Annotated in this window: 106 protein-coding genes and 1 pseudogene (1 of these 107 cut by a window edge); 46 read left to right on the top strand and 61 right to left on the bottom strand. The window is 72.7% G+C overall.

Going from position 1 to position 112,450, the window contains the following annotated elements:
• Positions 1-1,431 (bottom strand): HAMP domain-containing protein (locus IO39_RS24870; protein ID WP_043628242.1); only part of this gene is annotated, 1,431 nt, incomplete at its 3' end.
• A 453-nt stretch (positions 1,432-1,884) separates the two neighbouring features.
• Here IO39_RS24870 and IO39_RS54750 point away from each other — a divergent pair.
• Positions 1,885-2,052, top strand: coding sequence for a hypothetical protein (locus IO39_RS54750; RefSeq protein WP_157548858.1), 168 nt, complete (start codon positions 1,885-1,887; stop codon positions 2,050-2,052).
• Between the two features lie 5 nt (positions 2,053-2,057).
• Here IO39_RS54750 and IO39_RS24875 read toward each other — a convergent pair whose 3' ends face one another.
• Positions 2,058-2,996 carry an aldo/keto reductase gene (locus IO39_RS24875; RefSeq protein ID WP_043627806.1) on the bottom strand — a complete coding sequence of 313 codons (939 nt, stop codon included), beginning with the start codon at positions 2,994-2,996 and terminating at the stop codon, positions 2,058-2,060.
• A gap of 88 nt (positions 2,997-3,084) precedes the next feature.
• Between IO39_RS24875 and IO39_RS24880 the strand changes: the two genes are divergently transcribed.
• A complete protein-coding gene (locus tag IO39_RS24880; RefSeq protein WP_043627809.1) occupies positions 3,085-3,714 on the top strand; it encodes a TetR/AcrR family transcriptional regulator in 630 nt (209 codons plus the stop codon).
• A 130-nt stretch (positions 3,715-3,844) separates the two neighbouring features.
• Here IO39_RS24880 and IO39_RS50925 read toward each other — a convergent pair whose 3' ends face one another.
• Positions 3,845-4,972, bottom strand: a complete 1,128-nt coding sequence (locus tag IO39_RS50925) for a hypothetical protein (RefSeq protein WP_052423338.1) — start codon at positions 4,970-4,972, stop codon at positions 3,845-3,847.
• Positions 4,973-5,340: 368 nt separating this feature from the next.
• Here IO39_RS50925 and IO39_RS24890 point away from each other — a divergent pair, with 368 nt between their 5' ends.
• The 7 genes from IO39_RS24890 to IO39_RS24920 all read left to right on the top strand — a co-directional run bounded on the left by IO39_RS24890 (position 5,341) and on the right by IO39_RS24920 (position 11,346).
• The gene (locus IO39_RS24890; RefSeq protein WP_157548860.1) at positions 5,341-6,423 is read left to right on the top strand and encodes a sensor histidine kinase; all 1,083 of its coding nucleotides are present in this window, start codon (positions 5,341-5,343) and stop codon (positions 6,421-6,423) included.
• On the top strand, positions 6,420-7,064 hold the full coding sequence (locus tag IO39_RS24895; RefSeq protein WP_043627811.1) for a response regulator transcription factor: 645 nt from the start codon (positions 6,420-6,422) through the stop codon (positions 7,062-7,064). The genes IO39_RS24890 and IO39_RS24895 overlap by 4 nt, the downstream gene beginning before the upstream one ends.
• A 113-nt stretch (positions 7,065-7,177) precedes the next feature.
• The gene (locus tag IO39_RS24900) at positions 7,178-8,311 is read left to right on the top strand and encodes a sensor histidine kinase (protein ID WP_157548862.1); all 1,134 of its coding nucleotides are present in this window, start codon (positions 7,178-7,180) and stop codon (positions 8,309-8,311) included.
• A 28-nt stretch (positions 8,312-8,339) separates the two neighbouring features.
• Positions 8,340-9,041 carry a response regulator transcription factor gene (locus IO39_RS24905; protein WP_245642202.1) on the top strand — a complete coding sequence of 234 codons (702 nt, stop codon included), beginning with the start codon at positions 8,340-8,342 and terminating at the stop codon, positions 9,039-9,041.
• 61 nt (positions 9,042-9,102) lie between these two features.
• Positions 9,103-9,831 carry an ABC transporter ATP-binding protein gene (locus IO39_RS24910; protein ID WP_043627813.1) on the top strand — a complete coding sequence of 243 codons (729 nt, stop codon included), beginning with the start codon at positions 9,103-9,105 and terminating at the stop codon, positions 9,829-9,831.
• Positions 9,828-10,619, top strand: a complete 792-nt coding sequence (locus tag IO39_RS24915) for an ABC transporter permease (RefSeq protein ID WP_043627816.1) — start codon at positions 9,828-9,830, stop codon at positions 10,617-10,619. The genes IO39_RS24910 and IO39_RS24915 overlap by 4 nt, the downstream gene beginning before the upstream one ends.
• Position 10,620: 1 nt before the next feature.
• Complete coding sequence (locus IO39_RS24920) at positions 10,621-11,346, top strand: ABC transporter permease (RefSeq protein WP_052423341.1); 726 nt, start codon at positions 10,621-10,623, stop codon at positions 11,344-11,346.
• A gap of 31 nt (positions 11,347-11,377) precedes the next feature.
• Here the strand turns inward: IO39_RS24920 and IO39_RS24925 are convergent, their stop codons facing one another.
• Positions 11,378-11,962, bottom strand: coding sequence for a TetR/AcrR family transcriptional regulator (locus IO39_RS24925; RefSeq protein WP_043627818.1), 585 nt, complete (start codon positions 11,960-11,962; stop codon positions 11,378-11,380).
• A 104-nt stretch (positions 11,963-12,066) separates the two neighbouring features.
• On the opposite strand from IO39_RS24925, the gene IO39_RS24930 reads away from it, so the two are divergent.
• Positions 12,067-12,804 (top strand): nitroreductase, encoded by a 738-nt coding sequence (locus IO39_RS24930; RefSeq protein ID WP_052423342.1) that lies wholly within the window; start codon positions 12,067-12,069, stop codon positions 12,802-12,804.
• A gap of 171 nt (positions 12,805-12,975) precedes the next feature.
• On the opposite strand, the gene IO39_RS24935 is transcribed toward IO39_RS24930, so the two are convergent.
• The 4 genes from IO39_RS24935 to IO39_RS24950 all read right to left on the bottom strand — a co-directional run bounded on the left by IO39_RS24935 (position 12,976) and on the right by IO39_RS24950 (position 16,265).
• Positions 12,976-13,692 carry an FkbM family methyltransferase gene (locus IO39_RS24935; protein WP_043627820.1) on the bottom strand — a complete coding sequence of 239 codons (717 nt, stop codon included), beginning with the start codon at positions 13,690-13,692 and terminating at the stop codon, positions 12,976-12,978.
• A 42-nt stretch (positions 13,693-13,734) separates the two neighbouring features.
• Entirely contained in the window at positions 13,735-14,430 is a 696-nt protein-coding gene (locus IO39_RS24940) for a response regulator (protein ID WP_043627822.1), read from the bottom strand.
• The gene (locus IO39_RS24945) at positions 14,427-15,647 is read right to left on the bottom strand and encodes a sensor histidine kinase (protein ID WP_084773443.1); all 1,221 of its coding nucleotides are present in this window, start codon (positions 15,645-15,647) and stop codon (positions 14,427-14,429) included. The genes IO39_RS24940 and IO39_RS24945 overlap by 4 nt, the downstream gene beginning before the upstream one ends.
• Positions 15,648-15,803: 156 nt before the next feature.
• Positions 15,804-16,265, bottom strand: coding sequence for a winged helix-turn-helix transcriptional regulator (locus IO39_RS24950; protein ID WP_043627824.1), 462 nt, complete (start codon positions 16,263-16,265; stop codon positions 15,804-15,806).
• Between the two features lie 123 nt (positions 16,266-16,388).
• Between IO39_RS24950 and IO39_RS24955 the strand changes: the two genes are divergently transcribed.
• Positions 16,389-17,351, top strand: a complete 963-nt coding sequence (locus IO39_RS24955) for an NADP-dependent oxidoreductase (RefSeq protein ID WP_052423344.1) — start codon at positions 16,389-16,391, stop codon at positions 17,349-17,351.
• On the opposite strand, the gene IO39_RS54755 is transcribed toward IO39_RS24955, so the two are convergent.
• The 7 genes from IO39_RS54755 to IO39_RS24985 all read right to left on the bottom strand — a co-directional run bounded on the left by IO39_RS54755 (position 17,333) and on the right by IO39_RS24985 (position 22,566).
• A complete protein-coding gene (locus tag IO39_RS54755; RefSeq protein ID WP_157548864.1) occupies positions 17,333-17,551 on the bottom strand; it encodes a hypothetical protein in 219 nt (72 codons plus the stop codon). The genes IO39_RS24955 and IO39_RS54755 overlap by 19 nt on opposite strands.
• Before the next feature lie 165 nt (positions 17,552-17,716).
• Positions 17,717-18,586, bottom strand: coding sequence for an ABC transporter ATP-binding protein (locus tag IO39_RS24960; RefSeq protein ID WP_043627826.1), 870 nt, complete (start codon positions 18,584-18,586; stop codon positions 17,717-17,719).
• Between the two features lies 1 nt (position 18,587).
• Positions 18,588-19,370 (bottom strand): ABC transporter permease, encoded by a 783-nt coding sequence (locus tag IO39_RS24965; RefSeq protein ID WP_043627828.1) that lies wholly within the window; start codon positions 19,368-19,370, stop codon positions 18,588-18,590.
• On the bottom strand, positions 19,367-20,056 hold the full coding sequence (locus tag IO39_RS24970; RefSeq protein WP_157548866.1) for a hypothetical protein: 690 nt from the start codon (positions 20,054-20,056) through the stop codon (positions 19,367-19,369). The genes IO39_RS24965 and IO39_RS24970 overlap by 4 nt, the downstream gene beginning before the upstream one ends.
• On the bottom strand, positions 20,053-20,802 hold the full coding sequence (locus IO39_RS24975; RefSeq protein ID WP_043627831.1) for a hypothetical protein: 750 nt from the start codon (positions 20,800-20,802) through the stop codon (positions 20,053-20,055). Before IO39_RS24975 ends, IO39_RS24970 begins: the two co-directional genes overlap by 4 nt.
• Positions 20,792-21,319, bottom strand: a complete 528-nt coding sequence (locus IO39_RS24980) for an RNA polymerase sigma factor (protein WP_043627832.1) — start codon at positions 21,317-21,319, stop codon at positions 20,792-20,794. The genes IO39_RS24975 and IO39_RS24980 overlap by 11 nt, the downstream gene beginning before the upstream one ends.
• 257 nt (positions 21,320-21,576) lie before the next feature.
• A complete protein-coding gene (locus IO39_RS24985) occupies positions 21,577-22,566 on the bottom strand; it encodes an L-threonylcarbamoyladenylate synthase (RefSeq protein ID WP_043627834.1) in 990 nt (329 codons plus the stop codon).
• Between the two features lie 332 nt (positions 22,567-22,898).
• On the opposite strand from IO39_RS24985, the gene IO39_RS24990 reads away from it, so the two are divergent.
• Positions 22,899-23,537, top strand: a complete 639-nt coding sequence (locus IO39_RS24990) for a TetR/AcrR family transcriptional regulator (protein ID WP_043627836.1) — start codon at positions 22,899-22,901, stop codon at positions 23,535-23,537.
• A 73-nt stretch (positions 23,538-23,610) separates the two neighbouring features.
• Here IO39_RS24990 and IO39_RS24995 read toward each other — a convergent pair whose 3' ends face one another.
• Together IO39_RS24995 and IO39_RS25000 are read right to left on the bottom strand one after the other, a co-directional pair.
• Positions 23,611-24,486 carry an HpcH/HpaI aldolase/citrate lyase family protein gene (locus IO39_RS24995; RefSeq protein WP_211267159.1) on the bottom strand — a complete coding sequence of 292 codons (876 nt, stop codon included), beginning with the start codon at positions 24,484-24,486 and terminating at the stop codon, positions 23,611-23,613.
• Entirely contained in the window at positions 24,483-25,658 is a 1,176-nt protein-coding gene (locus tag IO39_RS25000) for a CaiB/BaiF CoA transferase family protein (protein ID WP_043627838.1), read from the bottom strand. The genes IO39_RS24995 and IO39_RS25000 overlap by 4 nt, the downstream gene beginning before the upstream one ends.
• Before the next feature lie 68 nt (positions 25,659-25,726).
• Here IO39_RS25000 and IO39_RS25005 point away from each other — a divergent pair, with 68 nt between their 5' ends.
• Complete coding sequence (locus IO39_RS25005; RefSeq protein ID WP_043627840.1) at positions 25,727-26,380, top strand: GntR family transcriptional regulator; 654 nt, start codon at positions 25,727-25,729, stop codon at positions 26,378-26,380.
• A 33-nt stretch (positions 26,381-26,413) separates the two neighbouring features.
• On the opposite strand, the gene IO39_RS25010 is transcribed toward IO39_RS25005, so the two are convergent.
• Entirely contained in the window at positions 26,414-27,250 is an 837-nt protein-coding gene (locus tag IO39_RS25010) for a Scr1 family TA system antitoxin-like transcriptional regulator (protein WP_084773451.1), read from the bottom strand.
• A 136-nt stretch (positions 27,251-27,386) separates the two neighbouring features.
• Here IO39_RS25010 and IO39_RS25015 point away from each other — a divergent pair, with 136 nt between their 5' ends.
• On the top strand, positions 27,387-28,112 hold the full coding sequence (locus tag IO39_RS25015) for a hypothetical protein (protein ID WP_157548868.1): 726 nt from the start codon (positions 27,387-27,389) through the stop codon (positions 28,110-28,112).
• Positions 28,113-28,231: 119 nt separating this feature from the next.
• A complete protein-coding gene (locus IO39_RS25020; protein ID WP_052423345.1) occupies positions 28,232-28,969 on the top strand; it encodes an HAD family hydrolase in 738 nt (245 codons plus the stop codon).
• Positions 28,970-29,006: 37 nt separating this feature from the next.
• On the opposite strand, the gene IO39_RS25025 is transcribed toward IO39_RS25020, so the two are convergent.
• Entirely contained in the window at positions 29,007-29,732 is a 726-nt protein-coding gene (locus IO39_RS25025; RefSeq protein ID WP_084773453.1) for a nucleotidyltransferase domain-containing protein, read from the bottom strand.
• An 88-nt stretch (positions 29,733-29,820) separates the two neighbouring features.
• Here IO39_RS25025 and IO39_RS25030 point away from each other — a divergent pair, with 88 nt between their 5' ends.
• Positions 29,821-30,561 (top strand): GntR family transcriptional regulator, encoded by a 741-nt coding sequence (locus tag IO39_RS25030; protein ID WP_043627848.1) that lies wholly within the window; start codon positions 29,821-29,823, stop codon positions 30,559-30,561.
• A gap of 27 nt (positions 30,562-30,588) precedes the next feature.
• On the opposite strand, the gene IO39_RS25035 is transcribed toward IO39_RS25030, so the two are convergent.
• Complete coding sequence (locus tag IO39_RS25035; RefSeq protein ID WP_043627850.1) at positions 30,589-31,578, bottom strand: aldo/keto reductase; 990 nt, start codon at positions 31,576-31,578, stop codon at positions 30,589-30,591.
• 31 nt (positions 31,579-31,609) lie between these two features.
• The gene (locus IO39_RS25040; RefSeq protein ID WP_245642205.1) at positions 31,610-32,065 is read right to left on the bottom strand and encodes a P-loop NTPase family protein; all 456 of its coding nucleotides are present in this window, start codon (positions 32,063-32,065) and stop codon (positions 31,610-31,612) included.
• 190 nt (positions 32,066-32,255) lie between these two features.
• Here IO39_RS25040 and IO39_RS25045 point away from each other — a divergent pair, with 190 nt between their 5' ends.
• The 10 genes from IO39_RS25045 (at position 32,256) to IO39_RS25090 (ending at position 43,920) form a co-directional block, all read left to right on the top strand.
• Complete coding sequence (locus tag IO39_RS25045; RefSeq protein WP_084773455.1) at positions 32,256-33,038, top strand: cation efflux transmembrane domain-containing protein; 783 nt, start codon at positions 32,256-32,258, stop codon at positions 33,036-33,038.
• A 234-nt stretch (positions 33,039-33,272) separates the two neighbouring features.
• Complete coding sequence (locus IO39_RS25050; RefSeq protein WP_043627855.1) at positions 33,273-35,180, top strand: glycoside hydrolase family 127 protein; 1,908 nt, start codon at positions 33,273-33,275, stop codon at positions 35,178-35,180.
• Positions 35,181-35,191: 11 nt separating this feature from the next.
• Entirely contained in the window at positions 35,192-36,880 is a 1,689-nt protein-coding gene (locus IO39_RS25055; protein WP_043627857.1) for an ABC transporter substrate-binding protein, read from the top strand.
• The gene (locus IO39_RS25060; RefSeq protein WP_043627859.1) at positions 36,881-37,825 is read left to right on the top strand and encodes an ABC transporter permease; all 945 of its coding nucleotides are present in this window, start codon (positions 36,881-36,883) and stop codon (positions 37,823-37,825) included. It abuts the gene before it with no gap.
• Positions 37,825-38,820, top strand: coding sequence for an ABC transporter permease (locus IO39_RS25065; protein WP_043627860.1), 996 nt, complete (start codon positions 37,825-37,827; stop codon positions 38,818-38,820). The genes IO39_RS25060 and IO39_RS25065 overlap by 1 nt, the downstream gene beginning before the upstream one ends.
• Entirely contained in the window at positions 38,817-39,626 is an 810-nt protein-coding gene (locus IO39_RS59450; RefSeq protein WP_052423347.1) for an ATP-binding cassette domain-containing protein, read from the top strand. The genes IO39_RS25065 and IO39_RS59450 overlap by 4 nt, the downstream gene beginning before the upstream one ends.
• Complete coding sequence (locus IO39_RS59455) at positions 39,623-40,435, top strand: ATP-binding cassette domain-containing protein (RefSeq protein ID WP_043627861.1); 813 nt, start codon at positions 39,623-39,625, stop codon at positions 40,433-40,435. The genes IO39_RS59450 and IO39_RS59455 overlap by 4 nt, the downstream gene beginning before the upstream one ends.
• Positions 40,432-41,706, top strand: a complete 1,275-nt coding sequence (locus IO39_RS25080) for an alpha/beta fold hydrolase (protein ID WP_043627864.1) — start codon at positions 40,432-40,434, stop codon at positions 41,704-41,706. Before IO39_RS59455 ends, IO39_RS25080 begins: the two co-directional genes overlap by 4 nt.
• A complete protein-coding gene (locus tag IO39_RS25085) occupies positions 41,699-43,033 on the top strand; it encodes an aminopeptidase P family protein (RefSeq protein ID WP_043627865.1) in 1,335 nt (444 codons plus the stop codon). Before IO39_RS25080 ends, IO39_RS25085 begins: the two co-directional genes overlap by 8 nt.
• Positions 43,030-43,920 (top strand): dihydrodipicolinate synthase family protein, encoded by an 891-nt coding sequence (locus IO39_RS25090; protein WP_043627867.1) that lies wholly within the window; start codon positions 43,030-43,032, stop codon positions 43,918-43,920. Before IO39_RS25085 ends, IO39_RS25090 begins: the two co-directional genes overlap by 4 nt.
• Before the next feature lie 165 nt (positions 43,921-44,085).
• Here the strand turns inward: IO39_RS25090 and IO39_RS25095 are convergent, their stop codons facing one another.
• The gene (locus IO39_RS25095; protein ID WP_157548870.1) at positions 44,086-45,021 is read right to left on the bottom strand and encodes an ACT domain-containing protein; all 936 of its coding nucleotides are present in this window, start codon (positions 45,019-45,021) and stop codon (positions 44,086-44,088) included.
• A 200-nt stretch (positions 45,022-45,221) separates the two neighbouring features.
• Between IO39_RS25095 and IO39_RS25100 the strand changes: the two genes are divergently transcribed.
• The 3 genes from IO39_RS25100 to IO39_RS25105 are packed head-to-tail and all read left to right on the top strand — an operon-like array spanning position 45,222 to position 46,478.
• Positions 45,222-45,719: a hypothetical protein gene (locus tag IO39_RS25100; protein ID WP_157548872.1), complete on the top strand. Its 498-nt coding sequence runs from the start codon at positions 45,222-45,224 to the stop codon at positions 45,717-45,719.
• A 23-nt stretch (positions 45,720-45,742) separates the two neighbouring features.
• Entirely contained in the window at positions 45,743-45,871 is a 129-nt protein-coding gene (locus tag IO39_RS59040) for a hypothetical protein (protein WP_281200143.1), read from the top strand.
• Positions 45,858-46,478, top strand: a complete 621-nt coding sequence (locus IO39_RS25105) for a hypothetical protein (protein ID WP_043627873.1) — start codon at positions 45,858-45,860, stop codon at positions 46,476-46,478. Before IO39_RS59040 ends, IO39_RS25105 begins: the two co-directional genes overlap by 14 nt.
• A 91-nt stretch (positions 46,479-46,569) precedes the next feature.
• Here IO39_RS25105 and IO39_RS25110 read toward each other — a convergent pair whose 3' ends face one another.
• Positions 46,570-48,636 carry an alpha-galactosidase gene (locus IO39_RS25110; RefSeq protein WP_439331485.1) on the bottom strand — a complete coding sequence of 689 codons (2,067 nt, stop codon included), beginning with the start codon at positions 48,634-48,636 and terminating at the stop codon, positions 46,570-46,572.
• A 200-nt stretch (positions 48,637-48,836) separates the two neighbouring features.
• Positions 48,837-49,988, bottom strand: a complete 1,152-nt coding sequence (locus IO39_RS25115; RefSeq protein WP_245642207.1) for a pectate lyase family protein — start codon at positions 49,986-49,988, stop codon at positions 48,837-48,839.
• Between the two features lie 315 nt (positions 49,989-50,303).
• Between IO39_RS25115 and IO39_RS25120 the strand changes: the two genes are divergently transcribed.
• A complete protein-coding gene (locus IO39_RS25120; RefSeq protein ID WP_043627877.1) occupies positions 50,304-51,203 on the top strand; it encodes a siderophore-interacting protein in 900 nt (299 codons plus the stop codon).
• 21 nt (positions 51,204-51,224) lie between these two features.
• On the opposite strand, the gene IO39_RS25125 is transcribed toward IO39_RS25120, so the two are convergent.
• Complete coding sequence (locus IO39_RS25125; RefSeq protein WP_157548874.1) at positions 51,225-52,307, bottom strand: ICP22 family protein; 1,083 nt, start codon at positions 52,305-52,307, stop codon at positions 51,225-51,227.
• A 138-nt stretch (positions 52,308-52,445) separates the two neighbouring features.
• Here IO39_RS25125 and IO39_RS25130 point away from each other — a divergent pair, with 138 nt between their 5' ends.
• The 3 genes from IO39_RS25130 to IO39_RS25140 all read left to right on the top strand — a co-directional run bounded on the left by IO39_RS25130 (position 52,446) and on the right by IO39_RS25140 (position 55,101).
• A complete protein-coding gene (locus IO39_RS25130; protein WP_043628270.1) occupies positions 52,446-53,033 on the top strand; it encodes a TetR/AcrR family transcriptional regulator in 588 nt (195 codons plus the stop codon).
• A gap of 233 nt (positions 53,034-53,266) precedes the next feature.
• Entirely contained in the window at positions 53,267-53,590 is a 324-nt protein-coding gene (locus IO39_RS50930) for an STAS domain-containing protein (protein ID WP_052423348.1), read from the top strand.
• Between the two features lie 89 nt (positions 53,591-53,679).
• Positions 53,680-55,101 (top strand): RNB domain-containing ribonuclease, encoded by a 1,422-nt coding sequence (locus IO39_RS25140; protein WP_157548876.1) that lies wholly within the window; start codon positions 53,680-53,682, stop codon positions 55,099-55,101.
• Between the two features lie 15 nt (positions 55,102-55,116).
• On the opposite strand, the gene IO39_RS25145 is transcribed toward IO39_RS25140, so the two are convergent.
• The 9 genes from IO39_RS25145 to IO39_RS25185 form a co-directional block, all read right to left on the bottom strand.
• Positions 55,117-55,698, bottom strand: coding sequence for a TetR/AcrR family transcriptional regulator (locus IO39_RS25145; protein ID WP_043627882.1), 582 nt, complete (start codon positions 55,696-55,698; stop codon positions 55,117-55,119).
• A gap of 268 nt (positions 55,699-55,966) precedes the next feature.
• Positions 55,967-57,760, bottom strand: coding sequence for an ABC transporter ATP-binding protein (locus tag IO39_RS25150; RefSeq protein WP_245642209.1), 1,794 nt, complete (start codon positions 57,758-57,760; stop codon positions 55,967-55,969).
• A gap of 553 nt (positions 57,761-58,313) precedes the next feature.
• Positions 58,314-61,037: a DEAD/DEAH box helicase gene (locus IO39_RS25155; protein WP_043627885.1), complete on the bottom strand. Its 2,724-nt coding sequence runs from the start codon at positions 61,035-61,037 to the stop codon at positions 58,314-58,316.
• An 86-nt stretch (positions 61,038-61,123) separates the two neighbouring features.
• Entirely contained in the window at positions 61,124-62,095 is a 972-nt protein-coding gene (locus IO39_RS25160) for a diacylglycerol/lipid kinase family protein (RefSeq protein ID WP_043627888.1), read from the bottom strand.
• 41 nt (positions 62,096-62,136) lie between these two features.
• Positions 62,137-63,039 (bottom strand): twin-arginine translocase subunit TatC, encoded by a 903-nt coding sequence (tatC, locus tag IO39_RS25165; RefSeq protein WP_043627891.1) that lies wholly within the window; start codon positions 63,037-63,039, stop codon positions 62,137-62,139.
• 33 nt (positions 63,040-63,072) lie between these two features.
• Positions 63,073-63,438, bottom strand: a complete 366-nt coding sequence (gene tatA, locus IO39_RS25170; protein WP_043627893.1) for a Sec-independent protein translocase subunit TatA — start codon at positions 63,436-63,438, stop codon at positions 63,073-63,075.
• Between the two features lie 28 nt (positions 63,439-63,466).
• Complete coding sequence (locus IO39_RS25175) at positions 63,467-63,667, bottom strand: LapA family protein (RefSeq protein WP_043627895.1); 201 nt, start codon at positions 63,665-63,667, stop codon at positions 63,467-63,469.
• The gene (locus IO39_RS25180; protein ID WP_043627897.1) at positions 63,664-64,629 is read right to left on the bottom strand and encodes a helix-turn-helix transcriptional regulator; all 966 of its coding nucleotides are present in this window, start codon (positions 64,627-64,629) and stop codon (positions 63,664-63,666) included. The genes IO39_RS25175 and IO39_RS25180 overlap by 4 nt, the downstream gene beginning before the upstream one ends.
• A gap of 163 nt (positions 64,630-64,792) precedes the next feature.
• Positions 64,793-65,743, bottom strand: coding sequence for a helix-turn-helix transcriptional regulator (locus IO39_RS25185; RefSeq protein WP_043628279.1), 951 nt, complete (start codon positions 65,741-65,743; stop codon positions 64,793-64,795).
• Between the two features lie 38 nt (positions 65,744-65,781).
• On the opposite strand from IO39_RS25185, the gene IO39_RS25190 reads away from it, so the two are divergent.
• Positions 65,782-66,855, top strand: coding sequence for a DUF3866 family protein (locus IO39_RS25190; protein ID WP_084773461.1), 1,074 nt, complete (start codon positions 65,782-65,784; stop codon positions 66,853-66,855).
• Here IO39_RS25190 and IO39_RS25195 read toward each other — a convergent pair.
• The 9 genes and pseudogenes from IO39_RS25195 to prcB all read right to left on the bottom strand — a co-directional run bounded on the left by IO39_RS25195 (position 66,801) and on the right by prcB (position 74,957).
• Complete coding sequence (locus IO39_RS25195; RefSeq protein WP_063765336.1) at positions 66,801-67,280, bottom strand: DUF3291 domain-containing protein; 480 nt, start codon at positions 67,278-67,280, stop codon at positions 66,801-66,803. The two genes, IO39_RS25190 and IO39_RS25195, sit on opposite strands and share 55 nt — an antisense overlap.
• Before the next feature lie 66 nt (positions 67,281-67,346).
• On the bottom strand, positions 67,347-68,201 hold the full coding sequence (locus IO39_RS25200) for a helix-turn-helix transcriptional regulator (RefSeq protein ID WP_342671443.1): 855 nt from the start codon (positions 68,199-68,201) through the stop codon (positions 67,347-67,349).
• Between the two features lie 9 nt (positions 68,202-68,210).
• On the bottom strand, positions 68,211-68,720 hold the full coding sequence (locus IO39_RS54765) for a hypothetical protein (RefSeq protein ID WP_157548880.1): 510 nt from the start codon (positions 68,718-68,720) through the stop codon (positions 68,211-68,213).
• A gap of 31 nt (positions 68,721-68,751) precedes the next feature.
• A complete protein-coding gene (locus IO39_RS25210) occupies positions 68,752-69,654 on the bottom strand; it encodes an FKBP-type peptidyl-prolyl cis-trans isomerase (protein ID WP_043627903.1) in 903 nt (300 codons plus the stop codon).
• 230 nt (positions 69,655-69,884) lie between these two features.
• The gene (locus IO39_RS25215) at positions 69,885-70,814 is read right to left on the bottom strand and encodes an FKBP-type peptidyl-prolyl cis-trans isomerase (protein ID WP_043627906.1); all 930 of its coding nucleotides are present in this window, start codon (positions 70,812-70,814) and stop codon (positions 69,885-69,887) included.
• Positions 70,815-71,064: 250 nt separating this feature from the next.
• A pseudogene (gene pafA / locus IO39_RS25220) lies at positions 71,065-72,307 on the bottom strand (Pup--protein ligase).
• Positions 72,308-72,435: 128 nt separating this feature from the next.
• Positions 72,436-72,960, bottom strand: coding sequence for a hypothetical protein (locus tag IO39_RS25225; RefSeq protein ID WP_245642211.1), 525 nt, complete (start codon positions 72,958-72,960; stop codon positions 72,436-72,438).
• A gap of 251 nt (positions 72,961-73,211) precedes the next feature.
• Complete coding sequence (gene prcA, locus IO39_RS25230) at positions 73,212-74,087, bottom strand: proteasome subunit alpha (RefSeq protein ID WP_084773463.1); 876 nt, start codon at positions 74,085-74,087, stop codon at positions 73,212-73,214.
• Positions 74,088-74,108: 21 nt separating this feature from the next.
• Positions 74,109-74,957: a proteasome subunit beta gene (prcB, locus tag IO39_RS25235; protein WP_043627911.1), complete on the bottom strand. Its 849-nt coding sequence runs from the start codon at positions 74,955-74,957 to the stop codon at positions 74,109-74,111.
• Positions 74,958-75,253: 296 nt separating this feature from the next.
• On the opposite strand from prcB, the gene IO39_RS25240 reads away from it, so the two are divergent.
• From IO39_RS25240 to IO39_RS25250, 3 genes are all read left to right on the top strand, one after another.
• On the top strand, positions 75,254-76,633 hold the full coding sequence (locus tag IO39_RS25240) for an extracellular solute-binding protein (RefSeq protein WP_043627913.1): 1,380 nt from the start codon (positions 75,254-75,256) through the stop codon (positions 76,631-76,633).
• A gap of 126 nt (positions 76,634-76,759) precedes the next feature.
• Positions 76,760-77,848: an ABC transporter ATP-binding protein gene (locus IO39_RS59045; RefSeq protein ID WP_043627915.1), complete on the top strand. Its 1,089-nt coding sequence runs from the start codon at positions 76,760-76,762 to the stop codon at positions 77,846-77,848.
• A gap of 18 nt (positions 77,849-77,866) precedes the next feature.
• Positions 77,867-78,907 (top strand): DNA polymerase IV, encoded by a 1,041-nt coding sequence (locus tag IO39_RS25250; RefSeq protein ID WP_043627917.1) that lies wholly within the window; start codon positions 77,867-77,869, stop codon positions 78,905-78,907.
• A gap of 42 nt (positions 78,908-78,949) precedes the next feature.
• On the opposite strand, the gene IO39_RS52920 is transcribed toward IO39_RS25250, so the two are convergent.
• Both IO39_RS52920 and IO39_RS25265 read right to left on the bottom strand, forming a co-directional pair.
• Positions 78,950-79,906, bottom strand: coding sequence for an endonuclease domain-containing protein (locus tag IO39_RS52920; RefSeq protein ID WP_084773465.1), 957 nt, complete (start codon positions 79,904-79,906; stop codon positions 78,950-78,952).
• A gap of 81 nt (positions 79,907-79,987) precedes the next feature.
• Positions 79,988-80,197, bottom strand: coding sequence for a ubiquitin-like protein Pup (locus IO39_RS25265; RefSeq protein WP_043627919.1), 210 nt, complete (start codon positions 80,195-80,197; stop codon positions 79,988-79,990).
• A gap of 145 nt (positions 80,198-80,342) precedes the next feature.
• Here IO39_RS25265 and IO39_RS25270 point away from each other — a divergent pair, with 145 nt between their 5' ends.
• A complete protein-coding gene (locus tag IO39_RS25270; protein ID WP_043627921.1) occupies positions 80,343-80,747 on the top strand; it encodes a hypothetical protein in 405 nt (134 codons plus the stop codon).
• A 140-nt stretch (positions 80,748-80,887) separates the two neighbouring features.
• Here the strand turns inward: IO39_RS25270 and dop are convergent, their stop codons facing one another.
• The 6 genes from dop to IO39_RS25300 form a co-directional block, all read right to left on the bottom strand.
• A complete protein-coding gene (gene dop, locus IO39_RS25275; RefSeq protein WP_043627924.1) occupies positions 80,888-82,402 on the bottom strand; it encodes a depupylase/deamidase Dop in 1,515 nt (504 codons plus the stop codon).
• A gap of 86 nt (positions 82,403-82,488) precedes the next feature.
• Positions 82,489-83,568 (bottom strand): acyltransferase family protein, encoded by a 1,080-nt coding sequence (locus IO39_RS25280; RefSeq protein ID WP_245642213.1) that lies wholly within the window; start codon positions 83,566-83,568, stop codon positions 82,489-82,491.
• 66 nt (positions 83,569-83,634) lie between these two features.
• A complete protein-coding gene (locus tag IO39_RS25285) occupies positions 83,635-84,741 on the bottom strand; it encodes a pyridoxal-phosphate dependent enzyme (protein ID WP_043628294.1) in 1,107 nt (368 codons plus the stop codon).
• Positions 84,742-84,826: 85 nt separating this feature from the next.
• Positions 84,827-87,073, bottom strand: coding sequence for a carbamoyltransferase HypF (hypF, locus tag IO39_RS25290; RefSeq protein ID WP_043627926.1), 2,247 nt, complete (start codon positions 87,071-87,073; stop codon positions 84,827-84,829).
• 311 nt (positions 87,074-87,384) lie between these two features.
• The gene (gene arc / locus IO39_RS25295) at positions 87,385-89,148 is read right to left on the bottom strand and encodes a proteasome ATPase (RefSeq protein ID WP_043627928.1); all 1,764 of its coding nucleotides are present in this window, start codon (positions 89,146-89,148) and stop codon (positions 87,385-87,387) included.
• Positions 89,149-89,352: 204 nt separating this feature from the next.
• Positions 89,353-90,204: a tRNA (adenine-N1)-methyltransferase gene (locus IO39_RS25300; RefSeq protein ID WP_043627930.1), complete on the bottom strand. Its 852-nt coding sequence runs from the start codon at positions 90,202-90,204 to the stop codon at positions 89,353-89,355.
• A 55-nt stretch (positions 90,205-90,259) separates the two neighbouring features.
• On the opposite strand from IO39_RS25300, the gene IO39_RS25305 reads away from it, so the two are divergent.
• The 3 genes from IO39_RS25305 to IO39_RS25315 all read left to right on the top strand — a co-directional run bounded on the left by IO39_RS25305 (position 90,260) and on the right by IO39_RS25315 (position 93,724).
• On the top strand, positions 90,260-91,351 hold the full coding sequence (locus IO39_RS25305) for a GNAT family N-acetyltransferase (protein ID WP_043627932.1): 1,092 nt from the start codon (positions 90,260-90,262) through the stop codon (positions 91,349-91,351).
• Between the two features lie 282 nt (positions 91,352-91,633).
• Positions 91,634-92,110: a hypothetical protein gene (locus IO39_RS25310; protein ID WP_157548882.1), complete on the top strand. Its 477-nt coding sequence runs from the start codon at positions 91,634-91,636 to the stop codon at positions 92,108-92,110.
• Positions 92,111-92,887: 777 nt separating this feature from the next.
• Complete coding sequence (locus IO39_RS25315) at positions 92,888-93,724, top strand: SDR family oxidoreductase (protein ID WP_043627937.1); 837 nt, start codon at positions 92,888-92,890, stop codon at positions 93,722-93,724.
• A 119-nt stretch (positions 93,725-93,843) separates the two neighbouring features.
• Here IO39_RS25315 and IO39_RS25320 read toward each other — a convergent pair whose 3' ends face one another.
• Together IO39_RS25320 and IO39_RS25325 are read right to left on the bottom strand one after the other, a co-directional pair.
• Positions 93,844-95,358, bottom strand: a complete 1,515-nt coding sequence (locus IO39_RS25320) for an FHA domain-containing protein (protein ID WP_043627939.1) — start codon at positions 95,356-95,358, stop codon at positions 93,844-93,846.
• Between the two features lie 344 nt (positions 95,359-95,702).
• Complete coding sequence (locus IO39_RS25325; protein WP_084773469.1) at positions 95,703-96,839, bottom strand: site-2 protease family protein; 1,137 nt, start codon at positions 96,837-96,839, stop codon at positions 95,703-95,705.
• 115 nt (positions 96,840-96,954) lie between these two features.
• Between IO39_RS25325 and IO39_RS25330 the strand changes: the two genes are divergently transcribed.
• From IO39_RS25330 to IO39_RS25340, 3 genes are all read left to right on the top strand, one after another.
• A complete protein-coding gene (locus IO39_RS25330; RefSeq protein WP_043627943.1) occupies positions 96,955-97,815 on the top strand; it encodes a RecB family exonuclease in 861 nt (286 codons plus the stop codon).
• Positions 97,816-97,891: 76 nt separating this feature from the next.
• The gene (locus IO39_RS25335) at positions 97,892-99,238 is read left to right on the top strand and encodes a sensor histidine kinase (protein WP_043627944.1); all 1,347 of its coding nucleotides are present in this window, start codon (positions 97,892-97,894) and stop codon (positions 99,236-99,238) included.
• Positions 99,235-99,918, top strand: a complete 684-nt coding sequence (locus IO39_RS25340; RefSeq protein ID WP_043627946.1) for a response regulator — start codon at positions 99,235-99,237, stop codon at positions 99,916-99,918. The genes IO39_RS25335 and IO39_RS25340 overlap by 4 nt, the downstream gene beginning before the upstream one ends.
• Positions 99,919-100,071: 153 nt before the next feature.
• Here the strand turns inward: IO39_RS25340 and IO39_RS25345 are convergent, their stop codons facing one another.
• From IO39_RS25345 to metH, 8 genes are all read right to left on the bottom strand, one after another.
• On the bottom strand, positions 100,072-101,058 hold the full coding sequence (locus IO39_RS25345; protein WP_245642241.1) for an ABC transporter ATP-binding protein: 987 nt from the start codon (positions 101,056-101,058) through the stop codon (positions 100,072-100,074).
• Positions 101,059-101,090: 32 nt separating this feature from the next.
• Positions 101,091-102,116, bottom strand: a complete 1,026-nt coding sequence (locus IO39_RS25350) for an ABC transporter ATP-binding protein (RefSeq protein ID WP_043627950.1) — start codon at positions 102,114-102,116, stop codon at positions 101,091-101,093.
• Positions 102,113-103,126, bottom strand: coding sequence for an ABC transporter permease (locus tag IO39_RS25355; RefSeq protein ID WP_043627952.1), 1,014 nt, complete (start codon positions 103,124-103,126; stop codon positions 102,113-102,115). The genes IO39_RS25350 and IO39_RS25355 overlap by 4 nt, the downstream gene beginning before the upstream one ends.
• An 84-nt stretch (positions 103,127-103,210) precedes the next feature.
• Positions 103,211-104,845, bottom strand: coding sequence for an ABC transporter substrate-binding protein (locus IO39_RS25360; RefSeq protein WP_245642215.1), 1,635 nt, complete (start codon positions 104,843-104,845; stop codon positions 103,211-103,213).
• A gap of 183 nt (positions 104,846-105,028) precedes the next feature.
• Positions 105,029-106,021 carry an ABC transporter permease gene (locus tag IO39_RS25365; RefSeq protein WP_043627956.1) on the bottom strand — a complete coding sequence of 331 codons (993 nt, stop codon included), beginning with the start codon at positions 106,019-106,021 and terminating at the stop codon, positions 105,029-105,031.
• A gap of 240 nt (positions 106,022-106,261) precedes the next feature.
• On the bottom strand, positions 106,262-106,786 hold the full coding sequence (locus tag IO39_RS25370; protein ID WP_043627958.1) for a hypothetical protein: 525 nt from the start codon (positions 106,784-106,786) through the stop codon (positions 106,262-106,264).
• Between the two features lie 99 nt (positions 106,787-106,885).
• Complete coding sequence (locus IO39_RS25375; RefSeq protein WP_043627960.1) at positions 106,886-107,530, bottom strand: HAD family hydrolase; 645 nt, start codon at positions 107,528-107,530, stop codon at positions 106,886-106,888.
• Between the two features lie 128 nt (positions 107,531-107,658).
• Entirely contained in the window at positions 107,659-111,123 is a 3,465-nt protein-coding gene (gene metH / locus IO39_RS25380) for a methionine synthase (RefSeq protein WP_043627962.1), read from the bottom strand.
• A 300-nt stretch (positions 111,124-111,423) separates the two neighbouring features.
• Here metH and IO39_RS25390 point away from each other — a divergent pair, with 300 nt between their 5' ends.
• Together IO39_RS25390 and IO39_RS25395 are read left to right on the top strand one after the other, a co-directional pair.
• Positions 111,424-111,882 (top strand): universal stress protein, encoded by a 459-nt coding sequence (locus IO39_RS25390; protein WP_043627966.1) that lies wholly within the window; start codon positions 111,424-111,426, stop codon positions 111,880-111,882.
• 523 nt (positions 111,883-112,405) lie between these two features.
• Positions 112,406-112,450, top strand: partial view of a PAC2 family protein gene (locus IO39_RS25395; protein WP_043627968.1) — the beginning only. 810 nt of this gene lie beyond the right edge of the window; 45 of the gene's 855 nt are visible here — the first part of the coding sequence; it begins with the start codon at positions 112,406-112,408; its stop codon lies beyond the right edge, outside the window.

Below are 112,450 nucleotides of genomic sequence, written 5' to 3' on the forward strand. Positions count from 1 at the left end.
GGCCATGGAGTTGACGTTGTCGGTGAGGTTCTTCCAGGTGCCGGCCACGTTGGGCACCCGCGCCTGCCCGCCGAGCTGGCCCTCCGTGCCGACCTCGCGCGCGACCCGGGTCACCTCGTCGGCGAACGCGCTGAGCGTGTCGACCATCGTGTTGATCGTCTGCGCCAGCACCGCGACCTCGCCCTTGGCCTCCACGGTGATCTTCTGCGACAGGTCGCCGCGCGCCACGGCGGTGGCCACCTGCGCGATGCTGCGCACCTGGCTCGTCAGGTTGGAGGCCATGACGTTGACGTTGTCCGTCAGGTCCTTCCAGGTGCCCGACACGCCACGGACGGTCGCCTGGCCGCCCAGGTTGCCCTCGGTGCCCACCTCGCGCGCCACCCGGGTCACCTCGTCGGCGAACGCCGAGAGCTGGTCGACCATCGTGTTGATGGTCTCCTTGAGCTCCAGGATCTCGCCCCGCGCGTCCACCCGGATCTTCTGCGACAGGTCGCCGCGCGCGACCGCGGTGGTGACCTCGGCGATGCTGCGGACCTGCGCCGTCAGGTTGTCGGCCATGACGTTGACCGACTCCGTCAGGGCCTTCCAGGTGCCGGAGACGCCCTTGACGTCGGCCTGGCCGCCCAGTCGGCCGTCGGTGCCCACCTCGCGCGCCACGCGGGTCACCTCGTCGGCGAAGGAGGAGAGCTGGTCGACCATCGTGTTCAGGGTGTTCTTCAGCTCCAGGATCTCGCCCCGGGCCGAGACGGTGATCTTCTGCGACAGGTCACCCCTGGCCACGGCGGTGGCCACCTGGGAGATGTTGCGCACCTGGTCGGTGAGGTTGCCGGCCATGAAGTTCACCGAGTCGGTCAGGTCGCGCCAGGTGCCGGCCACGCCCTTGACGTTGGCCTGGCCGCCGAGCTGGCCCTCGGTGCCGACCTCGCGGGCGACCCTGGTCACCTCGTCGGCGAAGGAGGAGAGCTGGTCGACCATCGTGTTGACGGTGTTCTTCAGCTCCAGGATCTCGCCCCGGGCGTCCACCGTGATCTTCTGTGACAGGTCGCCGCGCGCCACGGCCGTGGTGACCTGGGCGATGCTGCGCACCTGGTCGGTGAGGTTGCCCGCCATGGCGTTGACCGAGTCGGTGAGGTCCTTCCACGTCCCCGAGACGCCCGGCACGTCGGCCTGGCCGCCCAGCCGGCCGTCGGTGCCCACCTCGCGGGCCACCCGGGTCACCTCGGAGGTGAACAGCGCGAGCTGGTCCACCATGCCGTTGAACACCGAGGCGATCTCGCCGAGCAGCCCGTCGGCGTCCCCGGGCAGCCGGTGGCGGAAGTCGCCGTCCCTGACCGCCGTCAGCCCCGCCAGGAGCTGCCGCAGCTCTTGCTCGCCGACTTGCGCGTTTCCGGGGGTGGTGGAACGCGAGCCCTTCACCGATGCGTCACTCATGTCCCGCCTCTTCGTCGTGCCCGGCAACCTGAGCTGCCAGCCTCATGGGTCCGTCGCTCCATAGTGCCGGGGACACGGCCGCCGACTCGAACGTCCCGTTGCCGCCGGTTTGTGAGAGTACTAGATCCTCACAGTGCTTCACCCCGTCCAGCCTGCCGCAACAACGCTCCGCACGCGCCGGAGCCACCTATTTCCGTGGCCCGCGGCATCTCGGGCGGCGCGTCAGCCGGGGGCCGCGCGCGGCCGGGATCAGCCGGCCGGCGTGCGGTCCCGGTGCGGGGCCTGCGGAAGGATCTGCACGGCCCGCGGCATCGGCGTGGAGGTTCTCGATCGGCCTGCCCGATCGCGGTGACGGCGACGTAGGCTCGATGCATGGGAGGACGGGCGCGGCGCCGGCGTGGCGGCGATCAGAGCCGCGGTCGCCGCCTCCTCGCGTCCGTCTCAGGCGCGACCATGCTGTTCAGCATCGCCTCCAACTTCGGGGAAGCACCCGAGTGGCATCAGGTCGTCCTGGGAGCCGCGGCGGTGGCCGGAGCCGTGGCGGTGGCCGCACCGCCGCGTGCCGTCACCGGCCGGCTTCAAAAAAAATCCTTCCAGTTCGTTGAACAATCCGTGGCTTGAGGCCTTCAGGGGCGCGGGAAGGTCAGCGGGCGCGCCGGGATGGTGTCGAGGGAGGCGAGGGTCTCCTGGTCGAGCTCGATCGAGCCGGCCGCCAGGTTCGCTTCGAGGTGGCCCGGGTCGGCGGTGCCCGGAATGAGCAGCACGTTGGGGGCGCGGTGCAGCAGCCAGGCCAGGGCGACCTGCGCCGGGGTGCAGCCCAGGTGCCGGGCGGCGGCGAGCACGGCAGGCTCGTCGGTCGCCTTCGCCAGGCCCGGGAACGCGCCGCCGAGGGGGAAGTAGGGAACCCAGGCGATCCGCTCGTCGGTGCAGAAGCGGAGCAGGTCATCGTCGTCGCGCGCCACGAGGCTGTGCACGTTCTGCACGCAGGCGATGCCGGCGGGCAGGGCGCGGCGCACGACGTCCGGGGTCACGCTGCTCAGCCCGATGGCGCCGATCTTGCCTGCGTCGCGGAGCGCGATCATCTCCGCGAGCTGGTCGTCGAGGTCGACGACCTGGTCGCCGGGGACGGGAATGGTGATGCCCGCGTCCACGCGGCGCAGGTTCATCACCTCGATCCGCTCCACCCGCAGCGCGGCGAGGTTGGCCTCGACCTCGGCCCGCAGCTCGTGGGGCCGTTGCGCCAGGCGCAGCGGCATCGGGCCGCCGGGGTCGGAGACGGCGCCGACCTTGCTGACGACCAGGACGTCGTCCCCGGGGCGGAGCGCCCGGCGGATGACGTCGTTGACGAAGCCGTCGCCGTAGAACTGGGCGGTGTCCACGTGGTCGACCCCGAGGTCGATCGCGCGGCGCAGCAGGGCGACGGCGGCGTCGCGATCGCCGCTCAGGCGCTCCAGCTGCATGGCGCCGAATCCGACGCGCGAGACGGTGCGGCCGGCCATCAGGCCGGCGCCTCCGGGCCGCTCGGTGCGGGCCGGGGCGGAAGCGGGGATGCCTTCGGATGTCACGGGCTACCTGCTCTCATGAGAAAATGAGAAGGAGAAACGGAGGTGCCTCCGTTACGTTCACTGTACCACTACCGGAGGTGCCTCCGTTTTGACTCCGTCCACGACGCCACCGTCCGGCGCTCCCGCGGACCCGCCCGATCCGGCGGGCCAGCCGGTACGACGCGACGCCCGGCGCAACCGCGACAAGCTCATCGCCGCCGCCCAGGCCGCCTTCACGGCCGCCGACGGCCCGGTCACCCTGGAGGCCATCGCCCGCCAGGCCGGAGTCGGCATCGGGACCCTGTACCGCCACTTCCCCACCCGCGAGGACCTCGTCGACGCCGTCTACGCCGCCGAGCTCGACGCCGTCACCGCGAGCGTCCCCGCCCTGCTCGACCGGCATCCCGCCGACGTCGCCCTCCGGGCCTGGATGGGCCGGTACGCCACCTTCGTCGCCACCAAGCGCGGCATGATGGAGACGCTGCGCGCGGGGATCGCCTCCGGGCGCATCGCGCCCCCCTCGCGCGAGCGCGTCACCACCACGATCGCCGTCTTCCTCGAACGCGGCGCCGCGACGGGGACGCTCCGCGCGGAGGTGGAGCCCGACGACGTCACCGCGCTGCTCGTCGGCGTGTTCCTCGCCATCGCCTCCGGCGCCTCCCAGGAGCAGGCCGGCCGCCTGCTCGACCTCCTCACCGACGCGCTCCGCCCGCGCACGGAGGCCGGCCCGGCCGCGTGACCACCGGTCCCGCCGCTGCGGGCAGGGCGCGCAGCGCTCGCGGGGTCATCGAGGCGGCGGGCTCGCCGCGAGCCGCCGGCTTCCCGCCGGCCACGCGGCCGGGCCTGTCGCGTACGGCGGCGTCCTCGGCTCACCTGCCGTCGCTCTCCCCGGGAACGGCCACGGGAGCTGCCCACCCGGCGGACGGCGTGGCAGCTTCGGCGGCGGCGCTGCGGCGTGCCCGGTAGGCGAAGACCGCGGCGCCCAGCAGCGGGCCCCACACCGGGCACGGGAACATCAGGACGAACAGCACGCCGTCCCACCACGAGCCCATCTGGACGGCCCCGGCCAGCACGCCGGGGGCCGACACGCACAGCGCCACCGCGCCGAACGCGCCCGGCCCGACGGCCAGCGCCACCGGGACGGGCCGGCCGCCCGACCAGGGCACCCAGCGCGGCACGACCTCGCCCCAGCGGCCGATGAGGCCGAGCGTCAGCACGACGGCCACGACCGCGCTCAGGCCGATCAGGAAGCCCTGGATCCGGGTGGCCGCGTCGCCGGCCTCCGCGGCGATCAGCGTGATGTGGCCGGTCCGCGGGTCGTAGCCGCCGAGCGGCCAGGGCGTCGCCCACGTCAGCCGCGCCACCGCGTACGGCACGGGACACAGGGCGGCCGCGATCGTGACGGCCCTCCCCCAGCGCGGCACCGTCACCCCGCGCCCGCGCGCGAACGAGCCGTACGCGACCCACGCCCACCCGACCGCGGCGCCCGCCATCGCCCACGACCAGGCGATCCGCCCGCCGTACACGGCGAACCCGGAGGCCACGTTGACCAGGTAGCGGGGGACCGCGTCGGTCATCATCAGCGACGCGATCAGCCCGGCCGGGAGCAGCACCGCCAGGACGTACGCGACGGGCCGCCGGCGTACGCATCCCGCCGCCACCAGTCCGGCGACCCCCAGCAGGGCGGCGGGGATCAGCGCGTACCCGATGGACGACAGCACGGACGCGTCGGACATCACCAGCAGGAAGAAGGCGCTCTCGGCCGCGGCGACCGCGCCGGCGGCCCTGGGCCGGGACCGGAGGGCGAGCGCCGCCAGCACGCCGAGCACGCCGGCGGCCGCCATCAGCCCCACGCCCGGCCCGCGCTCGATCCAGTGGTTGACGCCCACCGTGACCGTGGCGGCCGCGCCGTACGGGTAGCTGCCGGGGACGAACCACCACAGGGCCGCCACCGCCAGCGTCGCCGCGGAGATCGTCGATGCGGTCAGACGGCGCATGCTCACTTCCCCCCGATCCCGCGTCCGCCGGCCGCCCCCGGCCGCCGGCCGGACCCGGCGGCTCCCCACCCGGGGACCGTCCGGTCGTCGGGAGGCGGGCTCGCCACCGTCATTACCGCCGGCAGGCCCGCCTTCAGGCGACCGGGAGGCGGGCTCGCCTCCAGACGACCGGGAGCTGGGCTCGACACCGTCGTCGCCGGCAAGCCGGCCTCCGGGCGGCCGGGGGGCGGCGTGCCGGGCCGTCTCACCGTGAGGGTCGTGGTGGTGGTTGCGCTGTTCATGACTGTGAGGCTCACAGCCCGGCGGCGGGCGGACATCCCCCGGATGGGGGAAGGGACGGCCCGGCGGTCCGGGCTACCATCGCCGACGTGAACGGACAGATCGGACGTGCCGTGCGGGCGCTCCTCTACCAGGCGCTGGGCGCGGCGCTGCTGACCCCGGTCGCCGTGGTGCTCGGCCTGGCCATCCTGAGCGAGCCCACGCCGGCGCGCGTCCTGGTCCTGTGGGCGGCGTGCCTGCCCGCCTCGGTGCTGCTCGCCCTGGCGCCGCTGGTGCGGCGCATCGAGATCGCCGCGCTGGCCGAGCTGCTCGGCGTGCAGGTCTCCGACCGGGCCGACCGGGTCTACCTGGTGGCGCTGACGAGCCTGCACCTGTACGGCGGCGCGACGCTGGGCGCGGGCGTGCTCCTGCTGTCCCCGGGGCTGGTCCGGCTGGGCGATCTGGCGCTGTGGCGCGACAGCCCCGCCGCCCAGGCCGAGCCGCTGGCGGCCGTGCTCGCGGTGGCGGCCGCCATGGTCGCGGCGGGGTTCGGGCAGCGGTGGGCGGCGCGCCGCCTGCTGCGCGCCGAACCGTCGCGCATGCTGGAGGAGCTCGGCCGCCGCCAGGCCGTCGCGCTGGAGCTGCACGACGCGGTCGGGCACGCGCTCAGCGTCGTCCTGGTGCAGGGCATGGCCGCGCAGGCCGCGCTCCAGCGTCCCGCCCCTCGTCCCGAGCACGCCGCGCGCTCGCTGGAGCACCTGCTCGACACCGCCCGCGCCGCCCAGGAGGACCTCGACGTGCTGCTCGGCGTGCTCGACGACGGCCAGGCGGCACGTACGCCCACGCTCGACGCGCTTCACACCCTCACCCGCGGGCTCGACGTCCGCGTGACCGCCGGCCGCCTTGACCGCATCCCCCCGGCCACCTCCCGCACCGCCTACGCCATCGCCCGCGAGGCGCTCACCAACGCCCTGCGCCACGGGTCCGGCCCCGTCACGCTCGACGTCGGCACGGACGCCCCCGGCGAGCTGGTGCTGACCGTCGAGAACGCCGCCGCCGGCTCCCCCGCCCCACCGGCCGGGGGCCGGCGCGGCCTGACGGGCATGCGCATGCGGGCCCGTCTCGCCGGCGGAACGTGCACCGCTCTGCAGGCCGGAACGACCTGGCGCGTCGAAGCGAGGCTGCCGCTGTGATCCGTGTCGTCCTGGCCGACGACGAGCCGCTCATCCGCGAGGGATGGGCCGCGATGCTCTCCCTCCACGACGACCTCGCGCCCGTCGCCCAGGCCGCCGACGGCCTGGAGGCCGTCGAGGCCGGCGCGCGCGCCGACGTCGTGCTGATGGACATCCGCATGCCCCGCATGGACGGCCTCGCCGCCACCGTCGAGCTGACCCGCCGTTCCCCGTCCACCCGCGTCATCGTGGTCACCACCTTCGAGAACGACCAGCTCGTGTGGGCCGCCCTGCGCGCCGGAGCGGCCGGGTACGTGCTCAAACGCGCTCCGGCCGGCGAGCTGGTGGAAGCCGTCCGGCTGGTGCACTCCCGCCGCGCGGTGCTCTTCCCCGACGCGCTGCGCCGCATCGCCGCCCCGCACCACGGCAGCGCCCGGCCGCGCCGCCCGGTCACGCTCACGCCCCGCGAGCACGAGGTGCTGCGGCACATCACGCGGGGACGGGCCAACCCGGAGATCGCCGAGGCCCTGCACGTGTCGCGGGAGACGATCAAGACCCATGTGACCAACGTCCTGGGCAAACTCGGCGCCCGTGACCGCACCCACGCCGCCGTCCTGGCCTACGAACTCGGCCTGATCCTCCCCGGCATCGACCCCGCCTGAACCGGCCCCACGACGCCGCGCCCTTCCTGGTCGAACGCCTGGTCATAGGCGCGATCGCGGCCCAGGTCTGGCGGGCTTCGATGGCGGCCCCCGGCCCCGGCTAGGGTGAGGGGATGGTCGAGCGTCCTTCGTCGTCCCGGGGCAGGTGGGGCTCGGCGGGGTTGGACGCCGGTGCGGCGTTCGTCTGCGTCCTGGCCTTCTGGCTGCCGCTGGACGACCGGTTCGGGCCGTACGTGTCGGCCGGGCTGGTCGTGCTGCTCTTCGGCGGCATGCTGCTGCGGTCGTGGTCACCGCTCGCCGCGGTCGGCGTCGTCGCCGCGGCGAGCGTCGCTGGCCTGGCTCTGGGGTTGTCCGCCGATCCGTTCGTCGCCGTCGCGTGGACGCTGTATCCCGTGGCGGTGACGTGGGGGACCCCGAGGTCGCTGACCGTCGTCAAGGCGGCGACGGGCGCGGTCGTCGTGGTGATCGCCTTCTTCGGCACCGCCGACGGCGCGGGCGGCGTGCTGCGGTTCGTCATGCTGAGCCTGCTCGCGCTGGCCGGGTCCTGGCTGCTGGGCGGCACGACGCGGCGGGCGGTGCTGGAGGCCGAGCACGCGGCGCGGGCCGAGTCGCGGGCGGCGGTGGTGGCCGAGCGGCTGCGCGTGGTACGCGAGCTGCACGACGTCGTCTCCCACTCGCTGGGCACGATCGCGGTGACGGCGGGGGTGGCGGCCCGGGTGGGCGCCGACGACCCCGGCCGGCTGCGGGACAGGCTGGAGCAGATCGAGGTGGTCAGCCGGCAGGCGCTGGACGAGCTGCGTACCACGCTGGCCTCCGTCCGGGTGGGAGAGGAGGGCGCCGAGCGCCGGCCCATGCCGGGCATCGGGAACCTGCCGGCCCTGGCCGAGCGGGCGAGAGGCGGGGGTGTCGGGGTGAGCATGACGGTGACGGGGGTGGAGGCCGTGCCCCCGGGCATCGGCCTGGCCGTCTACCGGATCGTGCAGGAAGGGCTGACGAACGTCGTCCGGCACGCCGCCGGGGCGCACTGCGCCGTGACCGTGCGCGGCCGGGACGGCGAGGTCCTGATCACCGTCGCGGACGACGGCGGGGGGCCGCGGACGCCCGCGGGCGAGCCGGGGTACGGGCTGGCCGGCCTGCGGGAGCGGGTGGAGCTGCTCGGCGGCGGCTTCGCCGCGGGGCCCGGCCGGGACGGCGGGTTCGAGCTGCGCGCGACCATCCCGGTGCCGGAAACGGTGTCCCGTGGGTGAGCCCGTGCGCGAGCCCGTGGGTGAGCCTGTGGGTGAGCCTGTGCGCGAGCCCGTGCGTGAGCCCGCGGCCGGGCGGGCCGAGGTGCTGATCGCCGAGGACGAGGACCTGCTGCGGGCCTCGCTGCGCGAGCTGGTGGACAGCGACCCGCGGCTGGTCGCCACGGGTGAGGCGCGCGACGGGCGGGAGGCGGTCGCCGCGGCGGAGCGGCTCCGGCCCGACGTCGTCCTCATGGACGTCCGCATGCCCGTCATGGACGGCCTCACGGCGACCCGCCTCATCTGCGAGCGGCGGCCGGCGGTCAAGGTCGTGGTCCTGACGACGTTCGACCTCGACGAGTACGTCTACGAGGCGCTGCGCGCGGGCGCCTCGGGGTTCCTGCTGAAGAACGCCGTCCCGGAGGACATCCTGCGGGCGATCCGCACCGTCCACGACGGCAACGCCATGCTCGCCCCCGAGGTGACCAGGCGCCTGATCGCCGACTGCTCCCGGGGCAGAGGCCGGCCCCGGCCGGACCCGTCGCCGTTCGGCGCGCTGACCGAACGCGAGCGGGACGTGGTGGCGGCCGTCGTGCGGGGCATGTCGAACGAGGAGATCGCCGCGGCGCTCTTCCTCAGCCGGGCCACGGTGAAGACCTACCTGAGCCGGCTGTTCCTCAAGCTCGGCGTGCGGGATCGCACCCAGCTCGTCATCCTCGCCTACGAGTCCGGGTACGTGGACGGCCTGGGCTGACGGCCCGATGTCAACCTTTGGCCGATGCGCCCGGCGCGGCCCGCTTGCCACGCTGAAGACCATGATCGAGATAGTCGGACTCAGCAAACGCCGCGGGAAGAGGCTGGTGGTGGACGACGCCGCTTTCACGGCCGTCCCGGGCCGCGTGACGGGGTTCCTCGGCCCGAACGGCGCCGGGAAGTCGTCCACGCTGCGCATCCTGCTCGGCCTGGACCACGCCGACTCCGGCGCCGCGCTGATCGGCGGCAGGCCGTACCGGAAGCTCCGTGACCCGCTGCGCACGGTGGGGTCGTTGCTCGAAGGCAGCGGCGCGCACCGGTCCAGGACCGCGCGGGCGCACCTGACGTGGGTGGCGCGCAGCAACGGCATCCCGAAGGCGCGGGTGGGTGAGGTGCTGGACGAGACCGGGCTGGCGAACGTCGCGGGCAAGCGCGTCGGCACGTTCTCGCTCGGCATGGGGCAGCGGCTCGGCGTGGCGGCGGCCCTGCTCGGCGAGCCGGAGGTGCTCGTCCTCGACGAGCCGGTCAACGGCCTCGACCCGGACGGCATCCGGTGGATCAGAGGGCTGCTGAGGGCGTACGCCCGGGCCGGGCGCACCGTGCTGGTCTCCAGCCACCTGATGAGCGAGATGGCGGAGACCGCCGACGACCTGGTGGTGATCAGCGCGGGCAGGATCGTCGCCCAGGGCTCCCTGTCCGAGGTGACCGCCGGGCACGCCTCGCTGGAGGAGGCGTTCTTCGCCCTGACGGCCCCGGGCCACCCCTCGCGTGACGCGCGGAGCACGCCGTGACCTTGCGGAACACCGTCGCCGCCGAGCTCAGGAAGCTGCTGGCTCTGCCCTCGGCCCTGATCGCCCTCGCCCTCGGCGCGCTGGCCACGCTCGGCCTCGCCGCCATGTCCACCCGCTCCATGCGGAGCAAGCTCGACCTCGGCGACCCCACCGCGCTGGCCCACACCACCACGATGGAGGTCGGCTTCAACCTCATCCCCGCCGGGGCCATCGGCGCGATCGTGCTCGGCGTCGTCGCCGTCAGCAGCGAGTACACGCCCAACGGCAAGGACGTCGGCGGCGGCCGGCAGATCCTGGCCAGCCTCACCTGCACCCCGCGGCGCGGCCTGCTGCTCGCCGCCAAGACGATCGTGCTGGTCCTCGTCACCGCCGTGTTCGCCGCCGTCACGATCTCCGCCACGATCGCGCTGTCCCAGGTCCTGCTCGGCGCGCACGGCCATCCGCCGGGCGAGGTGGTGGCGGCCCTCGGCCCGCGGGCGGCGGGGGGTGTGGCGTACTGGGTGCTCATCGCGGTGATCGCCTTCGCGGTCACCGTCATGACCCGCAGCGGCATCGTGCCGCTGATCGTGTTCATCGCCAACACCACGCTGGTGTCGGTCACCTTCCTGCTGACCAGGCTCACCCCGCTGGCGAACTACCTGCCCGACGTGGCGGGAGCGGCGATGGTCGGGGTCTTCGCGCCCACGGAAGGCATGCTGGCTCCGCTGCCCGGCGGCCTCGTCATGGCCGCCTGGGCCGCCGGGCTGCTCGCCGTCGCCGCCCGCGTTTTCGTCCGGCGGGATGCCTGACATGACCAACGGCTTCCGGAACGTCGTGTCGGCGGAGCTCGTCAAGCTCCGCACCCTGCCCGCGGCGCTGATCACCATCGTCACGACCGTGCTCGGCGCGGCCCTGCTCGCGGTCGTCCTCGCCGCGGGGCGGGAACGGCTCGGCGGCTCGCCGTCGGCGGTCGAGGCCGCGCTCGGTGTCGTGGAGTACGCGCAGTTCGGGTTCGTCCTGCTCGGCATCCTGGCCGCCGCCTCCGAGTACGGCGGCGGCCAGATCCGCACGACCCTGGCCGCCGTCCCGGGCCGCGGGCTGCTCATGGCGGGCAAGGCGATCGCCTGCACGGTGACCATGTCGCTGACCGCGCTGCTCACCATCGGCGTCTGCCTGCTGGCGGCGCGGCTCACGCCGGGCATGAGCTGGAGCGGGGGGCACGCCGGCGGGCCGGCCGGCGCCTGGGCCTATCTCACGCTGATCGGCCTGCTCGGCCACGCCGTCGCGGCCCTGCTCCGTGACCTCATCGCCGCCCTGGTCACGATGCTGGCGCTCGTCCTCGTCGTGCCGCCCGTCCTGGCGGGCCTCACCACGTCGGCGGGCTACCTGCCCAGCCTGGCCGGGATGCGCATGTACGCCCTCGGACCGGCGCCGCAGGACGGTCTCACCCCCGTCCAGGGCGCGGCCGTCCTCACCGGGTGGCTGGTGCTCGCGCTGGCCGCCGCCCTGGTGTCCTTCCTGCGGAGAGACGCCTAGGGGCCCGCGCCGGCGCGGTGGCTCGTTCCGGTCATTCCGGCAGGCTGTGGGCGAGGAGGAGCTGGGCGGCGGCCCGCGCGTGCCGGCCGTAGCCGGCCTCGTCCAGCACCATGGCGCGGCTGGCGGCCCCGTCGGCGAGGGTGGCCAGTTGCTCGGCGAGCGCGGCGGGGTCGCGGCAGCCCAGTTCCGTCAGCAGCGTGGTGATCAATCGCACCATCCGCAGTTTCTGCTCGCGGGCGTAGGAGTGGACCGCGCTCGCGGGGTCGGGGAACTCCGCCGCGGCGTCGATGAACGGGCACCCGCGCACCGGGGCCGCGTCCGGGGAGGGCAGGTCGAACAGCCGCAGGATCCGCTCGCGCGGCGGGAGGTCCTCGCGGGTCAGCACGCTCTCCAGGGTGTCGCCCGAGGAGATGAGGTCGTGCAGGTGGGCCATCACCAGGTCGTTCTTGGTCCGGAAGTGGGCGTAGAGCGTGCGTTTGGACACCGGGGCCTCCTCCGCGACCTGCTCCATGCCGGTCGCGCCGATCCCCTGGGTCGCGAACAGCCGGGCGGCGGCGGCCAGGATGCGCTCGCGCCCGCCGCGCCCGGCCCGCCGAGGTGTTGTCGCCGTCTCCATGACCCAAGTGTACGCCCGCGTTTACTTCACTTCCGGCACGGTGGTAGCTTCGCATCAGGAGGTAAACACATCCGTTTACCTAAGTCGTCGTTGAGGAGTGCCTCATGAGCCGGTCGGAGACCATCGACCTGAGCAGCCCAGCCGAGCGGCTGATCCGCGGCCGACGCGCCACGCGCGCGTTCCGCCCGCAGCCCGTCCCCGAGGAGACGGTGCGCGCCATCTTCTCCCTGGCCGGCGCCGCGCCGTCCAACTCCAACGCCCAGCCCTGGCAGGTGGAGGTGGCCAGCGGCGCGGTGCGCGACCGGCTGGCGGAGGCCCTGCCCAGGGCCCACGCCGCGCAGCGCGTCTCAGTCGATTTCCCGTACTCGGATGACATGTACGCACACGTGCACCAGGCCCGGCGGGCGGAGTTCGGCGCCGAGCTCTACGGCGCGCTGGGCATCGGTCTTGACGACCACGCGGCACGGGCCGCCTACGACGCCGAGAGCCTGCGCTTCTACGGGGCGCCGCACGTGGCGTTCCTGTTCGTCACCGGCGACGGCGGGCCGCGGCTGGCCGCGGACGTCGGCGCGTACATGCAGACGCTGCTGCTGGCGATGACCGCCTACGGCGTGGACAACTGCCCGCAGGGGCTGCTGAGCTTCTACGCCGACACCGTCCGCGGCGAGCTCGGCGTCACCACGGGAAAGCTGCTGGTCGGCATCTCCTTCGGCTACGCCGACGAGAGCGCGCCGGTCAACCGGGTCAGCACCGGGCGGGCCGCGCTGGAGACGACCACGGCCTTCCACGGCTGGCCAGACGGCCGGGGCGCGCAGGAAAGGGTCACGCCAGGGTCCGGGTGAGCGTGCGCAGGCCCACGCCCTACCGCGTCCCGGACGGGCGGCTCGGCCTCCGGCAGGTCCGGCGACGCGAACGGTCCCGGTGCCGCCGAGCAGGGGTAGCGCACCCCCTGGGCCTCGAACCGGGGCGCGGGCCTGGCTGCGCGTGGCCCGCACGCTTGTGTGGCGGCCGCCTCACCCTGCCGTGAACAGGTAGTTGCGCCGGCGGGCGGTCACCCGGTCCGTACGCCGCCAGCGGCGCCCGTGCCAGAGGTGCATCCGGTAGCCTCGCTCGATCAGCGATCCGGCGACCTCGTCGGAGCTCCTGCCGTACTTGTCCAGGTGGCGCTGCTCGATCTCGATCAGGAGCGTGGGCCGGTGCTGCTCGATCGTCCACCTGGCCCCTTCCAGCACCTTCGCCTCGAAGCCCTCCACGTCTATCTTCATGAAGTCCAGGCGCGCGATCTCCCGCAGCTCGCACACGCGGTCCACGCTGTACAGCGGCACCTCCAGCGTCCTGGCGGCGGCGAACGTCCCCGGGTGCTTCAGCCCTTCCTCCAGGTGCGCCCAGCCGTGGATCGGCAGCCCGAGCCGGTAGGGCAACCGCAGCGTGCGCCACCCGAGCGCCGCCCCCAGCGCGGCATTGGTGACCCGCACGTTGCGTGCCCCCGAGGCCCGCACCCCCAGCTCCAGCAGCCGGTACGGCAGCGGCAGCGGTTCGAAGGCGTGCACCTGGCCGGCCGGCCCGGCGAGGCGGGCCAGGGGATGTGTGTACATCCCGTACGCGGCGCCGATATCGAAGCAGACCGCTCCCGGCCGGACGAAGGCGGACAGGCCGAGCAGTTCGGGTTCGCTGAGGGAGAGCGTCGCTCCGGCCCGCAGCAGCGCGGCCGTAGCCGTCAATCTGATCATGCGGCCGACGGTAGGAAGAGGACGCGGAGCGGCGGATCCCCCTCAGGAGCGCAGCCGCGGGCCGCGCCGTGCCCCCGGAGAGGGAGCGCCGGCCACCACCAGGCCGCTCTCATAGGCGAACACCACCGCCTGCGCCCGGTCCCGCAGCCCCAGCTTGGTGAAGATGCGTCCCACGTGTGACTTCACGGTCTCCTCGGCGATGGTCAGCTCCCCGGCGATCTCGGCGTTGGCCAGCCCGGCCGCCACCAGCCGCAGGACGTCCCGTTCGCGGCCGGTCAGCGTGTTCAGCCGCAGCGACTCGGCCTCGTCCAGGGGCCGGCGGGAGGTGAACTCCTCGATGAGCCTGCGGGTGACCGAGGGCGCCAGCAGCGCCTGGCCGGCGGCGACGACGCGGATGGCGGTGATGAGGTCCTCCGGCGGCGCGTCCTTCAGCAGGAAGCCGCTGGCTCCGCCGCGCAGGGCCGCGTACACATAGTCGTCGATGTCGAAGGTGGTCAGGATCAGCACCTTGGTGTCACGGCCGGCGCCGATGATGCGGCGGGTGGCCTCCAGACCGTCGAGGTTGGGCATGCGTACGTCCATGAGCACGACGTCGGGCCGCAGCTCCCGGGCGGCCGCCACCGCGTCCAGGCCGTCGCGGGCCTCCCCGAGCACCTGGAGGTCGGGCTGGGCGGAGATCAGCGCCGCGAACCCGGCTCTGATCATCGCCTGGTCGTCGGCCACCAGCACCGTGATCATGCATCATCTCCCTTCGGCAGCCTGGCGCGTACGGTGAAGCCGCCCTCTTCCGTCGCGCCCGCACGGAACTCGCCGCCGAGCGCCGACACCCGTTCGTACATGCCGATCAGCCCGAGCCCCGGCCCGGTACGAGCGCCGGGGACCCGCGCCTCCACCGCTGGGGCGGTCCGGGACGGGGGCGGCTCGTTGTCCACCTCCACCGCCACCCCGTCGGGGCCGGCCCGGACCACGACGGTCGTGCCGGCGGCCGGCGCGTGGCGTACGACGTTGCTCAGCGCCTCCTGGGCGATCCGGTAGACGGTGAGCGACTCCACCGGCGACAGCGACGGCTCGCCGGCGACCGTGAACCGGACGGGCACGCCCGCCAGGCGTACGGACTCCACGAGCTCTTTCAGGTCGGCCAGGCCGGGCTGCGGCGCGGTCCGGGCCGGGCCGTCCGTGCCGCGCAGGGCGCCGAGCAGGAGGCGCATGTCCCGCAGGGACGCGCGGGCGGCGGCGTTGATGGCGGCGAACTCCCGGGCGGCCGGCTCGCTCACCCCGCCCTCGACCCGGTAGGGGGCGCTGGCCGCCTGCACGGCGATCACCGACATGTGGTGGGCCACCACGTCGTGCAGCTCCCTGGCGATGCGGGCCCGCTCCTCGAGGATCCGCCTGCGCCCCACCTCCTCGGCCGCGCGCAGGGTGTCGGCACGCCGCGCCCGGCGGGCATCGCCCACCAGCACGGCGGCCAGCAGCACCGTGCACCAGCTTCCCACGCCGGTCACCACGGCGACCGGGCCCACGACGTCCAGCAGCACGACCGTGGCCGCCCCCGCCACGACGGTGACGACACAGGCGATCACCGTCACCCGGCGCGGGGCCGACAGGGCCAGCACGAACATGACGGGCACCTGGGCGAACAGCAGATTGAAATACCACGGCAACGGCGTCATCGAACTGCCCAGCACCACCCCGGCACAGGTGATGACAGGGCCGGCCACCGCCATGACCACCCACGCGGCGAAGGGCCGGTACCACGCCAGGAGCACCGGGAGGGACGCCGGCACGGCCGCCGGCACGGCGAGCGCCCCGAAGTCCCCGGCCGCCGCGAAGAGCGCCGCATTGCCGACGAACAGGATCCCGGCCAGGACCGCGAAGGGGCCGCGCCGGAGCATCGGGCGCTCCGTGCCGGGGGAGGCGGGTATCCGCAGGTCGTACAAATCCCGAACAGCCCCCATGCCGCTCACCCTACGGCTCCGACAGGTCGCCCGCACGGGCCGGCCCCGCGGCGCCGGCGATCACCACGACCCACCACGACCCACCACGACCCACCACGGCACCCTGAGCCGCCCACCCCGGTCTCGACGTCACCTTCCCGCGGCTCGCGTGGGCGGTCAGGCGGTGCGGGTGTCGTACTCCTCGCGGTTGGCGAGCACCTCGCTCATGTGCGTCTCGGCCCACTCCTTGACGCTGCGCATCAGGGAGTGGAGCGAGAGGCCGAGCTCCGTCAGCTCGTACGTGACCGTGACCGGCACCGTCGGCGTCACGGTACGGGTGACCAGGCCGTCGCGCTCCAGGGTGCGCAGCGTCTGGGTGAGCATCTTCTGGCTCACCCCGGCCAGCCGGCGGGCCAGCTCGGAGTAGCGCATCGCCCGGGGCCCGGCGGCGCCCTCCTGCCCGCAGGCGCCCTCCTGCCCGGAGGGGTGCGGACCGTCGCTGCCCAGGGCGGCCAGGATCAGCGCGACCCACTTGTCGGAGATGCGGGCGAGCAGCTGGCGGCTGGGGCAGCCCGCCAGGAACGCGTCGTAATCCGCCCGCGCCTGTGCCCGCTGCTGGGCCGCCGTCATCGTCGGCATCGACGCTCCTTCCTACCGAGGGGTGACCTACGCACTTCGGAGTGCCTGCTTCCCATGGGGGAGTTACAGATCCCACAGTGGTGCATGGCAACCGCCGAGCACAAGCGACTGGGAGCGAACCCCGTGAACACCGCCACATCCCGTACCACCTCATCCCGTACCGCCACATCCGGTACCGCCACCTTCCGCACGGCCGTCGTCCGCACCCCGGGCGGGCCCGACGCGATCGAGATCATCGACGTTCCCGTCACCGAGCCGGGGCCCGGCCAGGTCCGGGTCCGGGTCGCCGCCGCGCCGGTCAACCCGGTCGACCTGGGGGTCGCGGGCGGCTTCTTCCACGCCGCCGGGCTGATCGACCAGCCCGCGCACACCGGCCTGGGCTGGGAGTTCGCCGGCACCGTCGTCGCCGCCGGTCCCGGCGCCGGCCTGGCCCCCGGCACCCGGGTCGCCGGCCTGGTGGACGGCTTCGACCGCGACTTCGGCACCTACGCCGAGCAGCTCGTCGTGCCGGTCACCGCGCTGGCCGCCGTCCCCGACGGGCTGGACCTGGTCACCGCGTCGACGGTGCCGCTCAACGGGCTCACCGCCGCCCAGATCCTCGACCTGCTCGGCGACGCGCCGGCGGGTGCGAACCGGCTGCTGGTGACCGGCGCGGCCGGCGCGGTCGGGGGCTACCTCGCCGCGCTCGCGCCCGAGCGCGGCTGGCAGGTGACCGGTCTGGCCAGGGCCGAGGACGAGGAGTTCGTACGCGGCCTCGGCGCCGGCTTCACCACGCGCGCCGAGCCGGGCTGGGACGCGGTCGCCGACACCGCGACGCTGCAGGAGCCGGCCCTGGCCCTGGTCCGCGACGGCGGCGCGTTCGTCGGCGTCCGGCCGAACGCGGTGCCGGCCGCCGAGCGGGGGATCACCGTGGCCGTCGTGATGGTCCACCCCGACAGCTCCCGGTTGAGCGGCCTGCTCGCCCGCGCCGCGTCCGGCGGCCTGCCGGCCCGGGTGCACGCGGCCCTGCCGCTGGACCGGGCCGCCGACGCCCACCGGGCCCTGGCCAAGGGCGGCGTCCGGGGTCGCTACGTCCTCCGACCCTGACCACGACGACGGCCTGTTCCCTCGTCGAAGCGCCTGCCCGATGTGCGGCCGGTGAAATGCAGCAGCATGAGGTTGTCGCCGACCCCGCCTCTGCCGCGCCGGATCAGGGCCTTGACGATCGGGTTCACCAGCCGCATGAGAGCACCGGGCGGGTGACTCCTCGTCACCGCCGCCTTCCCTGCATCGGTCACGAACGGCATGATAGCGATCTTTCGCACCAGGATGGCGACAGATGTCCGGGCAGCCTCCGGGGGGAGACCCGACCGGGGCCTCCCGCGCCGGGCTCGATGGCGCGGCCTGCTCTGCCACTGGCGGGTGGCCTCATGGAGCAGGCCGATCAGCTCATCCTGAGGATCTCGGCGCGCTCACGGAGCCCGGCCGTCCATGAGCGCCAGGTAGCCGTCCTCCAGGGTGGGCTCGACCGGCCGGGCGTAGGGGTCCGGCGGCGCGGCCGACACCACCCGGTACCGCATCCCCGCCCCCTCCGGCAGCGCCGACACCACTCGTCCCGCCGCCGGCGCCGGCCCGGAGGTCGTCACCGTCCACACCTGGCGGTGCGCCTGTGACACCAGCTCGCTCACCGTGCCCTGGAACGCCAGCCGCCCGTGGCCCAGCACGGCCAGTGACCGGCACGTCTGCGCCACGTCATCGACGATGTGCGTGCTCAGCAGCACCGTACGGTCCCCGGCCAGCTGCGACAGCAGGGTGCGGAACCGGATGCGCTCCTCAGGGTCCAGCCCCGTCGTCGGCTCGTCCACGATCAGCAGCCGCGGGTCGGCGAGCAGCGCCTGCGCGATCCCGACCCGCCGTAGCATGCCGCCGGAGAAGCCCTTCAGCCTGCGATCGGCCACGTCCGACAGCGCCACCACCTCCAGCAGCTCGGCGATCCTGCGCCGCCGCGCCGATCGGGAGTGCAGCCCTTTGAGCAGCGCGATGTAGTCCAGGAACCGGCGGGCGCTCAGATCCGGATACACCCCCAGGTCCTGCGGGAGGTAGCCGAGCGTTCGCCGCACCGCCAGCCGGCCTTCCGCCGTGGCCAGGTCGTGGCCGCCGATGACGACGCGGCCGGAGGTCGGCTTCAGCAGCCCGGCCAGGATCCGCATGAACGTGGTCTTGCCCGCGCCGTTGGCGCCCAGCAGCCCGTACATGCCGGTCGGCACCACCAGGCTCAGGCCGTCCAGGGCGCGGGCGCCACCCTTGTAGGTCTTGGTCAGGTCGGAGACGTCGATACGCATGTCAGGACTCGCTTCGGGAGGCATGGAGCCGGACCAGGGACAGGACGGCCGCGGCGAGCGCGATCATCACGCCGATCCACAGCCAGGCGGTGGCGGGGGTGTAGCCGGGGCGCAGGAAATCGAGCACGGCCGAGGCTCGCCCGTATCCGGGCGGGATCGGTGTCAGCAGGCCGTACCTGACGTACTCGCCGGTCGCTGAGAAGACCGTGTGGGACAGGGTCGGCATCAGGCTCGCCGGGATGACGTTCCCCCAGAACCAGTACGCCACGAACAGCACGCGGAACACCATCGGCGGCAGCAGCAGCGGCCCCGCGAACGCCAGCGCGCCGACGAACACCAGTCCCGGCAGGATCGAGGCCAGGAACGTCACCGCCGCCCAGCCGAGTGCCGACGGCTGCCCCTCGACGAACACGTACAGCAGCGCCCGCCCGAAGTACGCGATCGCCAGGGGCACGGCCGTGGCCGCGCACACGCCCGCGTACTTCCCGATCAGCCTGGCCGTCCGGCCCGACGGGGTGGCGTCCAGGATCCCGTCCACGCGCAGCACCCGCTCCCGTGGCAGCCGGTCGGCCAGCATGCAGCCGTACACGATGGGCAGCAAGGTGACGACGATCTGGGCCGCGACGCCCATCGCCTCCTTGGGCGCCGAGACCTCGTACACGCCCAGGTCCAGCGACCAGTAGTCCAGCACGGTGACCATCACGGCCACGACCAGGCCGTACACGATCCACAGCGATGGACGGCGGAGCTGCATCGCGAACTCGTAACGCAGGCTGGCGATCATTCGGGCTCTCCTCGCAGCACGCGCTCGGCGTTCCCGAGCAGCAGCCAGCCGGCGACGGCCAGCAGGACGGCGGTGGACATCAGGAACAGGCGGTTGACCGGCCAGCCGTCGCTCCCCCAGGACGTGGTCGCGAACAGGTGCAGGAGCCGGTATGCCGGATTGTCCGCCAGCGCGCCGCCGACGATCTGCTCCCCGGTCCACACGAACGCCACCAGCGAGGCGGCCGCCGCGGTGCTGCGCAGCGCCGCGGCCGCGAAGAAGCCGAGGGCCGCCAGCCACAGCGCGGGCGCCAGCCACACCAGTTGCCCGGCCGCGCCGCCGTACGCGAACGTCCACCAGCCGCTCGCCATCAGCGCGGCGCAGACCGCCACCGCGCACGCGCCCGTGCAGCCCAGCGCCACGGCCAGGCGGCGCAACAGCGCGGGGCGGTAACCGCGCGGAATGGCCAGCCGCAGCTCGGCCACCGGATCGCGGCCGGGCAGCGTGGCCGCGACCATCCCCGACAGCAGCGGCACGCCCATCTCCAGCGCGCCCATCAGCATCCAGCGGGTGTTCTCCTCACGCGAGCCGAGCCGGGTGCCGAAAGCGGCGAGAAGCAGAATGAGAGCGGCCAGCACGGGAGGCCCCAGCAAGGCGGGCAACCCCGCCCGCCGGGCCTCGTGCCGCCAGAGATCGACAGGTTTCATGCTGAGTGAGTAGCGGCGGCCCGCCGCATGGGTTCAATCCGGCCCGCGAGTGCGACGGCCGCCCCCGCCAGCACCACGGCCAGCGCGAACGTCCACGGCCCGCTCTGCCAGAGCACCCGATAGCCATCGGGAACCGGCACAGCGGTCAGCTGCGCCAGCGCCGGCACGCACCACGCCGCCAGCGCCACGCCCACCGCCCCGTCCGGACGCCACCACACCGACAGCAGCAAGGCCACCGCCGCGAGCAGCGCCATCGGGCCCAGCCAGGCCATGACCAGCCCCGTCACCGCCCCAGGCGACCCGTCCACCACCGCCAGCGCCCCGGAGACCAGCAACGCCAGCGCCAGGTCGTACCCGAACACCAGCGTCACCCGCGCGAGCAGCACCACCCTCGGCGACGTCGGCGTGGCGGCCACCACCTCGGACGCGTGATCCCGTTCCGGCCCGTAGAGCCCCGCCACACCCATGCCGGCCACCAGCGGCACGCTCAGCCCGAGCGCGACCTCCGGCACGGCCGCCCGCATCGCGGCGAATCCCGCGCAGACCGCCACGACCAGGAACGACGCCGCCCACACCCCGGAGTGCAACAGCCGCGCCTCCATCACCAGCAGCTGCCACGCCCGTCGCGGCGCCGGCACGGCGTGCGCCCGGACATCACCGAGCCCGCCTTCCAGCGCCGAAGCGGCCAGCACCGCCGGAATCAGCCGCTCCGCCGGCGGCGCGCCGCGCTCTGCCTCACTGTCCATGCAGGCTCTCCCTGAGTCTCGTCCGGGCCAGGTGCAGCCGGCTCTTCACCGTGCCGACGGGGATCCCCAGCACCTCGGCGATGTCCTGATGCGCCAGATCCACCACGAAATGAAGCACGGCCACGTCCCGTTGTGCCGGCGGCAGCCGCGCCAGCAGCGCCTCCAGCGAGTCGCCGCCGACCGCCAGCTCCTCCGGCCCCGGCAGCGGGTCGGCCCGCTCGTACGGCTCCGCGGCCTGCGGGGGCGCCGCCGTCCGCAACCGGTTGTGCGCCTGCCTGCGCGCCACCCCGAACAGCCACGTGCTCACGCTCGACCGGCGCTGGAACGTGCCCGCCGATCGCCACACGGCCAGCATGGTGTCCTGCAGGATCTCCTCGGCGGTTCCTCTGTCCCCGGCCAGCCGCAGCAGGAAGGCGAACAGCGGCTCACCGTAGCGCTCGTACAGCTCGGTCAGCGCGGCGGTGTCGCCATCGGCCACCCTGGACAGGACGCGCGCGTCCGCATCAGTCCTCTTCATCGGCGGGTGAGTAGCATCGCCGGCCCTTTCAGGTTCACCCCGGGCGGCATCCTCCGGCGTGGTGAGCAGGCGGGGCAGCGGCCGGACGGTGCCGCACTGCCCCAGGATCAGCCGACGGCGCCGCCCGTCGGGCGTACGCGGCCGCGTACGGCGATGTCACCCTCGGCGATCGGGTCATTCTCCGGCCGGCGCAGCACTCCGGCCGCTGACCAGCGGGTGCGCTCGACGGCCCGGATGACGACCGGTGCCGGCGCCGATCACGCGGCGGGCCGAGGCCCTGCGGCGCGGCGCAGCCGGTTGGCGATCGCGGCGCCCAGCCCCTGCTCCGCGGGCAGGGACGCGATGATGAGGTCGCAGCCGCGCTGGTCGAGCTCGCGCAGGAACCCGTACAGCCCGCGCGCGTAGGCGGGGATCGACGCGGGGACCGTCACCACGGCGTGCGCCTTCACCTCGGCCCCGGCGAGGGCGGAGGGCAGCAGCACGCCCACCTGGCGCCCCGACTCCTGCGCGAGCTCCGCTTCGGCGATCACCTCGCCGGGCTCGACGAGGACGACTCGGGCCCGCGGCGCGTAGTGCGAGGGATGCTGGCCCGGCACCCGTATGTGGCTCGTCACGGGGACCGCGAGCGGGCGTCCCAGCGCCGCTTCGAGGTCTTCGCGCGTCACCCCGCCGGGCCGCAGCACGCTCAGGGTGTCGCTCGTGGCGTCGACGATGGTCGACTCGACGCCGACCTGGCAGGGCCCGCCGTCCAGCACGAGGTCGACGGCGTCCCCGAGCTCGGCGTGGACATGGCCGGCCGTGGTGGGGCTGACCGAGCCGAAGCGGTTGGCGGACGGGGCCGCGATGCCGCCGCCGAAGGCCGCCAGCAGCGCCAGCGCGACAGGATGGGCGGGTACGCGCACGGCCACCGTGTCCAGGCCGCCGGTCGTCTCCAGAGGCACCCGGCGGCCGCGCCGCAGCACCAGCGTCAGCGGCCCCGGCCAGAAGCGCTCGGCCAGCGAGCGGGCCGTCGCCGGCACGTCCTCGGCCCAGCCGTCCAGCCGGCCGGCGTCGCCGAGGTGCACGATCAGGGGGTGGGACGGCGGGCGGCCCTTGACCTGGAAGACGCGCGTGACGGCGGCGCCGTCCGCGGCGTCGGCGCCCAGACCGTAGACGGTCTCGGTCGGGAAGGCCACCAGGCCCCCGCCGCGCAACACCGCCGCCGCCCTGTCGATGGCCGCCTCGTCGATGTCACCGGATCCTGCCATCACCTTGAAACCCTTCCACTGTTCTCTGACTCGTCACGTTCTGCACACCGGCGACGAACCGGCGCCTGCCCTGCGCCGAGGAGCAGAGCAGCGCCTGCCCCGTCACCGCTCCTACGGGGCCCGCCGCCGCTCATGCAGGGAGCGGCGCTGCGCCGGGGGCTCGGTCATGGCCGCAGGCTACCGGGCCGGCTCACACGAGAACGCATGCGGGGAGTAAAGCAGAAGGGGCGGGCAGGGTGCTTGCGCCTGGTCATCGACGCGGGACTCGACGTCCTGCCGGCGAATGGCCCAATATCGTAGAACGGAACCATACGTTCCCATAGACTGGGGGGATGACCAGCGCACCCATGAGCGGCCGTAAGGCGCAGGCCGCGCGTAACGACGAGTTGATCCTCCAGGCGGCGCGGGCCGTCTTCACCGCCGACCCCGGCGCCCCCATCGCGGCCGTGGCCGAGCGGGCGGGCGTCGGGATCAGCGCGCTCTATCGCCGCTACCCCAGCAAGGAGGCCCTGCTGCAGAAGTTGTGCGGCGACGGGCTGCGGCTCTACATCGAGGTCAGCGAGCGGGCGCTGGCCGACGACGGAGATCCGTGGGAGGCGTTCGCGGGCTACCTGCGCGGCATCGTGGACGCCGACTCCAGCTCGCTGACGATCAAGCTGGCCGGCACGTTCACCCCGTCGGAGGAGCTCTTCCCGCTGTCCGGCAGGGCCTCCGAGCTGGCCGTCGAGGTGCATCGGCGGGCGGTGGCGGCGGGCGTGCTGCGGCCCGACGTGACGGTGGCCGACATCGCGCTGCTGTTCGAGCAGATCGCCTCGATCAAGCTGGGCGGCGAGGAGCGGGTGTGGGAGCTGCGCCATCGCTATCTGGCGCTGGCGATGGACGCGCTGCGCGTCCCGCCGGCCCACCGCGAGCTGCCGGGCCCCGCGCCGCGGGACGAGGAACTGGCCGCGCGCTGGGTCCCGCGCACCTGACCCGCCACCGCGCCCGTCCCCGGGTAAGCGGCCACGTCAGCGGCCACGTCACGGCCACGTCGGCGGCCACGTCTCAGCCCGGCGGGTGGCCGGCGAGGCGTTCGGCCAGGGCGACGGTGCGGCGGGCGCGGGCGACGATGGGGGCGTCCACGAAGCGGCCGTCGGGCAGCGCGACCGCGCCGACGCCGGCCCGTTCGGCCTCCTCCGCCGCGGCGACGATCTCGGCGGCCCTGGCCGTCTCCTCCTCGGTGGGCCGGAACGCCCGCCTGATCACGGGGATCTGGCGGGGGTGGATGGCGGTCCTGCCGAACAGCCCGAGCGCGCGGCCCGCCCGGCAGGAGGCCAGCAGCCCGGCCTCGTCCTTGACGTCGGGATAGACGGACATGGGCACCGGGGCGAGCCCGGCCGCGGCGGCGGCGAGCACGACCTGCAGCCGCAGGTGGTTCATGGCCTGCTCGTCGGTGACGGCCAGTTCGGCGGCGAGGTCCTGCTCGCCCAGCGCGACGCCGGCCACGCCGGGGTGCGCGGCGATCTCGCGGGCGGCGACGATCCCGGCCGCCGACTCCAGCAGCGCGTACGCCGGGACGCCGCCCGCCAGGCCGGCCACCGCGTCCAGCAGCGCCGCCGACTCGACCTTCGGCAGCCGTACGGCGTCGGCCAGCTCGCCGACGGCGGCCAGGTCGTCGCGTCCGCGCCCGCCGGCCGGGTCGTTGACCCGCACGTGCAGCTCGACGCCGGGCCGGCCGGGGCGCTCGCGCAGGTAGTCGGCCGCGTTGCGCCGGGCGGCGTCCTTCCTGGCGGGCGCGACCGCGTCCTCCAGGTCGATGATGACCACGTCGGCGCCCGAGGCCACCGCCTTGTCGAACCGCTCGGGGCGGTCCCCGGGCACGTACAGCCAGGTCACGGGAAGCCGGGTCACGGGAAGCCGGGTCACGGGAGGGCGGGTCATGCGATCACCCCGTCCTCGCGCAGCGCGGCGATGCGTTCGGCGGAGTAGTCCAGCTCGCCGAGCACCTCATCGGTGTCACGCCCGAGCGGCCGGCCCGGCCAGCGGATCTCGCCGGGCGTGTCCGACATCCGGAACATGACGTTCTGCATGCTGAGCGTGCCGAACTCCTCGTCGGGCACCTCGACGAACGTGTTCAGCGCCGCGTACTGCGGGTCCTTCGCCAGGTCGGTGACGTCGTAGATGGGCGCCACGGCGGCCTGCACCTCCTCGAACCTGGCGATGACCTCCTCGGCGTCCCGCTCGGCGATCCAGGAGGCGACGGCCTCGTCCAGCTCGTCCACGTGCTGCACCCGGCCGTGCCCGGTGGCGAACCACGGCTGCTCGACCAGGTCGGGCCGCCCGACGAGGGTGACCACCCGCTCGGCGATGGGCTGGGCGCTGGTGGAGATCGCCAGCCAGCGGCCGTCTCGGGTGCGGTAGGTGTTGCGCGGCGCGTTGCTGCTGGAGCGGTTGCCGGTGCGCCGGGGCACGAGCCCGAGCGCCTTGTACGCGCTCATCTGCGGCCCGAGCAGCCCCAGGATCGGCTCGATGATCGCCATGTCGATGACCTGGCCGCGGCCGGTGCGCTCGCGGGCGTGCAGGGCGACCATGACGGCGTACGACATGGCCAGGCCCGCGATGCCGTCGGCCAGGGCCAGCGGCGGCAGCGTGGGCGGCCCGTCGGGCTCGCCGGTCATGGCGGCGAAGCCGCTCATGGCCTCGGCCAGCGTGCCGAACCCCGGCCGCTTGGCCATCGGCCCGAACTGCCCGAAGCCGGTCATCCGCGCCACGATCAGGCGTGGGTTGAGCTTCAGGAGGTCCTGCGGGTCCAGGTTCCAGCGTTCCAGGGTGCCGGGGCGGAAGTTCTCGATCAGCACGTCGGACCGCTCGGCCAGGCGGCGCAGGATCTCCTGCCCCTCCTGCCTGGACAGGTCCACGGCCGCGGCGCGCTTGTTGCGCGACAGCGTCTTCCACCACAGGCCGGCGGCACCGTGCCCGCGCGAGGGGTCGCCCCGGCGGGGGTGCTCGATCTTGATCACGTCGGCGCCGAAGTCGCCGAGCATCATGGCGGCGGAGGGACCGGCGAACAGCGTCGCCGCGTCGATGACCCGCAGGTCGTCGAGGCTCGTCATGGATATGTAACTTATAAGAAATATGTCATAGGTCAAGGGTGCGACCCTGGTGAGAGACACTTGACGACATGTCACCCAGCGAGCCGCGGCCGCCCATGAGCAAGGCCGACTACGTCTACAGCGTGCTCCTCGACGACATCCGCTCGGCGCGGATCCCCGGGGGCACCGCGCTGCGGGCCGGGGAGGTGGCCAAGCGGCTGGGCGTCTCCGTCACGCCGGTGCGCGAGGCGCTGCGCAGGCTGGAGAAGGACCGGCTGATCAGCTACGAGGCGCACCACGGCGCGACCGTGGTGGACCTGGGGGACGAGGCGCTGGCCGAGTACTACGGGCTGCGCTCGGTCGTCGAGGGCCTGGGCGCGCGGCTGGCGGCGGCGCGGATCACCGGGGCGGAGCTGGCCGGGCTGCGCGAGCTGCACGACGCGATGGCCGCGGACTTCGCGCAGGGCCGGCACGACCGGCTGGGCGAGCAGAGCCGGCTCTTCCACCTGCGCATCGTCGACATCGGCGGCCCCGCCTTCCTGGGCGGGCACGCCCGGTCGGTGCGCAACAGCTTCCCGGTGCCCGCCGGGGCGTCGTTGTGGCTGGACGCGGCGCAGGTCAGGGCGCAGCTGGAGGCCCACGAGGGCATCCTGGCGGCGCTGGAGGCCGGCGACGGGGAGACGGCCGAGCGCATCATGATCGACCACGTCCGCCGCGCCGGCGAGTACCGCCAGCGCCAGTGACCCTCGCGACGGAGAGCGGGTCCGGGCCGGGCGTCACCCGTGGAGGGTGGCGCGCATGCCGTCCAGCACCTCCGGGGTGGCGTCCACGGGCAGCGCCGACAGCGACAACCGGGCGAACGCCTGCTGGTGCTCCTCCACCCGCCGCCGGTCCTCGATCACGACCGGCGCGTGCAGCAGGTGCAGCACCAGCACGTCGGGGCGCTCCCGCCCGGAGAAGCGCAGCAACGTGAACGGCGGCCCCTGGTAGAGGTAGCCGGTCTCGGCGACGGGGCGGGCGACCTGCACGGCGATGTGCGGCTGCCGGGCGGCCTTGGCGAGCGCGTCGAGCTGGGCGATCCGGTCCTCGGGGCGGCTCAGCGGCGGGTCGAGCAGCGCCGGCCGGTCGAGCACGGCCCACAGGCGCGGCCCCCGGTGCCGGTCGAGCACCTCCTGCCGGACCGCGACCAGCCCGGCCGCGTCGGCGGCCCGCTCGTACGTGGCGCCGACCGGCAGCGCGGCCAGCGTGGCCGACAGGGCGTAGGCCGGGGTCTGCAGCAGCGGCGGGATCTGCTGCGGGCAGTACGTGTAGATGATCTCCGCCTGGTCCTCCAGCTCCAGGAAGCCGGACAGGCCCAGCGGCACCCCCGGGGCGTCGTACCAGCCCGGCACCCGCTCCTCGCGCAGCAGCGACAGCAGGCGCGGCGTGTGCTCGCCCTGCCCGTAGAGCTCCAGGAGCGTGCGCACGGTCGCCTCGCGCGGCGCCACGAGGCCGTGCTCGATCCGGAAGATCGTCGAGGTGTTGAGCCCGGCGGCCTGCGCCGCGGACTTCATCGACAGCCCCGACCCGGTCCGCAGCGCGGAGAGCCGGGCCGCCACAACGCTTAACTGCATACGTCTGTCACAACCATCGATGACAAATATCAGCGTTTGGACCTGGTCTATTGCAACCGAGTGACGGGTGATGCACGATGGCCACTCTAATGGTCTGACACGTCATGCATATGCCAATCGGAAAGGCAGAACCACTGTGGCGGACGCGTGGACACTCCACCCCGACTACCGGACTCCCCCGGCCCCCACAGACCCAGGCGCCACCCCCGGTCCCTGGCGGCACCCCGACGGCGGCCAGATCATGAACGGCGCCTACGAGCGCCCCCTCCCCAGGAACAGGGTCGAGGTCGTGACCGTCTGGTACGGCCACGCGCTCAGCCACTGGCGCGGCCCGCGCATGCCCCGGTTCAGCAGCCCGATGGTGTCGGCCTGGAACCCGGTGCTCGCCCAGGGCCTGGCCGTCGACCCGCAGGCGCCGTCGCCGTACCAGGACGAGTTGTGGTGCGACCGCTGGATCGCCGAGGCCCTGCTGTACGGGCGCAAGCCGTACGGCGCCTTCACCCTGCCGGCCGACGAGGCGATGCGCTGGTTCGCCAAGAGCGGCGGCACGAACCTCGTCTACCAGGCGCGGGCGGACGGCGGGCTGGTGCGGGTCGTGGCGGGCACCTTCGAGCGCTACGCCCAGCTCTTCGACCTCGACGCGCTCATCGCCGACTACCGGGAGGCGCTGCCGCGCGCCCTGGCCGAGCGGGAGGCGGCGGCGCTGGACGCGCACCGGTCCCGCTCCCCCGCGCTGCACTACGTGCTGACCGAGAACGCCGAGACGCTGTTCGCGCAGGCCGCCCTGTCGGTGCGCGGCCTGACGCTCGGCTACCCTCCGAGGGAGACGGCCGCCCGCATCCTCGCGGAAGCCGCGAAGTGACCCATCCCGTCCCCGTGGACGACGAAGGAAGGCGTGCGGCGCCGATCGTGTCCCGTGGACCGCGAAGGAGGACGTGACGTGCCGATCCCCGTCCACGGGAGAGCGAAGGAAGGCCTGACGTGACCGAGCCGGCGCTGCCCGGGATCAAGGGCATCCTGTTCGACCTCGACGGCACCCTGTTCGACCACCGCCGCGCCGCCGACGCGGGCATCACGGCGTGGCTGGAGGACCGCTGGCCCGGCCATCCGCGCCTGGGTGAGGCGGCCGGGCTGTGGGCCGCGCTGGAGGTGCCGTACCTGGCGATGTGGCAGGCGGGCCGGTGCTCGGTGCAGGAGCAGCGGCGCCTGCGCCTGGCCGCGCTCTGTGAGGAGCTGTCCGTGCCGGTGCCCGGCGACCTCGACGCCGCCTTCGCCGACTTCACCGTCCGCTACCGGCGTCACTGGGCCGCCTTCCCCGACACGGCGCGGACGGTGGCGGGGCTGGGCGGGTTCGCGCTCGGGGTGCTGACGAACGGCGCGCAGCGGATGCAGGAGGACAAGGTCCGCGCGATCGGGCTGGCCGGGCTGGTCGGCCCGGTGCTGACGGGCGAGGTGCTGGACGGGCACTTCAAGCCCTCCCCCGCCGCCTACACCGGGGCCGCCGCCGCGCTCGGGCTGTCGCCGCAGGAGGTGCTGCTGGTGGGCGACGACGTGGACAAGGACGTGACGGGCCCGGCGGTGACCGGGATGCGCTCGGTCTGGCTCGACCGGCTGGGGACCGAACGGGCGCCCGCCGGCTTCCCCCGCATCACCTCGCTGACGGAGCTGGCCCCGCTCCTGCACGGGCCGCCCGACGCCCTCGCCCGCCCGGCCGGCTGACCCGCCCGCACCGCCGACGGGGCCCCGCGGGTCTCCGCTACGAGGCCGGGCGGCGAAGGGCTTCGGCCACCAGGTCGAGGTAGGCGCGGGTGGCGGCGACGCCGGCGGGCGTCCCGGCGCCGGCCAGCTCGCCGAGGAGCCGGCGCAGGCCGGCGAGGTGCTCCTCCCAGGAGGCGTCCGGCGCGCAGGCGCCGCCGAGGAACTCGATCGTCGGGACCGTGCCGGGTGAGCGCCGGGCGACGTGCTTGCCCGCGACCGGGACGAGCGCCAGCCGCATCGCCCGCCGCACGTCGTCACCCTTGCGCGTGGCCGGTTCGCGCTCGCCCGCGTCGAGGTGTTCGGAGAAGGTGAGGGGGAGCCGGCCGATGCCCCGCCGGTCGAAGACGACGGCGCCGTCGCGGGGCCAGCCCGCCCGGGAGGCCGGGTGGACGTGCCAGTCGGCCCACAGGGGAAGCCCGGCCACCAGGTACTGCCCGCTGACCGCCCTGGTGCCGCGGGGGCCGTTGTGCCGGGCATCGACGGCGAACGCCGGCCGGCCGGGAAGCCGTTGCGCCGTCGCGTAGTCGTCGAGGTGCGCGTCGTCCACGACGACGAGCAGGTCGACGTCGCTCCAGTCGTCGGCGGTGCCGGCGCCGAGGGAGCCGACCAGCGCGGCGCCGGCCACGCGCGGGTCGTCCCGGAGGGCGGCGGTCACGGCGCCGAGCCAGCGGGCCCGGACCTCGGCGAGGGCCGGCATCGGCGGCCCGCTCTTCCTGGCGCTCATCGGGCCGATGATAGTGCGCGATCGCCGGGACGGCTCGCCCAGATGACCGGTTTGTCAGGACATTCTGACGTCGGTTACGCTGGTCCGCATGACCGCGAATCTGGCCATCGACCTGGATCGATCCAGTCCCGTGCCGCTCTATTTCCAGGTGGCCGAGCAGATCGCCGAGGCCATCCGCCGCGGTGACCTCGCGCCGGGCTCACGGCTGGACAACGAGATCCTCCTGGCCGACAAGCTCGGCCTGTCGCGGCCCACGATCCGGCAGGCCATCCAGTACCTCGTGGACAAGGGCCTGCTGGTGCGCAAGCGCGGCGTCGGCACCCAGGTGGTGCACGGCCAGGTCAAGCGCTCGGTCGAGCTGACCAGCCTCTACGACGACCTGCGGCGGGCGGGGCAGGAGCCGGCCACGCAGGTGCTGGCGCTGGAGTCGCGGCCGGTGGAGGAGGGCGTCGCCGCCGTCCTGGGCGTGGAGCCCGGCTCCCCGGTCCTCTACCTGGAGCGGGTGCGCTTCGCGGCCGGCGAGCCGCTGGCGGTGCTGCACAACTGGCTGCCGCCGGGCCTGGCCCCGCTCACGCCCGCCGACCTGGAGGGGCGCGGCCTGTACGAGCTGCTGCGCGGCGCGGGCGTGCGCATGCGGGTGGCCAACCAGCGCATCGGCGCCCGGGCGGCGACCCAGGCCGAGGCCAGGCTGCTGGAGGAGCGCCGCGGGGCGCCGCTGCTGACGATGATCCGCACCACTTACGACGACCAGGGGCGGGCCGTCGAGCACGGCTCCCACATCTACCGGGCCTCCCACTACTCCCTGGAGGTCACCCTCATCGAGCGCTGACCCGCTCCCGCGCGCCCCCGGGAGTCGTCAGCGTTCGCTGTCGAGGGTGGCCATCATGGCCTCCGGGTAGCGGGAGCCGGCGGCGGCGTCCGGCGGGACGGCGGTCTCGATGGCGGTCAGGTCCTGCTCCGTGAGCGTCAGGTCGAGCGCGCCCAGCGCCTCGGTGAGACGGTCGCGGCGGCGGGCGCCGACCAGCGGCACGATGTCCTGGCCCCGCGAGAGCACCCACGCGATGGCGAGCTGGGCGACCGTGACCCCCTTGGCCTCGGCCAGCGTCCGCAGCGCGGCCACCAGGGCGAGGTTGTGGGTGAGGTTGTCGCCGGAGAAGCGCGGGCCGGCCGCGCGGAAGTCGCCCGCGGCCAGCTCGCGGTCCTTGGTCCAGTGGCCGCTCAGCAGCCCTCTCGCCAGCACGCCGTACGCGGTCACGCCGATGCCCAGCTCCCGGCAGGCGGGCAGGATCTCCCGCTCGATGCCCCGGGTCAGCAGCCCGTACTCGAGCTGAACGTCGGAGATCGGGTGCACGGCGGCGGCGCGCCGGATCGTCTCGGGCCCGGCCTCGGAGAGCCCGATGTGGCGGACGCGGCCCTTCTCCGCCTCCTCGGCGATGGCCCCGACGGTCTCCTCGATGGGCACCGCGGGGTCCACCCGGGACAGGCGGTAGACGTCCACGTGGTCGGTGCCCAGCCGGCGCAGCGTGTAGGCCAGCGAGGTCTTCACGGCGGCGGGCCGGCCGTCGGTGCCGAGCCAGTTGCCGTCGGGGTCGCGCAGCGCGCCGAACTTCACGCTGATCCGCACGGCCTCGCGGGGCCGTCCGCGCAGCGCCTCGGCGATGAGCAGCTCGTTGTGGCCCATCCCGTAGAAGTCGCCGGTGTCGAGCAGGGTGACGCCGGCGTCGAGCGCGGCGTGGACGGTGGCGATCGACTCGGCCCTGTCCGCCGGGCCGTACAGATCGGACATGCCCATGCAGCCGAGCCCGAGGTCGGACACGGCGGGGCCGCCGGTTCCCAGAGTTCTCATGGGACCAGTATGGCCATTGGGCTGACAGATTTCAAATTTTGTCAGTCAGTAGCCGCAGCGCCCGGTCGAAGTCGTCGCGGGAGGCGACGCGGACGAACGTCAGGCGCGCGTTCGCCGGGTCGGCGGCGGCCCGGCGGAAGCGCTCGCTGTCGGACGCGTGCCGCGTCCAGGCCCAGTAGAGGATCGACTCGTCCTTGTTGAACAGGAAGCGGAAGGACTCCTTGTTGCCGTTCCACAGCTCGGCGCCGGTGACCATGCGCCGCAGGGTCCGCACCGCCAGGCGGCGCATCACCGTACGCCGGGGCAGGTCGAACCAGACCACGGCGTCGGCGCGCGACCACACCAGGTCGAGCGCGGCGGAGTAGTTGCCGTCCACCACCCACCCGTCGGCGGCGGTGAACCGTTCGACCTCGGCCCGGAACTCCGCCTCCGGCCGGGGTGTCCAGTTCTGCATGTGGAAGATCGAGTCGAGTTCGAGCCAGGGCACGCCCAGACGTTCGGCCAGCCCCCTGGCCAGCGTCGACTTACCGGAACCCGAACAGCCAACCACAGATATACGTCGCACCGCGCAAATCTAGCGACCCCGGCCCCGCTCCCGAGCCACCCCCACGAGATCACAGAAACCGGGCAACACTCTGCTCTGTCATGACATGCCGATATCGGACTATCATCGCCATATGGCGATTGATAGTGAGACCGGCCCCCGCGCTGGCGCCGGCGCCGGCGGGCCCGCCCGCGTCCCCCCGGCGGCCGCACCCGACCTGCCCGGCCCCGCCCCGGCCCGGCGCGCGGCGCTGCGGCGGCGCATCCGGCTGCTGGTCGCGGCCACCATCACCTACAACGTGATCGAAGCAGCGGTCGCCATCACCGCCGGCGCCGTCGCCTCCTCCGCCGCGCTGATCGGCTTCGGCCTGGACTCCCTCGTCGAGGTGGCCTCCGCCGCCGCGGTCGCCTGGCAGTTCTCCGCCGCCGACCACGAGCGCCGGGAGAGGACCGCGCTGCGGATCATCGCGCTCTCGTTCTTCGCGCTGGCCGCCTACGTCACCTTCGACGCCGTCCGCGCCCTGCTCGGCGCCGGCGAGGCCGGGCACTCCACCCCCGGCCTGATCCTGGCCGCCCTCAGCCTGGTCGTCATGCCGTTCCTGTCGGCCGCCCAGCGCCGCGCCGGCCGCGAGCTCGGCTCCGCCAGCGCGGTCGCCGACTCCCGGCAGACGCTGCTGTGCACCTACCTGTCCGGCGTGCTGCTCGTGGGCCTGGCGCTCAACAGCCTGTTCGGCTGGTCCTGGGCCGACCCGATCGCCGCCCTGGTCATCGCCGCCGTCGCGGTCAAGGAAGGCCTCGACGCCTGGCGCGGGGACGCCTGCTGCCCGCCTCCGCTGGCCCCGCGCGCCGCCGCCGCCGGTGACGCCCCGGCGGCGGACGAGACGGACTGCGCCGGGGGCTGCTGCAAGGAAGCGTGACGCCCCCCGGAAGGGGGCGGGCGTCGCCGCGTTCGCCCCGCGTTCTCCGCAGGTTCCGCGGGTTCGGCAGACCCGGGAGGCGGGGGTCCGGAGGGCGCGGGGCGGGTTTCCCGGGTCGGAAGGTGGAGATTCCGGGCTGGTTACGTTCTCTTTTCGACCCCTCCGTAACTCTTGGCAACTCACCTCCCGGACACCTAAGGTTCAGTGCAATGCCACACATTACTGGGAAGGCTCATGACGTCTAAGCAGGTCAAGCCGCTGTCCGGTGCCATCCGCACGGCCGCCGGCGCCGTACGGCCGCTGCCGGGGGTACGCATCACGGGTGGTCTGCTCCACCACTGGCAGACCCGCAACGGCACGGCCACGATCCCGCACACCATCGAGCGGCTCCGCGAGGCGGGCAACGTCGCCAACCTGAGCCGCCTGCTGGAGGAGGACCCGGCGCCGTACCGCGGCCGCTACCCCTTCCTGGACACCGACCTCTACAAGACCCTGGAGGGGCTGGCCTACGAGCTGGGCGACGGCCGCGGCGGAGAGGCGGTGCGGGAGTTCTACGAGGAGGTCGTCGGCCTCCTGGAGCGGGTCCAGGCCGAGGACGGCTACCTCAACTCCTACTACCAGGACCCGGCCGCCCCCAAGAAGCCGTGGGAGGACCCGGCCTGGGGGCACGAGCTGTACAACCTGGGCCACCTCATCCAGGCCGCCGTCGCCGCGGCGCGCAGGATGGGCGACGACCGGCTGCTGCGCGTGGCGCGGCGCTTCGCCGACCTGGTGGTGGCGCGGTTCGCGGACGGGGGCCTGGACGGGCACCCCGAGGTGGAGATGGCGCTGGTCGAGCTGTTCAGGGAGACGGGCGAGCGGGCCTATCTCGACCTGGCGGGCGCGTTCGTGGACCGGCGCGGCGCGGGGCAGCTCAAGCACAGCATCTTCCCCGGCGACTACTTCCAGGACCACCTGCCCTTCCGCGAGCTGCCGTCGGTGACGGGGCACGCGGTGCGGATGGCGTACCTGGCGGCGGGGGCGGCCGACGTCTTCCTGGAGACCGGCGACCGGTCGCTGTTCGAGGCGCTGGAGCGGCTCTGGGACGACATGGCGGCGAGCAAGCTCTACGTCACCGGCGGGCTGGGCAGCCGCCACTCCGACGAGGCCATCGGCGACCGCTACGAGCTGCCGTCCGAGCGCGCCTACAGCGAGACCTGCGCGGCGATCGCCGTGATGCAGTGGGGCTGGCGGATGTTCCTGGCCACCGGGGGCGCGAAGTACCTCGACGTGTTCGAGCGCGTGCTCTACAACGCCTACGCGGTGGGCCTGTCGGCGGACGGGCGGGCGTTCTTCTACGACAACCCGCTGCAGCGCCGCCCCGACCACGAGCAGCGCAGCGGCGCGGAGTCGGGCGGGGAGCCGCTGCGCCGCGCCTGGTTCGGCTGCCCGTGCTGCCCGCCGAACATCGTGCGGTGGATGGCTCAGCTCGCCGACTACGTGGCGGCCGAGCAGGATGACGCGCTGCTGGTCGCCTGCTACGCCGACGCCCGCATCGAGTCCGCCGGGCTGGAGGTGGAGATGCGGACCGCCTACCCGTGGGACGGCGAGGTGCGGCTCACGGTGGAGCGGGCGCGGCGGGCCCCGTACCGGCTGATGCTGCGCGTGCCCGGCTGGGCGCGCGGCGCGGCGCTCACCGTCAACGGCGAGCCCCGCCAGGCCGCGCCGGTGGACGGCTGGCTGGCCGTCGAGCGCCACTGGCAGGCCGGCGACGAGGTACGGCTCACGCTGCCGATGCCGGTCCGGGCGCACGGCTCGCACCCCTACCTGGACGCCACCAGGGGCGCGGTCAGCCTGGCCCGCGGCCCGCTGGTCTACTGCGTGGAGCAGCAGGACAGCCCGGACGCGGCCGTGGACGACCTGGTCGTCGGCGTGCCCGAGATCGCGGCCGCCCGCCTCGGGCGGCAGGACGGCGCCGTCACGCTCACCGTGACCGCCACCGCCGCTCCCCCGCCCTCCCCCGAGCTCTACCCCGAACTGCCGGCGGAGCCGGCCCCCCATCCGGAGACGCGGGTCACGGCGACCTTCGTCCCCTACTTCCTCTGGGGCAACCGCCGCCCCGAAGCCATGCGGGTCTGGATCAGGACCCCAGCGACAAACTGAAAGAAGGCGACATGAGGAGAAAGGCGGCGCTCGCGAGCGTCACCATGACCGCCGCGCTCGCGCTCACCGCGTGCGGAGGCGGCGGCGCCGCGGCGCCCACCACGGGCGGCGGCCAGGGCGGCGCCGCGTCGGAGGCCGCGACCGGCGGCACCGTGCGCGTGCTGCTCAACGCGGGCTACTCCCACCTGGACCCGGCCCGCGGCTGGGACGGCGGCGTGAACAACTTCTACCGGCTCATCTACCGGGGGCTGACGACGTTCGGCTCCGGGCCCGGCGAGGAGAGCACGAAGGTCGTCCCCGACCTGGCCACCGACACGGGCACGCCGTCCGACGACGCCAAGACGTGGACGTTCACGCTGAAGGACAACCTGTTCTTCGAGGACGGCACGCCGATCACCAGCGAGGCGGTCAAGTTCGGGTTCTCGCGCTCGTTCGACCCGGAGGCCGGCATCGGCTCGCCCTACGGCAGGCTGCTGCTGGACGCGCCGAAGGACTACCAGGGCCCGTACGAGGACGGCGACCTGGACACGATCGAGACGCCCGACGACAAGACGATCGTCTTCCACCTGAAGAAGCCCTACCCCGACTTCCCCAGCGCGCTGACGCAGCCGAACTTCACGCCGTTCCCCAAGGGGACGGGGGCCGGGGCGGCGTTCGACACCAAGCCGATCGCGAGCGGGCCGTACAAGCTGGAGAGCTACAGGCGGGGCGCCTCGCTCAGGCTGGTGCGCAACCCGCACTGGAAGGCCGAGACCGACACGGTGCGCAAGGCGAAGCCGGACGCCTTCGAGTTCACCTTCGGCCTGGACGCGGCCACCATCGACGAGCGTATGCTGGCCGGCCAGGGCGCCGACGCCGACGCGATCACCGGCATCATCCAGGCGGCGACGGTGGCGCGGGTGCAGACGCCGCAGATCAAGTCGCGCACGCTGAGCGGCCTGACCGGCTGCACCACGTACATGTCGCTGAACATGACCAAGAAGAACCTGGACGACGTGCGGGTGCGGCAGGCGATCAACCACGCGGTCAACAAGGACACCGTGGTGGCCGCGATGGGCGGGTCGATGCTGGCGGCCAAGGGCACCTCGATCCAGCCGCCCACGGTCAAGGGCCGGGTGGACCACGACCCCTATCCGTACAACGTCGAGGCCGCCAAGAAGCTGCTGGCCGAGGCGGGCCTGTCCGGCGGGTTCTCGCTGACGCTGGACACCCGGCCGGTGCCGAAGATGCAGGCGGTCGCGGTGGCGATCCAGGAGGCGCTGAAGCAGGTGAACATCGACGTCAAGATCAACAACATCGACACCTCCACGTTCTACGAGGTGATCGGCACGCCCGCGCAGCAGCACGACGCCGCGATCACCGGCTGGTGCCCCGACTGGGCGTCCGGCACCACGTTCCTGCCGCCGCTGTTCGACGGCCGCAACATCACCGCCAAGGGCAACCAGAACCTCGCGCAGATCAACGACAAGGAGATCAACGCCAGGATCGACGAGATCGCGGCCATGCAGGACGTGGAGGCGGCCAACGCGGCCTACGGCGAGCTGGACAAGCAGATCATGGAGCGGGCGCCGATGGTGCCGCTGGCCTACGAGAAGGTCGTCACGGTGACGGGCGCCAACGTCGCGGGCGCCATCCTGTCGAACGCCTACTCCGGCGGCATCGACCTCGTCTCCGTCGGACTGGCGAAGCCGTCGAAGTAGATGACCGTCGCAGCTCATCCACAGCAGGTGGCGGGCACGCCCGCCGCCCCGCCGCAGACCACCGGCCGGCGCGTGCGCGACGCGCTGCTGCGCGACCGCGCGGCCGTGCTGAGCACCGCCTACCTCGCGCTGATCGTGCTGATGGCCATCGGCGCGCCGCTGATCAGCGCGATCACCGGTCACGGCCCGAACGAATTCGACACCGCCGCGGTCAACACCGACCTGGGCGGCGTGCCGCACGGCGCGCTGGGCGGGATCAGCGCCGAGCACCTGCTGGGCGTCGAGCCGCAGAACGGCCGTGACATCCTGGCGCGCATCGCCTACGGGGCGCGCGTGTCGCTGCTCATCGCCGCGGCGGCCACCGCGCTGACCACGCTGCTCGGCGTCGTGCTCGGCATGCTGGCCGGGTTCTACCAGGGCTGGGTCGACCAGGTGATCTGCCGGGTCATGGACTTCCTGATGGCCTTCCCCGCGCTCATCTTCATGATCGCGATCCTGTCGTCGCTGCCGCAGGGCAACCGGTCGGTGCTGCTGGTCGTGGTGATCAGCGTGTTCGGCTGGCCGTACCTGGCGCGGGTGGTGCGCGGGCAGACGCTGACCCTGGTCAACCGGGAGTTCGTGGAGGCCGCGCGGGCCTCGGGCGCCTCCACCGAGCAGCTGGTGTTCAAGGAGATCCTGCCGAACCTGCGCAGCTCCCTGATCGTGATGACCACCCTGGCGGTGCCCGGGTACGTCGGCACCGAGGCGGGCCTGTCGTTCCTGGGCGTCGGGGTGGCGCCGCCGACCCCGTCGTGGGGCCAGATGATCTCCAGCTCGGTCGGCTGGTACGCCGTCGACCCGATGTACTTCGCCATCCCCGGCACCTTCCTGTTCCTCACGGTGTTGTCACTGACGGTGCTCGGCGACCGGCTGCGGGCCGCCTTCGACGCGGGGGAGGCCTCCTGATGGCGCGTTACGTGGCCGGACGGCTGGCCGGGGTGGTGCTCATCCTCTTCCTGGTCTGCCTGTTCACGTTCATCATCTTCTTCACGCTGTCGCCGGACCCGGCGGTGATGATCTGCGGCAAGACGTGCACGCCGGAGCGCATCGACCAGATCCGCGACGTGCTGGGCCTCAACCAGCCGCTGGTGACGCAGTTCCTCGGCTTCCTGACCGGCATCTTCGCCGGGCGCGACTACGGCTCCGGCGCGAACCTGATCCACTGCTCGGCGCCGTGCCTGGGCTACAGCTTCCAGACCAACCAGTCCGTGTGGGACATGGTGGTCGAGCGGCTGCCGGTCAGCGCCACGGTGGCGATCGGCGCGGCGGTGCTGTGGCTGCTCGTGGGCATCCTGGCGGGCCTGCTCAGCGCGGTCAAGGAGGGCACCTGGTGGGACCGCACCGCGATGGGCCTGGCGCTGGGCGGCTCCAGCGTCCCCAACTACGTGCTGGCGCTGGCCCTGCAGTACGTGCTGGTCGTGCAGCTGCAGGTGCTGCCGTTCCCGCAGGCCGTGGCGTTCGGCGACGACCCGGTGCTGTGGTTCCAGTCGTACCTGATGCCGTGGATCGTACTGGCCACCGGCTACGCCTGCCTCTACGCCCGGCTCACCCGCGCCAACGTGATCGACACCCTGGCGGAGAACTTCATGCGCACCGCCAGGTCCAAGGGCCTGAGCCCGGCGCTGACCATGCGCAGGCACGCGCTGCGGCCGGCGCTGACGCCGATCGCGACGATCTTCGGCATGGACTTCGCCGCGCTGCTCGGCGGCGCGCTGATCACCGAGACCGTGTTCGGGCTGAACGGCGTGGGCAAGATGGCCGCCGACTCGATCGCCAAGAACGACCAGCCGGTCATCATGGCGGTCACGCTGCTGGCCGCGTTCTTCGTGGTGGTCGGCAACGTGGTGGTGGACCTCGTCTACACGAGGCTGGACCCGAGAGTGAGGATCACGACCCCATGAGCGAGCTGCTGGAGGTGGAGGACCTCACCGTCACCTTCCGGACCACCCGCGGCCCGGTGGACGTGGTCAAGGGCGTGTCGTTCACGGTCGCCGGGGACGAGACGGTCGGCATCGTCGGCGAGTCGGGATCGGGCAAGTCGATGACCAGCCTGGCGATCATGGGGCTGCTGCCCAAGGGCGCCAGGACCGCCGGCAGCATCCGGCTCAACGGCGCCGAGCTGCTCGGCCGGCCCGACCGGGAGCTGCGCAGGCTCCGCGGCGACCAGCTGTCCATGATCTTCCAGGACCCGCTGTCGTCGCTGAACCCGTACTACACGGTGGGCCTGCAGATCGAGGAGATGTACCGGGCGCACCGCGGCGGCACGCGCAAGGCCGCCCGCCAGGTCGCGATCGCCGCGCTCGGGCAGGTGGGCCTGCCCGAGCCGGAGCGGCGGGTGGACCACTACCCGCACCAGTTCTCCGGCGGGCAGCGCCAGCGCGTCATGATCGCGATGGCGCTGGTGTGCGAGCCCGCGCTGCTCATCGCCGACGAGCCGACCACGGCGCTGGACGTGACCGTGCAGGCGCAGATCCTGCGCCTGCTGGCCGACCTGCGCAGGCAGAGCGGCACCGGCATGGTGTTCATCACCCACGACCTGGCCGTGATCAGCTCGATCGCGACCCGCGTGCTGGTGATGCGCCGCGGCGAGCAGGTCGAGTACGGCACCGCCGAGCAGGTCTTCGCCGAGCCGCGCCACGACTACACGCGGATGCTGCTGGAGAGCATCCCCCGCATCGACGACGAGGTCGAGGAGATGACCGCATGACCCTGCTGCGGGCCGAGAACCTGACCAAGCGGTTCGTCTCGCGCGGGCCGCTGGGCGCCAGGGCCGAGTTCACCGCCGTCGACCGGGTCAGCTTCGACGTACGGCTGGGCGAGACGCTGGCCGTGGTCGGCGAGTCCGGCAGCGGCAAGTCGACGACCGCCCGTATGATCGCCAAACTGATGGACCCGACCGAGGGCAGGCTGGAGTTCGAGGGCGAGGACGTCACCACCGCCAAGGGGGCGGCGCTGGCCCGGTTCCGCTCCGGCGTCCAGGTCGTCTTCCAGGACCCGTTCTCCTCGCTCAACCCCCGCCACACCGTCGAGCGCATCCTCATGGCGCCGCTGCTCTACCAGGGCATCGCCCCCAAGGGCGGCAGGCGGGCGCACGCCAAGGAGCTGATGGAGCGGGTCGGGCTCAACCCCGACCACTCGCTGCGCTACCCCGCGCAGTTCTCCGGCGGGCAGGCCCAGCGCATCGGCATCGCCCGCGCGCTGGCCGTCAACCCCAAGCTGGTGATCTGCGACGAGGCCGTCTCGGCGCTGGACGTGTCGGTGCAGGCGCAGGTGATCGAGCTGCTGCGGCGGCTGCAGCACGAGAGCGGCTTCAGCTACGTCTTCATCGCCCACGACCTGGCCGTGGTCCGGCAGATCGCGCAGCGGGTGGCCGTCATGAGCAAGGGCCGGATCGTCGAGCTCGGCCCCACGGGGCAGGTGTTCGGCGATCCGCAGGAGGAGTACACGCGCACGCTGCTGGCGGCCATCCCCCGCATCAACCCGGAGTGGGACCGCCGCAGGAGGGAGAACTCTTGATCACCGCGACGTACACGATCCCCGGGATGCGGGTGCGCGACCACGTCGAACGGGTGCCGCTCGACTGGTCCGACCCCGAGGCGACGATCACGGTGTTCGCCCGCGAGCTGGTCGACCCGGCCCGCGACGGCGAGGACCTGCCCTGCCTGCTCTACCTCCAGGGCGGCCCCGGCGGCAAGGGGCCGCGGCCGGTCGGCACGTCCGGCTGGCTCGGGCGGGCGCTGGAGAAGTATCGGGTGGTGCTGCTCGACCAGCGCGGCACCGGGCGCAGCTCGCGCATCGACGGCCGGGTGATGAGCGCGCTGGGCGCCGAGGAGGGCGCCGACTACCTGGCGCGCTTCCGCGCCGACTCGATCGTGGCCGACGCCGAGCACCTGCGCAAGACCGTCTTCGGCGGCAGGCGCTGGTCGACGCTCGGGCAGAGCTACGGCGGGTTCCTGACCATGACCTACCTGTCCAACGCCCCCGAGGGGCTGTCGGCCTGCTACGTGGCCGGCGGGCTGCCCTCGCTCGACCCCGACGCCGCCGAGGTCTACCGGCGCACCTACCCGCGGGTCGCGGCCAAGAACGCCGAGTTCTACCGCCGCTACCCGCACCACGCCGAGACCACGGCGCGGCTGGCCGACCGGCTGGCCGAGGGCGACGTGCTGCTGCCCGACGGCGACACCCTCACCGTGCGGCGGCTGCAGTCGCTGGGCATCGACTTCGGCATGAAGCCCGGCTACGAGCGCATGCACTGGCTGCTGGACGAGTCGGCGGGGCTGCCGGAGACGTTCCTGCACCAGGTGCTGGCCCGCTCCTCCTACGCCGACAACCCGCTGTTCGCCGCGCTGCAGGAGAGCATCTACGGCTCGGGGCCCGGCCCGACCGCCTGGGCCGCGCAGCGCGAGCGCGCCGCCCACCCGGCCTTCGCCGAGGACGCCAGGCCGCTGCTGTTCACCGGGGAGATGATCTACCCCTGGATGTTCGAGGAGATCCGCGCGCTGCGCCCCTTCCGCGCCGCCGTCGAGCTCCTCGCCGAACGCGCGGACTGGCCGCCCCTGTACGACGTGGACCGGCTGGCCGCCAACGAGGTGCCCGTGGCCGCCGCCGTCTACTTCGACGACATGTACGTCGACTCCGGCCTGCAACTGGAGACCGCCGCCAAGGTCGGCAACACGCAGGCCTGGGTCACCAACGAGTACGAGCACGACGGCATCGGCGAGGAACGCGTCTTCACCCGCCTGACCACGCTCGTCCACGACCTGGGAGGAGGCATCGCCGATGAGTGACGGCAAGCTGCCGAAGCTGACGGAGATCCCCGCGTTCACCGAGTACATCGCCCAGGGCTGGGACTCCCCCGCCCGCACCCCCGACCTGGTGCCCGGCGCCGCCGAGGCAGCCGCCGCGCACCGGGCGCTGCTGGCCGGGGCGCTGCCGGGCCGCACGGCCGTCGTGTCCGCCGGGCGCGCGCCGACCCGCAGCAACGACACCGCCTACGACTTCCGCGTCGACAGCGACTTCTCCTGGCTGACCGGCTGCGCGGTGGAGAACGCGGTCGCGGTCGTGCGCGACGGCGCGGCCACCGTGTACCTGCCGCCGCCCGCCCGCCCCGGCGAGACCGGCTTCTTCGCCGACGCCGCCTACGGCGAGCTGTGGGTGGGCCCGTCGCCGTCCCTGGCCGAGTGGGCGGCCGCGCTCGGCGTCGAGGTGGCGCCGCTGGCCGACTACCCCGGCCCGCCCGGGGACGCGCTGCCCGCCGAGGAGCTGGGCCGGACGCTGGCCGAACTGCGCATGATAAAGGACGAGTGGGAGGTCGCGCAGCTGCGCGCGGCCGTGGACCGCACGGTCGAGGGCTTCGCCGCCGTGCTGGCCGAGGTGCCCGCCGCCGTCGCGGGCGGGGGCGAGCGCTGGCTGCAGGGCACGTTCGACCGGCACGCCAGGACGTACGGCAACGGCCCCGGCTACGCCTCCATCGTGGGCAGCGGCGCGCACGCCCCCACCCTGCACTGGGTGCGCTGCGACGGCCCGGTGCGCGAGGGCGAGCTGCTGCTGCTCGACCTGGGCGTGGAGACGCGCTCCCACTACACCGCCGACGTCACGCGCACCTTCCCCGTCTCGGGCGCCTTCACCGCCGTCCAGCGGCAGGTGCACGACCTGGTGGAGCGGGCCCACCGGGCCGGGATGGCGCAGGTGGCGCCGGGCCGCCCGTTCACCGCCTTCCACCACGCCGCCATGGAGGTCATCGCGCGCGGCCTGGACGACTGGGGCCTGCTGCCGGTGTCGGTGGACGAGGCCCTGTCGGACGCCGGCCAGCACCACCGCCGCTACCTGATCTGCGGCATCGGCCACCACCTCGGCCTGGACGTGCACGACTGCGCCCGCTCCCGGCCCGAGGCCTACCACGGCGCGGAGATGGCGCCGGGCATGGTGCTCACCGTCGAGCCCGGCCTGTACTTCCACGCCCACGACCGCACGGTGCCGCCGGAGCTGCGCGGCATCGGCGTACGCATCGAAGACGACCTGCTGGTGACGGCGGACGGCGCGGAGGTCCTGTCGGCCGCGCTGCCCATCGACGCCACCGGCCTGGAGAACTGGACCAAGGAGACAAGCAAATGACCGCCCCCGTCTGGCACGGCGTGCACGTCGCGACCGCGCTGCCCTTCAACGACGACCTGTCCGTCGACTACGACGCCTACGCCGAGCACGTGCGCTTCCTGGCCGAGGGCGGCTGCGACGGCGTCTGCCCCAACGGCTCGCTGGGCGAGTACCAGACGCTGACCGACGAGGAGCGCGCCCGCGTCGTGCGCACCGCCGTCGAGGCCGCTCCCGACGGCTTCCACGTCATGCCGGGCGTGGCCGCGTACGGGGCGGCCGAGTCGCGGCGGTGGGCCGAGCAGGCGGCCGAGGCGGGCGCCTCGTCGGTGCTGCTGCTGCCGCCCAACGCCTACCGCGCCGACCGCCGGGCCGTCGTCGGCCACTACCGGGAGGTGGCCAAGGCCGGGCTGCCGGTCGTGGCCTACAACAACCCGATCGACACCAAGGTGGACCTGACCCCCGACCTGCTCGCCGAGCTGCACCAGGAGGGGCTGATCGTCGGGGTGAAGGAGTTCACCGGGGACGTGCGCAGGGCGTACGAGATCGCCGAGCGCGCGCCCGGCCTGGACGTGCTGGTGGGCTCGGACGACGTGCTGCTGGAGATGGGCATCGCGGGCGCGGTCGGCTGGATCGCCGGCTACCCGAACATGATCCCCCGCGCCACCGTCGAGCTGTACCACCTGGCCGTGGCCGGGGACGTCGCCAAGGCGCTGCCCCTCTACCGCGACCTGCACGCGCTGCTGCGGTGGGACTCCAAGACCGAGTTCGTGCAGTCGATCAAGCTCTCGATGGACCTGGCCGGCCGCAAGGGCGGCGCCTGCCGCCCGCCGCGCCTCCCCCTCGCGCCCGCCCAGGCCGAGCAGATCACCCGCGACACCGAGGCGGTCCTCGCCAAGGGCTACCGCTGATCTTCCTCCTGGATCGGCGGGCGCTCTGCCGGGAGGACCCGGTTTTTACCCTTCCCTCCCCCGAGGAGCACGCCGGCGTGCGCGGGGAGGGTGGACCGGCCGGCCCGGGACCGTGCACCCGTCGGGCAGCACGCCGGCGTGCGCGGGGAGGGTGGGGGCGGCGGGTCAGCCGGTGGGATAGCGGGCGTTCCTGGCGGTGGCCGCCAGCGCCGCCGCCCGGGCCGCCTCGGTCGGCGTGAACGGCAGCTCCGGCCGCCTGACGAGCAGCGCCCGGTCGGGGTTCACGGAGATCACCATGGTGGTGCCGGGCTCGGCGCCCTCGTCCACGGTGTCGCCGGGCCGCCGCCACTCGGCCCGGGGCACGCGCAGCAGCTCGGCCATCGCCTCGGGCAGCCGCCCGGGGTCGTCGCCGACCCGCTGCGCCAGCACCAGCGCCTGCACGCCGGGGTCGGTGAGGTCCTTGACCCGCGCGGGCACGATCACCACGTCCTGCCCGCCCGCCTCGGTCAGCGCCCCGGCCAGCGCGTCCAGCTCCAGGTCGCGCGGCGCCTCGATGACGAACTCGTCGAGCGCGTCGCACCCGGCGGGGGTGATGGCGCCGCCCCCGGTCGGGGCGATGTGCAGCGCCAGGATGTTGCACCCCAGCCGCCCGAACGCGCCGGCCACGGTGGCGAGCCTGCCGGGCCGCTCGACGACCCTCATGCGGATGCGCCACAACGCCATGGACCGCGCCGCGCCGTCGTCCGGCAGAGGCAGCGGCGCCGCGGCCCGGGCGGATCCGGCCGGGCCACGCCGAAAACCGCGCAGCATCCCCGGCCGGGACCCGCCCAGCGAGGGACCGCCCGGGGACCCGCGCCGAGCCCCGGCCAGAGGTCCGCGCCGGGGCCGGTGGGCGAGCCGCTTGTGGAGCGCGGCCCCGGCGATCAGCGCCAGGCCCAGCCCGACCAGGACGACCGGGCCGGGCTCCTCGTGGCCGAGCAGGGTCGCGAGCAGGTGCGCCAGGCCGACCGCGAGGAACAGCGCGGCGAGCTCGACGAGCTCCCGCCCCCAGGAACGGCCGGGTCCGGCACGCATGTCCATCACCTTCTGTGCATCGCTCATGACCCTCAGTCTGCGCCCGCCGTGTTACGGGATCACGGGCGTTGCCGTTGCGCCGGCATTAAACCCCGTTCACTCCAGCCCGAATTCCACCCGCACCCGGCGCCGCCGGGCGTCGCCGCCCGCCCGGCCGGGGATCGGTGGGGCCGGCGTGAGAGACTGCCCCGGTCCTGTCGTCGAAGTCCCCCGGAGTGCTCTTCCCCGTGCGTGTCCGTGCCGCCCTCCACGCCCCGCTCCTGCTGCTGCTGGCCGCGTGCGCCCCTGCTCCCCCGCCGGCACCACCCGCGACCCCGCCGGCGCCCTCCACGACCCCGCCGGCGCCCTCCGCGACCTCGGCGACACCCCGCGAGACCCCGGCTTCCACCTCCGACGCCACACCCGGCACCTCCGGCTCCTCGCCCTCCGGCGCGACCCGGCCCTCGGCCGCGGACGGGCCCGGGACCGTGTGCGGGCAGGTCAAGGCGGCGAACGGGGAGATCGCGGCCGTCGCGGTGGACCGGGGCCGCGCTGACTGCGCCCAGGCCGTGCGCGTCCTCCGCGCCTACTACCGCCCGCAGACCCCGAAGCAGGGCACGGCCGGGATCGCGACCGTCGCCGGCTGGGAGTGCGTGAGCAACACCGCCGCGCGGAGCATGGAGACCGGCAGGCTCACCTCGTGCCGCAAGGGCTCGGCCACCATCGTGGCCGACGTCATTCCCTGACCTCCTGGCCCGCGCCCACGTTCGTGGTGCTGTTCGGGGAGAGCGACGACGCGGAGATGCGCCGGGTGGCCGAGCTGACCGGCGGCGCCGTGTTCGACGCCCACAGCACCTCGCTGACCGGCGCGTTCAAGGAGATCCGTGGCTACCAGTGAGCGGGTCCTGCGCTACCTGGGCTCCACCAGGAACATCGCCGGCTCCTGCCTGGCGCTGCTCGGCCTGCTCGGCCACTTCCTGGGCCTGGCCGGCGCGTACTGGCCGGTCGTCGTCATCGCCCTGTACGGGGCCGGCGCGCTGCTCGCCCCGCCCGAGCGCGTCCGGCTGACGATCTCCCACGCCGAGGTCGAGACCCGGGCGCTGCGCGCCGACCTGGACGGGCTGCTGCGCCGCGTCGACGGCCGCTTCCCCGAGGACGTGCACGCCGCCGTGCGCGGCCTGGCCGAGGTCGTCGGCGGCGTGCTGGACCGGGCCGAGCAGCTCGCCGCCTCCCCCGACCAGCTCCACGTCGTCTCCCAGACGATCCGCAGCTACCTGCCCACCTCCCTGGAGGCGTACGCGAACCTGCCCCGCCGCTACGCGCTGACCCGGCGGGCGGGCCGCGAGCGCAGCGCGCACGAGGAGCTGCTGGCCCAGCTCGCGCTGCTCGACGCCCGGATGGGGCAGGTCGCCGAGGCGATCCACCGGGGCGACGAGCAGGCGCTGCGCGACCAGGGCCGCTTCCTGCGCGACCGCTTCGGCGGCTCCGGCCTGACCCTGGACTGACGCCGCCCCCGGCGGGCCCGCGCTCCCGCGGGCCCGCACCCCGACAGACCCGCGCGCCTCGGCGGCGCGCAGGCTGGCCCCGCCGCGCGGGCTACGCCCTGGTCAGCTCGACGAGCAGGGCGCTCGCCGGCCGCAGCGACGGCGCCGGCAGCCCCAGCTCACCCAGCACGGCCCCCGTCAGCCGCAGCGGCCCCGCGGCCGCCGGGCCGGCCCACTCCGGCAGCATCGCCCCCTCCGGCACGGGACCGGCCACGCGCACCTCGTACACCGAGGCCGGGTCGAGCCCGGGCAGCCGCAGCGGGTCGGGCGCGACGGCGAGACGGGAGGTGAGCTGCACGTACGCGAACACCGCCCGCTCGGGCAGCACCACCCCGTGCAGCAGCGCCGACGGGTCCGGATGGTCGGCGCGCACCACCCGCCCGGCGTGCAGCACCGGCCGCAGCCGCTTGTGCAGCGCGATCCAGGTGGCCAGCTCCGCCAGCTCCTCCTGGCTCACCGAGGTCAGGTCCCACTCCACGCCCATGTGCCCGAACAGCGCGGTCGCGGCGCGGAAGGCCAGCGGCAGCGACCGCCCGGTGACGTGGTCGCGCGCCGCGCCCACGTGGGCGCCCATCCGCTCCGGCGGCACCAGCAGCCCCGTCCAGCGCTGGATCGCCTGCCGGTCCAGCGCGTCGTTGCTGTCGGAGGTCCACACCCGGTCGGTGCGCGCCAGGATGCCGTAGTCGATCCGCGCCCCGCCCGACGAGCACGACTCGATCTCCAGGCGCGGATGGCGGGCGCGCAGCTCGTCCAGCAGCCGGTAGGCGGCCAGCGTCTGCGCGTGCACGCCGGGCGCGCCGTCGTGCACGGGCTCGGCGATGTCGCGGTTGTGGTCCCACTTGATGTAGTCCAGCGCGTACTCGCCGACCAGCGCGTCCAGCCGCTCCAGCAGGTACGCGTACGCCTCCGGCCGGGCCAGGTCGAGCACCTGCTGGTTGCGCTGCGGCGGCGGCAGCCGCTCGGCGTGGCCCAGGATCCAGTCGGGGTGCGCGCGGGCCAGGTCGGAGTCCGGGTTGACCATCTCGGGCTCGAACCACAGGCCGAACTGCATGCCCAGCTCGCGCACCCTGCTGACCAGGGGGTGCAGGCCGTGCGGCCACACGTCCTCGTCCACGTACCAGTCGCCCAGGCCGGCCCGGTCGTGGCGGCGGTGGCGGAACCAGCCGTCGTCGAGCACGAACCGCTCGATCCCGGCCGCCGCGGCCCGCTCGGCCAGCTCCACCAGCCGGTCCAGGCCGTGGTCGAAGTAGGTGGCCTCCCAGTTGTTCAACGTCACCGGCCGCACCGGCAGCGGGCGCGCCCGCAGGTGGGCGTGCAGCCGCGCGCCCGCGTCGTCGAGCCCGCCGCCCGACCACGTGAAGAACACCCACGGCGTGCGGTAGCTCTCCCCCTGGCCCAGCACGACCTCGCCGGGCTCCAGCAGCTCCCCCGCGCCCAGCAGCGCGACGCCCTCGGCCATCCGCTCGGCGTAGTGCACGTGGCCGCCGCTCCAGCCCGCGTGCACCGCCCACACCTCGCCGCCGCGGAACCCGAACCCCGCAGTCCCCGCCACCAGCAGCCCCGTGGCGTCGTGCCCGGTGCGGCCCCGCCGGTTCTCCCGCGACCACACCCCCTGCCCGAACGCCCTGCGCTGCGGCGCCTTCTCCAGCGCCCACCGGCCGGTGAAGTCCAGCAGCTCACCGGCCCGGCCCGGCACCGGCAGCGCGCACGTCAACCCCGCCACCCGGTACGGCGAGGAGGCGGTGTTCGTCACCGCGTGCCGCATGCGCACCAGGCCGCCGCCGTCCATGACCAGCTCGCTCACCAGCTCCAGGCCCGCCCGGTCGTCGGCGGCCACCACGGTCACGGCGCCGCCGGAGCCGGGCTCGGCCACCGCGTCGAAACGTGACACGGTCCACCGGACCGGCCAGTGCTCGCCGTCCCTGACGCCGGACAGGCCCGGCCGGCCGTACCAGCCGTCTCCCTGGGCGGGCAGCAACGCCGGCGCGGGCGAGGTCAGCGCGGGCAGCAGGGCGGCGCCGGCCACGGGGCCGAGCCCGGCGCCGAAGTGCCGCACGCGCGGCAGCCCGGGGCCGGAGTCGTCGAGCACCAGCGCGGCGCCCGCCGCGGAGAGGATCACGGGGGACAAGTCGGGCTCCTATCTCGGGGGGAGACAGCCGCCCGGGGCACGCGGGCCCGGGCGCCTGTCGCGTCTGCAGCGCGTACGACGCTACCTCCTCCGATCACCCCGCCCCCGCACGCGGCCCCCTCCGCAAGGCCCGGCGCACGAGAAGGGCCCCTCCGGCGGGACAGGCGCCGGAGGGGCCGAGGGGAGGAGGATCAGACGGAGATGCGCCCGGCGCCCGCCCCGGCGGTCACGATGGACTTGACGCTGGAGGCCCCGTCCAGCGAGTAGGAGTAGGGGATCGACGCGACGCTGCCGCCGCTCTGTCCGCTGCCGGAGTTGACGAAGTGGTTGTTCCGCGCGACCAGGGTCCCCGGCCCCGAGTCGCCCTCGCCGAGGTGGAACGGGTCCTCGGTGTTCTCGAAATAGTTGCCCTCGACCAGCACGCCCGCCCCCTCGGTGGAGGCCACGCCGTAGCCGGTGACGCCGCCGTAGAAGTTGTTGTAGACGTGCACGGGGTTGCCGAAGCGCACGCGCGGGTGCCGCTGGCCGGTGCCGTCGAACCAGTTGTGGTGGTACGTCACGCGCAGGCGGCCCCGGTCCTCGGCGCCGTTGCCGTCGTCGTGGCCGAGCAGCATGGTCTTGTCGTGGTCGGAGACCTTGTTCCAGGAGATGGTGACGTAGTCGCTGGCCCGCTTGACGTCCACCGCGCCGTCGTTGCCGTCGCTGAAGGAGTTGTGGTCGATCCACACGCGGGTCGAGTACTGCACGTTGATCGCGTCGTCGCCCCAGCCGCGGAAGGTGAGGTTGCGCACGATCACGTTGCCGGCCCGGGAGATGTTGAACCCGCAGCCGGAGATCGTCGCGCCCGAGTTGCCCAGCACGGTCTTGTTGGAGGCCACGCGGAGCATGCCGGAGCAGGAGATCGTGCCGGACACCCGGATCACCGCCGCGCCACTGGCCGACAGCGCGCTGCTGAGCGCCGAGGAGCTGCTGACGGTGATCGGCGGCACGTTGCCGCCGCCGGTGGTGCCGCCGCCCTGCGTGGCCCAGCCGACCGGCCCCGTCTCGGCGCCGCAGCCGGCCCGGGTGAGCTGCGTGCCGCCGGACGAGGTGGCCCCCGGCGCGGTGAGGCACGAGCCGCTGCCGTCGCTGACCACGGTGCGCGCCCCGGACGCGGAGGCCGCGGCGGCGGAGGATGCGGCGGAGGATGCGGCGGAGGCGGCGGAGGCGGCCGGCGGGGTCACGGCCACGCCGGCGATGGTGGTGGCTGCCAGGACGACGGCTCCGGCGATGAGGGCGGCCGCGCCGCCGTTGATGCCGCCGTTGATGCCGCCGTTGATGCCGCCGTGGATTCTGTCTCGCACGTTTCACGCTCCTTGCCGGCCTGGGCAGGCTCTGGCGCGGCCTGCCGGGTGTCCCCCCAGCGAGCATCCGTTCACATATGTGACGGCCGTACGTGTGACCGAACTGCCCACACCATAGGTAAGCGCTTTCCCGCTGTCAATGGCCCGGTGAAACTTTCATCACCATCGCCGTCACGTGCGGTGAGCGAGGCCCGCGACCAGCCCCTGCCCACGAATGGCGATATTTCCGCAACTCTCCGTCATGCCGGACAGGTGGCTTAAATCGCGACGATCGATTAGGTTAGGCTCACCTTATCTAGATCGGAGATTTCGGGGATGACCGAGCCTTTTCGCATGTTCGACGTCCGCGTGGACCGGCTCGAACGGCTGAGCCCGTCCTTCCTGCGCGTCACCTTCACCGGCGACGATCTGCACCTGTTCGCGGACAACGGGTTCGACCAGCGGCTCAAGCTCTTCCTCCCGCTCCCCGAGCACGGCCTGGCCCACCTGCCGACCGGCCCCGACTGGTACACGAAGTGGCGCGGGCTGGAGGAGGACAAGCGCAACCCGATGCGCACGTACACCGCCCGGCTCGTCCGCCCCGACGCCGGCGAGGTGGACGTGGACGTGGTCATGCACCCCGACGGCGGCCCGGCCGCCCGCTGGGCCGAGCAGGTGCGGCCCGGTGACGTCGCGGCCCTGTTCGGCCCCGACGCCCGCTACGCGGACCGCCACGGCGGCGTGGAGTTCCACCCGCCCGCGGGCACCGGCTGCGTGCTCATCGCCGGCGACGAGACCGCCGTGCCCGCCATCTGCGCCATCCTCGAGCGCATGCCCGCCGAGCTGGCCGGCGAGGTGCTGATGGAGGTGCCCTGCGAGGACGACTTCCTGCCGGTCGAGACGGCCGCCTCGGTCAAGGTCACCTGGCTGGCCAGGAACGGCGGCGAACGCGGCGCCGGCCTGATCCCCGCCGTGCGCGCCGCCGCCGGCCGCCTGCTGCCCGCGGCCCCCGCGCCCGAGGCGGCCGGTTCCTTCGTCGACGTGGACGTCGACACCGAGGAGTTGTGGGAGGTGCCGCAGGAGGAGCCGGTCGACTACGGCCCCCTGTACGCGTGGCTGGCCGGCGAAGCGGCCGTCATCAAGACCCTGAGGCGGCACCTGGTGGCCGAGCGGGGCATGGACCGGCGCTCGGTGGCCTTCATGGGCTACTGGCGCGACGGCCGCCCCGAGAACTGACGGCCACCCCGCCGGTCGGCGTCATTGCAGCCCGGACGGGTCCTGCCCCAGGACGGTGCGCAGCTCGCCACGCGTGGGCGGCCGCGTCCAGGTCAGGCCGGGCCCGCCGGCGGCGACCAGCCGGGGCACGACCTCGCGCAGCAACGCCTCCACCGCCACCCCGGGCCGCTCGCCGCGCGCCTCGGCGCAGAGGTCGAGCACCCGGGCGAGATCCACCATCATCGTGTTGGCCTCCCCAGCCCCGGCGGTCCCCTGCTCGGTCCCGGGCTCCTGCACCGCCCCCGGCTCGTGCGCCGCTCCGGACTGGTGCGTCCCGCGCTCGCCCTCCGCCCCTGAACGCCGCGGCGCCCCCGCCTGGGGTGCGGCCGTGCCCTCGGCCCCTTCCGTGGCCTCGGCGTCCCCGACGGTGACCTTTTCGGCCACGCTCTCCTCCGCGGTAAGGGGCTTGACCGGTGTGCCGTTCACGTGCGTGAGCGCCGGGCCGCCGCCGTCCGCCGGGGTGCCGGAGTCCCCGCCCTCGTCCGCCGGTGCGGCGGGCAGAGTGGCGGGCAGAGTGGCGGGCAGAGTGGCGGGGACGGTGGCCTGCAGCGCTCCGAGGCTCGCCTCGGCCGTCCAGCCGCCGGGCCGGACGATCTCGCCGACCGCCGCGGCGAACCGGGCCGCGTCCAGCCCGTCCACCTCCCCGTCCAGCCAGCCGGCCCCTCTCAGGTGCAGCACGCCGGGCCGCTCGGCCGCCGCGATCCGCTCGACCAGCGTCGCCACCGTCCCCTGCGGATCGTGCAGCGCGTCGTCCCCGCGCGCGGCGAAGGCGTCGGCCAGCAGGTGCAGGGAGATCAGCCGCGGCGGGTCGTACGTCGTGAGCACCCCCTGCTCCGCGCCGACCCGTACGGGGCCGGCCGTCTCGTGGTAGGCCCGCAGGCCCTCCATGAACGCCGCCTGCGCCTCCGGCGTGAGCAGCAGCTCCCAGCCCCGCTTCGGTTCCGTCCCGAGCGGGCCCGTCCCGGGCCCGCCGGAGGCGTCACCGTCCACCGGCGCCTGCCGGCGGAGCCACCAGGCCACCGCGCCCACCACGGCGGCGGCCAGCACTGCGACTGCGATTAACACGATGTTGGTCCGCTTTCCCCTCGTATCCGACAGGGCTAGCAGCGTAGTGATCACCCCCGACAAATGCGGAAATTTCTTGAAATGCGGCGCGAACCCCGGCAGACGGATCAGCCACCGGCGGCTGACAGAATTGTGAAGGTGACAGATGGCATCCTGACGGCCGACCAGATCCTCACGGCGGCGCAAGACGTCCTGCGCCGCTACGGCCCGGCCAAGGCGACGGTCGTGGACGTGGCGCGCGCGCTCGGCGTCAGCCACGGCAGCGTCTACCGCCATTTCCCCAGCAAGGCCGCGCTGCGCGAGGCCGTCACCCAGCGCTGGCTGGACGAGACGCACGCCGAGCTGGCCTCCGTCCTGGCCGCCGACGCGCCGGCGGGCGACCGGCTGCGCGCCTGGCTGGCGGCGCTGTTCGGCGCCAAGCGCGGCAAGGCGCTGGCCGATCCGGAGCTGTTCGCGACGTACGTCGTCCTGGTCAAGGAGTCCAGCGGCGTCGTGGACCGGCACGTGGACGACCTGATCTCCCAGCTGGCGCAGATCATCGCCGGCGGCGTCGCCAGGGGCGAGCTGAGCGCGGCCGACCCGGCCCTCGCGGCGCGCGCCGTCTTCCACTCCACGACGCCCTTCCACGATCCCGCGCACCGGGAGAGCTGGGCCCGCCCCGGCATCGAGGACGATTTCACCGCCGTGTGCGACCTCATCCTGCGGGGGCTGGAGCCGCGCCCCTGACGGGTGGAGGTTCTTCCGCCCGATGACCACAAGTGTTTTCCTGAGGAATTCTCCCGTTCATCCGGGGACCCGAGCTGCCCTGTCGACGTGAGAGGACAGGCATGTACACTCCATTCCGGAAGCACACAGTCGCTCTATGTGACGCATGCATGACATCTGGTGCCTATGGCAACAAGGGCGGGTCCGCGCTACCGACAGGATGATCCCGGCCCTGTGAGAGCGCGGAGCCGGATATGGATCCTCTTCACCTGACCACCAGCCGCCGCGACGGGACCCTGACCGTCAACGTCGCGGGCGAGCTCGACATCGCCACCACCGAGTTGCTGCGCGGCCACCTGCTCGCGCTGCTGCAGGAGGCCGGCCACGCCCGCGACGGCCGCCCGGGGCTGGTCGTCGAGGTGAGCCGCCTGTCCTTCATCGACGCGGCCGGGCTCGGCATCCTCGTCTCCGTCCGGAACCAGGCCCGCAGACAGGACACCCCGCTGCGCATCGCGGGCGTGCCCCCGGCCATGCGCCGCCTGCTCCGCATCACCGGCCTGGACCGCCACCTCACCTGACCCGCCACCGCCCCGCCGGGGCACGCCGTGGCGTCTCGCCCGGGACGCCGCCGTCGGGCGGGGGCGGGCGCGCGGGTAAGTTGGCACGCGTGCCGACGATTCAGGTCCCCGATGAGATACCTCCCAGGCTGGAGGACGGGTTCGAGCGGATCAGGCGGGAGCTGCGGCTGCCCGCGGCCTTCCCCCGCGCCGTCCTGGACGAGGCCGCGTGGGTCGCCAGGGTGCCACGGCTGGACGCCGAGGACCTGACCCACCTGCCGTTCGTGACCATCGACCCGCCCGGCTCCCTGGACCTCGACCAGGCCCTGCACCTGGAGCGGCTGCGCGCCGGCTACCGCGTCTGGTACGCCATCGCCGACGTCGGCGCGTTCGTGCGCCCCGGCGGCGTGATCGACGCCGAGGCCCGCGCCCGCGGCGAGACCGTCTACCTGCCGACGGGCAGGGTGCCGCTGCACCCTCCCGTGCTGTCGGAGGACGCCGCCAGCCTGCTGCCCGGCGCGCTGCGCCCCGCCGTGGTGTGGCGGGTGGACCTCGACTCCGACGGCCGGATGGTGGGCGCCGACGTGCAGCGCGCCCTCGTACGCAGCCGCGAGCGCTACGACTACGACTACGTGCAGGTGGTCCACGACACCGGCACCGCCGAGGGCGTGCTGGAGCTGCTGGCCGAGATCGGCGAGCTCAGGCTGGCCCTGGAGCGCGAGCGCGGCGGCGTCACCCTGCCCACGCCCGACCAGGAGGTGGTGCGCGGCGACGACGGCCACCGGCTGGAGTTCCGGCTGCCGCTGCCCGCCGAGGCGTGGAACGCGCAGATCTCGCTGCTGACCGGCATGGCGGCGGCGGCCATGATGCTCGACGCCGAGATCGGCCTGCTGCGCGTGCTGCCCCGCCCCAGGCCGGCCGACCTGGACAAGGTGCGCCGGGTGGCGCGCGCCCTGGAGGTGCCGTGGCCGGAGGGCGCCGGGTACGGCACGGTGGTGCACGACCTGGATCCGAAGGCCGGGCGGCACGCGGCCTTCCTGCACGAGTCGAGGGTGCTGCTGCGCGGCGCCGGCTACGCGGCCTTCGACGGCGCGCCGCCCCGGCTGGCCGAGCACGCGGCGGTCGCGGCCCCGTACGCGCACGTCACGGCCCCGCTGCGGCGGCTGGCCGACCGTTACGCGACGGAGGTGTGCCTGGCCATCGCGGCCGGCGAGCCGGTCCCGTCCGACGTGCGGGCGGCGCTCCCGCTCCTGCCCGACCTCATGGCCGAGTCCGGGCGGCGCGCGGGGGCGGTGGAGCGGGCGTGCGTGGACCTGGTGGAGGCGTTCCTGCTGCGCGACCGGATCGGGCAGGCGTTCGAGGCGGTGGTGATCGACGTGGACGAGCGGCGCGGGGGCGGGCAGGTGCAGCTCGCCGACCCCGCCGTGATCGCCCGCTGCGACGGCGCCCTCCCGCTGGGCGAGCAGGTCACCGTACGGCTGACACGCGCCGACCCGGCCACCCGCGAGGTCCGCTTCACCCTCGCCACCTGACGCCCCGCCCCTCGCTCAGTACGCCCTCGTGCGCATCCCGTCGCAGATCACGTCCGCCATCCGCACCGCGCCGCCCCGGGCGCGGGCCCGGCGTTCGGCGGCCAGGCAGGCGCGCAGCAGGTCGTTCACGTCCTCCGCCGACAGGTCGGCCCGCACGGCTCCCGCCCGCTGCGCCCTGGCCAGCAGCCGGGCCAGGGCCGCGGTGAAGTCGCCCGCCAGCGTGGAGCCCGGCCGCAGCGCCATGCCCGCGCCGCTGTCCAGCATGTCGCACAGCGCCTGGTTGGCCGCGGCCTGCTCGACCACCCGGGCGAACCAGCCGAAGAACGCCTTGCCCGAGTCCTCGGCGGTGGCCAGCGCGCGGGCGTCGGCCACGAACCGCTCGATCCGCCCCAGCAGCACCGCCTCGAACAGCGCCTCCTTGGTCGGGAAGTGCCGGTAGACGGTGCCGACCCCGAACCCGGCGCGCCGGGCGATCTCGTCGAAGGAGATGGTCAGGCCGTCACTGGCCAGCGCCTCCTGCGCGATCTGCAGCACCCGCTCGCGGTTGCGCCGGGCGTCGGCCCGCAGCGGCCTGGCGGCGCTGTGGTCGTCGCCCATGACCTCGACCTGCCTTACAACGCCCTCTGCGGGCAAACGGAGAGACCTCTCCGATTCTACCGAGGAGGTTCCCGGGCATACCAGCCCTCACCAGGCGCTCGTCCCACGAGAACGGCGCCCGTCCCACCTGGTGTGGGACGGGCGCCGTCCGGTTGTGGTGCGGCCGGTTGCGGTGCGGCCGGTTGCGGTGCGGCCGGTTGCGGTGCGGCCGGTTGCGGTGCGGCCGGTTGCGGTGCGGCCGGTTGCGGTGCGGCCGGCCGGCGGGGCGTCACGAGGGCGTGGTCGAGCGGGCCGGCACGCCGACGCGCTTGAGCCTGATCCGCTCCCGCCTGGGCACCGGCTCCAGCTCCACCACCTTCGCCCCCTCCGGCACCCGCCGCAGGTCGTGCGTGATGAGCAGCGTGGTCCGCCCGGCCATCAGCCGCCGCAGCGGCTTCATCACCTGGGCGGCGGTGGCCTCGTCCAGCCCGTTCATGGGCTCGTCGAGCACCAGCACCGGCGTGTCGCGCAGGATGGCCCTGGCGATCGCGATCCGCTGCCGCTGCCCGCCGGACAGCAGGCGCCCCCGCTGGCCCACCGGCGTGTCGTACCCCTGGGGCAGCAGCTTCACGAAATCGTGCACCCCGGCCGCCTCCGCGGCCCTGATCACCTCGTCGAGCGAGGCGCCGGGCCGGCCGTAGGCGATGTTCTCGCGGACGGAGCCGGAGAACAGCAGGGTCTCCTGGTGCAGGATCGTGACGTTCTCACGCAGCGACTCCCGCGTCAGGTCCCGCACGTCGACGCCGTCGAGCAGGATGCGCCCGCTGTCCGGGTCGTAGAAGCGCAGCAGCAGCTTGGCCAGCGTGGACTTGCCCGCCCCGCTGGGCCCGGACAGGACGACGACCTCGCCGGGCTCGGCGGTGAAGCTCACCTCCCGCAGCACCGGCCGCGCCCTGCCCGGATAGGCGAAGCCGACCCGTTCGAAGGCGAGGCGGCCGCGACCGCGACCGGCGGGACGCGCGCCGTCGGCGTCGGTGACGGACGGCGACGCCCGCAGGATCTCGATGACCCGGTCCGAGCCCGCCGCCGCCTCCGACACGGTCAAGGCCAGCTCGCCCAGGCCCTGGACGGCCGGGTAGAGCAGGGCCAGGTAGGCCGCGAAGGACAGCAGCCCGCCGAGCGTCAGCCGGCCCGCCGCGATCTCCCACGCGCCGAACCCGAGGATGACGATCAGGCAGACGGTCTCGATGAGCTGGACGACCGGGCTGTAGAGCCCGGCCAGCCAGGCCTGGGCGAGGTTGGCGCGCAGCCAGCCGCGGCCCTCCCCGTGCAGCCGCCGCGACTCGGCGCCCTGCCGGTTGTACGCCTGCACGAGCGGCTGGTTGGCCAGCCCCTCCTCCAGGACGCTGTTCATCGCCCCGTTGCTGGCCCGCTCGCGCGCCGCCGCGGTCCTGAACCGGCCCGCGAAGACCTTCGAGACGACCAGGAAGAGCGGGATCAGCGCCATCGTCAGCAGTGCGAGGTCCCATCGGACGAAGAACGCGGCCCCCGCGAAGAAGACCACGCTGGCACCCGTGGTGACCGCCCGGACCAGCCCGGACCCGACGAGCTCCTCGATGGCCTCGACGTCGTCGGTCATGCGGGCCATCAGGTCGCCCAGGCGCCGCTTCTCGGAGAAGTCGGGCGCGAGCGTCTGCAGGTGCGCGTACACGCGGTCGCGCAGGGCCAGCAGGAACCGTTCCGCGCCGATCGCGGTGGCGTACGCGCCGGCGAAGGACGTCACGCCTGCCAGCGCGGCGAGCCCGAGCCAGGACAGCGCCGGAGCCCAGAAGGCCCCGAGGTTCCGGGTCGTGAGCACTTCGTCGGTGATGTGACCGAACAGGCGGATCGCGGCGACCTCGCAGAGCGCGGCCAGCAGGGCGAAGACCACCCCGGCCACGAACCACCGCCGCAGTCCGCGGGTGTCCGGCCAGAACTCGCGGAAGGTGCGGCGCAGAGTGACCGCCGGCGCGAGCTCCCGGCCGGAGACGCTCAATGAGAGCCGGCGGCTCAGCCGCCGGCTCTCAGGTGGGGTGTCTAGCACCCCCACCACCTACGGTGACCGCAGCAGCTCCACCTGCGGTAGCAGCGGCGCCGACGGCGACAGCCCCATCCCTGCTGGTAGCCGATCTGCGACAGTTTCGTGTTCGCCATGATTCCTCCCCCGTTGGCGGAACACTGACAAAACGGACACTAGCACCCGAATTGCGATAAATCAGCAGATATTCGCGGACTTCAGAGAGACTTGACCGGTAAAACCAAGCAGCAAAGGCGATCCAGAGCGTCACGTAAAGCCGGCGGCGAAGAAGTAAAAGCACAAGACGCGGCAACCCCCATGCAAAGGCACCCCCGAGAAACGATTCCCGGAGCCACCCGCGAAAGCCCCGCCGGGAAAGCCGGACGGCGAGAAAACCCGGCACGGGGAGGAAAGCCAGACCGGAAGAAAACCGGGCAGGAGAAGGATGGCCGGACGGAGGAAGAAACCGGGCGAAGCGCAGCCCGCCCGGACAAAAGGTCGGCACGGACGGGAAGACCGGCACGGACGGGAAGACCGGCACGGACGGAAACCGACGGTCCCGCCCGTGCCGGCCCGGCGCTCAGGTCAGCGACGAATACGCCACCACGCCCCGCCGCATCCCGTCCACGGCCTTGCCCGCCGTCTGCTTGATCTTGCTGCCCGGCGGCGCCGCGTTGCCGAGCTGCCCGAGCAGGTCCATGAGCTGCTTGACCCAGCGCACGAAGTCACCCGCCGCCAGCTCGTTGCCGTTGACCCCCTCCATCAGCACCGCGTCGAGGCTGTGCCCCTTCGTCCACCGGAACGCCGCCCACGCGAACCCCAGATCGGGCTCCCTGATCGTCGACAGCCCGTGATCGGACTCGATGCCCTCCAGCTCGCCCCACAACCGGATCATCGCCGACAGCGCGTCCTGCGCCCGCCCTGCCGGGATCTTCGGCCGGCGCGCGTCGTCCGACGCCCGCGACTCGAACACCAGCGCCGACACGCACGCCGCCAGCTCCGCCGGGTCCAGCTCCTCCCACAACCCGTTGCGCAGGCACTCTGCCGTCAGCAGGTCCAGCTCGGTGTACAGCCGGCCCAGCCGGCGCCCCTCGTCGGTGACCGTCTCCCCGTCGAGATAACCGAGCTGCTCCAGCACCGAGCAGATGCGGTCGAACGTGCGCGAGATGACGTGCGAACGCCCCTCCACCCGCCGCCGCAGCCCCTCGGTCTCCCGCAGCAGCTTGTAGTAGCGCTCCGCCCAGCGCGCATGATCCTCACGCTCGTCACAACCGTGGCACGGATGCTGCCGGATGCGCCGCCGCAGCTCGTTGATCTCGTCGTCCTCCACCGCGTGGTCACGCGCCCTGACCGGCTTGCCCAGATCACGGTCACCGATCTTGGCCAGCAGCGAGGAGACGAGGTTGGCGCGTTCCTTCGGTGAACGGCCGTTGAAGTTCTTCGGGATGCGCAGCTTCTCCAGCGGCTCCACCGGCACCGGGAAGTCCGCCGGATCCAGCTTCTTGACCTGCTTGCCGATCGTCAGCACCAGCGGGCTCGGCCCGTGACCGCGCGGATTGCGCCCCGGGTCCAGCACGATCGCCAGCCCCGCCCGCCGCCCGCCCGGCACCCGGATCACGTCGCCCGGCTGCAGCGCCTCCAGCGACCGCACCGCCGCCGCCCGGCGCGCCGCGCCCCGCTGGCGCGACAGCTCCGCCTCACGATCCGACAGCCGCCGCCGCAGCGCCGCGTATTCCGGGAAGTCGCCCAGGTGACACGTCATCGCCTCCTGGTAGCCCTCCAGCGCCTCCTCGTGCTTGCGCAGCTGCTTGGCCAGCCCCACGACCGCCCGATCCGCCTGGAACTGCGCGAACGACTCCTCCAGCAGCGTGCGCGCCCGCTCCCGGCCGAACTGCCCCACCAGGTTGACCGCCATGTTGTACGACGGCTGGAAACTGGAGCGCAGCGGATAGGTGCGCGTGCCCGCCAGCCCCGCCACCGACAGCGGGTCCATGCCCGGCTGCCACAACACCACCGCGTGGCCCTCGACGTCGATCCCCCGGCGCCCCGCCCGCCCCGTGAGCTGGGTGTACTCCCCCGGCGTCAGATCGGCGTGGGTCTCGCCGTTCCACTTGTCCAGCTTCTCGATCACCACGCTGCGGGCCGGCATGTTGATCCCCAGCGCCAGCGTCTCGGTCGCGAACACCGCCTTGACCAGCCCGCGCGTGAACAGCTCCTCCACGACCTCCTTGAACGCCGGCAGCATGCCCGCGTGGTGCGCCGCCAGCCCCCGCTCCAGGCAGTCGCGCCACTCCAGGTAACCCAGCACCGCCAGGTCCTCGTCGGGCAGGTGCGCCGTGCGCTCGTCCACGAGCTGCCTGATCTCGTGCCGCTCGCGGTCGCTGGTCAGCCGGATGCCCGCGTGCAGGCACTGCTGCACCGCCGCGTCACACCCCGCCCGCGAGAAGATGAACGTGATCGCCGGCAGCAGCCCCTCGGAGTCCAGCTTCTCGATCACCTGCACCCGGTCCGGCGGGCGCGAGCGCTGCGGCCGGCCGTAGCCCCGGCGGCCCCGCCCCGCCGTCAGCCGCTCGGCGTCACGCGTGACCCGCATCAGCGTCGGGTTGATGCGCGGCGTCAGATCGTCGGCCAGGAACATGTCGTAGATGCGGTTGCCGACCATCATGTGCTGCCACAGCGGCACCGGCCGGTGCTCGTCCACGATCACCGTCGTGTCGCCGCGCACCGCGCCCAGCCACTCGCCGAACTCCTCGGCGTTGCTCACCGTCGCCGACAGCGCCACCAGCCGGACCGACTCGGGCAGGTGGATGATGACCTCTTCCCACACCGCGCCCCTGAACCGGTCGGCCAGGTAGTGGACCTCGTCCATCACCGCGAACCCGAGCCCGGCCAGCGTGGCCGAGCCCGCGTAGAGCATGTTGCGCAGCACCTCGGTGGTCATCACCACGATCGGCGCCTCGCCGTTGACGCTGTTGTCGCCGGTCAGCAGGCCGACCTTGGCGGTGCCGTAGCGTTTGACCAGGTCGTTGTACTTCTGGTTGGACAGCGCCTTGATCGGCGTGGTGTAGAAGCACTTGCGGCCCTGCTCCAGGGCGAGGTGGACGGCGAACTCGCCGACCACCGTCTTGCCCGACCCCGTCGGCGCCGCCACCAGGACCCCGTCGCCGGCCTCCAGGGCCCGGCAGGCGTCCAGCTGGAAGTCGTCCAGCGCGAAGTCGTAGAGACCTCGGAACGATCTGAGAGCGGCCCCGTCGTCCCCGTGCTTCTGACGGAAGGCCGCGTAGCGTTCCGCTGGCGTTGTCATACCCGTCAGCCTACCGAAATCGCCATTCCGGTCCGTCCTGCCTGTTCCCGCCACGCCTCCGGCCCGACGCCTTTACAAAGTAGATTTCATACGATGACGCGTAACGCCCCAGGCCGGACCTCGCAGTGCAGCGGCACCGCCCCCACCCGTTCGCCGTCGGCGTAGGCCACCAGGGCGTCCGTCGCGCCGCCGGCGAAGCCGGCCGGCGCGGCGCCCCGCCTGTCGCCCCGCCTGTCGCCCGGCCCGCCGCCCGCCGCCCCGGGCGTCTCCACGCGCACGCTGCGCGCCCGCCGCACCGACACCGCCCGGTGCCCGACGTGCGTGCCCCGGTAGACGCTGGGGAACACGCGCAGGAACTCGGCCTTGGACACCGCTTCGAGGATCATCACGTCGAGGAGCCCGTCGTCGAACCTGGCGTCCGGGCAGACCCGCATGCCGGCGCCGTACGAGCGGGTGTTGGCCACCGCCACCAGCATCGCCTCCCGCTCGATCACCTCGTGCCCGTCGAGCGTGATCCGGAACGGCACGGGCCGGAACGAGCGCAGCTCCTGGGCCATCGCCACGAGGTAGCGGGAGGTCCCGGCCGGCCAGGTGAGCCGGTTGGCCCGCTCGTTGACCCGCGAGTCGAACCCGCAGCACACCACCCCGGCGAACAGCTCGTCGGCGCCTCCCGCGCGGATGCGCACGGCGTCCACCGGCCGCGACCTCATCCGCAGCACGGTCCTGGCCGCGGCGACGGGATCCCTGCCCGGCAGGCCGAGCGCGGCGGCGATGTCGTTGCCCGTGCCCACGGGGATGATGCCGAGCGGCACGTCGGTGCCCGCCACGGCCTGGACGGCCAGGTGCACCAGCCCGTCACCCCCGAAGGCCACGAGCGCGTCGGGGCGCTCGGACACGGCGGTGCAGGCACGTTCGAGCGCGTCGGCCGCGTCGGCGCCGACGATCACCGACAGCTCCGCCCCTCCGGCGCGCAGGCGGCGTGCCACGGGTTCGAGCAGGCGCAGCGTGCGGCCGCGGCGGGCGGCGGGGTTGACCAGCAGAGCGAGTTGAGGGGACACGCCCGGAACCTATCGCCTGGCGGGCGGAACCGGAATGCCCTTTACCGCTTGTCGGCGCCGGAGGTCGTGCCGGGCGGCTCCTCGTCGAGAGGCGTGGGGGCGTCCACCGGCGAGGTGTCCTCGGCCAGCGGCGAGGCCTCGTCGTCGGACAGGTGGGAGAAGTCCTCACCGGCGGGCGCGCTCCGCTCGCGCAGGAACATGACCAGCTCGGCCAGGAAGTACAGGACGATCATCGGCGCGGCCAGCGCCATCATCGTGAGCGGGTCGCCGCCGGGGGTCACCACGGCGCCGAAGACGAACATCACGAAGATGACCGTGCGGCGGTGCTTCTTCACGGTCGTGTGCGACAGCACCCCGATGATGTTGAGGAAGACCAGGATCAGCGGCAGCTCGAAGGAGATGCCGAAGATCAGCAACATGATCAGGACATAGTCGATGTACTCGTCGATGCCGATCGTGGCGACCGTGCCGTCGAGCGAGAACGACAGCAGGATGCTGAGGCTGGTGTCCATGATGATGTAGGCCAGCGCCGCGCCGAGCACGAACAGGGGAACGGCGATCCCCAGGAACGTGAGCGAGTAGCGCTTCTCGTTGCGGTAGAGCGCCGGGGTGACGAACGCCCAGATCTGGTAGAGCCAGACGGGCGAGGCCACCACGAGGCCGATCATCAACGAGACCTTCAGCGTGATGAAGAAGGACTGGAAGATGCCGCTGTAGGTGAGCGTGCACTCGCCTGGACGCAACTGGTTGGCCTGCGGCGTCTCGCAGAACGGCTCCTTGACGAACGCCCACACCGGATCGAAGAAGATATATCCGATGATGATGCCGACGATCACCGCGGCCAACGCGATCACCAGCCGGTTGCGCAGCTCGCGCAGGTGCTCCATGAGGGGCATGCGGCCCTCGGGATCACGCGCGGGCTGGGACCGTTTGAGCAGCGCCATCTAGCAATCCAGGTGACGAGGAGGGACGGGGGGTCAGGCGTGCTTGTCGGCCTGCGCGGCGCCGGCGCGCAGCTTCGCGGCCTGCTCCTCGAGCTGGCGGGCCTGCTCCTCCGGCGTCAGCGCCGCGGCGGGAGCCGGGGCGGCCTGCAGCGGCTGCGGCTGCACCGGCTGGGGCTGCGGGTGCGGCTGCGGCTGCGGCTGGACCGGGGCCTGCTGCGCCTGCTGCTGCACGGTGTGCTGGGTGTCGTCGTCGTCATCGCGCAGCTTGGCGGTCTCGGACTTGAAGATGCGCAGTGAGCGACCGATGCCCCGGGCCATCTCGGGCAGCTTCTTCGCACCGAACAGCAGCACGAGCACCAGCGCGATGATCAGAAGTTCGGGGACTCCGAGGTTCGGCATGAAACGCCCTTTCTAGCAAATACCAGATTCAGCCACGATCGTACGCTGCCTGGGGCGTGGTCTCATCCCCTTGGCCCGACGATCTGACCCGCCCCGGCTCGAGCTGCGCCTTCGCCACGGCGATTTCCCTCTTCAGACTACGTGCCGCGGACACGACCCGGGCACCGGCGACGCCGAGCGCGACCAGCCCGGCCACGCCCAGCCCTACGGACACGAAGATCCACGTCATGACTGGTGAGCGTACAGGGCCAGGGCGCGCCCGGCCTCCCGGCGTACGGTCTCGGCCATGTCGGGCGGCGACACGACCCGGCCGGTGTCGCCCAGGCGCAGCGCCAGCTTCAGGATCCAGTCCTCGTCGCGGGCCCGCAGCGCCACCCGCAGCCGCCCCTCGCCCAGCTCGGTGACCTGCTCGCACGGGTAGTACTCGGCCACCCACCGCCCCGCCGCGCTCAGCTCCAGCTCGACCAGCTCGTCGGTCGGCGAGGGCCGGAAGACGCCGGCGGCGACGTCTCTGGGCTCGGCCTCGGCCGGCGGGTCGGCGGGCACGTCGAGCACCTCCACGCCGAGCACCCGGTCCAGCCGGAACAGCCGCATGGCCTCGGCCCGGTAGCACCAGCCCTCCAGGTAGGCGCGGCCGTCCACGACCACGACCCGCATCGGGTCGACCTCGCGCGGCGTCACCTCGTCGCGGCCCTGCACGTAGTAGCGCAGCGACAGCCTGCGGCCCCTGGTGAGCCCCTCGCGCACGCGCGGCAGCGCGTCGGGGGCGGCGTCGACGTCCACCGCGACCTGGCTGCTGACGGTGGCCGCGCCGTCGCCGGCGGCCCGCTCCAGCTTGGCCATGACGCGCGGCAGCGCGTCGCCCGGCACCTCGGCCAGCTCGGGGGTGGCGGCCAGCATGCGCAGCGCGACCAGCAGCGCGCTGGCCTCGTCGATGCCCAGCCGCAGCGGCCTGGCGATGGTGTCGGCGTTGTCGATGATGATCTCGCCGCCGTCCCAGGAGACGTCGATCAGGTCGCCCGGCGTGTGACCGGGCAGCCCGCACATCCACACGAGCTGCAGGTCGTCGATGAGCTGCTTCTCGCTCAGCCCGAACACCGCGGCGACCTCGCCGACCTGCGCCCCGGGGTGGGACATCAGGTACGGCACCAGCGCCAGCAGCCGCGGCAGCCGATCGGCCGAACCGCTCATGCGCCCTCCCCCGCCGCCCGCGCCGGCGCTGCCGCCGTCACTTCGCCCCGGCCTGCCGATCGGCGCCGGCCCGTCACTTCGCCCCATCCTGTCGATCGGCGCCGGCCTGTCACGCCGCCCTGTCCTGCCGATCTGCAACCGCTTGTCACTTCGCCCCGTCCGGTCACGCCATGGCCCCCTTCAGTCTCCTCATCACGGCCTCGCGCGCGTCCGGCGGCTCGACGACCTCGACGTCGGCGCCCAGGCTCGCCATCCACCCGGCCAGCCGCTCGGGGTCGGTGAAGGCCAGCTCGGCCTCGTCCCACCCGTCGGTGCCCGCGTGCACGGCCCTGGCCAGCTGCCGCAGCCCCTCGCACGCCCCCTGCCGCACCCGGACCACGGCGACCCGCTCCTCCGCCGGCTCGTCGGGGAAGCCCACCATGGCCTTCAGGTCCACGCCCGGGGGCACCTCGACCGCGCCCGCCCGGCCGACCGTGGTCACCTGCCCGGAGATGCGGCTGAGCCGGAAGGCGCGCGGGGCGTTCCTGTCGCGGTCGAACCCGGCCAGATACCAGCGGCCGCGCCTGCTCACCACGCCCCACGGCTCGACGGTGCGGCTGCGCACGCTCTCGCTGCCGGCGCCGCGGTAGTCGAAGCGGACCACGCGCCGGTCGCGCACGGCGTCCCACAGCGCGGGGAAGGCCGGGTCGCGGGTGTCGACCCGCAGCTCCAGCGCCCCGGTGCCGACGGGCTGGTCGGTGGCCACGCCGCCGGCGCGCAGCTTCAGCAGCGCCCCCGAGGCGGCCTCGGCCAGGCTGGCCCGCTGCCACACCTGGGCGGCCAGGCCCAGCACGGCCGCCTCGTCGGGTTCGAGGGTGATCTCCGGCAGCTCGTAGGACTCCCGCTCGATGCGGTAGCCCGGCTCGTCCTCCCACGGGTCGCGCACGACGTCGATGGGGATGCCGATCTCGCGCAGCTCGTTCTTGTCGCGCTCGAACATGCGCTGGAACGCCTCGTCGCCGTCGCGGTCGTAGCCGGGCACGGCCTGGCGGATCTGCTCGGCCGAGAGCGGGCGCCTGGTGGCGAGCAGGCAGATCACCAGATTGAGCAACCGTTCTGTCTTCCGGCGCGACATCTGCCTCACTCCTCCTTCATCGACGCTACCCTGCCCCCGTGATCAGATGGCGCAAGGGCGAGGTTGTACGGATCCGACGCGAGTGGCCGGGAGCGGTGGAGCTGGACGTCACCGTCCCCGAGGGGGAGTGCCGGGCGCTGGCGTACCCCCCGTTGGTGGGCCGCCCGGAGCCCGGCGACGAAGTGCTGCTCAACACGACCGCGCTCGCGATGGGTCTCGGTACGGGAGGTTACGCCATGGTGGTGGCCGTACCGAACCGTTTGCCGGAAGATCCGCGCGGGCCCGGGCACCTGGTGAAGGCGAGGTACACGCCGCTGCAGGCCACGGTGCAGGGCGCCGACGAGCAGGACTCCCCGCATCACGCGAAATTGCGCGAGGCCGACTCCCTCGACGGCATGCCGGTGATCGTGGCCGACCTGCACTCGGCGCTGGCCCCGATCCTGTGCGGGCTGCGGGCGGCGCCGGGCGGGCGGGCGGCGCGGGTGGCGTACGTGATGCAGGACGGCGGGGCGCTGCCGGTCTGGTTCTCGATGGCGGCGGCCCGGCTGCGGGAGAGCGGCTGGCTGGCCGGCGTGGTCACCGTGGGGCAGTCGTTCGGCGGCGACCTGGAGGCGGTCACCGTGCACACCGGGCTGCTGGCGGCCAGGCACGTGCTGGAGGCCGACGTGGCGATCGTCGCGCAGGGCCCCGGCAACCTGGGCACGGGCACCAAATGGGGTTTCTCCGGTGTGGCCGCGGGCGAGGCGGTGAACGCGGCCGGCGTGCTGCTGGGCCGGCCGGTGGCGGCGCTGCGGGTCAGCGACGGCGACCGGCGCGAGCGCCACTACGGCGTCTCGCACCACTCGCTGACCGCCTACGGCCGGGTCGCGCTGTCCCCGGCGCTGGTGCCGGTGCCGGAGCTGCCCGGCGAGTTCGGCGAGCGGGTCAGGGACCAGGCCGAGCTGCTGGCCGTACGGCACCGGCTCGTCCCGGTCCCGGTGGACGGCCTGCGCGAGGCGCTGGAGGGGTCACCCGTCAGGCTGTCGACGATGGGCCGGGGGCTGGACGAGGACCTGCCCTACTTCCTGGCCTCGGCGGCGGCGGGCAGGCTGGCGGCCTCGCTGCTGGTGTAGGAGTCCTTGAACGTGAACGCCTCGGGGCCCGGCCCCGACGTCCTGAGGCGTTCCAGCCGCTCCATCGCCTCGGCCAGCGTCGGGATGGTGCCCTCGGGCACCCACCACATCACCGTGTACGGCTCCGCCATGCGCAGGAACCACTCCCTGCGCCGCCTCAGCACGCCCAGGTGCGCGCTGCGGTAGACGAAGTCCCACAGCGACTCCAGCGACTCCCACACCGAGAAGTTGACCAGCAGGTGGTCGCCGTAGTCGTGCGCCACGGTGGCGGTCGGGTCGATCTCGCTCTCCTTGAGCCGCCAGACGAACCCCGGGGCCTCGTCGGCGATGGCGTTGATGGGTTCGAGCAGGGCGACGAAGTCGGCGAGTTCGGAGCTGTCGATGGGCGCGCGCAGGTGGGCGATGTTGAGCTGGGCCAGATGCATGGGACTCAGCACACCATCACCCGCCTTCTATGTCAATATTCGTTTGTTTTAGAAATCTGGCCCAGCTCAGGACGGCGAACCTCCCGCTCCCGGCCCGGCCGCGGCCCGCCCCGCCTCTCCTGGGCCGGCCTCCACGGGACCGGCCTCTCCTGGGCCGGCCTCCGCGGGACCGGCCTCCCCCGGACGGGCCGCTCCTGGGCCGGTCGCTCCTGGGCCGGTCGCTCCTGGGCCGGTCGCTCCTGGGCCGGTCGCTCCTGGGTCGGTCGCTCCTGGGTCGGTCGCGGCCTCCGCCCGTTCCAGGGAGACGCAGCACTCCCCCGGCCGCGGATCCAGCGCCGCCCTCCCCGGGTCGTCGCCCAGCCCCTCCAGCAGCCCCTGGCACAGCGCCAGGTTCATGGAGCACACCAGCAGCGGCTGGTCCTCGGCCAGCAGGTGGAAGGGGCAGTTGCGCAGCCGCAACCGCCCGTCCTCGGCGTACGGCTCGTAGCCGCGCTCGCTCAGCACCCGCTCGACCGGATCGCCCCGGTGCCGCCCGGCCATCCTGGCGCCCGCCGCCCGCGCCGCCCGCTCGGCCCGCTCCTCGGCGCCGAGCTCGTCCACCACGCCGGCCAGGACCGTGGCGAGGGTGACGTAGTCGCGCGGCGGCAGGCTCACCGACCGCTCGCCCCCGGCCCTGCGGTAGACCTTGGCCGGCCGGCCGCTGCCCGGCCCCTTCTTCTCCTGCCGCCGGAACCCGCTCTCCAGCAGCCCCGCCTCGACGAGCTTGTCGAGATGGTGACCGGCCAGCGTCCTGGACACGCCCGCGGCCTCGGCGGCCTCCCCGCGCCCGACGTCGCCGCCGCTGGAGGCGACGACGTCGTACAGGCTGCGGCGGACGGGGTCGTGCAACAGGGCCAGCGCCTCGAGGTCGTCGCTACTCACAGCGGGAGTCTACGAAAGCTTCCGCTCGACGTGCTTGTACGTGCAGGCGCGGCTGGGCTCGCCCGAGTCGGAGCCGTACCTGCGCCAGCACTTCCCCTTCCTGATCACGTGGATGTCGACCCACTCGGGCGCACCGTACCGGCGGTGCACGGCCTTGGCGTTGCGCTGCAGCCGCGCGGCCGCCTTGCGGGCCTTGGCGGCGGAGGAGGCGGAGGCGTGCACCCACGTGACCCCGGCGTCCCCGCCGAAGACGCACGGCTTGACGCCCTTGCAGAAGGGCGGGTTGGCGCTCACCCCGGCGGCCGCTCCCCCTGTGGCCGCTCCCCCTGTGGCCGCTCCCCCTGTGGCCGCTCCCCCGGCGGGGACGGCTCCCGCGACCGAGGCGGCTCCTGCGGCGACGGGGACGGTGGAGGGGACGGCGAGGACGGCGGAGGGGACGGCAGGGGCGGCGCTCGCGGCGGGCGCGAGGCCGGACAGAACGGCTAACGCGGACCCCATGACGATGAATGCGCGGATCATGCCCTCATCCTGCCTCAGACGAACGCCGCGATCAGTAGGCGGCGATCAGGTCCACGACGAAGACGAGCGTGTCGGAGCCCTTGATGCCGTACGCGGGATGGCCGGCAGAGCCGTACCCGTAGGCGGGCGGCACGATCATCAGCACCCGGCTGCCCGTCGGCACCCCGGTCAGCGCCCGGTCCCACGCCTTGATCATGGTGCCGTCGCCGAGCTTGAACGCCTTGGGCCCGCCGGTCTCCCAGGTCCGCTCGAAGACGCCGCGCCGCCGCCAGACGGCGGCCTCGTACTGGGTGACCACGAGCTGCCCCGCCCGCGTCCTGCGCCCGTCGCCCCTGGCCAGCACCTTGACCTGGAACCGGACGGGCGGCGCGCCCGCGGGCACGGTCAGCTCGGGCCTGGCCCCGCCGCCGACCCGCACCCCCGCCAGCGTGCCGCCGCCCGCCTCGACGGAGGCGCCCTTGTGGTGGGCGCCGAGGATGTCGACGACGTAGAACAGCTCCTCACCCGCGCCGACGCCCCGCGGCGGGTTGGCGCCGAACCCGTCGGCGGGCGGGATGGCGGCGATGACCCTGCTGCCCACCCTGCGGCCCGTCAACGCCCGTTCCAGCCCCGGCAGCAGCTCCCCCATCGGGAACGCCGCCGGGGCGCCCCTGTTGAAGCTGGAGTCGACCAGGCGGTTGCCCACGCCGTCCCACACGTGCGCGGTGTACTGGACGATCGCCACGTCGTCGGCCGCCAGCGGCTCGCCCTTGCCCGCGGCCAGCTCGTCCACCTGCAGCCCGGCGGCCGGTTTCCCGTCGGGGAAGACGACCGTCGGCCGGGCGCCGAACGGGCCGCCCACCTTCAGGTCCAGTGCCCGCCCGGCTTCGCTCTCCGTGCAACCGGCCAGCAGCAGGGGCGCGAGCAGCAGCAGGGTGGCGACATGGCGGCGCATCGGTCCTCCCAACGCGGAGCGGCCCGGCGGCGTCGTGCCACCGGGCCTGGCGATGCTACCGCCCTGCGACCGCACGCGTCAGCGATCACGCCCCCACCAGCCCGCTCACCTCAGCGGGCCGCGGGACGGAATGCGCTCACCCCACGTCGGAGGGATGGGGTGCGCTCACCCCACGCCAGCGGAACGAGGTGCGCTCACCCCACCTCGGCGGGACGCGGGACGGGATGTGCTCACCTCGCGTTCAGGACGTCGATCACGAACACCAGCGTGCTGTTGCCCGGGATGCCCTGCTGGTCCTGCTTGCCGTAGCCGAGGTCCGGCGGGATGCTCATCACCACGCGGCTGCCGACCGGGATGCCGACCAGGCCCTTCTGCCAGCCCTGGATCACCTGGCCGAGCGGGAACTCGGCCGGCTCGCCCCGGTCCCAGCTCGAGTCGAACTGCTTGTCGGTGCCCCAGATCTTGCCCGTGTAGTGGACCGAGAGCGTCTGGTCGGCCGCCACCTTCGCGCCGCTGCCCTGGATGAGCGTCTTGACGACGAGCTCCTTGGGCGCCTTCTCGTCGGTCTTCGTGGTCAGCGTGGGCGCCTTGTCGCCGCCCGGGTTGTCCACCTTGACACCCTTGATCGTCTCGCCGGTCTCCTTGCCGGAGGCGGCCTTCGGCAGGGTGCCGACCACGTCGAACACGAACACCTTCGTCGGCTCGGCCGCCGGCGTGGCCGCCTGCCCCTGCGGGAGGGTGTCGTTGGCCAGCACGGCCAGCAGCCGCCCGCCCTGCTTGACCTTGGTCAGGCCCTCCTGCAGCACCTGCGGGATCTGCTGGTTGAGCGCGATCGTCTCCGGGGTCTTGGTGTCGTAGGACGAGCCCTGGGCGGCGTTGCCCTTGCCGTCCCAGTTGTAGACGGTCAGGTTGACGATCACCCGGTCGCCGGCCTTGACGTCGCCGCCGGTGCCCGGCTGGATCACCTCGTAGGACGACTTCGTCGCCGGGGAGCCGGAGGGGAAGGTCACCGTGGGCTTGGCGCCCACGTTCCCGGTGACCTTGACTCCGGACGACCCGCCGGAGGCGGCGGTGCCGGTGTCGGCGCCGTCATCGGAGCCGCACGCGGCGGCGAACAAGATCAAGGGCACGGCGGCCAGTACGGCCAGAGCGCGGCGCATGGAGTTCCCTCGGAAAAGACGTCAGATTCGCGTCACCTTACCCGACCCGGCGGTAGGGCCGAGGTAAACGCACGCCCACGTTCCCCGCAACCCGCCCCGACCAGCACCTTTCGCCCCGGCCACGACGCACCTGACACCACCCGGCCCGGCCCGGCGCCTTTCGGTTCGGCGGACACCTCCCGCGACCGAGCCACCGCATCTCACATGCCGGGCCCGCAGACCGGCCCGCAGACCGGCCCACGGGCCGGGGTCACATGCCGGCGATCAGCTTGTCCACCCTCTCGTCCACGCTGCGGAACGGGTCCTTGCACAGCACCGTGCGCTGCGCCTGGTCGTTCAGCTTCAGATGCACCCAGTCGACGGTGAAGTCGTCTGCGGCGGCACCGACTTGGCCTCGAAGATCTTCAGGTCGGACGCCACCCGCTCCACCGAGCCGCGCTTCTGCAGCAGGTAGTACAGGCCGCGCCTGCGGTGCACGTCGTGGTAGGCCAGGTCGAGCTGGGCCACCCGGGGCGAGGACAGCGGCAGGTCGTACTTGCGCCGTTGCCGGTGTCGACCGCCCGCAGGGTGCGCTCCCACAGCTCCAGCACCCGGTGGGCGATGGCGTCGCCGCCGCGGCGGTCGACGAAGTCCTTCGCCTTGGTCAGGTATTCCTGCTGGATCTCCAGGCTGGAGGCCTCGCGCCCGTTGGCCAGCCGGACCCGGCGCCTGCCGGTCATGTCGTGGGAGACCTCGCGGATGGCCCGGATCGGGTTCTCCAGCGACAGGTCGCGCATCACGGTGCCCGACTCGATCATGCGCAGCACCAGGTCGGTGGCGCCGACCTTGAGCAGCATGGTGGTCTCGCTCATGTTGGAGTCGCCCACGATGACGTGCAGGCGACGGAAGCGCTCGGCGTCGGCGTGCGGCTCGTCCCGGGTGTTGATGATCGGCCGGGACCGGGTGGTGGCGCTGGAGACGCCCTCCCAGATGTGCTCGGCCCGCTGGGAGACGCAGTAGACGGCGCCGCGCGGCGTCTGGAGCACCTTGCCCGCGCCGCACACGATCTGCCGGGTCACCAGGAACGGGATCAACACGTCCGCCAGCCGGCCGAACTCCCCGTGCCTGCCGACGAGGTAGTTCTCGTGGCAGCCGTAGGAGTTGCCGGCCGAGTCGGTGTTGTTCTTGAACAGATAGATGTCACCCGCGATGCCCTCTTCGCGCAGCCGCTTCTCGGCGTCCACGAGCAGGCCCTCAAGGATGCGCTCGCCCGCCTTGTCGTGGGTGACGAGTTCGATGACGTTGTCACATTCGGGTGTTGCGTATTCAGGATGGCTGCCCACGTCGAGATAGAGACGTGCGCCGTTGCGGAGGAAGACGTTGCTCGATCGGCCCCAGGACACGACCCGCCGGAACAGGTAGCGCGCGACCTCGTCGGGGGACAGCCTGCGCTGGCCCCGGAACGTGCAGGTCACACCGTACTCGTTCTCCAGCCCGAAGATGCGACGATCCATCACCTCACACTATGCCCACGGATCGGCGAGCGGGAGGGATCTTCCCGGGTGTTTTCCCACCGGGTGCCCGTATGCCCGCTTCGTCCCCCGCGCCCGCCCCCACGGGGCGCGGGTCCCGCGGCGTCGCGTCAGGGGGTGTAGATCTCCTGAACCTGGACGATTTTCCCCTGGTGAACGGTGATGAGCGACGCCTGCCCGTGACGGCCGTGCCGCTTGATCAGCGTCTCCCTGGAGCAGCGCTTGGCGCCCAGGCCCGTCTTGCGGCTGACGGTGAGCTCCGTGGGCGTGGACTTGCACCCGTACGCGGACAGGTAGACCACGTCCTTGGCGATGGGCGAGGCGTAGGCCATGACGTCACCCTCCGGCGGGCCCACGAACCGGCCCTCGGTGTGGGTGCCCTTCTTCCACCGGATCGGCTCGTACTCGGCCACGCCGCCGCGCACGTACGTGATCTGGCCACGCAGGATGCCGTTGCGGCGGGAGTGGATGCGCTTGGTGAAGTCGTGCTTCGGGTCCGGCTGGAAGGTGGTGCCGAAGATCTTCGGCGCCTTGTACTTGGGATAGGCGGTGGCGGCTTCGGCGGCCACGCCGGAGCCGAGCATCACGGCCGCCGCGGCGCCCGCCGCGAGAAGGCCACGCAGGGAGGTGTTCACGGATCTTAAGATCCTCGGTCACCGGAAGGAGTTCGGGCACGGCAGAGTGAAACAGGTCACATCCGCGGCACTCTCCCGCCCCGCCTGACCACCCGCGCCGATCACCACCTCCACCCCGCGACCGCCGCCCCGCGACCGGTGCCGCCGATCGCCCGGGCGCGGGAAACCTCCGGCTGGGGCGGGAGAGGTGGGAAACGGCGGCGGGGACCACCCGGTGAGCGGTCCCCGCCGAAAAGCCCCTGTGCGCGCCCCTACAGCGGCGACGAGCCGTCGTCCACGTCGCCCTCGGGCCCGGTGGGCGGCAGCGCGCCGCCGGACCCCGCAGAGCCGCCGGAGGCGGCCGGGCCCCCGGCGCCACCCGAGCCCCCGGCACCCTCGGTGCCTCCCGTGCCGCCCGCTTCGCCTGCGTCGCCGGACGACGGGGGCGTGGCGGCGGGCGGGGTCGTGGTCTGGGCGAGCAGCCGCTCCAGCCGCGCCCCGGTCAGCCGGAGGAACTTGCGGTGCTCCCGGTTGCGGTCGAGCACCGCCACCTCAAGCTGCCCCACCGGCGGCCGCTCCCCGCCCGGCTCGGTCAGCGCCGTCAGCGCCACCTCCAGCGCGTCGGCCAGCGACATCGACTCGCGGTAACGCTCCTTCAGCCGGCCCGACACCGCCTCGGCCTGGCCGCCCATGGCCGCGAAGCCGTGCTCGTCGAAGACCGACCCGTCGAAGGTCAGCCGGTAGATGGCGTCGCCCTCCCGGGTGTCGCCCACCTCGGCGACCACGACCTCCACCTCCAGCGACTTGATCGACTCGGTGAAGATGCGGCCGAGGTTGGAGGCGTAGAGGTTGGCCAGGCCACGGCCGGTCACGTCGGAGCGGTCGTAGGTGTAGCCGTTGATGTCGGCGTAGCGGATGCCGCCGAGGCGCAGCTCCTCGAACTCGTTGTAGCGGCCCACGGCCGCGAACCCGATGCGGTCGTAGATCTCGCTGATCTTGTGCAGCGCCCGCGACGGGTTGGGCGCGACGAACAGGATGCCGTCCACGTACTGCAGCACGACGACGGACCGGCCCCGCGCGATGCCCTTACGCGCGTAGTCGGCCTTGTCCCGCATGATCTGCTCGGGGGACGCATATCCGAAAGGCATGGACACGTGTGGTGGTCCTTTCTAGCGCAGCGGGGCGATGGGGCCGTCGGGCGAGATCATGCGGGCGTCGAGCATCTGCTGCACGTATCCCGAGACCTGCTCCTCGGTCAGGCGGCGGAAACCGTCAGCGTCGATCACCGACACGATGGGCCAGATCTTCCTGGTCACGTCGGGCCCGCCGGTCGCCGAGTCGTCGTCGGCCGCGTCATAGAGCGCCTGGATCAGCGTCATCGCCATGTCGTCGGCCGACGCGCCGTCGCGATAGAGCTTCTTCAGCGACCCGCGCGCGAAGATCGAACCCGACCCGATCGCGTCGAACCTCTCCCGCTCATAAGGCCCGCCCGCCACGTCGTAGCTGAAGATGCGCCCCTCATCCTTGTCCGGGTCATAGGCGGCGAACAGCGGCACCACCACCAGCCCCTGCATCGCCATGCCCAGGTTGCCCCTGATCATGGTCGCCAGCCGGTTGGCCTTGCCCTGGACCGACATCGACCGGCCCTCGACCTTCTCGTAGTGCTCCAGCTCGACCCGGTAGAGGCGGGCGAACTCCAGGCCCGTGCTGGCCGTGCCCGCGATGCCCATGCACGAGTAGTCGTCGGCGCGGAACACCTTCTCCACGTCACGCTGCGAGATGATGTTGCCCGACGTCGCCCGCCGGTCGCCCGCCATGACCACGCCCCCGGCGAAGGTGGCGGCCACGATCGTGGTCGCGTGCGGAACCTGGTCGCCGATCGGGGTGGCCAGCACCTCGTCCCGCCGTGGCAACAAGTCAGGCGCGTACGAGCTGACGAACTCCGTGAACGAGGAACTTCCGGTGTTATGGAAAATCTGGTTCACCAAGCCGGCGGGCAGATCCCTGTGCGATGCCACGCGACTCCCTCCAAACGTTCAGTGTTCCTAGGGCGACCCTACTCATGTTGGGTTGCTGTCTGCACTTCCCACGATCAGCTCACGGCGAACCACCCTCGACCCAAGCGCCAGAAATGCCACCAATAGCCGCTGCCGCGGTAGACAGCCCCGTTCAAAGGGCCGCGGTGCAACGGGCGGCGCCCGGAGGACCGTACTCACAGGCCAGGTTCGCGGGCCGTGCGCAAGTCATTCCTTTACGCCCGCCACCACCCATGCGATGGTCGATGTGTCTGCACGTCCCGAACGGGAGGCCGGCCATGCGACTCCCCGCGCGACTCCCCCGCAGGCCCGCCCTGATCGGGGCCATCGCCCTGCTCGCCCTCACCTCCTGCGGCACCGGCGGCGGCGCCGACGACGGCGGCATCGGCCTCACCATCGCGGCCAACGCCATCGAAGGCGGTAAGAACTCCGAGACCGCCCAATGGATCAAGCAATGGGTGATCCCCGAGTTCGAGAAGACCCACCCCGGCGTCAAGGTGCTCTTCCGGCCCAGCGGCGTCGACGACGAGCAGTACAAGACCAGGATCTCCCTCGACCTCAAGTCCAGGACCGGCGCCGACGTCATCGACGTCGACGGCATCTGGGTCGGCGAGTTCGCCCAGGCCGGCTACGTCAAACCCCTCACCGACGTCGGCGGCCCCGCCGTCGACACATGGGAGGGCTGGGCCCAGATCCCCCAGGCCGTCCAGGGCCTGGGCGTCTTCGACGGCAAGAAGTACGGCCTGCCCCAGGGCACCGACGGCCGCGTCCTGTTCTACAACAAGACCCTGTTCAAGAAGGCCGGCCTGCCCGAGACCTGGCAGCCCACCAGCTGGCAGGAGATCATCGACGCCGGCGGCAAGCTCAAAGCCGCCGGAGTGCCCACCCCCATCCAGATCAACGCCGGCACCGCCATGGGCGAGGCCACCACCATGCAGGGCGTGCTGCCCCTCCTCGCCGGCGCCGGAGCCGAGATCTACGCCGGCGGCAAATGGACCGGCGACTCCCAGGCCATGAAGGACGTGCTCACCTTCTACCGCCAGATCTACGGCGGCGGCGGCCTCGGCGACCCCAAGCTCCAGCAGGAGGCCAAAGGCCGCGACAAGTCCTTCACCCAGTTCGCCGCCGGCAAGATCGGCATCCTCGCCGAGAGCGACTACTTCTGGCGCGCCGTCGTCGAACCCCGCACCGGCGTCGCCCCCATGAAAGACCGCAACGAAGCCGTCGGCTACGCCAAGATCCCCGCCAGGGAACCCGGCGCCGGCATCCGCGGCCAGGACTTCGTCAGCATGTCAGGCGGCGCCGTACGCGTCCTGAACCCCTTCTCCAAGCACCCCCGGCTCGCCTGGGAGCTGCTCGCCTTCATGCACTCGGCCGACGCCACCAAGGCCCAGCTCGCCGGCCAGACCCGCATCAGCGCCCGCACCGACGTCAACGACCAGGTCCTCACCGTCGACCCCATGCTCAAGTACATCGCCGACGAGGTGCTCCCCCTCACCGCCTACCGGCCCGGCCTGGCCGTCTACCCGCAGGTGTCCACCGCGCTGCAGGAGGCGACCGCCGCCGTCGTCAGCGGCGAGAGCCCCGACCGGGCCGCCGCCGCCTACCGCGGCGAACTCGAGGAACTCGTCGGTGGCGCGGCCAACATCGCCGGCTGACGCCGCCGAACCCGCCGCACCCAGGCTCGACCTCATCCCCGCCCGCTCCCCGAGGCGCACCCTGCCCGCCGTCGCGATGGACCCGCCCGTCTCCCGGCGCCACGGCTTCCACGGAGGGATCAAACGGTGATCACCCTGCACCGCCTCACCAAGATCTTCCCCGGCGGGGTCCACGCCCTCGACGACATCACCCTCACCATCGCCGACGGCGAGTTCTTCGCCCTCCTCGGCCCCTCCGGCTGCGGCAAGACCACCCTCCTGCGCACCGTCGCCGGACTGGAGACCCCCACCCGCGGCCGCGTCCACATCAACGACACCGACGTCACCGCACTCCCCCCGGGCCGGCGCGACGTCGCCATGGTCTTCCAGGACTACGCGATCTTCCCCCACATGGACGTCGCCGCCAACATCGCCTACCCCCTGCGGATCAAGAAGGTCCCCCGCGCCCGCCGCGCCGCCAAAGCCGCCGACGTCGCCGCCCGCCTCAGCCTCACCGACCTCCTCCACCGCCGGCCCGCCGAACTCTCCGGCGGCCAGCAGCAACGCGTCGCCCTCGCCCGCGCCATCGCCTGCCACCCCGCCGCCTTCCTCTTCGACGAACCCCTCTCCAACCTCGACGCCCGCCTCCGCCTCGAAGCCCGCACCTTCCTCAAACGACTCCAGCGCGAACTCGCCGTCACCACCGTCTTCGTCACCCACGACCAGGCCGAAGCCCTCGCCCTCGCCGACCGCATCGCCGTCATGTCCACCGGCCGCATGATCCAGATCGGCACCCCCGCCGACATCTTCCACCGCCCCGCCACCACCTTCGTCGCCTCCTTCATCGGCTCCACCCCCATGAACCTCCTCCCCGCCCGCCTCACCGCCACCGCCCTCCACGTCGCCGGCGCCACGCTCCCCCTCCCCCCGCCCTCCGGCGGCCGGACCCCCCTCACCCCCGACGACCACCTCACCTACGGCGTACGCCCCGAATACCTCGACCTCACCACCACCCACAGACCCGACGCCTTCCCCGGCGCTGTCTCCGTCCTGGAGAACCTCGGCACCCACACCCTCGTCACCCTCGAAACCCCCGCCACCCTCGAAACCCCCGCCACCCTCATCCAGGCCGTCGTCCCCGAAGGCGCCGAACCAGCCCTCGGCACCCCCGCCTGGGCCGTCCCCCGCCGCGCCCTCCTCTACCGCGACCACACCCTCCACACCGCCATCGGCTGACCCGCCATACTGGACACCATGGCCGCCAGGGACTGGATCCTCCACGTGGACCTCGACCAGTTCATCGCAGCGGTCGAACTCCTGCGCCACCCCGAACTCCGCGGCAGACCCGTCGTCGTCGGCGGCTCCGGCGACCCCACCCAGCCCCGCACCGTCGCCGCCACCGCCACCTACGAAGCCCGCGCCCACGGCATCCACTCCGGCATGCCCCTGCGCACCGCCCACCGGCGCTGCCCCGACGCCGTCTTCCTCCCCAGCGACCCGCCCGCCTACGAGGCCGCCTCAGCCCGCGTCATGGCCGTCCTGAACGAGTTCCCCGTCCGCGTCGAAGTCTGGGGCTGGGACGAAGCCTTCCTCGGCGCCACCACCGACGACCCCGAAGCCCTCGCCGCCGACCTGCAGCACGCCGTACGCACCCGCACCCACCTCGACTGCTCCATCGGCATCGGCGACAACAAACACCAGGCCAAACTCGCCTCAGGCCTCGCCAAACCCGCCGGAATCCACCGCCTCACCAGCGACAACTGGGCCCAGACCATGAACGACCGCCCCACCGACGCGCTCTGGGGCATCGGCGCCAAGATCTCCAAGAAGCTCGCCGCACTCGGCCTGCACACCGTCGCCCAGCTCGCCGCCGCCGACCCCGCCGAGCTGGCCCGCCACTTCGGCCCCACCAACGGCCCCTGGTACCGCTACCTCGCCCTCGGCAAAGGCGAAGCCGAAGTCGTCACCACCCCCTGGATCGCCCGCGGCCACAGCCGCGAGACCACCTTCCGGCACGACCTCACCGACCGCGACGCCATCGCCCGCCACATCACCGGCCTCGCCGAACACGTCGCCCGCGACGCCGCCGAAGCCTGCCGCGACATCGCCCGCGTCTCCGTGAAAGTCCGCACCACGCCGTTCCTCACCCGCACCCGGCAGGCCAGACTCGACGCCCCCACCACCGACCCCGCCACGGTCGCCCGCACGGCCCTGAACCTCCTCGACCGCCACGACCTCACCCGCCCCGTCCGCCTCCTCGGCGTGGCCGTCGAATACACCATGCCCAAGACCTGAACCCCGCCAGGCACCACGAACCCCCGGAATCACCCGGAACGATCACCCGACCCTGGTGACACTCCGATAGAACTCCGAACGCGACTCCTCCTCGGCCCGGATCAGCTCCGCCAGCTCCTCATCCGAGACCACCACGTCGTCGTCATCCTCCCCCGCGGCCGCCTCCACATAAGAAAGCGCCCGCCACACCACCCCCGCGTCATCCCGGAACTGCCCGATCCCGGTATTGCACGGCAGGCACAACGCGAACCGCACCTCTCCCGACTCATGACAATGGTCGACGTGCTCGGGCGGCCGATCCCAGCACACCACGCACAAACCATGCTGAGCCGAGATCATCCGCTCCACGTCCTCGTGCCGCACCCGATAACGCCGCGCCAGATGATAATTCCGCGTCCGCGCCACCGGCGCGTCACGGGCCCGGCCCGGCAACACCACGAACTCCGGCCAGAGCACCTCGCCACCCAGATAGAGCGCGGCCAGCTCCAGCAGGACCGTGTTGTCACCGAAGTGCCCCAGCCCGTTGTTGCAGTTGAAACAGAGAACGCCCCGGACCGCGCCCGTCCGGTGACAGTGATCGACGAACGTGCCGGGAACGACCTGGCAGATGGCGCAGAGCCCGCCCTGACGGGCGAGCATGCGCGCGAAGTCGTCCTCTGTGATGCCGTAACGCCGCTTCAGATGATAGTCCGCGTGCTGCCGTGATTCTGGATGCGGTTTTCCCGCATCACCTGGTTGTGACACGGCTTGCAGCAGTCGGCGAGTCCATCCTTCTGCGACCTGTTGTTTCCGAATTCCGCGACCGGCTTGACGCAAGCACACCCGGGGACAGTATTTGTGCCCCTCGGGCGCCACAATGCGCTCGCGCACTGTTCTGCCCTGCTGTTCCATGCGCTTGCGGTACCTCTGCGTGGAGCGCCGCCGAAAGCAGCCCTTGCAGTAACGCGCCAGCCCATCGGCCATGCGCTTGTTGCGCCCGAACTCCGAGACGTCTTTCACCTCCCCGCAGTCCGGACACCGCTTCCCCTCTCCGGCCGCCTCCGCTATCCCTCTCCTCTTAGCAAATGTCCGATTTATCCCTCATTGTCCGCCCTTCTGGACGTACGACCTGACAAATTCCTCTGCGTTCTCTTCGAGAACTTCGTCGATTTCGTCCAGAATTGCGTCGACATCGTCCGTGAGCTTCTCCTGGCGCTCCTGGACGTCGGGCGCCGCCGAGGCCTCGGTCTCCTCGACTTCGCTCTCGCGCCGTCCGGCCTGCTTCTGGCCGCCGGTGTCCTTCGTTGCCATGTCCTACCTCCGCTTGGGGGACTGCCTCTACGCATATCTTCCCCGAACGAGCCGACATTTCGCGCCGAACGCCCAGCGATCTTGCCCGGTTGACTGGATAGCTGTCCTATCCAATAATGAAGCCCCGTCCGCACAGGAGGTTCAGATGTCCCCTTTGTCGCTGAGCACGGCCGGTGTGCTCCTCATCACAGTCCCGACGATCGCCTTCGGCGGCGTCTCGCTGCTGACGTTCCTGATGAGGAACGTGCCGGGCTACCGGGACAACCCGGTGCGCCGGAGCCTGTGGCGGGCGGGGCACGCGCATGCGGGCGTGCTGGTGCTGTTCGCGCTGGTCGCCCTGCTGTACGTGGACCGGTCGGGCCTGCCGGAGGGGTGGCAGGCAGTCACGAGGGCGTCGCTCGTGGCGGCCCCGATCCTGATGCCGCTGGGTTTCTTCCTGTCGGTGGCGCGCCCGTCGGACACGCGGCCGAACAAGCTGATCTGGCTGGCGGTGGCGGGCGGAGTGTGCCTGGCGGCGGGCACGCTGACGCTGGGGATCGGCCTGTTGTGACGGTCACGCGGCCGGTCCGGCTCCGCCGCGCGCAGCCCGCGGCCACCGGCCCGCCGGCTCGGCACGGACGTTCGGCAGCCGGCTGACCACGGGCGCCCCGGCCCGGGGCGGCTCAGCCCGGACGGCTCAGCGCGGGTGGCTCATTCGCCGCCGGTGAGGGCGGCGACGAGGTCGGCTGCGGTGTGGCAGCGGTCGAAGAGCTCGCCGACGTGGGCCTTGGTGCCGCGCAGCGGTTCGAGCGTGGGGACCCGCTGGAGTGACTCCCTGCCGGGGATGTCGAAGATCACGGAGTCCCAGGACGCGGCGGCGACCGATTCGCTGTACTGGCTCAGGCAGCGGCCGCGGAAGTAGGCGCGGGTGTCGGTGGGCGGGTTCTCGACGGCGCGCTGGACCTCTTCCTCGGTGACGAGGCGTTGCATGCGTCCGCGGGCGACGAGGCGGTTGTAGAGGCCGCGGTCGGGGCGGATGTCGGAGTATTGCAGGTCGACGAGCTGGAGCCGGGGGTGGGACCAGGCGAGGCCGTCGCGGCTGCGGTAGCCCTCGAGGAGTTCGAGTTTGGCGACCCAGTCGAGCTCGCGGGCCAGTTGCATGGGGTCTTCGGCGAGGCGGGTGAGCACGGACTCCCAGCGGTCGAGAACGTCCTTGTTCATCTCGTCCTGGGCGGTGCCGCGTTCTTCGACGTATTTGCGGGCCTGTTCGAGGTATTCCATCTGGAGCTGGACGGCGGTGAGCTTGCGGCCGTCGCGCATGGCGATCTCGTAGCGGCAGGTGGGGTCGTGGGAGACGGCCCGCAGGGCTTGCACGGGGTTCTCGACGGCGAGGTCGCGGGTGAGGAACCCTTCTTCGATCATGGCGAGGACGAGCGCCGTGGAGCCGAGTTTGAGGTAGGTGGAGATCTCGGACATGTTGGCGTCGCCGATGATGACGTGCAGGCGGCGGTATTTCTCGGGGTCGGCGTGGGGCTCGTCGCGGGTGTTGATGATGGGCCGCTTGAGCGTGGTCTCGAGGCCGACCTCGACTTCGAAGAAGTCGGCGCGCTGGCTGATCTGGAAGCCTTCGCCGCGGGAGTCCTGGCCGATGCCGACCTTGCCGGCGCCGGTGACGACCTGGCGGGAGACGAAGAAGGGGGTGAGGTGCCTGACGATGTCGGCGAAGGGGGTGGCGCGCCGCATCAGGTAGTTCTCGTGGCAGCCGTAGGAGGCGCCTTTGGCGTCGGTGTTGTTCTTGTAGAGCTGGATGGGGGCGTTGGAGGGGATGGCGGACGCGCGGGTGGCGGCGTCGTACATCACTCTCTCGCCGGCTTTGTCCCAGATGACCGCTGCCCGGGGGTTGGTGCACTCGGGCGCGCTGTATTCGGGATGGGCGTGGTCGACGTAGAGCCTGGCTCCGTTGGTGAGGATGACGTTGGCCAGGCCGAGGTCCTCGTCGGTGAGCTGGGTGGGGTCGGCCACCTCTCTGGCCAGGTCGAACCCGCGCGCGTCGCGGAGCGGGTTCTCCTCCTCGAAGTCCCATCGTGCTCTGCGCGCGCGTGCCGCCGAGGCGGCCAGGTATGCGTTCACGACCTGTGAGGAGGTCACCATCGCGTTCGCGCCTGGCTGGCCGGGTACGGAGATGCCGTACTCGGTCTCGATGCCCATCACCCGACGCACCGTCATGCAACACCCTCTGTTCGTCCGGGTCTGTCTATCCGCCGTTTATATGCCCGAGCCTATGCCCTTCACAGTGCCCCGGGGCCACAGAGTTATGGCACCGACGTCTTTTCCATCTGTACGGCGGGAGCTGATGGGGTTTGTGTGCGTCTGCGGGGCTTGAGTAGCCGCTGGATGGGGCGTTCGGCAAAGGAGTAGACCAGATACGACACGAGGATCGCCGCCAGGGTCGTGATCGTGGCGACGGCCCAGGGGGGCAGGTCGCCGGTGAGCAGCGGGATGAGGGCCACCGCGATGACGCTATGGAACAGGTAAAGCGGGTATGTGGTGCCGCCGAGCGCGGTGAGCGTCCTGGAGGGTTTGAGGCGGAGCGCGCCGAGGGCGACGAGGGCCGTCACGAGGTAGATGAGGGTGATCGTGATGATCACGCTGAGGTCGGTGACGGGCATGTTCTTGAACCCGGCCAGGTCGATGCGGCGGTGCACGCGGTCGAGGGCGGAGCCGATGGACAGGCCGTAGCCGGCGGCGACGTAGAGCCAGGGGAGCCAGGCGCTGCCGTGCTTGTGGATGAGGTACAGGGCCATGCCGGCGATGAAGTAGGGGGCGTAGCCGGGCATGACGATCTCGTTGACGGTGGCGTTGCCGAGGAGCTGGGCGCCGACGACGGCGGCGAGCCAGACGCCGCAGAAGATCAGCACGCGGGCGTAGGTGACGCCGACGATCACGAGGATGGAGATCAGCAGGTAGAAGCGGAGCTCGGCCCAGAGCGACCAGTAGACGCCGCTGGCGTCGGTGACTTTGAACAGCCGCTGGAACATGGTGGCGTTCAGCAGGTATTCGCCTGGGGAAAGTTTTGGGTCGAGCGCCTTGGCGCCGGTGAGGCCGTAGACGGCGGCGATGGCGGCCAGGCTGAGCCAGTACGCGGGGTAGAGGCGGACGAGCCGGGAGCGGGCGAAGGCGCCGAGTCCGCGGCCCCAGACGCTCATGAGGATGACGAAGCCGCTGATGATGAAGAACAGCTCGACGCCGAGGATGCCGAGGCCGGCGATCGGCGCGAGGGCGGGGAAGAGCTCGGCGGGGCGATCTCCCCAGACCGAGGCGTAGGCGACCAGGTAGTGGAAGGCGACGACGGCGAGGGCGGCGAGGAAGCGCAGCAGGTCGAGCTCGGCCAACCGGCCGTCTCCTCGGGCGTGTCTGGGCCGGTTGGGTCGTTGCACGGCCCTTAGACGTCACAGTGATCACTCTGGTTCCACCGGTCCCTCGGTTCCCACGAGCAACACGCGTGAGGTGTCGTCGAGGGCGAGGGCCCGGCGGGCGGCGGGGCCGAGGGCGAGCAGCCCCGCGGCTCCGGCGGCGCCGCAGCCGGACAGGGCGGCGCCGTGGGCGGCGAGCCTGCGGGCGGCGTCGGCGGCCTGGTCGTCGGTGATGGTGACGTAGAGGTCGGCGAGGTGGTGGAGGAGGTCGTGGGCCAGGAGGGAGGGTTCGCGGCAGTCGAGCCTGCCGAGGGTGGTGCGGCCGCCTTCGACGCGGACGGGGCGGCCGGCGCGGGCGCTCTCGACGAGGCAGGGCGCGCCGGCGGGTTCGACGACGACGATCCTGGGCTGCTCGCCCCACCGGTCGCGGACGTATCCGGCCGCGGCGGCGGCCAGCCCGCCGACGCCCGCCTGGACGAACACGTGCGTGAACGGCGGCGCGCTCCCGGTCCCGCCGGGCTCGCCGTCAGGGGCGGGTTTCTGCGGGGCTGTGGGGCTTTCTGGGGGCGGCAGGGCGCCGGGGTCGGCGAGTTCGTCGAACAGGACGCCGTAGCCGCGCATGACGTCCAGGGGGACGTCGGTGTAGCCCTCCCAGGAGCTGTCGGCGACGAGCCGCCAGCCGTGCTCGCGGGCGGCGGCCAGGGCGGCGGCGGCGCTCTCCTCGTAGTCGCCTCCCGCGCGGCGCACGCCGGCGCCGAGGGCGCGCAGCCGCCGCGCGAACGCCTCGGGGACGTTCTCGCTGAGGTAGACGACGCAGGGCACGCCGGCCTCGGCGGCGCCGGAGGCGACGGAGATGCCGTGGTTGCCGGCGCTGGCGCAGACGAAGGGCGGCCCGCCGGGGTCGCGTTCGGCGAGCAGGTGCACGGCGTACGCGCCGCCGAGGGCCTTGAAGCTGCCCAGCCCCATGCGGCCGCTCTCGTCCTTGACGTACGCGGCGCGCGTCCCGGCGAGCCCTTCGACGACGTGGACGGGGGTGGGCCGGTAGCGGGGGTGGCGGGCGAAGCGGGCGCGGGCCTGGCGAGCGTGCCCGGCGCCGATGAGCGCGCGGTCGTGTGCGGTGTACGGCGACCTGGCCGGGTTGAGGTACTCCATGATCGTCATGCTAGGCACGGCCGGGCCCGCGTCCGGGGATCCGGCACGCGCGACCCGCTTGCCCGGCCGGCGGGGGGCGGGTCGTTCACGTGTCGCGGGCGGCGGCGACGGCGGCCTGGCCGAGGCTGATGCCGCCGTCGCCGGGCGGCACGCGGACGTGTCTGAGCACCCGGAACCCGGCCGCGCGCAGCCGTTCGACGGTGCGGCCGAGCAGCAGCGCGTTCTGGAAGACGCCGCCCGACAGCGCGACCGCGGTGAGCCCGGTGTCCTGCCGGATGGCGACGCAGGCGCGGGTGATGGCGGCGGCGACGCCGTTGTGGAAGCGGCCGGCGATGACGGCGGGGTCGACGCCGGCGGTCAGGTCGGCGGCGGCGGCGCGGACGAGGTCGGCGCCCTCGACGACGAGCGGGCCGCCGGTGGTGACGGTGGCGGGGTAGACGCCGGTCTCGGACGGGTCGGCGCGCTGTTCGAGCTCGATGGCCGCCTGCCCCTCGTACGTGATCTTGTCGCGTACGCCGAGCAGCGCCGCGACGGCGTCGAAGAGGCGTCCGGCGCTGGAGGTGAGGGGCGCGCCGGCGGCGGCGAGCGCGACCGCGGCGGCCCAGTGTCCGGCGTTGCGCGCGGCCACGTCGAGGCCGGGGTGGTCGTCGCGCAGGTAGGCGGCGGCCATGCGCCAGGGCTGCCTGATCGCGGCGGCGCCGCCGGGCATGGGGACGTGGGCGAGGTGGCCGAGGCGGCGGAAGGTGAGCAGGTCGGCGTGGAGGAACTCGCCGCCCCAGAGGGTGCCGTCGGTGCCGTGGCCGTGCCCGTCGAAGGCGACGCCGATCACGGGGCCCTGGTCGCCGTTGTCGGCCAGGCAGGAGGCGATGTGGGCGTGGTGGTGCTGGACGGCGACGTGTTCGACGCCGGGGATCTCCAGGGCGTGCCGGGTGGACAGGTAGCCGGGGTGCAGGTCGTGGGCGACGATCTCAGGGCGGATGTCGAACAGGCCGCAGTAGTGGTCGATGCCTTCGACGTAGGTGCGCAGGGTGTCGTGGTCGTCCAGGTCGCCGATGTGGTGGGAGACGAAGGCGCGCCGTCCTTGCAGAAGGCAGAAGGTGTTCTTCAGGTCGGCGCCGCAGGCGAGGACGGGCCGGGGCGCGGGGCGGCGCAGGGCGAGCGGTTCGGGGGCGTAGCCGCGGGCCCGGCGCAGCACGGTGACCTCGCCGGAGCCGGGCCTGATGACGGAGTCGTCGGTGCGGGTGTGGATGGGGCGGTCGTGGGTGAGGAAGGCGTCGGCGATGCCGCCGAGGCGGGTCAGGGCGTCGTCGTCCTCGTACGCGATGGGCTCGTCCGAGACGTTGCCGCTGGTCAGGACCATGGGTGCGGCGAGTTCGGCGAGCAGGAGGTGGTGCAGCGCGGTGTAGGGCAGCATGAGGCCGAGGCTGCGGTTGCCGGGCGCGACGGAGGGCGCGACGGGGGCGCCGGGGCGGCGGGGCAGCAGCGCGATGGGCCGGGCGCGGCTGGTGAGCAGCGCGGCGGCGGCCTCGTCGACGTCGCAGAGCCGGCGGGCCTGGGCGAGGTCGGCGGCCATGACGGCGAACGGTTTGTCCTCTCGGTGCTTGCGGGCGCGCAGGGTGGCGGCGGCGTGCTCGTCGGAGGCGGCGACGGCCAGGTGGTAGCCGCCCAGGCCCTTGACGGCGACGATGCGGCCGGCGCGCAGCAGGGTGGCGGCGCCGGCGATGGGGTCGCCGCACAGCTCGGTGCCGCGGGCGTCGCGCAGCCGCAGCCGGGGGCCGCAGGCGGGGCAGCAGGTGGGCTGGGCGTGGAAGCGGCGGTCGCCGGGGTCGTGGTATTCGCGGGAGCAGTCGGCGCACAGGCCGAAGGCGGCCATGGTGGTGAGCAGCCGGTCGTAGGGGACGCCGCGCACGATGGTGAAGCGGGGGCCGCAGTTGGTGCAGTTGATGAACGGGTAGCGGTGGCGCCGGTCGGCGGGGTCGGCGAGCTCGCCCAGGCAGTCCTCGCAGGTGGCGGTGTCGGCCGCGACGAGGACGCGGCGCGGCCCGGCGGGGTCGCTGGCGGCGATGGTGAAGCCGCTGTGCCCGGCGGGTTCGGCGCTGACGACGGTGACGCGCTCGATCTCGGACAGGGCGGGCGCGTCGCGTTCGAGCGCGGTGAGGAACTCCTCGACGCCGGAGTGGGCTCCTTCGACTTCGATGTGCACGCCGTTGACGTCGTTGTGCACCCGGCCGGCCAGGCCCAGGCGGTTGGCGAGCGAGTAGACGAAGGGCCGGAAGCCGACCCCCTGGACGATGCCTTCGACGTGCACGTCTACTCGTTTGAGCGTGGTCACAGGGCCAGTGTGCGCCTGTTCGGGGTGGCGTGCATGCGTATCGGCCGTGTCGCCGCGCGCCGGGCCGGCGGGCGGGTGGAACGTTCCTCGCCTTTCCCTCCGGAGCGGGACGATCCTCCTCCGGGACGCTCGCGCCGGGACGCTCGCGCCGGGCGGCGGGGTCCGGCAGGGCTCCCGGGGAAGGCGTCGGGGGCCGGGGCGGCGGGGGTGTGCGGGGCCGGAACGGCGGGCGGCGGGGCGGGTGTGCGGGGCCGGAACGGCGACAGGGCCGGGGCGCGGGGTGCGCCTCGGCCCTGTCGTGCCAGGGTTCGTTACAGGTATTGGCCGGTGTTGGCGACGGTGTCGATGGACCGGCCGGCTTCGGTGCCCTGCTTGCCGGAGACCAGCGTGCGGATGTAGACGATCCGCTCGCCCTTCTTGCCGGAGATGCGGGCCCAGTCGTCGGGGTTGGTGGTGTTGGGCAGGTCCTCGTTCTCGGAGAACTCGTCCACGCAGGCCGTGAGCAGGTGTTGCACCCGCAGGCCCTTCTGGCCGCTTTCGAGGAACTGCTTGATGGCCATCTTCTTGCCCCGGTCGACGATGTTCTGGATCATCGCGCCGGAGTTGAAGTCCTTGAAGTAGAGGACTTCCTTGTCACCGTTGGCGTAGGTGACCTCGAGGAAGCGGTTCTCTTCGCTCTCGGTGTACATCCGCTCGACGACGCTCTGGATCATCCCCTGGATGGTGGCCTCGCGGGAGCCGGAGTGCTCCGCCAGGTCGTCGGGGTGCAGGGGCAGATCGGGGACGAGGTACTTCGAGAAGATGTCCTTGGCCGCCTCGGCGTCCGGCCGCTCGATCTTGATCTTGACGTCCAGGCGGCCGGGCCGCAGGATCGCCGGGTCGATCATGTCCTCGCGGTTGGAGGCGCCGATGACGATGACGTTCTCCAGGCCCTCGACGCCGTCGATCTCCGACAGCAGCTGAGGGACGATGGTGTTCTCCACGTCGGAGGAGACGCCGGAGCCTCGGGTGCGGAAGATCGAGTCCATCTCGTCGAAGAACACGATCACCGGGGTGCCCTCGGAGGCCTTCTCGCGGGCCCGCTGGAAGACCAGGCGGATGTGCCGCTCGGTCTCACCGACGTACTTGTTGAGCAGCTCCGGGCCCTTGATGTTGAGGAAGAAGCTCTTGCCGGACTGGCCGGTCTTCTCCGCGACCTGCTTGGCCAGGGAGTTGGCGACGGCCTTGGCGATGAGCGTCTTGCCGCATCCGGGCGGGCCGTACAGCAGCACGCCCTTGGGGGGACGGAGCTTGTGCTCGCGGAACAGGTCGGCGTGCAGGTAGGGCAGCTCGATGGCGTCCCTGATCTGCTCGATCTGCCGCATGAGGCCGCCGATCTCCTCGTAGGAGATGTCGGGGACCTCTTCGAGCACCAGCTCTTCGACTTCGGACTTGGGTATGCGCTCGTAGACGTAGCCGGAACGAGGTTCGAGCAGCAGCGAGTCGCCGGCCCTGATGGGCTGGCCGACCAGCGACTCGGCCAGCCGCACGACGCGCTCCTCGTCGGCGTGCGAGATGACCAGGGCTCGCTTGCCCTCGTCGAGCAGTTCTTTGAGCATCACGATCTCGCCGACCTCTTCGTAGCCGAGGGCTTCGACCACGTTGAGCGCCTCGTTGAGCATGACCTCCTGGCCACGCCGCAGCGAGTCGACGTCGACGGCCGGGCTGACGTTCACGCGGAGCTTGCGCCCTCCGGTGAACACCTCGATCGTGCCGTCTTCTCTGGCCTCGAGGAAGGTGCCGAAGCCGGATGGCGGCTGCGCCAGCCGGTCGACCTCCTCCTTGAGGGCGACGATCTGGTCCCTGGCCTCCTTGAGGGTTGCCACCAGGCGTTCGTTCTGGCCTGTCACGGCCGCGAGATTCGCCTGTGCCTCATGGAGACGCTCTTCGAGGACTCTGGCCTGACGGGGTGACTCGGCCAGCTTCCGCCTCAGCGCGGTGATCTCCTCCTGGAGGAAGGAGACCTGTGTTGAAAGATCAGCGACCTCCCGTTCGCGCTGCGCGGCTCGAGCCTCAGCATCATCGCGAGCTGCCACGCCCCGTCACCTCCTTCCCAGTCGAGGGCGACTACTTAGGACCTTACCTATCTCGGGCCCCTCCGTAACCTGGCCGGGCAGTGTTCGTAGAGTGACATTCAGTATTCGTTGAATAATCCCCAATAGTGCGTTTAATACTCCCAGCATATGAACACGGCGGTCTGTTCCCGTGTCACGCACCAACGCACCCTCGTGGCCAAATTGTCATAGTTCTTCAGTCGTCCCCTTCGGTCGTCGGCGGCGCGGCGGCGGGGTCACGCCGTCGGCCATGCGCCGGGCGGTGACGAGGAACCCGGTGTGGCCGATCATCCGGTGATCGGGCCGCACGGCGAGCCCTTCGACATGCCAGTCGCGAACCAGGGTCTCCCACGCCTGCGGCTCGGTGAAACACCCGTGATCGCGAATGGCCTCGACGGTCTTGGACATCTGCGTGGTCGTGGCCACGTAGCAGCAGATCACGCCGCCGGGCGTGAGCGCCTTGGCGGCGGCGTCGACGCACTCCCACGGGGCGAGCATGTCGAGGATGACGCGGTCGACGTCGGTTTCGTCGATCGAGGCGACCAGGTCGCCGACGACCAGGCGCCAGTTGTCTTCCATGGGCCCGCCGTAGAACTTCTCGACGTTCTTGCGGGCCACGTCGGCGAAGTCCTCGCGCCGCTCGTAGGAGGTGACGTGCCCCTCGGGGCCGACGGCGCGCAGCAGGAAGCAGGTCAGCGCGCCGGAGCCGACGCCGGCCTCGATGACGCGGGCGCCGGGGAAGATGTCGGCCATGCCGACGATCATCGAGGCGTCCTTGGGGTAGATGACGGCCGCGCCGCGCGGCATCGCGAGGGTGTAGTCCTGGAGGAGGTGGCGGAAGGCGAGGTACTGGGTGCCGCCGGAGGAGCGCACGACGGAGCCTTCAGGCTGCCCGATCAGGTCGCTGTGGGGGATGGCGCCCTTGTGGGTGTGGAAGACGCCGTCCTCCTTGAGCGTGATCGTGTGGCGCTTGTTCTTGGGGTCGGTGAGCTGCACCTGATCCCCTGCCTGAAATGGCCCATGCCTGCGGAAACCCATGGCGGCAAGGGTATAGGGCTTTTGAGCGCGTCCGGACGCGCGATATCTATGGGGGATGCTCCCGCGTGACGTGATCTTGACCGGTTCCCTGATCCTGCGGCCCCTGGCGAAGGAGGACGCCGAGGCGATCGTGGCGATGTGCGGCGATCCGGTGACGGCCCGGTTCTTCCCCGCGCTGCCTCACCCGTACGAGCATGACCATGCCCTCGCCTACCTGGACAGGGCCGGGCGGCGGTGGGAGGCAGGCGGGGCGCAGTTCGCGATCGTCGAGGACGGGCGGCCCTGCGGCCTGCTGTGGGTCTCGCCTCCCGACGCCTGGAACGTGGTGAGCGTGGGCTACATCGTGGCGCCGTGGGCGCGCGGCAGGGGCGTGGCGGCGACGGCGGCGCGGGGGGTGACGGACTGGCTGTTCGACCACGGGCTGCGCAGGGTCGAGCTGCAGGCCGAGGTGGAGAACGTGGCGAGCCTGCGGGTGGCGTACAAGGCGGGCTTTCGCGAGGAGGGGCGCAGGCGGGAGGCCAGGCGGCTGCGGGACGGGCGCTGGGCCGACTACGTGCTGTTCGCCAGGCTGCGGGGCGAGGGGACGCCGGCGGAGGAGCCCTACCTGCCGTTCTTCGCCGGCGGCGAGCTGGGCGACGGCGTGGTGCGGCTGGTGCCGATGGCGCCGGAGGACGCCGGCGACTACCACCGGATGATGGCCGAGCCGAGCGTGGCGGCGTACTCGCTGACGCCGCCGGCCACGCTGGAGGACGACGAGCGGCGCTGCCGCTACACCGGCTACTGGTGGGCCTCGGGGCAGCGGGTGGAGCTGGCGATCAGGGACGCGGCCTCGGGGGCGTTCGCTGGGCACGTGCAGCTCATGCAGGTGACGCCGGTGCTGGGGCAGGCGATGATCGGCTACTCGCTGCTGCCGGCCTTCCGCGGCAGGGGGTTCATGACGCGGGCGGTGCGACTGCTGGTGGGGTGGGCGTTCGCGAACACGAGCCTGCACCGGATCGTGGCCGGCACCGACGCGGGCAACACCGCCTCGCACGCGGTGCTGGAGCGGGCGGGGTTCCGCAGGGAGGGCGTGCAGCGGGAGCTGTTCCCGCGGCCGGACGGCACGCGCTCCGACGACGTGCAGTGGGCGCTGCTGCGCCCGGCCTGAGACGGTACGGGCGGTGAGCGGTGCTGCGCCCGGCCCGAGACGGTACGGGCGGTGAGCGCCACTGAGCCCGGTCCGAGACGGTACGGGCGGGCGCGGCGGGGGTCAGGAGGCTGCCCGAAATTGGCAAAAATCCTGATTTCCTGTTGAGGGCTAGTCAAGGGCCGCGTCGGGGGCGATAGTCAGGGCACCCGCAGGCGAGCTTCGCGCGATCGGGCTGCGCGATCTCGCGCCCTCCGCTCCGAGGGGATCACCGCGATGCCATACAACCGTGTCGATGTCGCCATGCGTGAACTTCTCGCTTCGTTCTCCTGCCTGGAGGCCGTGGGCCTGACCGACCGGCTGGCGCGTACCGCCGCCGCCGTCGCGGGCACCGGCTACGCGGGGTTCGTGCGCGTCGATCCGCTGCGCCAGGAGGCGGTCCCGGTCCACGTGCACGCCCCGCCGGGCGACCCGCTGCGCCTGCGCCGGTGGCTGGCCGAGTCGGGGGTGCTGAAGGAACTGGCCGCCTCCTCGGCGACGGTGCGGCTGGCCCGGGACGCCTCGGTGGGCGAGCCGGGGTTCCTGGCGGCGCCCGTGCCGGCGGCGGTCTGGGACCAGACGTTCGTCTGGGTCGCGGGGCGGGCGTTCTGCGACGGCGACGAGCATCTGCTCGGCCGCTTCGCCACGGCGGCGGGGCGGGCGCTGGAGGCGGCGAACGGGCTGGAGGCGGCGGTGCGCCTGTTACGTGGCGTACGGGCTTTCCGACCGGCCTCGCCCTGATCCGGCGCTTTCGAGGCGGGCCGGATCACGGGAATGGGACGTCCGGACCGGGGGCGGATTTCACGGCTCGGCTGCTTCGTGGCCGGGTTCTCCGCCGCCCTTTCCGGCAGGGATTCGCCATTCATCGAATGGCGGGCGACATTCTCGGCATTCCACAACAGGGGGGTAATACGGCCTCCGCCGCCCGCCCGCGGCTCTCCTCTCCCCCGCCGCCCGCCGGCCCCCGCGAGCGGCGGGCCAGGCTCCCCGGAGCCCGTCCCCGCTTGCCGATCCGGCCCGGTGGCGGCCGTCCCAGCCGTGGCCTGCCTGCACGGATGCGCTCTCACGGACAGCCCGCCCCTGGAACGCGCTCGTGGAACATCCGCCCCCCCGGACGGCCCTCGGGCCACACGACCAGGCACCCTTCTGACGGATATGCCACCTTTTCGACTAGATGGGTGATGAGCCGGGAAAACGACCGACAATTTCCACGCATTCATCACCTAACTACCCCTAATGGGCATATGCCTGCCCTTTTCCGTGCGCGACGGGACGATCTAACGCACTCACCACGAGCCCGTCAGGTTCCGGGCTGAACTAGGCGGTACCAGGCAGAACCGGGCGGGCCAGCCGGGCCGGCGGGGCAGCGTGGCCGCTCCAGGCGGGCCCGGGCAGGCCCAGGCGGAGGTGTGGGCGGTGCCGGGACCCAGGCGAGGCCGGGCTGCGGGTCCATGCGGCGCCGCGCAGGACCAGGCAGGGAGGGGCGGGGCGGGGCCGGTGGGAGTAGCGTGGCCGGGCGTGAAGGTGCTCATCGTGGGTGGGAGCGGGTTCCTGGGCGGCGAGCTCGTACGGCTGTGCGCGGCGGCGGGCCACGAGGTGGGCGCGACCTACCTGACCCGCCCCGGCGAACCCGGCGCGGCGCGGTGGCTGCGGCTGGACGTGCGCGGGCGTGAGGAGGTGGCCGCCGTGCTCGGCGCGTTCGGGCCGGAGGTGACGATCAACGCCGCGTACCGGCAGGCCGGCTGGGCCGCCACCGCCGACGGCGCCGCGCACGTGGCCCTGGCCGTCGCGCGGCTGGGCGGGCGGCTGGTGCAGGTGTCCAGCGACGCCGTCTTCTCCGGGGCCGCGGCTGGCTACGGCGAGACGTGCGCGCCGGATCCGGTGAGTCCGTACGGCGCGGCCAAGGCGGCGGCCGAGACCGTCGCGCGGGCCGTGCTGCCGGACGCCGCGGTCGTCAGGACGTCGCTGATCGTCGGGCACGGCCGGTCGGCTCACGAGGAGCTGGTGCGCTCGCTGGCCTCGGGGGACCGCGCGGGGGTGCTGTTCACCGATGACGTGCGCTGCCCCGTGCACGTCTCCGACCTGGCGGCGGCGCTGCTGGAGGTGGCGGCGCGGGGGTTGCCGGGGGTGCTGCACGCGGCCGGCGCGGACGCGGTGAGCCGCTACGAGCTGGGCCTGCTCATCGCCCGCCACCACGGCCTCGACGAGACCCGCCTGCGACCGGGGAGCCGCGCCGCCGCCCGGGTGCCGGGGCCGCTGGAGGTGCGCCTGGACTGCTCGGCGACCCAGCGGCGGCTGCACACCCGCCTGCGCGGCGCCCGCGAGTTCCTCCGGCCTTCCGCGACCGGCCGCTGACCGCCCCGCCGTGTCCGGGAGGGGCCGCATCCGGGAGGGGCCGCGTCCGGGAGGGCGGGAAAGCGCGGACGCCCGCGCCCCCGGAGCGGTGCCGGGGGCGCGGGCGGTGGCCGGGGGTGCTAGCCCCGGTGCGCCTCGAAGCGGAGCGTGCGGGAGACGCCCACGCGCACCGTGGTGCCGGGGGCGATCGTCACGGGCTCGTTGGGCGGGATGTCGTAGAAGTTGGGGTCGCCGGGCGGCTGGATCTGGGTGCCGTTGACCGAGCCCAGGTCCACCAGGTTGACGTCCCATCCGTCGAGCGCCACCCGCAGGTGCCTGCGCGAGACCGATCCGTCGGGGCTGGTCACCTTGGCGGGCCTGGCGGTGCCGCCGGCCACCTCGGGCGCCCGCTCCGGGTCGCGGCCCAGCAGGTAGTCGCTCTCCAGGGGCAGCGCCGTGCCGTCGTCGAGGACGAGGACGCCGAGCGAGGGGCGCGGGCCCTTGTAGGGGACGAGGGTGCGCTGCACCAGGGCGATGCCGCAGACCGCGCAGTAGGGCACGCGGGGGTCGTTGAAGTGGTCGTTCTTGCAGTCGACGCCGTAGACGAGCGGCCGGTCGCCGTGGTCGCCCTGCTGCTCCTGCTGCGGCGGCCCGGGGTGGTCGAACTGGTCGGGCGGGCCGAGCACGGGCGGCGCGGGCTGGTCGTAGGGGTCGGGCGGGCCCAGGTGCTGCTGGGCCGGTTGCTCGGCGAGGCCGTTGCCGGCGGGCTGCGGCTCGTCGTAGGAGGAGTAGTGCTGCTCGGGCAGGTGCGGGGGCTCCTGCGCGGGCTGGTAGGGGCCCTCCTGGTAAGGGGATTCCTGGTAGCCGGATTCGTGGTAGGGGGAGTCCTGGTAAGGGGAATCCTGCGGCGGGTGGTAGGGGGGCGGCTCCGGCGGGGTGTGGTAGGAGGGCGCCTCGGCGGGGGGCGCGGGCTGGGGGCCGGAGGGCGGGCCCGGCACGATCGGCGGCTGGTCGGGCATCGGGTAGGGGGGACGCTCGACGGACTGCTGCGCGGGCGGCGGGGCCGGCTGCTGGGCCGGCTGCTGGGCGGGCGGCTGGATGAGGTCGGGCTCCAGGTGGACGCCCGTGGCCGGCATCTCGCTCGTCAGCGGCCGGGAAGGGGCCGGCGCGGGGGCCGCGGGCCGGTCGGTGAAGTCGCCGGCCAGGCCGCCGCCGTGGACGACGCCGCCGTCGAAGCGGACCGCGGGGTGAGGGCTGCCGGCGCCGGGCAGGCTGAGCTCGACGCGCTCGACGGGGCCGTTGACGAGCCGGTCGGCCCAGGTGAGCGAGTCGCTGCCGGCCAGCCGGGTCTCGCCGCCGGGGGTGGCGACGGCGGCCGAGGCCGAGCCGCTGACCAGGACGGCGACGCCGCCGCCGACGGGGCCCGCGACGGCGCAGGTGACCGGGTCGCCGGCCATGTTGGCGGCCAGCACCTGGGCGGCGCGGCGGGCCAGGGCGCGGCCGTCGCCGCCGGACGCGGCCGTCTCGCGCAGCGCCTCGAGCAGGTCGTCGGCGGCGGCCTCGCCCGCGTCGCACACCAGCAGCAGCCCGCCGACGTAGGCGACCAGCCCGTCTCCAGGAAGCGGACGCACCACTCCGAAGCCTTGGTCGCTCATGCGTCCTCCCTCATGACGACCGTGCTGCGCTCATGGGTGCCCTCGCTGCGCTCGGTCACTCAACTCTCCTCCCCGGAAGCCGGCGTTGTTACGGCACCCGCACTGCCGTGCCGGCCACCAGCCATACGCATACCCAGACGACGAGGCGGTGTCGCGGGCCCCTCGTCTCGATTCGGTGAACCGGTGGACCGCAACAAACCCCTTAACTGTGCAAGTTTGGCCAAACAGCACACTATCGGCCAGTCATGGCATCGATGAAATCGCACGGGGGGATCGGCTCCGGCCACCCGAAACTGCTGGACACGACCCTATCGAGGGGCCGCCCCTTAAACGAGTGGGACAAATCAGACGCCGCTGAAAACCCTGTTCACATCGGCGGTGGAGAGCACCCCGTAGATCTGCCCGCCGTGCTCGACGAGCAGGTATTCGCTGCCGGGCGCCTCGCGCATGGCCTCGATGAGCGCCTCCCCCGTCAGGTCGGCCGCGAGCACCATGCCGGGCCCGAGCGACTTGGCGACGGAGGCGACGTTGACCCAGGGGCGGCGGTGCTGCGGGGTGGCCTCGACGGCGGGCTCGCTGACGATGGCCAGCGGCTTGCCGTCGTGGTCGACGACGACGAGGGCGCCCGCCCGGCTCTCGGTGGCCTGCCGCAGCGCCTCCGACAGCGGCGTCTCCGACGTCACCGGGATCGCCCGGCGCGCCAGCGAGCGCGCGTTGACCTGCGGCATCCTGGCGCGGATCTTGGCCACCCGCAGCGACTGGCTGGCCCCCATCCAGATGAACGAGGCCAGCACCAGCGGCCAGACCAGGTCGGCGATGTCCAGCTCCCGGCCGCCGGAGAAGGCGGTGGCGATGGGCATGGCGACCAGGAAGACGGCCAGCGCCCGCCCGCCCCAGGCGGCCACGACGGTGCCGGAGCCGGGGTTCTTGGTCAGCTTCCACACGCCGGCGCGCAGCATCCTGCCGCCGTCGAGCGGCAGGCCCGGCAGCAGGTTGAACACGCCGACGATGAGGTTGGCCACCCACAGCTGCCAGATCAGCACCTCGGGGATGCCGCCGTCGTTGATGAGGTAGACGTCGGCGGCCAGGCCGAGCCCGCCGAGCCCGAGCGAGAGCACCGGGCCGGCGGCGGCGACCATGAACTCCTTGCCCGGGGTGGGCGGCTCCTTCTCGATCTCGGAGACGCCGCCGAGCAGGTAGAGGGTGATCCGGCGCACCGGCAGGCCGTAGGCCTTGGCCAGCACGCTGTGGGCCAGCTCGTGCAGCAGCACCGACACGTACAGCAGCACCGCGAAGACGAACGCCACGGCGTAGGCGACGGCGCTGTCGAGTTCGGGCAGCATCTGCCGCACCTGCGGCCCGAACATCATGGTGATGAAGGCCGCCACGATGAACCACGTCCAGGAGACGTAGACCGGAATGCCGAAGGGCTTGCCCATCCGAAGACCGGAGAACTCCTGCCGCGGGCTCTGCTCGCTCACCGTACTCCTTGTACGTCCATTACGTGCTGTTGCTGCCTTGATGCTACGCGCCGGATCACGTGATCCTCGTCCCGCGGGCGTTATTCTGTCGGGAGCTTGACCTAGAGTGCGGTGCATGACGTTGACCGAGCCGGTGATCATCGGAGCTCTCTCCCCGTCCCGGGCGGGCGATTTCATGACGTGTCCGCTGCTCTACCGCTTCCGCGTGATCGACCAGCTTCCCGAGAAGCCCTCCCAGGCGGCGGTGCGCGGCACGGTGGTCCACGCGGTGCTGGAGCGCCTCTACGACCTGCCGGCGCCGCGCCGCTCGGTGGAGGCGGCGCTGGAGCTGCTCGGCCCGCAGTGGGAGCGGCTGCTGGCCGACGAGCCGCTCTACGCGGGGATGTTCGCCGACGAGGCGGAGCAGGCGCAGTGGCTGGGGCAGGCGCGGGAGATGCTGCGGCGCTACTTCACGCTGGAGGACCCGACCCGGCTGGAGCCGGCCGAGCGGGAGCTCTACGTGGAGGCGGTGCTCGACGGCGGGCTGATGCTGCGGGGTTACGTCGACCGGCTCGACGTGGCGCCGACCGGCGAGGTCCGGGTGGTCGACTACAAGACCGGCAGCGCGCCGGGCCCCGACTTCGAGGCCAAGGCGCTGTTCCAGATGAAGTTCTACGCGCTGGTGCTGTGGCGGCTGCGCGGCAGCGTGCCGCGGCTGCTGCAGCTGGTCTATCTGGGCGGGCAGGGCGAGGTGCTGCGCTACGCGCCCGACGAGGCCGACCTGCTGGCCACCGAGCGCAAGGTGATGGCGCTGTGGGCGGCGATCGAGCGCTCGCTGGAGACGGGCGAGTGGCGGGCGCGCCGGAGCCGGCTGTGCGACTGGTGCGACCATCAGGCGCTGTGCCCGGAGTTCGGCGGCACTCCCCCGCCGGTGCCCGACCGGCAGCCGGGCGACACGTTGCGCGGCAGCCGCCGCTCGGCCACCGACGAGCTCTGACCCGTCGTCCCCGCGAGGGGTCAGATCCTCCCGAGGGAGGAGGTTGCGGGATTTCACCTGGTCTTACAGTGAAGCGGTGCGCATAGATCGGAGCAGGCTCCACGACACGGTGTTCGCCGGGGTGGTGGCCACGGCCTCCGTGGTGCTGTTCGTCCTCTACGGGCCCGACCGCCTGCGGGCCGACGGCCTGACGATCGAGGGCCTGCGCCAGCCCGACGCGTTCGGCGCGCTGCTGCTGGTGGGTGCGTGCGCGCCGATCGCGGTGCGCCGCCGCTGGCCGCTGGGGGCGCTGTGCGCGGGGCTGGTGCCGCAGACGCTGCTCAACGTGCTGGGCTACGGCACGGGCATGGCGGCGCTGTCGGGCATGGTGCTCCTGTACTCCGTGGCCTCCTACCGGGGGCTGGCGCTCGCGCTGGCGGCGCTGGTGCTGTCGCTGGCGGCCTACGTGGTGGGCGCCGTCGCGGGGCCCGTCAGGGGGGTGGGCTGGAACGAGTACATCGTCGTGGCCGTGGTGCTGGTGTCCGTGTGGGGGGCCGGGCGCAGCCTGCGGTTGCGCCGGGCGTACCTGGAGGAGCTGAAGGACCGGGCGGCGCGGCTGGAGCGGGCGCGTGCGGCGGACACGCGGGCGGCCAGGGCGGAGGAGCGCTCCAGGATCGCCCGTGAGCTGCACGACGTGGTCGCCCACCACGTGAGCGTGATGACGGTGCAGGCCGCGGCGGCGCGGCGGGTGCTGGCCTCGGACCCGGAGCTGGCGCGCGAGGCGTTGTCGGCGATCGAGCACACCGGCCGGCTGGCGATGACGGAGATGCGCAACATCGTGGGCGTGCTGCGCACGGACGCGCGGGCCGAGCTGGGGCCGCAGCCGGGGGTGCGGGACCTGCCGGCGCTGGTGGAGCAGATGCGGGAGGCGGGGCTGCCGATCCGGCTGCGGGTGGAGGGCGAGCCGGTGCCGCTGCCGGCGGGGGTGGACCTGGCCGCCTACCGGCTGGTCCAGGAGGGGCTGACCAACAGCCTGCGGCACGCCGGGCCCGGGGCGGAGGCGGTGGTGACGGTCCGGCACGGGCCGCACGAGCTGGACGTCCGGGTGGCGGACGACGGCCGGGGCATGGCCGACGCCCGCGGCGACGCGAAGGCGGACGCGCGAGCCGGCGCGAAGGCGGAGCCGAGGACCGGCACGAAGGCGGACGCGCGAGCCGGTGCGAGGGCCGAGGGGAGAGCCGACGGCCGGGCCGGCGCGAAGGGTGCGGCGGCGGGGCCGGACGGGGATGTGGAGGCCGGCGGGGGCAGGTCCCGGCCGCCGGGGCATGGCTTGGTGGGGATTCGCGAGCGCGTGGCCCTCTATGGTGGAATCCTCAGCATCGGTCCGCTACCGGGGGGCGGTTTCGAAGTGCGGGCGAGGTTCCCGTTGAAGGACGGCCAATGACGATCAGAGTGCTGCTGGTGGACGACCAGCCGCTGCTGCGTACCGGATTCCGCCTGATCCTGGAGGCCGAGCCGGACATCACGGTGGTGGGCCAGGCCGGGGACGGCAAGGACGCGCAGGAGCAGACCAGGGCGCTGCTGCCCGATGTGGTGCTGATGGACATCCGGATGCCCGGGGTCGACGGCATCGAGGCGACCCGCCGGATCGTGCGGGAGGCGGCCCCGTCGGCGCACGTGCCGAAGGTGCTGGTGCTGACGACGTTCGACCTCGACGAGTACATCGTGGAGGCGCTGCGGTCGGGGGCGTCGGGGTTCCTGCTGAAGGACGTGCCGCCCGACGAGCTGGTGCAGGCGATCCGGGTGGTGGCGGCGGGCGACGCGATCGTGGCGCCGAGCGTGACGCGGCGGCTGCTGGACCGGTTCGCCACCCGGCTGCCGTCGGCCTACGAGCAGGCGGCGCCCGCGCGGCTCGACCGGCTGACCGAGCGGGAGCTGGAGGTGCTGCGGCTGATCGCCAAGGGCATGTCCAACGCGGAGATCGCGGCCAAGCTGGTGGTGAGCGAGACGACGGTCAAGACGCACGTCGGCAACGTGCTGACCAAGCTGGGGCTGCGCGATCGGGTGCAGGCCGTGGTGCTGGCGTACGAGACGGGGCTGATCACGCCCGGCGCCATCTCCTGAGACGGCCGGCATGACGCGCCGGGCCTGAGGCCGGCATGACGCGCCGGGCCTGAGACGGCGGGCGTGAGACGGCGGGGTGGGCATGAGACGGCGGGCATGACGCGGCGGCCGCCCGGAGGGGCCGGGCGGCCGCCGCGATCGTGCCCGCGCGGGTCAGCCGGCCGTGGCGGCGGGCGCCGGCGTCTGGTCGGGGGCGTTCTCCGGGAAGTGGCAGGCCACCTGGTGGCCGGTGGCCAGCTCCGCCAGCGGCGGCTCGACCTTCCGGCAGATCTCCTGCGCCTTCCAGCAGCGGGTGTGGAAGCGGCAGGCGGGCGGCGGGTTGAGCGGGCTGGGCACGTCGCCGGTCAGCCGGATGCGCTCGCGCTCCTTGCGCGCCTTCGGGTCGGGCACCGGCACGGCCGACAGCAGGGCGTTGGTGTACGGGTGCATGGGCACGGAGTACAGGCTCTTGCGGTCGGCGACCTCGACGATCTTGCCGAGGTACATGACGGCCACCCGGTCGCTGATGTGCCGCACCACCGACAGGTCGTGGGCGATGACGACGTAGGTCAGGTCCAACTCGTTCTGCAGGTCTTCCAGCAGGTTGACGACCTGGGCCTGGATGGAGACGTCGAGCGCGGAGACCGGCTCGTCGGCGATGATCAGCTTGGGCTTGAGCGCGAGCGTGCGGGCGATGCCGATGCGCTGCCGCTGGCCGCCGGAGAACTCGTGCGGGTAGCGGTTGTAGTGCTCGGGGCTGAGCCCGACCAGCTCCAGGATCTCCTGGACGGCCTTCTTGGTGCCCTGCTCGGTCTTGATGCCCTGGATCCGGAACGGCGCGCCGACGATGGCCCCGACGGTGTGGCGGGGGTTGAGCGACGAGTACGGGTCCTGGAAGATCATCTGCATGTCGCGCCGGAGCGGCCGGAGCCGGCCCTGGCTCATGTGCGTGATGTCCTCGCCCTCGAAGACGACCTTGCCACCGGTCGGCTCCAGCAGCCGGGTCACCAGCCGCCCCGTGGTGGACTTGCCGCAGCCCGACTCGCCCACGAGACCGAGCGTCTCGCCCTTGAAGACGTCGAAGCTGATCCCGTCGACCGCCTTGACGGCGCCGACCTGTTTCTTGAACAGGCCCTTGGTCACGGGGAAGTGCTTCTCCATGTCCCGTACGGACAGAAGCGGCTCGTTGTCACTCACTGGGTCTCCAGCACAGGCTTGATCTCGTTCTCCCACAGGCTCTGCCGTTCGGCGCGGTCCAGGTGGCAGCGCACCAGATGGCCGCCCTCGGTCTCGGCCAGGGCGGGGACCTCGGTGTCCGCCTTGCCCTTGGTGCGCTCGGCGTACGGGCAGCGGGGATGGAAGGCGCAGCCGGGCGGCACGTTGATCAGGGACGGCGGCGAGCCCTTGATCGGCAGGAGCCGTTCGGTGGGCTCGCGGTCCAGGCGCGGCATGGAGCCCAGCAGGCCCCAGGTGTAGGGGTGCTCGGGCCGGTAGAAGATGTCCTCGGTGGTGCCGTACTCGACGCACTTGCCGCCGTACATGACGAGGATGTCGTCGGACAGCTCGGCCACCACGCCCAGGTCGTGCGTGATGATGATGAGCGCCGAGTTGAACTCGCGCTGCAGGTCGCGCATGAGGTCGAGGATCTGGGCCTGCACGGTCACGTCGAGGGCCGTGGTGGGCTCGTCGGCGATGAGCAGCTCGGGGTCGCACGACAGCGCCATGGCGATCATGGCGCGCTGGCGCATGCCGCCGGAGAACTCGTGCGGGTAGCTGTCGACGCGCCTGGCCGGCTCGGGGATGCCGACGCGGCCGAGCATGTCGATGGCGTGCTTGCGGGCGACCTGCTTGGAGACGTCGTTGTGGATGCGGTACGCCTCGATGATCTGGTGGCCGACCGTGTAGAACGGGTGCATCGACGACAGCGGATCCTGGAAGATCATCGCCATCTTCTTGCCGCGCAGCCGCCGCACGTGCTCGGAGGAGGCGCCGATGAGCTCCTCGCCGTCGAGCCAGATCTCCCCCGACAGCCTGGCCCGGCCGCCCTTGTGCAGGCCCAGGATGCCGAGGCTGGTGACGCTCTTGCCGGAGCCCGACTCGCCGACGATGCCGAGGGTCTTGCCGCGTTCGAGGCCGAACGACAGCCCGTCGACGGACCTGACCAGGCCGTCGTCGGTCGGGAAGTGGATTTTCAGGTCCTTGACGTCAAGGAAGTTCACGAAAGCCTCACCCTCGGGTCGACCACGGCGTACAGGAGGTCGACGACCAGGCTCGCGACGACCACGAATCCGGCGGCGACGAGCACGACGCCCATGACCTGGGGCAGGTCCTGGTTCCTGATGGCCAGGATGGCGAACTGGCCCAGCCCGGGCAGAGTATAGGTGGTCTCGGTGAGGACGGCGCCGCCGATGAGCAGGCCGAAGTCGATGCCGAACAGGGTCAGGAGCGGAGTGAGCGCGGCGCGCAGGCCGTGTCTGACCACGACCTGGTTCTCGCGCAGGCCCTTGGCCCTGGCGGTGCGGATGTAGTCCTCGCCCATCGTCTCCAGCATGCCCGCGCGGGTCAGCCGCGCGTAGGTGGCGGCGAACAGGAACGCCAGCGTGATCCACGGCAGCAGCAGGTTGTAGGCCCACTGCGCGGGGTTGACGGTGAAGTCCGTCCAGGCGCCGCCGGGCGGTGTCCAGCCCAGGCCGTAGCTGAAGACGACCAGGGAGATCATGCCGGTGAAGAAGATCGGCAGGGACACGCCGGCCAGGGCGGTGCCCATCGAGAGCCGGTCGAAGAAGCTGCCTCTGCGCAGCGCGGACAGCACGCCCACGCTGATGCCGGCCAGCACCCACAGGATCGCGGCGCCGATGGCCAGGGAGAAGGTCACCGGCATGCGGTCGACCAGGTCCGGCCAGACGGGCTGCCCGCTGATGAAGGAGTAGCCGAAGCAGGGCGCGGGGCACTGCTCGACGCCGGCGCCGTAGTCGTACTCGGCGCCCGCGACCAGGCCCTTGACGAACCTGCCGTACTGCACGACCACCGGGTCGTTGAAGCCGAGCCGCTCCGCGATCAGGGCCACGGTCTCCGGCGTGGCCGCGCGCCCGACGTAACGCGAGGCGAGGGCCTCGGGTGTCGCCCCCGCCCATTGCGGCACCACGAAGAAGATGCCGAACGTGACCATGCTGATCACGATCAGCATGGCGACGGCGCCGATCAGACGCCTGATGATGTATGTGACCACCGCTGTCGGCCGGGTGGCCCGCCCGCCGCGGGCGGGCCACCCCTGCCTTCACCTGCCTTCGCTAGATCCCCGAATCTCGCCCGGTCACTCGACGCCGAGCAGGACGTAGTCGTACATGCTCTGGCCTTCGTTGTAGGCGAGGTTCGTCACGCCCTTGCCGCGCATGAGCAGCGACTTGGCCCACACCACGGGAAGGATGGAGGCGTCCTCCATGACCTTCTTGTCGACCTCGACCCACAGCTTGGCGCGGGCCGTGGCGTCGAGCTCGGCGGAGGCCTGGTCGATCAGCTTGTCGACCTCGGGGTTCTTGACGCTCAGGTTGTAGTTGCCGGCGTCGCGGATGGTGCGGCTGTCGACGATGGCCTGCATGAAGCCGTAACCGTCGGGCCAGTCGGAGCCCCAGCCGTGGGTGGCCAGGCCGATGCCGTTCTCCTTGACGTAGTTGACGTTGCCGGCGTAGTCGGAGAAGTAGGCGGCGGAGGGGAAGCCCTTGAGCGTGAGCTTGATGCCGACGCGGGCCAGCGCCTGCTGCATCGCCTCGGCCAGCGCCTTCTCGCGCGGGCGGTCGGAGCGGAAGGTCATCGTGGTGGCGAAGCCGTTGGGCTGGCCGCACTCGGCGAGCGCCTGCTTGGCCTTCTCGACGTCACCCTTGTTCTCGGGGGTGGCGTACAGGTCGAACTTCTCCTGGCCGACGATGGGCGGCGGCATCACGTTCGTGGCGATCTCGCCACCGGCCACCGGGCCGCCGAAGGCGGTCTGGTTGGCGACGCGGTCGGCGGCCCACATGACGGCCTTGCGGCAGGCGATGTTGTCCAGCGGCTTGTTCTCGGGGATGACCGACACGTACCAGAGCCTGGGGATCGTCGGGTTGTCCGTACGGGCCTTCAGCGCCGGGTCGGGCAGCACCTTGCCGAGGGCGGCCGGCTGCATGCCGGTGCCGGGGATGTCGAGCTGGATGCTGCCCGAGATGAGCTGGTTGTCCAGGTCGTCGGCGTTGACGTTGAGCTGCACCTCGATGCGGTCCGGCAGCGCGGGACGGTTCGGGTCGGTCGCCGGGTCCCACTGGTCGTTGCGGACCAGGGTGAAGCGCTTGCCGATCTCGTTCGTCTCGAACTTGTACGGCCCGGAGGAGACGACCTTCTCCTTGTACTTGGCGCCGGTGTCCTTGTCCTTGGGCACCGGGGCCGTCATCGGCATCTGGACGACGTAGTCCATGGACGCGAACGGCTTCTTCAGGTGGAAGACGACCGTGGTGTCGTCGGTGGCCTCGACCGCCGACTTGTAGTCCACGTCGGGGGTCTTGTAGACGCCCTTGAAGTCCTTCGGCCAGTCGAGCAGCTCGTTGAGGTAGGAGGGGCCGTGCGGGAAGGTCTCCTTGTCGAAGGAGCGCGCCACCGCGTACGCCACGTCCTTGGCCGTGATCGGCGAGCCGTCCTCGAACTTCAGGCCGCTCTTGATCTTGTACGTCCAGGTCTTGCCGTCGGGGCTGGGCTGGCCGAGCCCTTCGGCCAGGTCGGGCACCACCGTGTTGCCGTCAGGGCCGGCCCCGGTCTTGTACGTCGTCAGCGTCCGCCAGTAGTACCGGCCGAAGTTGAACGAGTAGCCGTAGTAGGTGTCGGCCGGGTCGAGGCTGTCCCAGTCCGCGGAGTGGGCCGCCTTGAGCGTGCCGCCCTTCTTGGTGGACGGGTTGTACGTCTGCGTGAGGGCGGTGTTGGCCACGGGTTGCGCGCCACCGCCCGCCGCCGACTGGGCGGGCTGGCTGGGAGTACCGCCACCTCCGCCGCCACAGGCGGAGAGCACCAAGGCGAGTGCCGCTGTCGCGGCTCCTGCCAGTGCGTGTTTCCTTCTCATTGACTAACCCCTTGGTGAGTGGGATGCGGGGGATGAAGTGCCGGCGGGTGCTCAGTGCGCCCGCGGGTCGAAGGCGTCCCGGAGACCGTCGCCGAACAGGTTGAACGCCAGGACGGTGATGAAGATCGCCAGACCCGGGAAGAGCACGAAGTGGGGCAGTGTGTAGAAGCGGACCGCCTCGGAGAGCATGCCGCCCCAGGTGGGGGTGGGCGGGTTGATGCCGACGCCGAGGAAGGACAGCGCGGCCTCGAACAGGATGTTGGTCGGGATGAGCAGGGTCGCGTAGACCAGGATCGGCGCCATCAGGTTCGGCAGCACCTCGCGGAACAGGATGTAGCCGTGGCGGGCGCCGAGGCTCCTGGCCGCGTCCACGAACTCCCGTTCGCGCAGGGAGAGCGTCTGCCCCCGGACGATGCGGCCGATGCTGGGCCAGCTGAAGAACCCGATGATGAAGATGAGCATCGCGATGCGCAGGCCGTCGCCCTCGAGCCCGAACCCCTCGTTGGGCATGACGCCCACCAGCGCGATCGCGAAGACCAGCAGGGGGAAGGCCAGGAAGACGTCCATGATGCGGCCGATGATCTGGTCGACCCAGCCGCCGAAGTAGCCGGCGACGACGCCCATGACGGTCCCGATGATGACCGACACGATCGTGGCGAGGAAGCCGATGAGCAGCGAGATCCAGGCGCCCGCCACGATGCGGCTGAAGACGTCGCGGCCGTTGACCGGCTCGACGCCGAGCAGGTGCTCGGCGCCCATCCCGCCGAAGGTGCCCTTGGGCAGGAGCGTGTTCTGGTCGATCTGGTCCTGGTGGAACTCCAGCGGGGGGTGGCCGAACAGGGAGATGATCGGCGAGGAGAAGACCGCCACGAGGATCAGCAGCACCACGACGACGCCGCCGCCGAGCGCGATCTTGTCGCGGCGCAGGCGCATCCACGCGATGCGGGTCAGCGACCTGCCCTGGATGGCCTTGCCCGCTCCCACGAGCACGGACTCCGGATGCGCCTCCGCAGCGGAACCGGAAACGTCTAGCGGTGCGGTCATGCCGAGATGCCCCCTGGTACAAGACAACGCTGTCTTAACGCGTGGTTGACTTCAGACCGCTGCTCGCGGACCTCAGGAGGCAGAATCTATGGCCTGAGCTGCGCTGACTAGCCCCTCAGGCCGCTATGTGGCTAATCTGTGATTGACGCGAAACTCATTCGTATCGATCTTGAATGATTGGTCGTGAATGCGTCCCGGTTGTGTCTCGGAACCGTGACATGCCGCTCCGGCGCCGGTGGTTCAGCTGATGCCGCGGCGCTTGAGGAGCTCCTCGATGTCGGAGAAGTCGTCGTCGGCCTTGGCCGCCGGCTTGGCCGCCGGCTTGCCCGCGGCGGGCGGCTGCTGCTGCGCCACGGCCGGCTGCTGGGGCCTGCCCGCCGCGGCCGGCCTGGCCGGGGCGCCCTGCGCCGGGCGCGGCTCGGCCGCGCCGGTGTCCTTCTTCCTGCGGCCCGCCGACAGCTTCCTGCCGCGCAGCACGCCCGACACCACGAACAGCACCGCCGACAGCCCCGCCACGGCCACGCCCGCCCACACGGCCGGGTTGAACACCAGACCGGTCACGAAGCCCACCACCGTGGCGCCGATCGTCCACAACGACCGCAGCGCGTCGGTCAGGTAGGCCGCGACCGGCAGCAGCGCCCACGCCGTCACCCGCAGGCCCGCCGCCGCTCCCCTGCGCCGGAAGGCCAGGAATGCCAGCACCAGCCCCGCGATGGTCGCGCCCGCGCACAGCGGCAGCCAGGCGATCGCCTCGAAGTTACCCATTTCGCCGCCCCCTCGTCATCGCTTCGTGCCCTCCATCCTGGCACGCGGAGACTCGTTCGCCTCCTCCGCGAGAACCACTTGTCCCTTAGGGGTAACGCTTCAGGACGGCAGAAGATCCCTGAGATCGGCGACCCCGACCTCCGTCAGGGACGACACCACCAGGCGGCCCGGGGCCGGCTCGACGGGCAGCAGGCTGGGCACGGCCACGACGGCGCAGCCGGCCGCGGTGGCGGCCGCCACGCCGTTCGGGGAGTCCTCCAGCACCACGCACCGCACCGGCTGCACTCCGAGCAGCCTGGCGGCCGTCAGGTAGGGCTCGGGGTCCGGCTTGGTACGGGTGACGTCGTCCGCGGTGACGATGACGTCGAAGCGGTCTCTGCCGACGCTCTTGAGCACGGCGTCGGCGATCTCCTTCAGCGACGAGGTGACCAGCCCCACCGGCACCCCCTCGTCGCGCAGGGCGTCGAGCAGCTCGGAGGCGCCGGGCATGACCCGCACCCCGGCCGTCAGCCGGGACACCATCCCGGTGACCATCCACTCGCGCACCGTGCCCGGCGGCACGTCCGCCCCCGAGACGGCCAGCATGTAGTCGACCGTGCGCTCCATGGAGCCGCCGACCAGGTGGGCCTGGTGCTCGGCCGTCCACTCCGCGCCCAGCCGGGCCATCACCCCGGTCTCGATCTCCAGCCAGACGCGCTCGCTGTCGACCAGCAGGCCGTCCATGTCGAAGAAAGCCGCTTGCACTGTTCCCCCCGATGAATGCCGCCGCCCGCCGATGCTGCCCGCTCCGGCGGAACGGCGGGCGGAATCGTCCCCGCCCGCGGGTGAACGGCGCCGGTCGGGCCGGCGGCACGCGCGGGCGGGGTCTCCCGTCAGACGTTGAAGTACTTGGCCTCCGGGTGGTGGGCGACCAGGGCCGAGGTCGCCTGCTCCGGGTGGAGCTGGAACTCCTCCGACAGCGTCACCCCGATGCGCTCGGGCCGCAGCAGCTCGAACAGCTGCTGCTGGTCCTCCAGGTTGGGGCAGGCCGGGTAGCCGAAGGAGTAGCGGCAGCCCTGGACGTTGACCTTGAGCATGTCGTCGAGCGACTCGTCGCCGCCGATCCCCCACTCCGAGCGCACCCGGGCGTGCCAGTATTCGGCCAGCGCCTCGGTGAGCTGCACCGACAGGCCGTGCAGCTCCAGGTAGTCGCGGTAGGCGTCTTTGGCGAACAGCTCGGCGGTGGCCTCGGAGATCTTCGAGCCCATGGTGGCCACCTGGAAGCCGACCACGTCGACCTCGCCGGAGTCCTTGGCGCGGAAGAAGTCGGACAGGCACAGGTGGCGGTCGCGGCGCTGGCGCGGGAAGGTGAAGCGGGTGCGCTCGGCGCCGTCGTCGCCCAGGATGATCAGCGAGTCGCCGTCGGAGACGCACGGGAAGTAGCCGTAGACCACGGCCGCCTCCAGCAGGCCCTCGGTCTGGATGCGCTCCAGCCACATGCGCAGCCGCGGCCGGCCCTCGGTCTCGACCAGCTCCTCGTAGCCGGGCCCGTCGCCGCCCCTGGTGGGCTTGAGGCCCCACTGTCCCAGGAACAGGGCCCGCTCGTCGAGGAAGGCGGCGTAGTCGTTGAGCGAGATGCCCTTGACGACCCGGTCGCCGTGGAAGGGCGCGACCGGCACGGGGTTGTCGGCGGCCACGTCGGAGCGGGCCGGCAGCTCCTCGACGGGCGTGCGGACGAGCGTCGCGCCGGTCTTGACGCGCCGCTCGCGCAGCGGCGGCAGCGTCGCGCCCGCCACGCCCCGCTTGACGGCCATGAACGCGTCCATCAGCCGCAGCCCCTCGAACGCGTCGCGGGCGTAGCGCACCTCGCCCTCGAACAGCTCCGCCAGGTCCTGCTCCACGTAGGCGCGGGTCAGGGCGGCGCCGCCGAGCAGCACGGGGTATTTGTCCGACAGGCCCCTGGAGTTCATCTCCTCCAGGTTCTCCTTCATGATGACCGTCGACTTCACCAGCAGGCCGGACATGCCGATGACGTCGGCCTTCTGCTCGTCGGCGGCCTCCAGGATGGCCGAGACCGGCTGCTTGATGCCGAGGTTGACGACCTGGTAGCCGTTGTTGGACAGGATGATGTCGACGAGGTTCTTGCCGATGTCGTGCACGTCGCCCTTGACGGTGGCCAGCACGATGCGGCCCTTCGTCTCGCCCTCGACGCGCTCCATGTGGGGCTCGAGGTGGGCGACGGCGGCCTTCATGACCTCGGCCGACTGCAGCACGAACGGCAGCTGCATCTGGCCGGAGCCGAACAGCTCGCCGACCGTCTTCATGCCGTCGAGCAGCACGTCGTTGATGATCTCCAGGGCGGGGCGCTGCTCCAGGCCGGCGTCGAGGTCGGCCTCCAGGCCCTTGCGCTCGCCGTCGATGATGCGCCGCTTGAGCCGCTCCCACAGCGGCAGCGCGGCCAGTTCCTCGGCCTTGCCCGCGCGCATGGCGGCGGCGTCGACGCCCTCGAACAGGTCCATGAACTTCTGCAGCGGGTCGTAGCCCTCGCGGCGGCGGTCGTAGACCATGTCGAGCGCGACCTGGCGCTGCTCGTCGGGGATGCGGGCCATCGGCAGGATCTTGGAGGCGTGCACGATGGCGGAGTCGAGGCCGGCGTTGACGCACTCGTTGAGGAAGACCGAGTTGAGCACCATGCGGGCGGCCGGGTTGAGGCCGAAGCTGATGTTGGACAGGCCCAGCGTGGTCTGCACGCCCGGGTAGCGGCGCTTGAGCTCGCGGATGGCCTCGATGGTCTCCAGGCCGTCGCGCCGGGTCTCCTCCTGGCCGGTGGCGATGGGGAAGGTGAGGCAGTCGACGATGATGTCCTCGACCCGCATGCCCCAGTTGGTGGTGAGGTCTTCCACCAGGCGGGTGGCCACGCGCAGCTTGTGCTCGGCGGTGCGGGCCTGGCCCTCCTCGTCGATGGTCAGGGCGACCACGGCCGAGCCGTGCTCGCGCACCAGCCGCATGATCTTCTGGAAGCGGGAGTCGGGGCCGGCGCCGTCTTCGTAGTTGACGGAGTTGACCGCGGCGCGCCCGCCCAGCATCTCGAGGCCGGCCTGCAGCACCGCCGGCTCGGTCGAGTCGAGCATGATCGGCAGCGTGGAGGCGGTGGCGAAGCGGAAGGCCAGCTCCTTCATGTCGGCCACGCCGTCGCGGCCGACGTAGTCGACGCACAGGTCGAGCATGTGGGCGCCGTCGCGGGCCTGCTCGCGGGCCGTCTCGACGCAGTCGTCCCAGCGGCCTTCGAGCATGGCCTCGCGGAAGGCCTTGGAGCCGTTGGTGTTGCAGCGCTCGCCGATGGCCAGGTAGGAGGTGTCCTGCCGGAACGGCACGGTCTGGTAGAGCGAGGACGCGCCGGGCTCGGGGTGCGGGCGGCGCGGGGCGACCTCCCTGCCGCGCACCCGCTCGACCACCTGGCGCAGGTGCTCGGGGGTGGTGCCGCAGCAGCCGCCGACCAGGGACAGGCCGTAGTCGCGGGTGAAGTTCTGGTGGGCGTCGGCCAGTTCCTCGGCCGACAGCGGGTAGTAGGCGCCGTCGGAGGTCAGGACGGGCAGGCCGGCGTTGGGCATGCACGACAGCTTCAGCCGCGAGTGGCGGGCCAGGTAGCGCAGGTGCTCGCTCATCTCGGCCGGGCCGGTCGCGCAGTTGAGGCCGATGACGTCGACGCCGAGCGGCTCGATCGCGGTCAGCGCCGCGCCGATCTCGGAGCCGAGCAGCATCGCGCCGTTGGTCTCGATCGTGACCTGGGCGATGATCGGGATGTCGCGGCCGGAGTCTTCGATGGCCCGCTTGGCGCCGACGACGGCGGCCTTGACCTGGAGCAGGTCCTGGGAGGTCTCGATGATCAGGGCGTCGGCGCCGCCCGAGATCAGCCCCGCGGCGTTGTCGCGGTAGGCGTCGCGCAGGCTCGCGTAGGGCAGGTGGCCCAGGGTGGGCAGCTTGGTGCCGGGGCCCATGGAGCCGAGCACGAAGCGCGGCCGGTCGGGCGTGGACCAGTGGTCGGCGGCCTCGCGCGCGACCCTGGCGCCGGCCTCGGAGTATTCGAAGACGCGCTCGGGGATGTCGTATTCGCCGAGGGCGGCCAGGTTGGCGCCGAAGGTGTTGGTCTCCACGCAGTCGACGCCCACGGCGAAGTAGGCGTCGTGCACGCCGCGCACGATGTCGGGCCTGGTGACGTTGAGCACCTCGTTGCAGCCCTCGTGACCGTGGAAGTCGTCGAGCGTGGGGTCCTGGGCCTGGAGCATCGTGCCCATCGCCCCGTCGGCCACGATGACGCGCTGGGACAACACTTCTCGGAAGGACGGGGAGACGCTCATGGGGGAAAGCTTATCGGGTGCGCCTCGCGCGGCGCTCGCGCGCGGCCCGCACCTAGGGGTTCCCCAGGGCTTCCTCAGGGGTTTCACAGAAGCGCGCGAACGGGGCTCCCCGGAGGGGGCCGTGGAGGGTTTCGCGGAGGGTTTCGCGGAGGGTTTCGCGGAGGGTTTCGCGGAGGGTTCCGTGGAGGGTTCCGTGGAGGGCTTCCGCTGAGGGGTTCCGCTGAGGGGTTCCGCTGAGGCGGGCGGGCGCTATTGTACTTTTCGTCAATTGTGCGGCGGACGTCCCCCTGGAGGGCTCTCATGGCCTACCGCACCGTCCTGGTCGGCACCGACGGCTCGGCATCCTCCTTCCGCGCGGTCTCGGCGGCGGCGTCGCTGGCCGCGGCCACCGGCGCGACCCTCGTGCTGGCGTGCGCGTACCTGCCCATGCCGGAGAGCCGGCGGGCGGCGGCGGCCGACCGGCTCGGGGAGCTGGCGTACAAGGTGAGCGGGTCCACCCCGGCGGACGACGCGCTGCGGGCGGCGCGCGAGCACGCCGTGGCGGCGGGGGCCTCCGACGTGGTGCTGGCGGCCGAGCAGGGGGAGGCGGTGGACGTGCTCGTCGCGCTGGCGGCGCGGCACCGGGCCGACCTGCTCGTGGTGGGCAACCGGGGGCTCAACAGCCTGGCGGGGCGGCTGCTGGGGTCGGTGCCGTCCGGGGTCACGCACCGGGCGTCGTGCGACGTGCTGATCGTCCACACCACCGACGGCGGCCGCTGACCGCCTCCCCGGCGCCCGCGCCCTCCCTCTTCGCGGCTCGGCCCCGGCGTCCGCCCGTCCCCTGGCGCCGCCCTGGCCCGATGCACTCCTCGGCGCCGTACTGACGTCGTGCTCTCCCGTGGCGTCGCCACGGCGAGCGCCGGGGGCGGTGGGGGTGCGTGGCCGGGTGGGGTGATCGAGGGGTGGGGGCGGGGCGACGCGCGCCGTGGAGTTCGCGGGGCGCGAACGCCTTTCGCGCCGGGGCGCCGGCGGTGGGTGCGGTGCGTGCCGTACGAGGTCGCGCCCGGCCGGGCGCTCGGGTGGCGCGGACGGGCGGCGACGACGCCGTCACCAGGGGTTGAGCGCCGTCCGTGCCCCTCGCGCCGCCGGTCCCCCGGCCGCCGCGCGCCGGGCGCGCCGCCGCTCCCCCGTCCCGCCGGGGACGGTGCGGGAGCGTACGGGGCGGCTCCGGAGGGGAGATCGGTGACGGCGACGCCTGCTTACCGCATAGGCTTAGCGGGACGATGGAGAGAGGAGGCGACACGTGATAGAGCTCGAAGGGCTCCCCGAGCTCGTCGACCCGGTGCTC

Origin of the sequence: Nonomuraea candida (genome assembly GCF_000725485.1) — a bacterium.
GTDB classification, from domain to species: domain Bacteria; phylum Actinomycetota; class Actinomycetes; order Streptosporangiales; family Streptosporangiaceae; genus Nonomuraea; species Nonomuraea candida.

What these genes read in the sequence shown, in the direction of transcription:
- IO39_RS25045 (WP_084773455.1), top strand. Translation starts at nt 32,256, where the DNA reads ATGGCGATTGATAGTGAGACCGGCCCCCGCGCTGGCGCCGGCGCCGGC.
- IO39_RS25300 (WP_043627930.1), bottom strand. Translation starts at nt 90,204, where the DNA reads ATGGGTTTCCGCAGGCATGGGCCATTTCAGGCAGGGGATCAGGTGCAG.
- IO39_RS25025 (WP_084773453.1), bottom strand. Translation starts at nt 29,732, where the DNA reads ATGAGCGCCAGGAAGAGCGGGCCGCCGATGCCGGCCCTCGCCGAGGTC.
- IO39_RS25085 (WP_043627865.1), top strand. Translation starts at nt 41,699, where the DNA reads ATGAGTGACGGCAAGCTGCCGAAGCTGACGGAGATCCCCGCGTTCACC.
- IO39_RS25185 (WP_043628279.1), bottom strand. Translation starts at nt 65,743, where the DNA reads ATGTCGCGCCGGAAGACAGAACGGTTGCTCAATCTGGTGATCTGCCTG.
- IO39_RS24900 (WP_157548862.1), top strand. Translation starts at nt 7,178, where the DNA reads ATGGTCGAGCGTCCTTCGTCGTCCCGGGGCAGGTGGGGCTCGGCGGGG.
- IO39_RS24925 (WP_043627818.1), bottom strand. Translation starts at nt 11,962, where the DNA reads ATGGAGACGGCGACAACACCTCGGCGGGCCGGGCGCGGCGGGCGCGAG.
- IO39_RS25145 (WP_043627882.1), bottom strand. Translation starts at nt 55,698, where the DNA reads ATGGGCGACGACCACAGCGCCGCCAGGCCGCTGCGGGCCGACGCCCGG.
- IO39_RS54765 (WP_157548880.1), bottom strand. Translation starts at nt 68,720, where the DNA reads ATGATCCGCGCATTCATCGTCATGGGGTCCGCGTTAGCCGTTCTGTCC.
- IO39_RS24970 (WP_157548866.1), bottom strand. Translation starts at nt 20,056, where the DNA reads ATGAAACCTGTCGATCTCTGGCGGCACGAGGCCCGGCGGGCGGGGTTG.
- metH (WP_043627962.1), bottom strand. Translation starts at nt 111,123, where the DNA reads ATGAGCGTCTCCCCGTCCTTCCGAGAAGTGTTGTCCCAGCGCGTCATC.
- IO39_RS25175 (WP_043627895.1), bottom strand. Translation starts at nt 63,667, where the DNA reads ATGACGTGGATCTTCGTGTCCGTAGGGCTGGGCGTGGCCGGGCTGGTC.
- IO39_RS24930 (WP_052423342.1), top strand. Translation starts at nt 12,067, where the DNA reads ATGAGCCGGTCGGAGACCATCGACCTGAGCAGCCCAGCCGAGCGGCTG.
- IO39_RS25095 (WP_157548870.1), bottom strand. Translation starts at nt 45,021, where the DNA reads ATGAGCGATGCACAGAAGGTGATGGACATGCGTGCCGGACCCGGCCGT.
- IO39_RS25305 (WP_043627932.1), top strand. Translation starts at nt 90,260, where the DNA reads ATGCTCCCGCGTGACGTGATCTTGACCGGTTCCCTGATCCTGCGGCCC.
- IO39_RS25370 (WP_043627958.1), bottom strand. Translation starts at nt 106,786, where the DNA reads ATGGGTAACTTCGAGGCGATCGCCTGGCTGCCGCTGTGCGCGGGCGCG.
- IO39_RS24945 (WP_084773443.1), bottom strand. Translation starts at nt 15,647, where the DNA reads ATGGGGGCTGTTCGGGATTTGTACGACCTGCGGATACCCGCCTCCCCC.
- IO39_RS24995 (WP_211267159.1), bottom strand. Translation starts at nt 24,486, where the DNA reads ATGACCCGCCCTCCCGTGACCCGGCTTCCCGTGACCCGGCTTCCCGTG.
- IO39_RS24965 (WP_043627828.1), bottom strand. Translation starts at nt 19,370, where the DNA reads ATGATCGCCAGCCTGCGTTACGAGTTCGCGATGCAGCTCCGCCGTCCA.
- IO39_RS25120 (WP_043627877.1), top strand. Translation starts at nt 50,304, where the DNA reads ATGACCGAGCCTTTTCGCATGTTCGACGTCCGCGTGGACCGGCTCGAA.
- IO39_RS25310 (WP_157548882.1), top strand. Translation starts at nt 91,634, where the DNA reads ATGCGTGAACTTCTCGCTTCGTTCTCCTGCCTGGAGGCCGTGGGCCTG.
- tatA (WP_043627893.1), bottom strand. Translation starts at nt 63,438, where the DNA reads ATGCCGAACCTCGGAGTCCCCGAACTTCTGATCATCGCGCTGGTGCTC.
- IO39_RS25345 (WP_245642241.1), bottom strand. Translation starts at nt 101,058, where the DNA reads ATGGAGAAGCACTTCCCCGTGACCAAGGGCCTGTTCAAGAAACAGGTC.
- IO39_RS25195 (WP_063765336.1), bottom strand. Translation starts at nt 67,280, where the DNA reads ATGCATCTGGCCCAGCTCAACATCGCCCACCTGCGCGCGCCCATCGAC.
- IO39_RS59450 (WP_052423347.1), top strand. Translation starts at nt 38,817, where the DNA reads ATGAGCGAGCTGCTGGAGGTGGAGGACCTCACCGTCACCTTCCGGACC.
- IO39_RS25365 (WP_043627956.1), bottom strand. Translation starts at nt 106,021, where the DNA reads ATGACCGCACCGCTAGACGTTTCCGGTTCCGCTGCGGAGGCGCATCCG.
- IO39_RS24990 (WP_043627836.1), top strand. Translation starts at nt 22,899, where the DNA reads ATGACCAGCGCACCCATGAGCGGCCGTAAGGCGCAGGCCGCGCGTAAC.
- IO39_RS25210 (WP_043627903.1), bottom strand. Translation starts at nt 69,654, where the DNA reads ATGCGCCGCCATGTCGCCACCCTGCTGCTGCTCGCGCCCCTGCTGCTG.
- IO39_RS24910 (WP_043627813.1), top strand. Translation starts at nt 9,103, where the DNA reads ATGATCGAGATAGTCGGACTCAGCAAACGCCGCGGGAAGAGGCTGGTG.
- IO39_RS25270 (WP_043627921.1), top strand. Translation starts at nt 80,343, where the DNA reads ATGTCCCCTTTGTCGCTGAGCACGGCCGGTGTGCTCCTCATCACAGTC.
- IO39_RS24935 (WP_043627820.1), bottom strand. Translation starts at nt 13,692, where the DNA reads ATGATCAGATTGACGGCTACGGCCGCGCTGCTGCGGGCCGGAGCGACG.
- IO39_RS24960 (WP_043627826.1), bottom strand. Translation starts at nt 18,586, where the DNA reads ATGCGTATCGACGTCTCCGACCTGACCAAGACCTACAAGGGTGGCGCC.
- IO39_RS24975 (WP_043627831.1), bottom strand. Translation starts at nt 20,802, where the DNA reads ATGGACAGTGAGGCAGAGCGCGGCGCGCCGCCGGCGGAGCGGCTGATT.
- IO39_RS25265 (WP_043627919.1), bottom strand. Translation starts at nt 80,197, where the DNA reads ATGGCAACGAAGGACACCGGCGGCCAGAAGCAGGCCGGACGGCGCGAG.
- IO39_RS24980 (WP_043627832.1), bottom strand. Translation starts at nt 21,319, where the DNA reads ATGAAGAGGACTGATGCGGACGCGCGCGTCCTGTCCAGGGTGGCCGAT.
- IO39_RS25060 (WP_043627859.1), top strand. Translation starts at nt 36,881, where the DNA reads ATGACCGTCGCAGCTCATCCACAGCAGGTGGCGGGCACGCCCGCCGCC.
- IO39_RS25215 (WP_043627906.1), bottom strand. Translation starts at nt 70,814, where the DNA reads ATGCGCCGCGCTCTGGCCGTACTGGCCGCCGTGCCCTTGATCTTGTTC.
- dop (WP_043627924.1), bottom strand. Translation starts at nt 82,402, where the DNA reads ATGACGGTGCGTCGGGTGATGGGCATCGAGACCGAGTACGGCATCTCC.
- IO39_RS25330 (WP_043627943.1), top strand. Translation starts at nt 96,955, where the DNA reads ATGACGTTGACCGAGCCGGTGATCATCGGAGCTCTCTCCCCGTCCCGG.
- tatC (WP_043627891.1), bottom strand. Translation starts at nt 63,039, where the DNA reads ATGGCGCTGCTCAAACGGTCCCAGCCCGCGCGTGATCCCGAGGGCCGC.
- IO39_RS25030 (WP_043627848.1), top strand. Translation starts at nt 29,821, where the DNA reads ATGACCGCGAATCTGGCCATCGACCTGGATCGATCCAGTCCCGTGCCG.
- IO39_RS54750 (WP_157548858.1), top strand. Translation starts at nt 1,885, where the DNA reads ATGCTGTTCAGCATCGCCTCCAACTTCGGGGAAGCACCCGAGTGGCAT.
- IO39_RS25005 (WP_043627840.1), top strand. Translation starts at nt 25,727, where the DNA reads ATGTCACCCAGCGAGCCGCGGCCGCCCATGAGCAAGGCCGACTACGTC.
- IO39_RS54755 (WP_157548864.1), bottom strand. Translation starts at nt 17,551, where the DNA reads ATGCCGTTCGTGACCGATGCAGGGAAGGCGGCGGTGACGAGGAGTCAC.
- IO39_RS24940 (WP_043627822.1), bottom strand. Translation starts at nt 14,430, where the DNA reads ATGATCACGGTGCTGGTGGCCGACGACCAGGCGATGATCAGAGCCGGG.
- IO39_RS50930 (WP_052423348.1), top strand. Translation starts at nt 53,267, where the DNA reads ATGGATCCTCTTCACCTGACCACCAGCCGCCGCGACGGGACCCTGACC.
- prcA (WP_084773463.1), bottom strand. Translation starts at nt 74,087, where the DNA reads ATGCCTTTCGGATATGCGTCCCCCGAGCAGATCATGCGGGACAAGGCC.
- IO39_RS25250 (WP_043627917.1), top strand. Translation starts at nt 77,867, where the DNA reads ATGGCCGCCAGGGACTGGATCCTCCACGTGGACCTCGACCAGTTCATC.
- IO39_RS25340 (WP_043627946.1), top strand. Translation starts at nt 99,235, where the DNA reads ATGACGATCAGAGTGCTGCTGGTGGACGACCAGCCGCTGCTGCGTACC.
- IO39_RS24985 (WP_043627834.1), bottom strand. Translation starts at nt 22,566, where the DNA reads ATGGCAGGATCCGGTGACATCGACGAGGCGGCCATCGACAGGGCGGCG.
- IO39_RS25390 (WP_043627966.1), top strand. Translation starts at nt 111,424, where the DNA reads ATGGCCTACCGCACCGTCCTGGTCGGCACCGACGGCTCGGCATCCTCC.
- IO39_RS25050 (WP_043627855.1), top strand. Translation starts at nt 33,273, where the DNA reads ATGACGTCTAAGCAGGTCAAGCCGCTGTCCGGTGCCATCCGCACGGCC.
- IO39_RS25285 (WP_043628294.1), bottom strand. Translation starts at nt 84,741, where the DNA reads ATGGAGTACCTCAACCCGGCCAGGTCGCCGTACACCGCACACGACCGC.
- IO39_RS24950 (WP_043627824.1), bottom strand. Translation starts at nt 16,265, where the DNA reads ATGCCGACGATGACGGCGGCCCAGCAGCGGGCACAGGCGCGGGCGGAT.
- IO39_RS25035 (WP_043627850.1), bottom strand. Translation starts at nt 31,578, where the DNA reads ATGAGAACTCTGGGAACCGGCGGCCCCGCCGTGTCCGACCTCGGGCTC.
- IO39_RS24920 (WP_052423341.1), top strand. Translation starts at nt 10,621, where the DNA reads ATGACCAACGGCTTCCGGAACGTCGTGTCGGCGGAGCTCGTCAAGCTC.
- IO39_RS25055 (WP_043627857.1), top strand. Translation starts at nt 35,192, where the DNA reads ATGAGGAGAAAGGCGGCGCTCGCGAGCGTCACCATGACCGCCGCGCTC.
- IO39_RS25065 (WP_043627860.1), top strand. Translation starts at nt 37,825, where the DNA reads ATGGCGCGTTACGTGGCCGGACGGCTGGCCGGGGTGGTGCTCATCCTC.
- IO39_RS25240 (WP_043627913.1), top strand. Translation starts at nt 75,254, where the DNA reads ATGCGACTCCCCGCGCGACTCCCCCGCAGGCCCGCCCTGATCGGGGCC.
- IO39_RS25010 (WP_084773451.1), bottom strand. Translation starts at nt 27,250, where the DNA reads ATGCAGTTAAGCGTTGTGGCGGCCCGGCTCTCCGCGCTGCGGACCGGG.
- IO39_RS25000 (WP_043627838.1), bottom strand. Translation starts at nt 25,658, where the DNA reads ATGACGAGCCTCGACGACCTGCGGGTCATCGACGCGGCGACGCTGTTC.
- IO39_RS50925 (WP_052423338.1), bottom strand. Translation starts at nt 4,972, where the DNA reads ATGCGCCGTCTGACCGCATCGACGATCTCCGCGGCGACGCTGGCGGTG.
- IO39_RS25320 (WP_043627939.1), bottom strand. Translation starts at nt 95,358, where the DNA reads ATGAGCGACCAAGGCTTCGGAGTGGTGCGTCCGCTTCCTGGAGACGGG.
- IO39_RS25180 (WP_043627897.1), bottom strand. Translation starts at nt 64,629, where the DNA reads ATGAGCGGTTCGGCCGATCGGCTGCCGCGGCTGCTGGCGCTGGTGCCG.
- IO39_RS25090 (WP_043627867.1), top strand. Translation starts at nt 43,030, where the DNA reads ATGACCGCCCCCGTCTGGCACGGCGTGCACGTCGCGACCGCGCTGCCC.
- IO39_RS25155 (WP_043627885.1), bottom strand. Translation starts at nt 61,037, where the DNA reads ATGACAACGCCAGCGGAACGCTACGCGGCCTTCCGTCAGAAGCACGGG.
- IO39_RS59455 (WP_043627861.1), top strand. Translation starts at nt 39,623, where the DNA reads ATGACCCTGCTGCGGGCCGAGAACCTGACCAAGCGGTTCGTCTCGCGC.